Below are 112,580 nucleotides of genomic sequence, written 5' to 3' on the forward strand. Positions count from 1 at the left end.
ATGTCACTATCTGGAGGAAGAAGCACGGAAAGTGGCAGGTCGTTCTGCAAGCACGCAATGCAAATGAGTAAGCCAAAACGCAGTCGTTTAACTTACCCCAAAGGATCCCATATGACCAGGCCCGTCCGTGTGGATATTGTTTCTGACGTCGTCTGCCCCTTCTGTGTTATTGGATATCATCAGTTGGCATGTGCGTCGACCCAAGCTGGCATTCCCATCGAGGTTTATTGGCATCCATTCGAGCTGAACCCTCAAATGGAGTCTGGTGGGGAAAACCTGATCCAGCATATGGTAGAAAATTACGGGGTCTCTGCCGAAGAGACGCGTCACTTGCGAAAGAACTTGACGGAAATGGGGAATGACCTCGGCTTCTCCTTCAATTTTACTGACGAATTGCGTTTGATGAACACATTTCAGGCGCATCAAATGATCGAGTGGGCCTCAGAACAAGGTTTTGGCCTCGAAATGACGTTGGAAATCTTCAAGTCGTATTTCACGTTCGCTGAAAACCTCGACGAAAGAGAAGTCCTGGTTGCTGCCGCTTCACGGGCAGGTCTCAATCCTGAGTCTGCTTCGCACGTACTGCAGTCAGGAAGCCATGCCGAGATAGTCAAAGAGCATGAAGCGTTTGGAAAATCTCTTGGTATTTCTGGTGTTCCGACCATGCTTTTCGAGCATGAGCATTTGATCAGCGGTGTCCAGGGAGTGGAAGCGTATGCTCGTACGCTCAACCGCATGATAGAATGCCGAGTAGCTTAACACCTGTTAAGAGCTTTCACGATATAGTAGGCCTATAAAGGGAGGCCGTCATGATCGCCCATGCCCATCTTCACGTCAGTGACTACGAGGCGTCCAAAGCTTTTTACACAAAGGTGCTCGCCACTCTTGGCTACACGAACAACATGGAGTTTGGTCAGGCTGCAGGTTTTTTCGACGGAAAAAATACTGATCTTTGGGTTCTGAAAGAGGACGTCGTTCCGACGCATCTGGCCTTCGAGGCTAAGTCCAAGGAAGAGGTTCGTGCCTTTTATGAAACCGCCTTGGCCGAGGGGGCGACGGACAACGGTGGTCCCGGCTACCGCGAGGACTACTGGGCAGGCTATTATGCGGCTTTCTTCATCGACCCGGACGGTCACAATATTGAGGCGGCTTATTGGGACTATGAGAAAGCTGGTGAAATAGGGCCTGAGTAACCATGACAACGACGGACAATGGAAAGATCTCCTACGATGAGGAGATGAAGATCGACGCCAAGACCTGGAACCCGTTTACCGGCTGTACGAAAGTTTCCTCGGGTTGTAAGCACTGCTACGCAGAAACCATCGCCCAGAAACTACATAAATGGGGCACGTCGGGCTACGAAAACGGCTTCGAGTTCACGATTCATACGGACCGCATAGCAAAAGCAGCTCCCATGAAACGCAAGAAGCCAACTTTCTACTTCATCAACTCCATGAGCGACATCTTTCACGAAGAAGCGGATGATGAGAGCATCGATCAGGTGATGGATGTTGTCAGAAAAGCACACTGGCATGTGTTCTACATTCTGACCAAGCGAAGCCAAAACATGCGAGCGTATTTCGACAGGCGAGAGGCTCCCGAAAATCTGTGGGCGGGAGTGACTGTTGAAGACCGGAAGTATGGCCTCCCGCGCCTTGAAGATCTCAAGAAAACAAGGGTGAGGAACAAGCATATCTGTTGTGAGCCTCTCCTGGGTGACCTTGGTGAGCTGGACTTGTCGGGCATACGGCTTGTGGTAGGCGGCGGAGAAAGTGGACCAGAGGCTCGGCGCGCGATGCCCGAATGGGTAAGTTCTCTCCGAGATCAATGCCTTGCCCAGAACGTCCATCTGTATTGGAAACAATGGGGAACCTATGGACCTGATGGCTCTCGCAGCAGCAAAAGTCGAACGGGGCACTTGATTGAAGGAAAGTCGTATCTTTCCATTCCCGACGAGCTTGCACTATGACGAATTTGGCTGCGGAAATGTTCCCTGAATAGCCCTGTAAGTTCAGAGAAGATATTTCCTGGTGAACGAGCTCTATACCATTACATCCTCGACCTACCTCGCCATTTCTGCGGTAGGGATTGCTTTTCTTGTTTATGGGGCAATGGGGCAGCTGTTCGAGCGTTTCTCGCTCACCAGTGCGATGTTCTTTACGTTGACGGGGGGGTTTGTCGGCCCTCTGGGAGTGGATGCTGTCTCCAGCGATGGGTCGAGAGTGCTCCTGAGAGTTTATGCGGAGCTTACACTGGCCCTGGTGTTGTGCACTCAGGCGGCTCGAATCGATTTCAGGGCATTCAGAAGGGTTTTGACAGTACCTCTGCGCCTGTTGTCAATCGGGCTTCCTGCCTCCATGATGCTTGGCTTCGTCCTCGCCGTTGTTGTGTTTCCGGATATGATTTGGTTGGAAGCGGCAATCCTCTCGGTAATACTCGCTCCGACGGATGCCGACCTCGCGCGCCCCATCACCTCTACCGAAGGTCTCCCGGAAAAAGTGATTCTTGGCGTCGAGATTGAGAGTGGAATGAACGATGGTCTGTGTCTGCCGCTCCTGTTAGCGTTGGCGGCATTGACGCTTACAAGCGAGAGTAGAGAGTCTCTTTCACCATTTTTTATTTTGGAATTTCTGGCGAGTGAGTTCGGTGTCGGTCTCTTGGTCGGGGTTATTCTGTCGATATTTTTTGTTGGCATAGCCCGCGGCACGCATGGCCAGTTTTTTGTGGGGGGCAGTTGGCGAGTATTGCCATTTGCCTCCTTGGCGCTTTCGTCTTTTGGCGTGGCTCAATGGCTCGGCGGCAGTGGTTTGATCGCGTCCTTCGCCGCTGGATGCGTGGTGTCATTTGATGATCAGAAAAGGCGGTTCAAGTTGATTGATGAAACGGAGAGCCTTGCCAACATTGTTTCATCGTTGGCCTGGATTGCGTTTGGGGTGTTGTTGGTGCCTCTGGTCGCCAACAACCTGTCGGGTTCCGTGGTGATTTATGCGTTTGCGAGTGTGTTCCTGGTAAGGACTCTATCAGTTTTGATTTCACTAGGTTTTTCCGGTATGCCGAAAGCTGACCGCCTGTTTATGGCCTGGTTCGGGCCAAAGGGACTGGCGACGGTAGCTTTCATGATGTTGCTCGTTGACCGCGGTGTTATCTCTGAAAGATCACCAATCACTTCTGTCGTCGCTCTGACCGTTGCCTGCAGTATCTTTCTGCATGGCATTAGCGCTAAGCCTTTATCTGGTTTTCTTTTGAGTCATGTGAGTAAACGATGTTGAGTCGTTGTGATAGGCTTTTTAAGCGGCGTTATTTCTGTGATATCAACTTGTCTCAGGAGGAGTGAAGCAATGAATGAGAAAAAGCTTAAAGAAGCTGAGAGTGAGTTTCTCTCCATGTTCCCTGACGGATTCGAAAATCCAGCCCTAGTTCAGGAAGGAAAAAAACACCACACATCGCGTCGGACGAAACAAGCAAGAGAATTCTTTTCCAAAGAAGCCTTTGCCTTTCCTCATGCTGTGGCTGACAACATGGTGAAGGTTATCACTCAATCTTCCTTGGTATCGAGGTTCGAAAAACCGAGGTTGAAGAGGTTGGTTGACGGGATGACATCGGAAGACAGGGAAAGTTACGCTCTTGCGTTGCGCGACATGCTCCATGGAGACCAGGAGCAGGGTTTCAACACTATGGTGGAACTCCTCAAGCGCGAGAGAATGGCGAAATGGCCGTTGATAACCGTGATTCCCTATTACTACGCGCCCGCTGATGAGGTGTTTGTGAAACCAACGACTGTCAAGGGTATCCTGAATTATTATGAAATTGAGGATATCGAGTACGATCCGCTTCCGACTTACGAATTTTACCGTTCCTTTAGAGAGAGAATAATCAGGATGAAGGGAAAGGTGGATAGTGCTCTCGGGGATAATAATGCTGCCTTTACTTGGTTTCTGTTGATGATGGCAAAGAAGGGGGCTTGATTTTCAATCCATGGATGATTCTGTGGACCCATGGCCCGCTCCACCGGGAGCGGGCCGTCGGCAATAGCGCAAGCAGTGCTAGACGCTATGGCGGCGTCCACCCGGCTTCATGCCTGCGATATGGCATCAAAGCCGCTTCACTCCGGCAGATAGCGGCTTGACCAGCGTTCACCTGCTGCTCCCTTGTCTATCAACATCTCAATTTTCTCCTTCGAGAAGCCGACCCTCGCCAGAATCGCTCGAGTGTGAGTGCCGGGCTTGGGCGCGGGAGCGGGCAAGGTGATCTTGGCACGCTCTGGGCGCACTGCATTCGGGGCAACCAGGTCGACCCATCGGCCCATCGGGTGTTGATCGTGTCGAATGGCTCGATATGTTGCCTGGGTAAGGTCGATACTATCGACGCTTTCGTGCTGGAGACTGGCTTCCCGGTTGATGGCCAGCGAGCTTAGTGGCACAACAGCTGTCGGTCCTTCGTTCAATTGCCCCGACCAGTGGGCGATGGTCTTACCGGCAAGCCGTTCGGCCAACGCAGTAGCTAGCTCCTCGTCGGGTAGCGTGGACAAGTCGGCCAGTTCCGGTGAACGCGCCAATGCGGCACCGCGTTCGAGCGGTGCTGCCAAGAACATCCAGCCATCAGACGCGCGATAGCAATGGTAGTAGGGCCCCCAGCCGCGAACGTCGCGACCTGAAGGCTCATTGAATGGGAGGCGCCCCTCGTAGTCGTACATGAACTGAGCCTGAATCATGGCGCCGCAAGCGGCCAGCGCTGATCTTGCCACGCCCCCCTTGCCGGTCACTCTCTTGCGTTCCAGCGCGGCGCCTAGAGCAACGCATGCCGTAAACCCGGTGAGCGCGTCGATGGTACCGAAATGGGCGTGTTCCTCGGGAGTGTCCGGCCCCCCTCCGAAACGAACCATGACACCCGTCGAGGCCTGTGCCAGATCATCGTAGCCGAGGTGATCGGATTTAGGCCCTTTTTGGGGGCCGCCCCAGGCATCGAGCTGAACCAGGATGGCTTCCGGATTCAAGGTTTCCAGTCTACCTCGCGAGAGTCCGAGCTTGTCGCGTTGCTGATCGGTACCGTTCATGGTCACTACGTCGGCGTCGGCGATCAGCCGTTCGAGTACTTCACGGCCCTCGGGAGTTCCCAGATCCAAGAGGGCGCTCTCCTTGCCACGGTGGGCCTGGAGGCCGAAGACGACGGCGTTCCAAGGGTCAACGGAAGGGCTGACCGGCTGAATGGATGTCACGTCCGCGCCAAAGCGCGCCAGTGTCGCACCGATGGTAGGTCCGGCAATGACGTTGCTCAGGTCGAGCACCTTGAGCCCGTCGAGCCAGCCGCCACTGCCCGTGGGGGCGGATGTCGCCCGCACCGGCTCAGCCAAGAGTTGCTCCAGGTCTGGACGTAGCTCATCGATCGTCGGGCCGGGCGGGGTGTTCAACACACCGGCGTCATCCTCGAGCCAGGCCAGCTTGCCCATCTGCCGCATCTCGCCGTGGCGCGGGTCGTTGACGGTCTGAACCAGCTCCGAGGCCAGGGCGTGCGGGTCCGATAACCATTCCTGGCTGCTGCGTTGCGCGGTGGCAGGTGCCTTGGCGTCACCAAATAGGGTTTCCCATTCCCATGAAGGCCGTGTCAGGAAGGCCTCCTGCATTGCTTGAGTGACACGTGCGCGATCTCTATCTCCCACGGGATAATTGCGCAGCGCCCACTCATCAGGCCAGTCCGCCTCATCCTGCCAGGCATCAAAATCCGGCAAGGTGTCAGCCAGTTCGTCGAGCCCCAGTACATGCAGGACTCGGCGCGGATGCGTGACGATGGAGCAGGCAACGACATAGAACCCGCGCCCATCCGCACACCGGTAGGTGCGATAGAAAGGGTCGAGGAACGTGTCGAGCTCCTCATAGCTCAGGTTCAGTGGCAAGCCAGCAGCCCGGCGACGATTCAACTCCGTCTCCCTAGGGCATTGGTAACGTGTTGGATAGTCCTCGATTTGCTCGCTGTTATAGGCCAGCCCCTCGAACAGCGCCGATGCCAAGGGCACCTCGATGTGTTCTCCTCCGTTGCGGTCCCTTGCTCCCAGTGCAAATAGGACGGATAGGGCACCGAAGGCGGCGCCATACGCTGACGCGAGGCCCAGGGGGGTGAACGACGGATTGATACCCATGAGCTGACGGTTCAGTCCCATGTCGGTGAACTGTCCGGTGCGCGCCGCAATGACGGCTTCCCAAGCGGCAACGCGTGCCAGCTCGGTATCGGTCGACGCGAAGCCGGGCAACGACAGCGAGATCAGGCTTGGATTGACGGCTCTCAAGGCCTCTGGACCAAGGCCAAGGCGATCCATGACGCCGGGGCGGAAGTTCTCGATCACGACGTCCGAGCGGGCGGCCAGATCGAGAGCGGTTTGCTTACCGGCATCGGTCTTGAGGTCCAGTACCAGAGAACGCTTGCCCCGCGACAGCATGTCGAAGGCGGGGTCTCGCCACCGGGGGCCGTCCGGCGGGTCGATACGGATGACCTCTGCCCCCAGGTCGGCCAGCATCATGCCAACCAGCGGTCCTGCCAGATAATGGCCGAAGTCGAGTACGCGTAGGTGCTCAAGGGGTCGGGCTGTCATCGTGATTCGCTCCTGTTGAAATGCGTTCGACGGAGCTTACCGTCCTCATTGGCCGGCTATATGACATATAATGACAAATATGAAACCTATTCTGCCGTCACCTCCACCTCCCTTGCGCCTCAATATCCTGCTGTTCGACTCCTTTTCGAACATGCTGCTGGCATGTCTTCTTGAGCCGTTACGTGTGGTTCGCGACGATAACAATGTCGATATCGAATGGACGATCCTGACGCATGGTGATGAGCCACTGAAGTCATCCAGCGGCCTATCCATCGCACCAGATATGCCCTTGTCGCAGTCGCTGCCTTGCCATCTGCTCCTGATGATCGGCGGGGATCGCTTCCGTATTGACGCTGTGGATCCGTCGTTACGCCAGAGTCTGAGGCTGGCCCACCGTGCCGAAACGGTGATTGCGGCTGACACCGCGCCTTGGTTGCTGGCAACGTTGGGGTATTTGAGCGGTCGCGAGGCAACGCTCCATTGGCAGCTGCTGGCTGATTTCTCCGACACCTTTCCTGACGTGGCGGCAAGAGAAGAGCGTTACGTGCGTGACGGTCGCTGGGTGACCTGTGGAAGTGCTGCGAGTGCGCTCGATCTTATCCTGGAGGAGATCGATACACGGTTCGGTGCTTCTGCACGGTTCGATGCCGCAGGCATGTTTCTCAATGACTCGTCGCGGAGTCGGATGACCGAGTCTCTGGGCGACGGCATATTGCATTCACATCCCGGTATTCGGCGGGTTGTGAACCTTATGACTGCCCATATCGAGACACCGTTGACGCTGGCACAGTTGTCCGAGTCATGCCAGATGACACCCCGCACCTTGGCGCGTTTGTTCGAGACGGAGATGGGCATGCCACCCGGCCGCTACTATCAATACCTGCGGCTCGCGAAAGCTCGCGATCTGGCCACTCAGACTCGTCTCACACTGGATCAGATTGCATTGCGCTGCGGTTTCTCGTGCGGATCGGCGTTGTCTCGGGCCTTCACCCGAGCACATGGCTTTGGCCTGCGTGAACGCCGTCGACAGGTGCACCAGAGTGAGTAAAGTCTTGACGGACCTTTCCGCCGGCTTCGGTCCAGCCACAATGCTCAGCACGCGAGAACAGCGGCCTGAGGCGAGCTGGTTCGAGAAATGACAGGCACGTCGCTGGCCGAGCCATTTGCCTGGCACCAGATGCGTCATCGTCCGTTGCTGCGCTTCGGGCGTCACCACTTCCCCGAGGCGATCTCCTCGACGGCGGTATGTCGCGGGCCCTTACGGCCAGCCGTTGCGTCAGGCGGGCGTTTGCGGCTTCCAGGTCAAGGTGAGGCTCGCTTTGGAACACCTCCATACCGCCGTATTTGGCCGTCCAGCGATAGACGGGTTGCTCGGCCACGCCATGTAGCCGGGCCAGCTCGGCCGCCTACACCACGCGCTCGTGGGCGTTGAGGATGGTGATGGCCTGCACTCCGGTGTGTCGATTTCGCTTCATCGCGCGACTTCCTGCTATGCGGGTGAACGTAGCGGAAATCTCACGTTGCCGATGTACCGGTTTCTGGGGGAAAGGTCGCCAGTCGATGCGCTCTCGTGTCGGGCCACAGACCGGGCAGCGCAGGCGTCGTACCGAGACATCGAGCTCCATCCCGAAGATCATCAATGGTGCTTCACGGACGCGGCGGCGATGCATGTCTTGCACCAGGAAACAGGTGTGGTCGCAGCCACTGCAGACCGGAGGGACCCAGTCATCCGACTCCAGTCTGAGAATCCGGAAACTCGTGGCGGCTGACGGTGACGCCTTCCCAGAAGAGGCAGAGCGGGGTAGCATCCATGGTAACGGCGGTGTCCGTAAGCTGATATTCGCCAAAACGTCAGCCTACGGACACCGCCGTTTCTCTATCCTGCCCGCGTCGCAAGCCCTGCCTGGTTCACGCTGATCTGCGAAGAACCTTTTTTATTCACTCCCAGCTCAGCGCGTTGCCTCCTGATATTCAGTGACGCTCGCATCGATGTGGGGTGAGGATCAGTCCCAGCTCAGCGCGCAGTCGAGTCAGCCCAGAGGTTCACGCCGCCGTCCACCGCATAGCGGTTGATCTCGGCGAGTTCCTCGTCGGTGAAGTCAGGCCGGTCCAGGGCCCCCACGCAGTCGATGACCTGCTGCGGCCGGCTGGCGCCGATCAGCGCCGAGGTCACCCGGCCGCGGCGCAGCACCCAGGCGATGGCCATTTGGGCCAGCGTCTGGCCGCGACGCTCGGCGATGGCATTCAGCGCCCGCACGCGCTCGAGGTTCTCCGCCGATAGGTGGGCGTCCTGGAGGGTGTCGCCCCGGGCGGCGCGGCTATCCTCGGGGATCCCCTTCAGGTACTTGTCGGTCAGCAGCCCCTGGGCCAGCGGCGAGAAGACGATCGAGCCGGTGCCCAGCTCGTCGAGGGTGTCGAGCAGACCGTCGTCCTCGATCCAGCGGTTGACCATCGAGTAGCTCGGCTGGTGGATCAGGCAGGGCGTGCCCAGCGAGCGCAGGATCTCCACCGCCTCCTGGGTGCGCTGGGCATTATAGGAGGAGATGCCGGCGTACAGGGCCTTGCCCTGGCGCACCGCTTGGTCGAGCGCGCCCATGGTTTCCTCGAGGGGCGTCTCCGGGTCGAAGCGATGGGAGTAGAAGATGTCGACGTAGTCGACGCCCAGCCGCCTCAGGCTCTGGTCCAGGCTCGACAGCAGGTACTTGCGGCTGCCCCATTCCCCGTAGGGCCCGGGCCACATCTCGTAACCCGCCTTGGTAGAGATCACCAGCTCGTCGCGGTGGCCAGCGAAGTCGCTCTTCAGGAGGCGGCCGAACCGCTCCTCGGCGCTGCCCGGGGGCGGCCCGTAGTTGTTGGCAAGGTCGAAGTGGGTGATGCCGTGATCGAAGGCGGTGCGGCAGATCGCTCGGGCATTATCGGCGTCGGCGCTCTCGCCGAAGTTGTGCCAGAGCCCCATAGACAGGGCCGGCAGTTTCAGGCCGCTGCGCCCGCAGCGGTGGTAGCGCATGCGCTCGTAGCGGTGTTCCGAGGGCGTATAGCTCATGTGGTCCGTCCTTTGTCGGTGGCGGTTCTAGGGGGGGGCATCGCCGGATGACCGTCAGTGCCGCCATTATGCCCACCGGCCGGAACGTGGAAAATCGCTGGCGGCGAAATCATTGTTTTCCCTAGCGAACAGTGCCAGCATGGTCGGAAGTTGCAGAGATTATACTGGCGAACAATCGATGAGGCAGGACCACAAGCGGCTTGAAGGCCTGATGCTGTTCAGCGAGGTGGCGACGCACCTCAGCTTTACCCTGGCCGCGGAGCGCCTGGGCATCTCCCGTGGCTACCTGTCGGAGCGCGTCAAGCGGCTCGAGCGCGAGCTCGGGGTGCCGCTGCTGGTGCGCACCACCCGCAACGTGCGGCTCACCGAGGAGGGCGAGCGCACCCGTCGGCGCATGGACGACATCCGTCGCACCCTGCTCGACTTGGAGCGCCACCTCGACCCCGAGCCGGAACGCCTCGCCGGGCCGATCCGCCTCACCGCCCCCAAGCTCTTCACCGAGCGCTACCTGCTGGATATCTGTCACGCCTTCGAGAGCCGCCATCCGGCGGTGCGCTTCGTCATCGACTGCAGCTACACCAGCCACGACCTGACGCTGGCCAACTTCGACCTGGCCTTCCGCGCCACCCGCACCCCGCCCGAGAACATGGTGGCCCGGCCCCTGCTGCACTATCGCCACTGCTACTGCGCCTCGCCCGATTACCTCGAGGCCCACGGCCGCCCCGAAACTCCGGCGGACTTGGCCCGGCACCGCTGCCTGCCCTGGCTCGGCCTAGACCGCTGGGACTTTGCCTCCGGCGACATCGAGGTCCAGGGGCCCCTGACCCTCAACGACCACGAGCTGCTCAAGCGCGAATGCCTCAAGGGGCGCGGCATCGTCTGCGTCGCCGAGTACCTGGTCGACCGGGAGCTGCGGGACGGCCTACTGGAGCGGGTGCTGGTGGAGGAGACTGTTGGCGAGCAGACGATCCACGTGATTCATCCGCCGGCGGTGCAGCAGTCCGAGCGGTTGAGGGCCTTCCTACAGTTTGCGTGGAGCAGTTTTATCTGAATGCTGAGTCGGCCGCCGGTAGCTGTCGGGTCCTGGGTGATGGCTTGTCACCCGTCGAGTACGAACGGCGTTATACCCAGAGCCTGATGGGTGCCTAGAAGACCCGGGGCGATTCAGGTCTTCATGGTTAGGTGCCCACTTAGGAATAGATGGGCACCTAACGTCACAGAGCCCGAGCCTTGATGGTAGATGGGTTCTCCGGCCCGTTACGTTCTTCGGAGGCGATCAGCGTCATGCCTTGCGTCACCTATGGCCTTGCGGCATGGGCAATACTAGAAACGCCGACGTGTCGGACAGAACCTGGGGAAGTGCGGGGGGCTGTCCATATCGAGAGCAAGGACTATCAGCACCAGTTTGGTGCGTCAGGCCTGGATGCGGGGGCTATTTGGTGCGCTTTCAAGCGGGTGAGCAAGGAGGAGAAGCAACAAGGCCCGCGATTGTTCTTGGTTAAGGCCTTGATAATAGTGTTTTTTCTTTTTTTTGGTTCGACTTTCGCATAAGGCAAGATGAATGGCCGCATGGCTGCGGCCTTCAAACGTGAGCTGGCGTGCTCCAACTGGTCCCCTTCGGGGGACCTTTTTTATGTCTGTGTTGTGAGGGTCATGGTGATCGTTCAGAACGCTGCCGGCAACGAGACGTTAGTGGTAGACACACCTCGTCGCCGATCTCCGCCTCCTGATGGGGAAGCACTCGCCCGAGACTTTTCGCCATGAGCCGGGTGGTATCCTGGCCGATGCTGAAGGACGAGCAGAGATTCAGCCCTGAGGATCAGGCGGGGAGAATATAGGCGCCCTGGGCGATCGCGCAGGGCGCGCTTTCATTGTCATCCATCCAGATCGACACGCTGCCGATCAGTGTCCTGCCGCCGCCCTTGTTGAGATCGGCCCGGGCCCGAATCCGTTGCCCAACCGCCGGCGTCAGGTAGCGAATCGCCAGGTCCGAGGTCAACGCCATGGGCTGCGGTGTGTCGCGCCCCGCAGAGGCCAGGAACCAGAGGGCGGCGTCCGCGGCGGCGAACAGGGCAGGACCGCACACATAGCCACCGGGACGCACATCGTCATGGCGGACCTCGACGGTGGCGATGGCGTGGCTCTCGTCGAGTCGCTCACAGGTGACCTTACAGCTTGGCCAGTGCTCGGCCAGCATGGCGTTGATATCGTTGGCGCTGATCATGGGAAATGTCCTTATTCGATGGGGGAGGCCCGAGTCTGATCGAGTGGCTCACTCGGTGCGAGCGCGCTATCACCCAGCAAGCCTGGCTGTGCCTGGGGGCTTTTCGCGTGTCGGGGATTGAGGAGCTCCCTGCTCGAGGAGCCACTCTCGGCAGCATGCCTCTCTGCTCAATGAGCTTGATCGGTCTGCTCGGCGGCCACCTGCTTCAGCACTTCCTGGTAATTGTCCACGCCCTGGGCGCCAGTGACCAGATAGCGATGGTTGAACACCATGGCCGGCACGCCGCTGATGCCCTGGCGGCGCCAGTAGGCCTGACGCTCTCGCACGCTGTCCGCCCTGTCCCCGGCTTCCAGCATGGCCGTGACCGTCGCTTTGTCGTGACCGAGGCCAGTGGCAATGTCCGCCAGGACCTCAATGCGATGCAGGTCCCTGCGCTCGGTGAAGAAGGCGCTGAAGAGGGCCAGCTTCATGCGATGCCCCGCATCGTGGCCTTGCTGTTCGGCCCAGTCGATCAGCTGGTGGGCGCGAAAGGTGTTCACCATGCGCATATCGTCGGTGTAGTGGAAGGTGAAGCCCAGCTCGGCCCCCATGGCGGTGAGCTTTTCCCGGGCCTGGCGCCGATGATGACCCGATCCGAGCTTAGATAGCCTGTCAGGTGGTCCAAGGAATGGGGTCCACTTCACAGAACGGACCTGGAAATGAGTCACTCTCGTCAGTCCTCATGACGACATCAGTTGGGCACGAAACACTGCGATATTGGTCACCAGACCAGGTAGCAGGTATTGGAACAGCCGAGTGACCTCGAGCACTTCCTCATGGCTGGCATCCTGGACTGCCGCTGCCGTGAGCTGCTGGGGTAGCAGCTGATTGGGGTTGGGAAGCTCGGCGACCAAGTCGAGGGCGGTCACGTGAATGTCCTGGGTGATCGCCCGATACGACTCGCTATCGATACGAGGGGCGAGGTCGTGCCAGGCGCGAGTGAAGTAGCCGGGCCATCGCGCCAGGGCGCGATAGTCCGTGTTGACGAAGGGCAGTCCGAGCGTCGTCCGGATCTGCCGGTACAACGCCTTATGCTCACTGTTGCCGTGATGGGGTTCCATCAGGATGAGGCTTCCCGCCTTCGCCGGGGGCGCTGTCGAGGCGGGCGTCACCTCGGTCGCCGTGGAGAGTGGCAGGCCTTCCATCAAGGTTCGCGCTTGGCTGGCGATCAGCAGGTAGGGCATGTTGCCGTGGGAGAACACCTCGATGAGCCGGCGAATCTCCTCAAGCTCTCGATGCGAGTATCCTTCCTCGAGGAGGTCGGCGACGAGGGACCCGGGGGCCAGGTGGCTGGCATGGTGCTCTACCCGGGCGCGGAGTCGCTGACAGGCCTCGATGAATTGCCGCGACTCATAGAGAGGGCGCAGGCCCTGCCAGAGCGCGGCATAGAAGCGTGGATAGTGAGCCAACGCCATGGTGACGACGCCCATCCAGGGCACCTGGAGTATGCGCTTGGTGTCTTCATAGGTGGCCCGCAATGGCCCATCCGCCTCTCTCTCTGCCACAGGGTGGATGGTGGGAAGCGGGTCGGGAAGTCGTCGCGGCAGCATCGCGGCCGCGCGGGTGGATCCCCTGGTCGTCATGTCGTTGGATGGCGTCTTCATGCGGCACCTCGGTGACCAATCGTTAGCGCGTCGAGTAACTGCGCGTGGCTTTCTGCCACGATATCGGGCGCGGTGGGCAGTGGCGGGGGCGTGTCCGGGCCCCACTCCTCTGGGCGATGAAGATACGCCGTCTTGAAGCCGACGGCCCGTGCCGCGTCCAGATCGTATTCGTGGCAGGCCACCATGCAGCACTGCTCGGGTTGCAGCTGCAGGTACTCGGCGACCGTCAGATAGGCCTGGGGCAGGAGCTTGTACTTGCCGAGGCCCTCACAGGAGAACACCGCATCCCAATTGAGGCGATTGTGCTTCGCCGTATCCAGGATCATGCGATAGCTGAGGATGGAAAACGAGGCGACCATGAAGTTGCCACGCAGTGCCTCCAGCATCTCGTCGAAGCCCGTCCAGCATTCGAACGCATGCGGGGCATCGTAGGCGATGTGGTGTCGATCCGCGTCGCTGAAGCACCCAAGACCGGCCTCGTCGAGCAAGGCATCCAGCACCTCGCGGTGCACCCCATCCATGTTCTGGCTCGGCGGATGCTGCTCTCCGGCATTCAGCATCCTCTGCATGGAGCGGCGGCGTAGCTCGTTGGTCAGGGACGACCAGTCGCGCTCGACGCCGTGGCGCATCCCCACTCGATGAAACGCCCCTTTGAAGCCTCGGTGCCAATCGAGGACCGTGCCTCCCGTATCGAAGGTAAGGGCTTGGACGTCCGCTAGGCTCATGACGTCTCCTTGCGTGTCGTGGTGGAAGGGAGATCTTCAAGATCTGGCTGAAGGGCCTGAGCGCTGTCAGGCCCTGGACGGCTCAGGCTTGGCTGGCCTCCCTCTCGTGGACGGAGCCTGCCGGCGAGTCGCTGTACTGGCTGAGAATGACGTCGTCCAACACCAGCCCGTCGTCCCGGGACAGCCTGACCAGCTGCTTCTTCAGCCAGCCGCGGCTCGCCTCTGGGTAGTCGGAGCGGGTATGAGTGCCGCGGGTCTCCGTGCGCCTCAGCATACTTTGCCGCATGGCCTCGGACAGCATGAGCACCCGCTTCACGCGCAGGATGGCCGCGTATTCATCGAGGCTCTGCCAGCCAAAGCCATCGACCTCGCGCTGCAGCGCCGCGATGTCGTCGCGCGCTGCCTGCAGCAGCGCTGCCGACCGGAAGGGTCCCAGGGCGTGCTGGTTGATGCGGCGAATGCGATCAAGCGCCTCGTCCACCCTCGCCGGCGTACCGGCGCTTGTCGTGACCGGTTCATCCTCCCGCGCGAGGCTGGCGAGCGTTCTGGGACGAAGGTGGTGAGCGGCGTGGCGTCCGCTGATGCGTCCGTAGGTGATGGCCTCCACCAGGGCGGTGCCGCCATGGCGGTTGGCACCGTGGATCCCGCCGGCCACCTCGCCGCAGGCGTAGATACCGGGCAGTCGCGTCTGGCCGTTGATATCCACCTGAATGCCGCCGATGGTGTAGTGCGAGGAGGGCGCGACCCCGATGGCACGCTGACGGAAGTCGGGGATGTATTTCGAGAGGAAGGTGGCGGTGAGCGAGTCGGGGGCCCATTCCTCTTCGCGAGTGTGGCGAAAGTCGACGTAGACCTTCTGCCCTCTGACGATTTCGGACTGCATGATGAAGCTCAACTGGTCCCAGTTGTGCAGGGCGCCGAGGGTGGTGGAACCGCCGATGTGCTTCTCGATCAGGTCTTCGCCATCCGAGTTGATAAGCACCGCGGTTTCCGGGTAGTCCGGGTACATGAAAATGGCCGGCACCCCCTCCTCGCACACGGCCAGCGGATAGAACTGGATGAACTCCATGTCGACCAGGCTGGCGCCCGCCTCCAGCGCCATGGCCTGGCCGTCACCGAGCAGGTTCCGAGGCGTATCGGTGAAGTCGTAGACCCCCTGCATGCCGCCAGTGGCGATGATGACTGCGCGGGCGGCAATCTTGACCGCCTTGCCATCGATGATGGCCCAGGCGCTGGGGCCTTCTGCCGACAGACTCAGGGCGCTGCCTCGCAAGCGCTGGACATCCGTCTTCCTGATGGCCTTGCGGAGCTGCGAGAAGAGCGCGGTGCCGTGGGTGGAGGAAAATTCCATCATCAGCCCGGTCATATCGTTGGCACCGTCCGCGCCGTAATCCTCATTCAGCATGTCCTTGCCACGGCGCCCGGTGGACCGTTTCACGCGATAGCCCCGCGGGGCCTTGTCTACGGGGATCTCGTAGCTCTCGATGGTCTCGGCCATTTCCAGCGGCCCTTCACGCACGAGTCGCTCCAGCAGGGGCATGTCACACAGGCCCTTGCCGGTGGTATGGGCCATGGCCTCGAGGATGTCATCCTGAGAAATGTCCTCATGGGCCGCGTAGGTCACGAATCCGGTCGAGATCGCCGTCGAGGAGGCCTGGCCGCTGTACAGCAGGGTGACCTGCGCACCCTGTTCATGGGCGGCGAGAGCGGCGGTAAGGCCTGCCGCGCCTTCTCCGATGACCAGCACGTCGGTTTCGATAACGTCTTGCATGGCGTAGTCCTCGCTGAGGGGGTTGTCGATGTTGTTGCCTCGATTAGACATAGCAAGTGGCATGCCAATACTGATATTCGATTAAAAACAATAAGTTGATGGTGAGAGTGGCGGTGCTCCACACCCTGCCGGGTAGGAAATGACCTCGCGATGGGGTCATTTATGGACCGGTAAGCCGTGGCCAGGGTGATCAACAAAAAACCGCATGGCCAGGCCATGCGGTTCGAAGGACTTGCGCCGATCAGGCGTCATGTATTGTCGAGGGAGGACTCCTTCAGCGGCATCGCCATATCGCCGCATTTCTCTGCACTCGGTTTGCGACGGCGTTCCAGCAGCAGGTAGAGCACCACTCCGGCAATCAGGCCATAGGCGGCGCCATGTACCGCGAGCACGATGCCCATCGTGCCGGCAACGCCCATGGCGGTCGAGCTCTTGATCTGCTCGACCCCCACCGAGATGCACAGGTAGCCGGTGATCAGCAGCGTCAGGGAAAGTGCAATCGGCAGCACCGGCTTGACGATGGTGACCAGTGGGAGCACGAACAGCGCAAGCAGCGCCACGATCCAGAAAACGCCGGCGCCGGAGTAGATGGTGTCCATGGCGGAGCGTCCATAGCGGTAGCGTTCGGCGATGGTAGCCATACCTCCGGTAAACAGGGGGCCCGCCAGGCCCGGGTAAGGAGCGAACAGCGAGTGCATCAGATTCCGAATGGCGGTGACTAGGTGGACACGGTCGACGTTGTCCTCGATGACTTCATCCTGACGCAGGTGATCGGCGCGCTTGAGCAGCGTCCGGCCGACGATGATATCGCCGAAGGCGATGATGTAGGCGATGACGGCCGTGGGAATGGCCATCCACAGCATTTCCAGACTAGGCCAGCCGACGGTGAACGGCAGATAGCCCCAGATCTCGGAAAAGTCGGGCAAGGCGAGGCCAAGTTCGATGTCGGGCAAGGGATACTCGCCGGCGCTCCAGCCGATGCCCATCGCCACGAGGGCTCCGGGTACCATGCCATAGCTGGCGATGGTCTTGGCCCAGCGATGTTCCTCCACCCAGTCGCGGAAGGACAGTGAGAACAGCACATAGGCGGTCACGATGCTGCCCAGTATCAGCGACAGTGGCGTCTCGGCGAGGCGGCCGCCGGCGCTGATCTCGCCGCTGATGGCGGCAATGCCGGCCCCCAGGAGGATACCGCCCTTGATGGAGTCGGGAATCACCTCCACCAGCTTGCTGCCCAGACGCGTGATGCCCAGGATGAAGAAGATCAGTGTCACGATGAGCTGGAGTCCGACCAGGGCGCGTATGGCCTCGGGGCCGGGTTCAAAGTTCTGCAGGTAGAGAATGACGACGGGCACCGCCGGCGTGATCCACCCCGGTACGTAGGGGACGCCGAGGAGGTTCGGCAGCAGAAAGCCGATGCCACAGACTGTGACGTAGGCAAGCGCCACCTCGTAGGGCAAGCCCAGGTACGTCTCGAGCAGGGGAATGGCGGCCATGGCCACCACGAACATGATCAGGGCCTGGATCGTTTCGGGCCATTCCCAGCGATAGTGGATGAAGGGCAGGCGAATCTTGAAGGGGCCCGCTGGCCAGTAGGGGTGCTCCTCACCGTGTGTGCGTTGGTAGATAGGCATCGTTGTCACCTTGTCTTGTCGTTATTTTCCCATGGGGAGAGGGTTCACGGTCGGAGGAACGCTTCTCGACTGCTGGCGTGCGCCCCTTTCGCCGTCCGTCCAATGGAAGAGCAAGAACGATGCCAACTTATAAAAAATATAAAAATCAAGATATTACATTTTTCCTTGGCACTGGGGTGTGTTGGCTGGGGCCAGTTTCGACCTTCATAGGGGTCTATTTTGACCCCGCCTCCGGGGTATGCTGAGGCCAGGTTCTCTCACCAGCCGCGGGGAGCGACAGAGGCATGAACAGCATGGCAGTCAGCGAAACGACCATTCTTGACCGGTTACCACATGGGTACATGCAGATCGAGGGTGGCGCCGTTACATATATGAACCGTGCCCTACGCAGCGTCTTTGGAGACGTTTACTCCGAGGTGTCAATACTGTTGTCCCGTTATCCTGAGCTAGCCTTTCTCGATGAGGCGGAGACGGGGACAAGTCTCAGCCGATGGGTTGATATCGATGGAGTACTGTTCAATGTCGACGTCTACGCGGACGAGGCGTCCAAAGTCATCATCTTTCTGCCTGACCATTACCTGACCGGTATCGACCCCGACCTCCAGGAGTTACGCCAGTCCTACAATGATTTCGTCGAGATCTTTCAGAACTGCTTCGATGGCATCTATGTCGCCGATGGCGAAGGAAAGACGCTGTGGATGAATGATGGCTTCGAACGCTGTTATGGGCTGAGTGCGCGTAACTTCATCGGTCGCAATGCTTCCGAGCTGGAACGTCAGGGATATGTCCGGCCCCTGATTACCTGGAAGGTAATCACCACCCGGCAGCGAACAACGGCCATGCAGACGACGAAGTCCGGCAAGCGTGTGCTGGCGACAGGTATTCCCTTGATGGGCAAGGATGGCAAGGTACGCAAGGTCATCATCAACTCGAGAGACATCACCGAACTGTTCGAACTGAAGGAACGTCTCGACAGCGCCGAAAAGGTTATCGAACGCTATGAGAGCGAATTGACGCGGCTTAGAAAGGAAGAGGGAAAGGAAGGAGATCTGGTCTGGCGTAGCGATCGGATGCAGCAGGTGGTCGACATGGTGATTCGCGTGGCACGTTTCGACACCACTATCCTGATCACGGGTGAGTCTGGTGTGGGCAAGGAGGTGGTGGCGGGCCTGGTGCATCGTAACAGCAGCCGTCGCGATGGTCCCCTACTTGAAATCAATTGTGGGGCCATTCCGGGAGAGCTGCTGGAGTCGGAGCTGTTCGGGTACGAGGAAGGTGCCTTCACCGGATCGAGAAAGACCGGCAAGAAAGGACTGCTGGAACTGGCCGATGGGGGAAGTCTTTTTCTTGATGAGATTGGCGAGATGCCGATGGATCTTCAGGTCAAGATGTTGCGGGTACTCCAGGATCACACTTTCACCCGGGTGGGTGGCACCAAGAGCATTCATGCCGACTTTCGCATTATCGCTGCGACCAACCGAAATCTCGCGGACAGGGTCAAGGAGGGGCTTTTTCGCGAAGACCTGTTCTACCGTTTGAGTGTGGTCCCCGTGGAGGTTCCACCGCTTCGCGACAGGCCAGAGGACATTATCGGGCTGACCTTCCATTTTCTCGAGTATTTCAACGACAAGTACGGACTGAACAGACGGTTCTCGCCCGAGGCGATGGAGAGATTAGTATCTCACGGCTGGCCGGGCAACGTGCGAGAACTGCGTAATCTGGTCGAGCGTGTGATGGTGGTCAGCACGTCCGATCAGATTGCAGCCGACGATATTCCCCTGGCACAGGAAGAACCTGCGACACAGGTGGGAGAGGTGCCTGCTGACCTGGTGGGGTCGCTCAGCGCTGATCGGCTAAAGCAGACCGTCGGGCAGTTCGAGGCGGACATTCTCGACGAAGCAGTGGCGCACTTCGGCAGCATCAGAAAGGTGGCGGCGGCCACTGGGATCAGCGAGTCCACCATCAAGCGCAAGTTGAAACACTCGCGCTCTTGAGTCGGGTCACGTGCCGCCCGGGTCCGAATGACGAGTAGGTGTCGGGCTCGGAGAATCAGGCGGGGAGGATATAGACGCCCTGAGCGATCGCACAGGATTGGCTTTCATAGTCCATCCATCCAGATGGCGAGTCGCTCACAGGTGAACGGACAGCTTGGCCAGTGCTCGGCCAGCATGGCGTTGATATCGTTGGCGCTGATCATGGGAAATGTCCTTATTCGATGGGGGAGGCCCGAGTCTGATCGAGTGGCTCACTCGGTGCGAGCGCGCTATCACCCAGCAAGCCTGGCTGTGCCTGGGGGCTTTTCGCGTGTCCGGGATTGAGGAGCTCCCTGCTCGAGGAGCCACTCTCGGCAGCATGCCTCTCTGCTCAATGAGCTTGATCGGTCTGCTCGGCGGCCACCTGCTTCAGCACTTCCTGGTAATTGTCCACGCCCTGGGCGCCAGTGACCAGGTAGCGATGGTTGAACACCATGGCCGGCACGCCGCTGATGCCCTGGCGGCGCCAGTAGGCCTGACGCTCTCGCACGCTGTCCGCCCTGTCCCCGGCTTCCAGCATGGCCGTGACCGTCGCTTTGTCGTGGCCGAGGCCAGCGGCAATGTCTGCCAGGACCTCGATGCGATGCAGGTCCCGGCGCTCGGTGAAGAAGGCGCTGAAGAGGGCCAGCTTCATGCGATGCCCCGCATCGTGGCCTTGCTGTTCGGCCCAGTCGATCAGCTGGTGGGCGCGAAAGGTGTTCACCATGCGCATATCGTCGGTGTAGTGGAAGGTGAAGCCCAGCTCGGCCCCCATGGCGGTGAGTTTTTCCCGGGCCTGGCGCGAGCCCTCGGGGGTGGTGCCGTACTTGGCCGCGAGGTGCTCACGCAGGTTTTCGCCTTCGGCGGCCATCTGGGGATTGAGTTCGAACGGGTGCCAGCGCACCTCGAGCGGGATGTCGCTCAGGCGTGACGCCTCGGCCAGCTGGTGGTAGCCGATGACGCACCAGGGGCAGACGACGTCCGAGACGATATCCACGTTGATGGTCGGGGATGGGAGTGTCATGAGGATGCTCCGATGGAGTGGTTGATAATCAAGCCGATACAACTGCCTGAAAGGAGTTCCAGGAGGTCATTGTGTGGCATCGCCATCTGGCGGTGGAGTCCAGCCGCGTTCAGACCGAGAGAGGGCATCGTCTTTCCGATCGCTTTGCATGACCTGCGCCAGCATGCCGTGCTGGGCCCGCATCGCATCGATGTATCGACCGGAGACTCCTTCCTCTGCCCAGGCTGCGCGTAGTTCATCCAGGCTCTGGAGGTCGTGTTGACGAAAGCGATTGGTCGCCTTGCGAGCAGCGAACGGGTGTTCTCCCAGGACTGTCAGCGCCTCTCCGCCAAGGTGCAGGGCGCTTTCGAATGTCTCTCGTTCGACATGATGGGCGCCGGCCTTCTCAAGCTCATAAACATGGTGGCGATCGTGGGCTCGGGCCAGGACCGTGACATGGGGCCATCGGTTAGCCACCTGCTCGACCAGGCGAGTCTGTTTGTCGCGGTCGTCCAACGCTGCAATCAGCAGGGACGCCGACGGGAGTCCTGCCGACTCCAACAGATCAGGGCGCGTGGCGTCGCCGTAGTAGACCCGGAAACCAATCCTGGCGAGGTGTTCGATGGTTTCCGGGTCATGGTCGAGAATGGTGACTTCATGACCTCGTGAGGTAAGCAACCGTGCCACGATCTGACCGAAGCGTCCCATGCCGGCCACCACGATGGACTCGCGCTGGTCGATCTTAGGGCTTTCACCAGTGCTGCTTTGTTGGGCACGGGGAGCCAACACTTTCTCGAACAGGATAAACAGCAGCGGCGTCATCAGCATGGTCAGGGCCACGGCCAGGGTCATGATGCGGGTGATCTCGTCGTCAAGAACTCCGCTGCTGGTGGCGAAGGCAAACAATACGAACGCGAATTCCCCGGCCTGGGCCAGCCCCAGGGCAAACAGCCAGCGGTTGGCCCCGCGCAGTCCGAACAGGGAGGCGAGGGCAAACAGGATGCTGCCCTTGAGCAGGAGCAGTCCAAGGGCGATCGACACCACGGCGGTGGCCTCGGACATCAGCAGGCCGACATCGATGGTGGCGCCCACGGTGATGAAGAACAGGCCCAGCAACAGTCCCTTGAAGGGCTCCACATCACTTTCCAACTCATGGCGGTACTCGCTGTCCGAAAGTACGACACCGGCGAGGAAGGTTCCGAGTGCCGGTGATAGGCCCACCAGCGACATGAGCAGGGCGATGCCGATCACCAGCAGCAGGGCCGCCGCGGTGAATATCTCGCGCAGGCCACTCTGGGCGATGAAGCGCAGCAGGGGGCGCATCAGAAGACGCCCTGCCAGAATGATCCCGCCAATCACGGCGAGAATGACGACCACCTGTAGCCAGTCCGGCAGTGTCGAGAAGAGGTGTGCTAACTGCCCGTGGGTGCTGGCTTCGGTATCTCCATGTGCCGCCTGGCTGCCCTCATGGCCCTGACTCGCTCCGGTCACCGCCAGCAGTGGCATCAAGGCGAGCATGGGAATGACGGCAATGTCCTGAGTGAGCAGTACCGAAAAAGCACTTTGACCGCCGTGAGTCGTCATCAGCCCTTTCTCGTGAAGGGTCTGCAGCACGATGGCCGTAGAGGACAGCGCCAGGATCATGCCGAGCGCCAAGGCACCCTGCCAGGCAAGCCCGAAGCACCAGGCCACGCCGCCTATCGCCACCGTGCTGAGCACGACCTGGAGCCCCCCGAGTCCTGCCAACTGGTAGCGCATGGCCCACAACTGGGAGGGTTGAAGTTCCAATCCGACCAGAAACAGCATCATCACCACACCAAATTCGGCGAAGTGCTGCACCTCGGTGGCTTCCTGCCCCACGACCCCCAAGAGCGGACCGATGATCACGCCGGCGATCAAATAGCCGAGTACCGATCCTAGCCCCAGACGGTTGGCCAGTGGCACGGCGATGACGGCCGCCGCCAGATAGACGAATCCCGCTGCCAGTAATTCCATCAGTTTCGTCCGCGCGGTGAGTGAAAAGAAGGAGATGATGCCAAGGACGCGGCCGATGACGTCTCATGGCTCGTGTCGAAAGGCGTGTCGCTGAGGTAGTCATTAAAGAGCGCGTGACGGCTCAGCTGAGCGGCATCCAGAGGGGTGTGATGAAGCAGGTCGAGCAGGGCACGGTAGTCTTGGCAGTGCTCATCGAGACGCCCATCTGCCTCCGCCCTGCCGGCATCGAACAGCACCAGCGGGGGCAGCCACTCAACTTGGCAAAGCTGCCATGTTGCCTTGAAAGGCCGTAGGAGTTCGGGCACCGTGACGCCCTTGTAGCCCTCCTGAGTGTAGGCATGCCGAGCGGCACCACAGCTGATCACATGCATCACCTGCTTGCCCTTGAGCGCTTGTCCCTGAGGGCCATAGGCGAAGCCGTATTCCAGCACCAGGTCTATCCACTCCTTGAGCAGTGCTGGGCAGGAGTACCAATAGAATGGATGCTGAAAGACGATAACATCATGTTCCACGAGACGCCGCTGTTCGGCGTCTATGTCGATGTCCATGCTAGGGTAGGTGGCATAGAGATCGACGCTGGTCACATGTCCGGCGTTGCTTGCCTGACGAAAGAGCGTGGCATTGACCTCTGAGCGATCAGGTCGTGGATGAGCGAGGTAGACGAGTACCTTCATGGGACTCTCTCTTTATCGTTGATCTCCACGCACTTGTGGAGCGCCAAGCGAGTGGCCTCACACTCCCGGTGAGGCCACTCACGACTATCCTGACGGGGTCACGGACCAGCATTCTCGTGAAGCCGTGATGGGCTCTCACTTCCTGACATCGGTGGCGAAACGAGCGGCATTCTCCCTGAGGAACTCGCTTTCGTCGGCGTCACCCCAGAACGCGGGCTGTGCCTTCGGGATGGTCAAGGCCTTCTGGATCTGGGGGCGCGCATCGAGCCGCTCGAACCAGGCCTTCAGGTGGTCGAGACCCTCGATCGACACCTTGGCCCAGACGTAGGCGCGGGCCCAGGGGTAGGTCGCCATGTCGGCGATGGTGTACTGATCCCCCGCCAGCCAATCGCGGCCCTCCAGGCGGGTGTTCAGGACCTCCAGCAGGCGACGGGATTCATCCACGTAGCGCTTGATAGAGAAGGGTTCCTCCTGGCCGTTGGGGGCGGCGATGCGCTGGAAGTACATGGCCTGGCCCATCATTGGGCCGATGCCGCCCATCTGGAACATCAGCCACTGCAGCGTTTCGCTGCGGGCCTTGGCCTCTCTGGGCAGGAAGCGGTCGTACTTCTCGGCCAGGTACCAGAGGATGGCGCCGCTCTCGAACACGGCGAAGTCGTCGTTGCCCCGGTCGACGATGGTGGGAATGCGCCCGTTGGGATTGAGCTTGAGATAGTCGGGCGCCTTCTGCTCCTTCTTGCCGAAGTCGATGAAGGTCAGCTCGTAGGGCACCTCCGCTTCCTCGAGAAAGATGACCGGCTTGTAGCCGTTCATGGTGGCGGCGGTGTACAGGTGAATATCCGGCTGTGACATGGGGAACATCCTCATGGGGGTGACGCGATGAAGGGTGTTGCGCGTCGGGCCCGGTACCCTCTTGCATCGAGCCCGACGCGCATTGCCTGCTGCCTGTGGACGGTCACATCTGACGGTCCCAGAGGCTCTCCTGGTAGCGCTTCACGTCCTCCTCGAATCGTGCGGGATGCACGTTGCGGAAGGCATGCTCGTCCAGCGGGATGAGGCGTACCATCTCATCGATCATGGAGGAGGGGTCGAGCTGCAGATCGTCCCCGGCGAACAGCTGCTGGGTCTCGCGGATCGGCGCCTCGGGGGTGAAGTGTGTCGCTGGGTCGTACCACTGGTCGAGGGTGTCGTACATGCGGTCGTTGAAGCCGGTGCGGAAGGGGCCCGGGTTGATGGTGGCGACCTTCACGCCCAGCGGTGCCAGCTCTTCGTGGAGCAGCTGGGCAATGGCCTCCAGGGCATGCTTGGACGCCACATAGGGCGCGAGGTAGGGGAAGGTGGTGAACCCGGCGATGGACGATACCAGCACGATCTTGCCCTGGCCGCGATCGGCGAAGGCCTTGGCGTAAGGCTGCACGAACTCCAGCGTCGAGAAGACGTTCGTCTCGAAGACCTTGCGCACGCGCGCCACGGGAATCTCGGCGATGGGGCCGGTCTCGCCGATCGCCGCGTTAGCCACCACGACATCCACCTCGGCGCCGTAGCGCGCAAAGACGCTGTCGCGATCCTGGGCATCGGTGATGTCGAGTTTCTCGACCTCCAGGTCAACGCCCTGCTGCTGCGCCTTTTCCCTCAGGGCCGACACCTGGGGCCAGATTTCCACTGTGGCAATCACCCGGTGCCCTTGTTGCGCCAGTGCCAGTGCCGCCCCTTCTGCCAGGCCGCTGCCGGCCCCGGTCATCAGAATGGTTTTCATCGTCTCTCTCCTCGAGATAAGTGGGGTTACGCCAGGTCGTCGCGATCCAGGCGCTCGAAAATGATGGCCTCGACGGGCGTCGCGCCGACGTTGGTCACCTGGTGCGCCCAGGCCTCGTTGTGCATGACGTCGCCTGCCACCACGTCACGCTCCACGACATCGCCGCTTTCCAGTGCGATGCGCAGGCGCCCGGCGGAGAGGAAGTAGACGATCTCCTCCGGATGGCGGTGAGGCGCATCGGCGGCGCCGGGGGCCATGGTCATGTGAACCAGCCGTGTCTCGCCGGTGTTGATGAGCTCGCGATAGAACTCCGGGGAGGCCTGGTCGGCCAGCGGTACCGGGCGCCCAGCGTCGGGCCATTGAGGCGTTGTCATGGGGGATTCTCCTGAGTGTGACGGATGCATCAGCCGAAGACGCGCTCGAGGTGTTCGTCGAAGCGGGTGAGGTCGCTGTCGATATCGGGGTTCTTCATCACGTCGTAGGCACCGAAGGTCGGCAGGGCGCTCATGTCGAAGAAGCGTGCGTTCAGATGCACGGGGGCGACCAGGTCATCCAGCGACTTGCCGGCGAAGAAGGGTTCGTCGGGGTCGTTGAAGGCCTCGGCCGGGGCGTTGAGCGTGACGCTGAGCATGTACTGTGTGCCGGTGAGAGTGCCGCCCAGCCCGTAGTTCTCCTTCGGCTTCTCGGCGGTGCGCCCGTCGCCCTCGCAGAAACGGCCGTCCATGCCGGCGGTATAGACCTCATCCATGTATTTCTTGAAGGACCAGGGCACCATCATCCAGTTGATCGGGAACTGCATGATCACGACGTCGGCCCACTGGTGGGCGGCGATCGCCTCCTCGACGTCATACCCTTCGGCGATGCGGCTGACGCGCACCTCGTGCCCCTGGTCGTCAAGCCAGGAGCGCGCGCGCTCGACGAGGCTGTCGTTGAGCGTGCCCTTGGCAAACGGGTAGGGCTGGTGTCCGTTGATGATCAAGATCTTACGCATGAAATCCTCCGCCACGATGGGCAACGAGTAGTGGATCAACAAGCTCTGCAGGCGTTAAGATGGAGCGAGTGGTAACCAAAAACAACTAGTATACTTTTGGTAACCTGGCTCTTCGGAGGATCGACCAGGCCCGCCCCGGGATGGCACCTTCCGGGGAGCACTCGGGAATCGATGAGCGGTTTCAGGCCCAGAACCCCGTTGGCGCTGGGCAGACACGACAGGAGGTGTGCGATTGGATGCGTTTGTGACGGAAGATTCGAAAGGCCGGCGTCGGGTCGCGGCGCCCTGCATGGAACCCTGCGCCATCGAGAAGGGCATGCGCGTGCTCGGTGGCAAGTGGACGGGGTCCTTGCTGTGGCATATCAAGGACGGACCGGTGCGGTTCAATGACCTGGCCCGGATGGTGGGCGGTGCCAGCAAGAAGATGATCACCGAGCGACTGCGCTTCCTCGAGGCGAAGGGATTGATCTCCCGCCACGTGCGCGAGACGTCCCCGGTGATCGTGGAATATGCGATCACGCCGCTGGGGGAGACGGCCATCAAGGTGCTCGATGAGCTGCGCGAATGGAGCGAGTCCTTGCCGGCCGATGTCGTGGCGGAGTGACGGCACCATGTACAGGATCTCGGGGCGATCACCGCGACCTCCAGGAGGCCTCATGAAGCGGCCCTGGCGACACGATGAGACATGCCCGTGACCAGGATGATCCAGTCGGTGTCACGCAGCTTCCTGCTGCTGGAGGCGTTACGACACGCAGATAGGCCGCAGACACTGGCGAGCCTCAGTGCCGAGGCGGGCCTGAGCAAGACCACCGTCCACGGGCTGCTGGACACCTTGGTGGCGCTGGGCTACGTGCGTCGCCTGTCCGAGGGATACTGGCTCGGCCTACGACTCGATGAGCTGGCCGAGCCCCTGGCGCAGGAGCGCGAGCAGCTCCGCCAGCACTACCGCGCGCTGCTGGACGAGGCCGCGGCGCTGAGCGACGAGACCGTCTATCTGGCCACCCCCTGCGGCAGCCAGGAGTACCTGTATCTCGAGGCTGTGGAGGGTCGGCAGCCGCGTCGCGTCCAGAGTCCTCGAGGGCGCCGGGAATCGTTGCGTCATTCGGCGATCGGCCATGTCTTCCTGGCCAACGATGACGACCTGCTGCGCCAGGTCAGGCGCGATGCCCCCCTGAGCGATGCGCAGGAGGCCCGGCTTCGGGAGGTCAGCGCCCGCGGCTTCGCACTGGACCTCGAGGACGTCGAGGCGGGCCTTTGCTGCCTGGCGATCCCCTTGCGGCAGCGGGGCGACTGCGTGGCGGCACTGGGCATGGCGGGTCCGGCCTCGCGCTGGTCGCCGTCGCGGCTGAATCGGTTGGCGAAGCAGCTGCTGGCGCGCTGATCCTCTTGTCCGTCTCGCCGTTCGACATTGTCGAATCCTGGTCGGCATCCGCTTCTTCCCCCTGTGTCTGTCTGTTCGTCGCAGGCATGCTCCTCATCGCGTCGTCGCCGACGGCGCTGATCTTGACCAGATTCTTGAGGAGAATGACATGCACCTTGACGATGCCCACCACATCATCGCCGGTATCCGCCAGGCCGCCGCCGATGAGGGATTCGCCGTCTCGCTGGCCATCGTGGACGCCAGCGGCCTCCAGGTCGCCTTCGAACGCATGGATGGCGCGGTCCCCGGCAGTATCGATGTCGCGATCAAGAAGGCGCGCACGGCGTCGCTGTTCCAGACCGACAGTGCCCAGCTGGGCCAGATCGCCGCCCCGGGGGAGGCCGTCTATACCCTGGAGAACACCAACGGGGGCCTGATCAGCTTCGGGGGTGGCGTGGTAGTGCGCGATGCACAACGGCGCGTGGTCGGGGCGGTCGGTGTGGCCGGCGCGACCGTCGAGCTGGACGAGACCCTTGCCCAGCTGGGGCCGCGCCTGATGGCCCGGGAGGCGGCATGATGCGCGGCCAGCATCCTGCCGTCCTCGCATTGGCGGTGGCCGCCTTTGCCATCGGCATGGCGGAGTTCATCGTGGTCGGGGTGCTGCCCGCGATCGCCTCCGATCTCGGCGTCACTCAGGATCGTGCCGGCGCGCTGGTGAGTGGCTACGCCCTGGCCCTGGCGATCGGCACGCCGCTGCTCATGTTGACGCTGTCCCGCTTTGCGCCGCGTCGGGTGCTGACGGGGCTGATGACGCTCTTCGTGATCGGCAACCTGCTGGCGGTCGTCGCCCAGGACTTCACCAGCCTGATGCTCGGCCGAGTGATCACGGCTGTGGCGCATGGTGCCCTGTTCGCCTTGGGGGCCACCGTGGCCAGTCGGCTGGCGCCGGAGGGGCGATCCGGCAGTGCCATCGCTCTGATGTTCTCGGGTCTGACGCTGGCCATGGTCGTGGGCGTGCCTATCGGCAGCCTGCTGGGGAACGGCATGGGGTGGCGGATGCCCTTCATGGCGATTCTAGCCCTGGCAGTCATCGCGCTCATTGCGCTGTGGCGTTGGGTCCCGGCCTCGCTGGCGGCTCAGCCGACGGGGAGCTGGGGGGAGCAGCTGTCGGCCCTCGGGCATCCGGTCATCGTGTTGACCATGACGCTGACGGCGCTGGGCTTCGGGGCGACCTTCCCGCTGTTTACCTACATCAGCGCCTGGCTGACCGAGCAGACGGGCTTCTCCACGGCGGCCGCCAGTGGCCTGCTGGTGGTCTTCGGTGGCGCCACTCTCGTCGGCAACCTGATGGGCGGGCGGCTGGTCGGCGCCATCGGCTGGCGGCGCACGGCCGCCTGGCTGCTGGTCGGACTGGCGGCGATCCTGGCGATCATCCACGCCTGGGGCGAGGCGAGGTGGCTGATGCCGGTTTGGCTGGCGGTGTGGGGCGCCTTGGCCTTCGGGCTGTCGCCGGCCTTTCAGTCCGGCATGCTGGCCACGGCCGAGCAGCATCGGCCGCGGGCGGTGGCCTTCGCCTCGGCGCTCAACATCTCCTCGTTCAACATCGGCATCTCGGCCGGCTCCGCCGTGGGGAGTGCGCTGGTCGCACAGCAGGCGCTGGAGATGACGCCGCTGGCCGGCAGTGGCATGGCGATGCTGGCGCTGGGCGCGCTGTGGCTCCAGGGGCAGGTGAACCGCTCCCGAGTCGCCGAGGCGATGGCGTGATGGAATCGTCGTTCTACAAGGCTACGGCCCCCTTGGCGAAGGGGGCCTGGTAGCGGGCGGGTCGGGCACCAAGGCATGAGACCGGCTGTTCGCTCTTCATCGTGGCGGTAAATCCGCGAATCGCTTTTTCTGTACCCCGAGGGCGATGAGGGCCGGCGGTTGTTGGCAGGAGTTCACCGTTCCATCCGTGCCAGAGTTCCTGGCATAGATTTACGCGAAAGCCTTAGATCAGGCAATTATCGCCATCTCTCTGCTGAGGACCGAGTCGCCATCATGATGATGCGAACGGCACATCCGATCCGGTCTTCATGCTCTCCATTGGTCATCCCCGCCATCACGAACCTCCCTTCCGTTCCGACCTGACCAACCCTGCGGAGCCTCTCGTCCTGGGGGCCGGGGCATAGATGTCGTGTCTGGCGCCGGTCAGAAACGGCGTGGGTCGTGGCGCAAGCCTGATCAAGGTGCAATTATATTCTATTTTTTCGAATAAATATGTCTATTAAAGCCGCTTTTGTTCGATTATCTGAAAGGTCTAGTATGCGCTCATCCACACGACGAGCTTCTCTGATCAACCTCAAGGAGATACACCATGACCATCAAGCCAACCCTTGCCGCCCTTCTTATCGCCGCCATGCCCGTGGCCGCTCAGGCCGGCCAGGCCTCGACGCTTTCCATGCAGTTCAGCGAACCACTCTCCGCCGTCCAGCAGGGCACCGCCCAGAGTGTGTCAGGGAAGGAAACCCTGAGGGGGCTTGCTGGCGCTTTCGAGCACGCCGATCAAAGCGCCGCCATGGCCGAGTCCCGAGCAAGACTGAACGCGAGGTACCGGGCCGGTGACGGCCCTGGCGGGAAGTCAATCAGCGCCGGACTTCAGCTGGCTCGCAACGCGACCAAATAAACACCTCACCCAACCCAAGGAGATACACCATGACCATCAAGCCAACCCTTGCCGCCCTTCTTATCGCCGCCATGCCCATGGCCGCTCAGGCCGGTCAGGCCTCGACGCTTTCCATGCAGTTCAGCGAACCCCTCTCCGCCGTCCAGCAGGGCACCGCCCAGAGTGTGTCTGGGAAGGAAGCCCTGAGGGCGCTTGCCGGCGTTTTCGAGCACGCCGATCAAAGCTCCGCCATGGCCGAGTCCCGAGCAAGACTGAACGCGATGTACCGTGCCGGTGACGGTCATGGCGGGAAGTCGACCAGCGCCGGACTTCAGCTGGCTCGCAACGCGACCAAATAAACACTTCACCAAAGCCAAGGAGATACACCATGGCGATCAAGCCAACCCTTGCCGCTCTTCTTATCGCTGCTCTTGCCATGGCTGCGCAGGCGGGTCTGGCTACTGCGTTCTCCAGGCAGTTAAGCGAACCACTGTCCGCGGTCCAACAAGCGGCCACCTACCATGCGTCTAGGGAGGGAGCAGTGATGGATATGGCCAGCGCTTACGAGCATGCAGACCAAAGCGCCGCCATGGCCGAATCCCGACAAGGCTGACCATTGCGGGAGGCGATGGCTCTCGCCAGCCCGATGAGCGCGAGCTGACCATAGCGCGCTTCCAGTGTGAGACGGTGGCCAAGAAGGCGGTTCGTCTCCAGGTCGACGGCTGACGGCGATATCGTGACCCGATAGCACCCGGGATAATAGCCTCGGCAAGGCGCCGTCTGGTGACGCTCTTTGCCGTTTTTCTTGCCTCTTTCCTTGTTCGTTCACGAGAGCATGCCTGGTCGGGTGTTGACGAGGTGACGCCCGTATTCAAGAGAGACCCCCCAATGATCCTGCGACGTGCCCATGAACGTGGCCATGCCGATCTCGGCTGGCTGCGTTCCCGCCACACCTTCTCTTTCGCCCACTATGTCGATCCCGACCACATGGGGTTCAGGACACTTCGAGTCATCAACGAGGACCGTGTTCAGGGAGGCGCGGGCTTCGGTACCCACCCGCACCGGAACATGGAGATCATCTCCTATGTCCTGTCGGGTGCCATGGCCCACAAGGACAGCATGGGACATGGGACGGTCATGCGTCCCGGTGATGTACAGCGCATGTCGGCGGGGACCGGAGTCCGGCACAGCGAGTTCAATCACTCCACCGACGAAGAGCTTCACTTCCTGCAGATCTGGATAGAGCCGCAGCGACGGGGCGTCGCGCCGAGCTATGAACAGAAGCACTTCCCGGCAGCACAGCGTCAGGGTGAGTGGCGCCTGGTCGTTTCCGCGGAAGGCCGTGACGGTTCCGTCAGCGTCAACCAGGACGTCAACCTCTATGCAGGGCTTTTCGATGCCGGGGAGCAGGCGAAGATACCGGCCGTCCGCCATGCCTGGCTGCACATCGCGCGGGGAGAGGCTAGGGTCAACGGCCAGTCGCTCTCGGCCGGCGATGCGGCTGCCTTCGAGCCGGGCGAGCCCATCGAGGTGGTCGGCATCGAGGCCTCCGAGATTCTCCTGTTCGATCTGGCTTAAGAGAAGGGGAGTGGCGAACCCTCCTTGCTCGGGGGCTGCAATTACCGAGTGAGCCCTCCTTGCGGCTGCCCTCCGGCATTCGATCCACGGCCGCTGTGAACCGCCACCCTGGATCCTGAGTGATGGCTAAGAGGAGTTCACGGGCCTCGATACGCACGGACGTTCGAGGCCACTGACCCGAGCACGCACCTGGAGCACACTATCGGTCTCAGGCATCCGGCGTCGTGGGCCTCACGGAGACCGCGGCTTCGGCCGTGAGCCAGCCATTGAGCGTGGTGAGAAAGTCGACGTCCAGGCTGCCCGCCTGTTGGTGAAGGTTCAGCAGATTGATGACATGATCCAAGCGCGCCTCGGCGTGGGCGGCCACCGCATCGTAGAGGTTCTGCTCGGCATTCAATACATCGACGATGTTGCGTGTGCCCACCTCGTAGCCGGCTCGGGTGGCGTCCAGGGCGCTCTGGTTGGAGACGATGGCCTGGGCCCGCGCCTCCACCGTGGCCACGTCGTTGCGCACCTGGGTGAACAGCGAGCGCACCCGGCGGATGGTCTCTCGACGCCGGTCCTCGAGGTCGTACTGGCTGGCCTCCAGCGCGTAGGTGGACTGGCGAATGCCGGCGCTGGTGCGCCCGCCGGTGTATAGCGGCAGGCTCACCCGAGCGCCGACCTGGCTGGCGGAGGTATGGCCGTCCAGCGCCTCACGATCGTCGTCGCTGTACTGGTAGCGGGCGAAGGCCTCGATCACCGGCAGTCGCTCGGCCCGGGCGACGTCGACGCCGCTGCGCGACACCTCCACCCCGGCCTGGCTGGCCAGCACCAGCGGGTTGCGCTCCATGGCCATCGCCACCCAGTCGTCCCGGCGCATGGGCGTCGGCGGCATCACCGGCATGGCGGCCTGGAGGGTAGCGAGGCTGTCGTAGCGCTCGCCGGTCAATCGCTCCAGGGCCTCGAAGCTAACCTGCAGGTTGCTCTCGGCGGTGATGCGCTCGGCCCGGGACTGGTCGAAGCGTGCCCGGGCCTCTTCCACCTCGGTGATGGCGATCAGACCGACCTCGAACTGCTCTCCGGCCTGCTCCAGCTGGCGGCCGATGGCGCGCTCCTGGGCGCGGCGCGCCTCCAGGACCTCATGGGCCCGCAGGATATCGAAGTAGGCCGAGCCGACATCGACCAGCACCTGTTGCTCGGTGGCGGCCAGGCGATAGGTCTGCTGGTCGAGCTGGCGCTCGGCCCGCTCGAGCTCGGCGCCGTTGCGAGCGTCATACAGCGCCTGCGTCGCGGCCAGAGTCAGCGCCGCGCCGTTGTAGTCCTCGTCCTGCCTCCCGCCGGTGCCGGCGAGGGAGGAGCCTGGGCTCTCGTACTGGCGGTCGTGGGTGATCTCGCCCGAGGCCTCGAGCTGCGGGCGCAGGTCCGCGCGGGCCACGTCGACGCCCGCCTGCACGCCACCGAACTGGGCGCGCGCCGAGGCCAGGGTACTGTTGTGCTCAAGGGCATCGCGGCTGATGGTGAGCAGGTCAGCGGCGGACGCGGGTCCCGCCAGCAGGCTCATGATGGTGAGCACGCCCGCACGGAAGGGCCAGCGGTGGCGTCGGTATCGGGTCAACGAAGAGGTGACATGTTTCATCTTTCAGGTCCTGTCAGGTTCCTTGAGGCCAGCGTCCGGAGGGGCAAAGGGGCCTCGTGCGGCAGGGAGCCGCGGGCATATCCCGGCCTTCAGGCGTCGCGAATATCGTCGACGGAGAGGGCGGTCATCAGGAAGTCGCCGCTGGCGATATCCAGTTCCCAGCGCTGCTCCTGCACCACCTGCCGGACATCGCCATTGCGCAGGGCCGTGCGTTCCAGCACGCTCAACGCGACACGCACCCGGTGGTCGTCCTTGCGACGGCTGCGAACCCTAAGCGGTGCATGGCTGCTCAGCAGGATCTCGCCGTCTCTCGAGGCCCAGGCGTCCAGGCACTCGGCAACCGTTCGCCTCTCGCCGAGCAGACGGATCGTGGCGTCGGGAGCGATCAGCTCCGCCAGGGTCGCGGCCGGGGCATTGCGGTTCCTGAGCGAGAACCAGCGATGGGCGAAGCATTCGATCTCGGCCTCGAGGGCCATGTCATCATGAAAGTCGGTCTGCATCTTGCCTCCTGGGGTGGCAGGGAAAGCGGGGCCGGCCGTGTGGCCGGCCCCTGAACCTCACTCGGTGGCGTCGGCGAGTGGCGGGGGCGTGGCGGGCTGGCGCCGTTCCACCAGGCGACGCATGCCCACGTAGAACAGCGGGGTCAGCAACAGCCCGAACAGGGTCACGCCGATCATGCCGTAGAAGACGGCGACGCCCATGGCCTGGCGCATCTCGCTGCCGGCGCCGCCGGCGAGCATCAGCGGGATGACGCCGGCGGTGAAGGCCACCGAGGTCATCAGGATCGGGCGCAGGCGCAGGCGGCAGGCGGTCAGCACGGCCTCGACCCGCGACTGTCCCGAGAGTTGCTGCTCGCGGGCGAACTCGACCAGCAGGATGGCGTTCTTGCAGGCCAGCGCCACCAGCACGATCAGCCCGACGCGGGTGAAGATGTTGTTGTCGCCGCCGGTCAGCCAGACGCCGGCCATGGCGGACAGCAGCGTCATCGGCACGATGAGGATGATCGAGAAGGGCAGCGACCAGCTCTCGTACTGGGCCGCCAGCACCAGGAACACCAGCAGCACCACCAGCGGGAAGACATAGATCATGGTGTTGCCGGCCAGCACCTGCTGGTAGGTCACCTCGGTCCACTCGTAGTCCACGCCCGCCGGCAGGGTGTTCGCCAGCACGTCCTCGATCGCCTGCTTGGCCTCGTCGCTCGAGTAGCCGGGCGCCGGCGAGCCGTTGATGTCGGCACTGACGAAGGTGTTGTAGTGCATGACCCGATCGGGTCCAGTGGTCGGGGTGACCTCGACGAAGCTGCCCAGCGGGATCATGCGCCCGTCGTTGCTGCGCACCTTGAGCCGTCGAATCGCCTCGGCGTCGAGGCGGTACTCGGCGTCGGCCTGGGCACGCACCTGGTAGGTGCGTCCGAACTGGTTGATGTCGTTGACGTACAGCGAGCCCAGGTAGACCTGCAGGGTGTCGAAGACCGCGTCCAGGGAGGCGTTCATCACCAGGGCCTGCTCGCGATCCACGTCGACATCGAACTGCGGCACCTGAATGCGATAGCTCGAGTAGACGCCGGTCAGGCGCGGATCCTGGTTGGCGGCATCGACCACGGCCTGGGTGGCATCGAACAGCCCGGTGAAGCCGACGTTGCCGCGATCCTGCAGCTGCAGCTTGAAGCCGCCGGTGGTGCCCAGGCCGAGGATCGGCGGCGGCGGGAAGACCGCCACGTAGGCCTCGTCGATCTGCGCGAACTGGGCATTGAGCCTGGCGGCGATGGCGCTGGCGGAGAGCTCCGGCGATTGGCGATCCGCGAAGTCGTCCAGCGGGGTAAAGACGATCCCGGAGTTCGAGGCGTTGACGAAGCCGTTCACCGAGAGGCCGGGGAAGGCCACGGTGTGGGCGACGCCCGGGGTATCCAGCGCGATCTCCTGCATCTCGCTGATCACCTCGCTGGTGCGGTCCAGGCTGGCCGCATCCGGCAGTTGCGCCATGGCGACCAGGTACTGCTTGTCCTGGGCGGGGATGAAGCCGCCGGGCACCTCCTGGAAGATCTTGCCCGTGAGGCCGAGCAGCGCCACGTAGCCGACGCCGACGATCAGGCCGAAGCGCAGCAGACGACGGATCAGGCCGGTGTAGCCCCGCGACATGGCGGTGAAGGCCCGGTTGAAGGGCGCGAACAGCCAGCGGCCGAACAGCATGTCGATGCCTCGGGTCAGCCAGTCCGGCTTGCTGCCATGGGGCTTGAGCAGCAGGGCCGACAGGGCCGGCGACAGGGTCAGCGAATTGAAGGCCGAGATCAGGGTCGAGATGGTGATGGTCAGGGCGAACTGCTGGTAGAACTGGCCGGTCAGGCCGCTGATGAAGGCCGTGGGCACGAAGACCGCAGTCAGCACCAGGGCGATGGCGATGATCGGGCCGGTGACCTCGCGCATGGCGATCTGGGTCGCCTCGAATGGCGAGTGGCCGAGCTCGATGTTCCGCTCGACGTTCTCCACCACCACGATGGCGTCATCGACCACGATGCCGATGGCCAGCACCAGGCCGAACAGCGACAGCGTGTTGATCGAGACGCCGATCATCTGCATGACGGCGAAGGTGCCGATCAGGGAGACGGGAACGGCGATGAGCGGGATCAGCGAGGCGCGCCAGGTCTGCAGGAACAGCACCACGACGACCACGACCAGCAGCACCGCCTCCAGCAGGGTGTGCACCACCGCCTCGATGGAGCCACGCACGAAGACCGTCGGGTCGTAGGCGATGTCGTATTCCACGCCGTCCGGGAAGGCCTGTTCGGCCTCGGCCATGTAGCCGCGCACCGCATCGGACAGGGCGATGGCGTTGGAGCCGGGGCGCTGGAAGACCGGCATGGCCACGGCGTCCTTGCCATCCAGCTGCGAACGCAGCGCGTACTGATCGGCGCCGAGCTCGACCCGGGCCACGTCGGCGAGGCGCGTGATGCGGCCATCATCGTCGACCGCAATCACGATGTCGCGGAACTCCTCGGGCGATGACAGGCGGCCCTTGACGTTGAGCAGGCGCTGGAACTGGCTTTCGCTGGGGGCCGGCTGGGCACCCAGGCTACCGGCCGCCACCTGCTGGTTCTGCTCGCGCAGGGCCGCGACCACGTCGCCGGCACTGAGGTTGCGGGAGGCGACGGCATCCGGATCGAGCCAGACCCGCATGGCATATTCGCCGGCACCGAACAGCTGAACGTCGCCTACGCCGTCCAGGCGGGCGATGTCGTCCTGCAGGTTGAGGCGCGCGTAGTTGGACAGCCACAGCTGGTCATAGCGGCCATCCGGCGAGGTCAGGTGGACCACCATGGTCAGGTTGGGCGACGATTTCTCCGTCGTCACGCCCAGGGCCTGCACTTCCTGCGGGAGGCGCGGCGTGGCCCGGGCCACCCGGTTCTGGACGTTGACCTGGGCCTGGTCGAGATCGGTGCCCAGGGCAAAGGTCACCGTCAGGGTCAGGTTGCCGTCGGCGGTGGACTGGGAGTCCATGTACAGCATGCCTTCGACCCCGGTGATCTCCTGCTCCAGGGGCGTGGCGACGGTCTTGGCGATGACTTCCGGATTGGCCCCGGGGTAGTTGGCCTTGACCACCACGGTCGGCGGTACCACCTGGGGATACTCCGAGACCGGCAGCTTGAACAGCGCCAGGCTGCCGGCCACCACGATCAGGATCGACAGCACCGCGGCGAAGATCGGACGTCGAATGAAGAAGCTCGAGACGTTCATGACCGCTCCTGCTCCTGACGGTCCTGCTCGGCCATGACGAGCGGGGTTGCCTCTTCGGTCGCCCGCGGGCCCTCCAGCTGTCGGGCCAGCTGCGAGGTGCGTTCGCGCAACCGTTCGAGCGGCGTGCGATCCGGTCCGTCGACGATCTCTGCGGTGACGGCCATGCCGGGCCCGACCTTCGCAGGACCGGCGGCGACCACGGGTTCGCCACCCTGGAGGCCGGAGGTGATCTCGCGCCAGGCGCCGAAGCGGCTGCCGGTGGTGACCCGGCGATAGGCGAGGGCACCGTCTTCCTCGGCCACCAGCACGAAGCGGGCATCCAGGTCCGTGCCGATGGCGCGATCGGGGATCAGCACCCCCTCATGCTGTGAGGCAGCGGTGAGCCTGACGCGAGCAAAGGCACCGGGACGAAGCGAGACATGGTCGGCATCGAAGCGAGCCCGCACCCGCAGGGTGCCGGTCGCCGGGTCGACCCGGTTGTCGATGAAGTCGAGCCGGCCCTCGAAGGCGAAGTCCTCCTGGCCGGCCAGCTGCAGTTCCACCGGCCAGTCCTGATCGGCGGCGAGGCTGGCGAAGGCCCGATTCCAGGTGCGCTCGTCGATATCGAAGTAGGCATCGACCTGCTCGGTGCTGACGAGGGTGGTCAGCACGCTCTGGCCGGCGGTGACCACGTTGCCCTCGGTCAGGTCGGCCCGGGAGACGCGACCGCTGATGGGCGCCGTCACCACGGCATGCTCGAGGTCCAGGCGAGCCCTGTCGAGCTGGGCCTGGAGGGTCGCCACCTGGGCATGTTGCGCCCGGGCGTTGGCGCGACGCGCCTCGGCCTCTTCGCGAGCCATCAGGTTGCGCTGCACAAGCTGTGCGGCGCGATTGGCCTCGCCGTCCACTCTGGCCTGTTCGGCTCGCCCGCGGGCCAGCTGGGCCTCGAGTTCGCGGACTCGGGCCTCGAAGGGCGCGAGGTCGAGGCGTACCAGCGGCTGGCCCTGTTCGACGAGGCTGCCTTCCTCGAACAGCACCTCGTCCACCTGGCCGGTGACACGCGGACGCAGGGTCACCCGCTCGGGGGCCTCGAGCCGCGTGGTATAACGGTACCATTGGGCGATCGGCTGCTTGACGGCCTCGACGACCTCCACGGAAGGCGGCTGGGTGGCCTCGCTCGTCTGTGAAGCGTCGCCCTGGCTCGGCTGGCAGCCTGCCAGCAGGGCGCCGAAGGCGGTCAGCGCCACGAGATACAGGCCCTGGCGCGCCGTGCGACGGGGCCATGAAGGGGGCCGGTTGGCTCCGTTGGGGGAGATGTTGTTAGACATAAGTCGAATCCATTGGGTAATGGACGCTAGTCTAACGATTCATGTCGCCTTGAATTAGACCGGTCGGTCGCACAAGATTGTTGCCAAGAATGCACTCTATGACAGTTTTTGGCCTACCTGGAGGCACCAATGGATATGCCCAGCCGGTTGCTGCTGCTGGTGGAAGTGGCGGAACTCGGCAGCTTCACCGAGGCCGCCAAGCGACGCAAGCTGGACCGCTCCGTGATCTCCAAGCATGTCGCCAGGCTCGAGGAGGAGCTGGGCGTGCGGCTGGTCAACCGCTCGACACGTTCGCTGTCGCTGACCCATGCCGGACGGGCCATGCTGGAGCAGGGGCGCTCGCTGCGCGAATGGATGAGCAATACCCAGACCCTGGCCGAGAATCTCCAGGGGAGCCCGCAGGGTCAGCTGAGGTTCAATGCGCCGGGCCTTCTGGGGACGCGGCTCGGCTTCGAGGCGGTCCGTCGCTTTCGTTCGGCCTATCCCGAGGTCGAGGTGGAAATGATGCTGGAGGATCGCCCGGTCGATCTTATCGGCGAGGGCTTCGATGTGGCCCTTCGCATCGGCGAGCTGGAGGCCTCGAACCTGGTGGCCAGCCCGCTGGCGGCCAATCACGTGATGATCGGGGCCAGCCCCGATTTTCTGCGTCGACACGGGGAGCCGACGAGCCTGTCGGCTCTGTCGAGGCTGCCGGCCCTGACCTGGTCCTCTCACCATGCCGAGGTCGACTATCTGCAGTATCGCGACGCGCAGGGGGCCCTGCAGCAGATCACCCTGAACAGTCAGCTACGCACCAACGAGATCGAGGTCATCAAGCGGGGGATCATCGACGGCCTGGGCATCGGGATCCTGCCGGCCTGCGGGATCGATGACGAGGTGCTCGAGGGGCTGATCGTCCCGGTGATGATCGACCTGCCGCTCGAGCGTTTCGGCATGATCAATCTGCTCTACCCGCATCGTGACGTGCCGTTGCGCACCCGGCTGTTCATGCAGATCGTCAAGGAGCTGGTGGGGGACCCGCCCGTCTGGGAGGCGCGTATTCCGGGGTTTGCCACCATGTATGGCAAGCAGTCGCAGGCCTGACCCGAACATGAGGCCGTCGTTGGCCGGTGTCGTCGAGAAGGGAGAGGCGCCGCCGCATGTCACAGCGACGATCGGGCCGGCGTGTGCCGGCCCGGGTGCGGATGGGGTCAGGCTATCGGGCGCCGTGCGGTTCAGGCGTGGCGCGCCAGCATGGCGTCGAACTTTCCCTTCGACTGCACGCCGGCCAGCGCCTCGACCTTCTCGCCATCCTTGAACAGTGCGATGGTCGGAAGGCCCCGCACGCCATTCTTGGCGGCGAGCTCGGGCGCCTCGTCGACGTTGAGGGCCACCACCTTGAGGCTGTCGCCCCGCTCCTCGGCGATGGTCTCGACGACCGGGTCCAGCATCTTGCAGGGGCCGCACCAGGGGGCCCAGAACTTGACCAGCACGGGCTCGCTGCTCTCGATCACTTCCTGGGTGTAATTGCTCTCGTTGACGACTGTCAGGTTGGCCATGTATCGACTCCTTGGCATCTGGGAGAATGCCGATTGAGGGGGAGGGCGCCTCGAGGGCGCCACGGCTGGACCCACCTTACCTTTCCGGTTTTTTGTTAGCAAGCTCACATTTTATGGCCACGCCACCCCACATAACGCAAGCGCTCCCCCGGGCGGGGGAGCGCTTGATGGGGCGGCCGGTCACGCGAGCGACCGACGGCTTCTACGAGCGGGACTCAGGAAGCATAAGCGCCGGCGGAGTAGGTCAGCTCGTAGCTGTGGCTGTAGATCTCGAGGATGTTGCCGAACGGGTCTTCCATGTAGACCATGCGATACGGCTTCTCGCCGGGGAAGTACTCGCGCACCGGCATGCGCTGCTTGCCGCCGGCGGCGACGATGCGCTCGGCCAGGCCTTCCACGTCCGGGTCCTGGACGCAGAAGTGGAAGACGCCGGTCTTCCAGTACTCGAAGTTGTTCTCCGGATCTTCCTGGTCCTTGAACTCGAACAGCTCGACGCCGACCCGGTCGCCGGTGGACATATGGGCGATGCGGAACGAGCCCCAGCCCGCCCCGAAGACATCGGTGCACATCACGCCGATGGCCGAGTCGTCCTCGACGATGGTGGTCGGCTCCATGATCACGTACCAGCCGAGGACCTCGGTGTAGAACTTGAGGGCGGCCTCGACGTCCGGGACCGAGATGCCGATGTGGGAGAAGGTGCGGGGATAGGCCTGAGTCATGATGACGTCTCCTGCCGTTGGGCGAATGTCAGTGAACGCCTTGCATGCTAGGCGCCGACGGCCATAATCAAAACCACCATGCCGTTATGATCACGATAAGAGATGCTTATGCTACAGCCGCAGTGGCTGCGCACCTTCGAGGCTCTGGTGGAGCTGGGCAACTTCACCCGCGCCGCCGAGCACCTCGACCTGACCCAGGCGGCCGTCAGCCAGCACATCAAGCACCTGGAGCGCCGGCTCGGGCCGCTGTTGCTGCGTCAGTCGCGTAAGCTGGAGCTGACCCCCGCGGGGCATGCGCTACTCGATTATCGCCGGGAGATGCAGGCCGCCGAGCAGCGCCTCGAGCAGCGCCTGGCCGGCGATGATGCCAGCCAGGGCGAGCTGTCACTGATTACCCCGGGCAGTATCGGGCTGGCCATCTACCCCCACCTGCTGGCGCTGCAGCACGAGGCCCCGGGGCTATCGATCCGCCATCGCTTCGCGCCTACCGCGGAGGTGATCGAGGCCGTGCTGGAGAATCGAGCGGAGCTGGGGCTGGCCACCCAGCGCCCGGAGGATCCGCGTCTCGCGGTGTCGCTGTTCGCCCGGGAGCCGCTGGAGCTGGTGGTGCCGGCGGCGGCGAAGGTCGACGGCTGGGAGGATCTGGTGCGCATCGGCTTCATCGATCATCCGGATGGCCATGATATGGCCACCCGGCTGCTGAGCCGCCGCTTCCCGGGGCATCCCGGCGTGCGCCACCTTCCCTGTCGCGGCTTTACCAACCAGATCGGATTGATCCTCGCGCCGGTGGCCCAGGGGCTCGGCTTCAGCGTGCTGCCGCGCTTCGCCCGGGAGGCGTTCGGGGCACCGGAGGCGATCCGCGTCGTCGATGGCGCACCGGAGGTGATGGATAGCCTGTGGCTGTTGCATCGCGCCGAGTGGCCGCTGTCGGCGCGTGCCGACCGCGCCCTGGAGTGGCTCACTGCCCGTCTGGGGAGTGCCCGAGCCGGTTAGCGGCTGGCGGGTCGGCAGCTTGCTCCCCGGTGATGTGCCTCTCGGGGAGCATGGGGCCTCAATCCCAGTCCGGCGCGAAGTCCGGATCGGCGATGCGCTCGCCGCGATCCAGCGCGGCGATGGCCTGCATCTCCTCGTCGCTGAGCGTCAGGTCGAAGGCCGCCAGGTTGCTGCGGATGTTCTTCGCCTTGGTGGAGGAGGGGAAGGTGACGATGTCCTGCGCCTTGAGCCAGGCCAGCGCCACCTGCGCCGGGCTGGCGTCATGGCGCTCGGCGATCTGCTTGAGGGTCACATCCTCCATGACCTTGCCCACCGCCAGCGGCATGAAGGCGGTCACCTCGATGCCGTGCTCCCGGCACTTCTCGATCACCTGGCGGTTCTGCAGGAAGGGGTGCACCTCGACCTGGTTGGTCAGGATCTCGCCGCGCCCGAGAATCGACACGGCACGGTCCAGCTGCGCGCAGGTGAAGTTGGAGACGCCGATGTGGCGCGCCTTGCCGGCCGCCTTGACTTTCTGGAGCGCCGGCAGATAGTCCTCCATGGCGACCTCGTCGTTCGGTGACGGCCAGTGGATGAGCAAGAGATCCACGTAGTCGGTCTTCAGGCGCTCGAGGCTCTCGTCCACGCTCTTTTCCAGGTCGCCCGGTACCAGGCGGTCATGCCACACCTTGGTGGTGAGGAAGATCTCGTCGCGGGCGATGCCGCTGTCGGCCAGTACCTCACCGACCTCGGCTTCGTTTCCATAGAACTGGGCGGTATCGACATGGCGATAGCCCGCCTCCAGTGCCGTGGTCAGGCTGTCTCGCAGGGTGTCGCCCTCGAGACGGAAGGTGCCAAAGCCGGGGTTGGGCAGTGTTGTCGCGGTCATGAAGACTCCTGATCGGGGGAAGTGTTCCTGAGTGCCCTCGGGGGACATCCAGGCCTTCTCGGCATGCTGACGGCCCTTCCCTCCCAAGGAGGGCAGGGCGTGCCGTTAACCTTGGGGGCGAAGGGGCGATGAGACAATGCCGCTCAACGAAAAATATTATCTTGCTAATTGAAAAGGTCCGTCGGCCCGCGAGATCGACAAGGGGCGCGGCACCGTGCCGGACGACGATGCCGCGCCGAGGCCCGAGGGTCGATCCGTTCGGTGGTGATTCCCGTGATCGGTATGCCCAGTCAGGCGAACGAGTGTGTCAGCGAGCCGTCTGTTGCCGTGCCGCTTCGCCCCGTGGCCGAGTGCGTCCCACCGGTGCGCTGATGCAGACCAGGCAGGCCAGGATCAGCACGATGCCCAGCCAGCCGGTGGTCGGCAGGCGCTCGCCGACGATGATCACCGCCAGGCCGGCGGCCACGACCGGTTCGAACAGGGTGATGGTGGTAGCCGTGCTGGCGGGGACCCTCGCCAGGCCATGCCCGAAGCAGAGATAGCCCAGCAGCATGGGCACGAGGGCCATGTAGAGACCGACGGCGGCATTGTTCCAGGAGGCCAGCAGCGGGGCGCCGGTCAGCAGCAGGACCGGCACCAGCAGCAGGCCGCCGATGCCGAAGGTGGCGCCCATGGCGGCGCGCGAGGGGATGCCCTGCTGCATCAGGCGGCGTGCCGTCCAGGAATACAGCGCATAGCTGAGGCCGGCGAGCAGGCCGAGCAGGGTGCCCGGGAGCACGTCGGTCGTCGTGCCCGCCGGGACATGCCCCGCCCCCTCGGCCACGCACAGCAGCAGCATGCCGGACAGCCCGAGCCCGGCGCCGAGCATCCAGCGTGCCCCGAGGCGCAGCCCGTCCAGCCGCGACTCGATCAGCGCCGAGAGCAGGGGAGCCGAGCCGATGGAGACCACCGTGCCGATGGTCACCCCGGCCAGGCGCATGGAGGCATAGAAGGCGAGCGGGTAGATGGCCACGGCGACCGCCCCGATCACGAGCCAGCGCCAGTGGGTCCTGAGCCGAGACCGGTGGTGGCGAATCCTGCCTGCCGAGAGCATCGCCTGCATCAATCCCCCGCCGCCCATGGCGACGGCCCCGATGGCGACCGCTCCGACATCCGGGGCGAAGGTGGCGGCCGTGCCGGTCGTGCCCCACAGCACCGCCGCCACCAGCACGGTCAGGATGCCCAGTAACCGTTCGTTGACCTGCCGTGTCATGCGGCCTCCAGCATGGCCGCTGCCATGGTGCGCGCCTGCCGCAGGCAGTCGCTCTCGCCCTCCAGGCCCGCCCGGGCCATGGCCCCCTCGAGCAGGAAGGCCAGGTGCTGCGCCAGCTGCTGGGCCCGTGCCCGATCGTTAAACAGCGCCTCGAGGTGTTCCGCCAGCAAGGCCTCGACCTGTTCCTTGTGCCGTCGCACCACGGCCCTGCCGGCCGCGCCCGCCGGCAGTTCGGCCGCCGCATTCAGCAGCCCGCAGCCCCGAAAGCCGCGCGAATAGGCGTGCTCGGCATGATCCTCGTAGGCGAGGAAGACGGCCATCACCCTGTCCTGAGGGGTGTGAGCCTGTGCCAGCCGCGTGGCGTAGAGGTCCAGCCATTCGGCATGGCGTACCTCGAGGTAGGTCGCCACCAGCGCGGCCTTCGAGGCGAAGTTGTTATAGAGGCTCTTCTTGGCGACCCCGGCGTGCTTGACGATGGTGTCGATGCCGGTGGCGGTGATGCCGTCGTTGTAGAAGAGCTCGGCGGCCGCATCGATGAGGCGCTGCTGGGCGCTGGCGGGTGCGTTGGGCGATGGGCGGGTCATGGGAGCCTCACTGAACGAGTAGGTAGATCAGTCTACCTACTAGCGCCATGAGGTCAAACGAAACCGCAGCAAGATCTTCGGGCCTCTGGCGTGGCACCCCCTGCCTGAGGTCCGCGCACCATGATAAAAACCAAGCGCTCCCCGGGCAGGGGAGCGCTTGATGGGGCGGCCAGGTCCTGGAGGCTCATGCCTCGCTGTTCAGCGCCTGGGCCAGGGTCTTGCCGAGCTCGGTGGCGGACTGGGGGTTCTGGCCGGTGATCAGGCGGCCATCCTGGACCACGAAGGGCTGGAACATCTCGCCCTCCTGGTAGAGGGCGCCACCTGCGGTCAGCGCATCCTGCAGCAGATAGGGCACCACCTCCGTCAAGCCCACCTCGGCTTCCTCGGCGTTGCTGAAACCTGCCACCCGCTTGCCGTCGATCAGCAGGTTCCCTTGCTCGTCACGCAGGTTCAAAAGGGCCGTCGGTCCATGACAGACGGCCGCCACATAGCCGCCCTGGGCGTAGATGGCCGAGCCGATCTTCTCGATGGCCGGGCTGTCCGGGAAATCCCAGACCGTGCCGTGCCCTCCGGCGAAGAGAATGGCGTCATAGTCGGCAGGGTCGATATCGGCCAGCTTGGCCGTGTTATCCAGCAGTCGGCGCGTTTCCGGAGAGGCCAGAAAGGCGGCATTGATCGGGTCATCGCCTTCCAGGCTCCAGGGATCGATGGGAGCGGCGCCGCCATCGATGCTGGCGAGTTCGACCTCGATGCCGGCAGTGGTCAATTCATGGTGCGGGTGGGTCATCTCCGATAACCACAGGCCGGTCGGCTTGTCCGTGTCGCCCATGACGCTGTGGCTGGTCACCACAATCAAGGCTCTCGGATCGGCATCTGCCATGGCCGACAGCGGTACCAGCATGAGTGCCGCAAGAAGAGACGTAAGCTTTTTCATTTCGGTGACTCCATGACCGTAGTGATGGCCCCTCACGACGGTGGGGGAGTGCGGGGCCTGGACGGGTTGGCGTGACGGGCTGGGTCAGGCGTGGTCCACGCTGGCGACGAAGGCGTCCACCAGGCGTTGCGTGGCCACGGCCCGCTGGCGAGCCTGTTCACGCTCGGGGCTGTTCGGTGTCTGGGCCATGGTCACGAAGTGTTCGACGAGCTGCACCGCCTGGCGCTGGCCCTGAGCGCTTGTGTGGCGCTCGAATTCGTGGGGAGCGGCCATCTCCTGGCGCACCACGAAGCCGGTAGGGTGTTCGGGATGATCGAAGGCGAAGCCGTCCTTCCAGTCGAGCACGTAGTCGTCGAGCTGGATCAGGCCATGCTCGCCGAGGATCGTCAGGTCCATCTGGCAGACGCCGGCGTCGTAGCCGAAATCGAAGGTCGAGGTCTGGCCGTCGGCGAAGACCATCAGGCCGGCTCCTCGGATGACCGCGCCGCTGTCCTTGTCGCGGCGAACCTGCCCGGCGACCCGGACCGGCGCGCCGTGCGGGCGCAGGAACTCGACGATGGCCCGCATGTTGTACCAGCCCATGTCCCCGATGGCGCCGGTGGGCTCCCGGGTGGGATCGAAGCGGATATTGTCCCGGTCCATGAACGGAAAGAAGAAGGAGGTGTTGACGCTGCCGGGATGGCCGAGCCGCGTCCGCTGGGTCTCGATCACCTCCTGGGTGCGCGGGTGATGGGTGAAGTGAGTGGCGTCCATGAAGGCCAGCCCCTTCGCCATGGCGCGCTCGGCCAGCCGCTCGGCGGAGGCCGCATCGAGGAAGGGCTTCTCGCTGATCAGGTGGCGCCCGCTGTCGAGTACCGCCAGGGCGATCTCCTCGCGCACGGCAGTAGGCGTGGCGACATAGACGGCATCGATGCCGTCGGCGGCCAAGAGCTCCTGCCAGGTCTCGAAGACGCGGCCGATGCCGTGCTCGCGGGCGAAGTCGCGGGCGCTCTCGGCGCGACGGCTGGTCACCGCGACCAGGTCGGCCTGCGGCGCGTCCTGGATGGCACGGGCCATGACCCCGGCGATCATGCCGCTACCGATGATGGCGAAGGTGAAGGAGGGGGAGGACGTTGACATGACGGATCTCTCGTGACGTCGGGGGCATGCTCGCCAGAACTGGCCTCGGCATGAGTTGTGCCCATGCTAGATACGGGTGCAGTATTCGTTAACTTGTGTTTTTCGATAACAGGTATTCAAGAAATGAATATTGCGGGGAAGGACCTGAATCTCCTGCTGATCTTTCACGTGCTCTACCAGGAAAAGAGCGTGTCGGCGGCGGCGGAGCGGCTGGCCCTCAGCCAGCCGGCCCTCAGTCACAAGCTCGCCAAGCTGCGTCACGATTTCGCCGACCCGCTCTTCGTGCGTGCCCCGCGCGGGCTGGCCCCCACCCCGCGGGCCCACGAGCTGGCGCCTCGGGTACAGCACCTGGTGGCCGGGATCGAGGGCTTCTTCGACTTCTGCGAGGGGAGCGACTACCTGGCCCGGGACGACCGGGTGCACCTCTACACCACCGACTACATGGAACAGCTGTTGCTGCCGCGCCTGCTGCCGGTGATTCGTCGGGAGGCGCCCCGTTTGCAGCTGGTGACCCACAACACCCGCGGCCGCTTGCCTCGTGCCGAGCTGGAGAGCGGTGAGTGCGACATCGCGATCGCCGGCTTCTATGCGGGGCTTCCCGACAGCTACTACCAGCAGCGCATTCACACCGAGGGGTTCGTGGTACTGGCGGCCCGGGACAATCCGCGGATTGGCGAGACGCTGGATCTGGAGAGCTATCTGGCCTGCGAGCACCTGGTCACCAGCCTGACCGGCGACCTGCACGGTCGCGTCGATCAGAAGCTGGCCGAGATCGGACGCTCGCGGCGGGTGGTGGCTGGGCTGTCGAGCTTCATGGCGCCCCCCCTGCTGGTGGTCGGCAGTGACCTGTTGCTGACCTGCCTGGAGAGCGTCGCGACACATGCCCAGACCCATGTTCCGGGACTCGTGATCCACCCCTGCCCGCTGTCCTTGGGCGGCATCGAGGTGATCCAGACCTGGCATCAGCGGACGCACGAGGATCGCCTGCGGGGTTGGCTGCGTGGACAGATCCAGGCCGCTTTGGAACCGTCCCCGGCAGGGGAGGGTTAGGAGAGCTCTCCCGAGCGGGATGCCGTGCCTGGGCGGCTGTCAGATGACGCGGTCAGGATGACCCGAGTCCGCTGTGCCGGCGATTTCCTCGACCAGGGTGCGCACGGCCGGTGACTCGAGCTCGCCTTGCCCCCCCATCACGCGCCGGTCGGGGTATCAGACGCCAGCGATTGGCTCTTCCCTAGGACCCAGGCGCAGATCAGGCCGAGCAGCGAGGCGAAGCCAATGGTCGTGGGGACGAGTCCCGCGTGCTGAGCGCCGATGCCCGCCAGGATGACCGGGAGACTGAAAGGCAGGTAGCTCAGCAGGAAAAACAGCGAGATGACTCCAGAGCGCTGCTCGATCGGCGCACGAGCCAGCATTGCCTTCTTGGTGCCGAGAAAGCCAGCCCCGAAGCCGATGCCCGACGATACTCCACCCAGCGCCAGTAACGAGGCGTGACCTTTGATGGTGCCCGCGATCATCAGCGACAAGCCGGTGATCATGGCAATACCCGCGATTCTCACGATAACCGCGGTATCTCGATGACGCAGCGCCACGGCCACCAGCCCACCGGTCAACGGCAGCAGGAAGATGAGCACACCACTGCGCCAGGCGGCGTCGCTCGCGAGGACATCGGCGCTCAGCGCCGGCATCAGCGCCAGGTAAAAACCACACAGCGCCCAGCCGGCCATGTTGATAGGCGCAATCCGCCAGATCACGGCTCTGATGCTCTGCGGCACGGCCACAGCAGGCCGCAAGGAGTCCACGGCTCCCGGGCGCGGAACGACTCGCTCGCGATCGAACACGATGGCCATGGCCTGCAGCGAGTAGAGCGCCAGCAGGATTTCGTAGATGCTCTGGAAGGGTGTGGCGCTGCTATCGACCAGCAGACTCGATCCCAGGATCCCCGATGACAACCCCAGCATGGGGCAGGCCACGGCCAGCAGGCCTCCCAGTCGAGTATCGATATCCACCAGCGCCGCCCCGAGGGCACTGGTGGCCAGCCCGGTGGCAACGCCCTGCAGGAGTCTGGCCATCAGCAGTTCCGTCGTGGTGCCGGCCTCGTGGAAGACCCACATGGAAATACCTTGCAGCAGCAGGGCCGCCACGATGACGGGCCGGCGGCCGATGAAGTCGGACAGAGCACCGGTGATCAACAGCGTCGCCAGCAGGGCGAGGGCGTAGACCGCAAAGATCACGGTCAGCATGGTGTCGGAGAACCCCAGGGTCTGCTGGTACAGCGGGTAGAGGGGAGTGGGAGCACTGGCGGCGGCGAGCAGTCCGAAGAGCGTGCTCGCGTAGAGCAGCAGGAGCCCCATGGCACGTGGGGAGCCCGAGGGCAGCGCATCGCTGTGCGACCGAGTTAATGGCATACTGCGCTCCTTCTAACGCAAAAATTTCGCGTTAGCGTATTCGCCACTCGGCACTAACGCAAATATTTTGCGTTAATGAGTGCGAGCATTCGACCGATCCGGTCGTCGTAAGGGCGATGGGCTGGCGGAGCAGAGTCGATCCATGGTGTTTCAAGGACCAACGAAGGCAAGACGAAAGGATGACGGATAAGGTGATGGCGCGCCCCGGGGGGAGGAGCGCCCGTATACAGCAAGCCGTGCATGAGGCGGTGCGCCGCCTGCAGGCACAGTCCGATAGCCTGAGCGTCCCTCTGGTGGCCAGGACCGCGGGAGTGACGCCGTCGACGATCTATCGGCGCTGGGGGACCCTCAACGAGCTGCTGGCGGATGTCGCGCTGGCGCGTCTGCGCCCCGATGCGGTGCCCAAGGACACCGGCACCCTCAGGCAGGATCTGGTGCTGTTTGCCAGCCACTATCTCGAAGAGATGACCTCCGTCCCGGGTCGACAGATGTTGCGCGACATCATGGCCAGCAGTGATCCCACCGGACGGGAGCGCTGTTATCGCTATGCGCGCGAGTGCCTGGAGCATATTGTCGAGCGCGCCGCTTCTCGCTCCAGGCCGGAGGAGGTCCTGGAAATGGGCCCAGAGCGGCTGTTGGAGCGCCTGACGGACCGCTTGCTGGCGCCGCTGTTCTACCGTGTCATCTATGACGCACGGGGCGTCGGCGAGGCTCAGCTGGAGACCTGGATCGACGAGGCGCTAGCGGCAAGAGACGCCTGAGGCGGATACGGCCTCGATGGGGCTACCCTCCGATGTGTTTGCCCTTGTCGTAGCGGCTGTGTCCCAGGCCATCGGGGCGCGTGAATGGCCTTCCCTGGCCATTCCGTCGCGGTGGCGGGCTGGTTCGACTCTCCCTTCGACACCGCGCTCGTCACGCTCCTGCTCCCCGATCACGCCCTTGTCGGGGCTCCGGGGCTCAATCCCAGTCCGGCGCGAAGTCCGGATCGGCGATGCGCTCGCCGCGATCCAGCTCGGCGATGGTCTGCATCTCCTCATCGCTGAGCGTCAGGTCGAAGGCCGCCAGGTTGCTGCGGATGTTCTTCGCCTTGGTGGAGGAGGGGAAGGTCACGATGTCCTGCGCCTTGAGCCAGGCCAGCGCCACCTGCGCCGGGCTGGCGTCATGGCGCTCGGCGATCTGGTTGAGGGTCGCATCCTCCATGACCTTGCCCACCGCCAGCGGCATGAAGGCGGTCACCTCGATGCCGTGCTCCCGGCACTTCTCGATCACCTGGCGGTTCTGCAGGAAGGGGTGCACCTCGACCTGGTTGGTCAGGATCTCGCCGCGCCCGAGAATCGACACGGCACGGTCCAGCTGCGCGCAGGTGAAGTTGGAGACGCCGATGTGGCGCGCCTTGCCTGCCGCCTTGACCTTCTGGAGCGCCGGCAGATAGTCCTCCATGGCGACCTCGTCGTTCGGTGACGGCCAGTGGATGAGCAAGAGATCCACGTAGTCGGTCTTCAGGCGCTCGAGGCTCTCGTCCACGCTCTTTTCCAGGTCGCCCGGCACCAGGCGGTCATACCACACCTTGGTGGTGAGGAAGATCTCGTCACGGGCGATGCCGCTGTCGGCCAGGACGTTACCGACTTCGGCTTCGTTCCCGTAGATCTGGGCGGTATCGACATGGCGATAGCCCGCCTCCAGTGCCGTGGATAGGCTGTCTCGCAGGGTGTCGCCCTCGAGGCGGAAGGTGCCAAAACCCGGGTTGGGCATCGTCGTCATCATGCTCTCCTGTTCGTGCTTCGGGTGTCAGTGATGCGTCTTGGCGAATAGTTCAGTCAGGTGGTCCTGGTATGCCGCCACGTGTGTCTCGATGTCCGGCGCCTTGATCACGTCGTTGGCCAGGAAGGTCGGCAGGGCGCTCATGCCGAGGAATTCCAGGGCCTTGTGCAGGGGGAAGTAGACGGCATCGACGCCTCGCCCCTCGAAGAAGTTGCCTTCTTCATCGAAGGCCTCCTGCGGCGCGTTCCAGGTCAGCGATAGCAGGTAGCGCTTGCCGTGCAGCAGGCCGCCGCTACCGTACTGTCGAGAGGGATCCTGGCGTGAACGGCCGTCGCTGGCTAAGAGACGGCCGTGGCCCTCGGTCAGCACTTCATCGAGATAACGCTTGACGGTCCAGGGCGGTCCCATCCACCAGCCGGGCATCTGCAGGATGATGACGTCGGCCGCGAGCCACTTCTCGATCTCGGTTTCCAGGTCATAGCCGTCATCGATGCGGGTTTCCTTGAGGGTATGCCCCTGTTCGGCGAGCAGGCCTCGTGCCGTCTCGTGCAGGGTGTCGTTGTAGCGCCCCCCGGAGTGCGCGAAGGCCTTGGCACCGTTAAGCATCAGAATGTTCAAGGGATCTCCTTTTGATCGCTAATGATCGGCAGCATACCTTGGCGCCAGTGGGCGATATGGACAACGCGGCAGGGCGCAAAACACTTTCTCGTTTCGCGCAAAGATTGAGATCAGTGTGGGGTCAGCAGGCGGATGTCCCGATCGACTACCCAGTCTGCGGTCTGCTCACCGAAACGCGTCATGTGGGGGGTGGCCAGGTGGTCATCCAGCGCCTGCCGGGAGTCCCAGGCCTCGATGACGGTGACGGTGTCGCGCCTTGGTGGGGCGTCGGCCGTCAGTCCCTCGGGATGATCCTGGCTAGGCTGGTACAGCTGACAACCCGCTTCCTGGCGCACGGTCGGCGCGACGTCCCGCAAGGCGTTCAGCACGTCCTTGTCGTGTCCCGGGGCGGTGGTGATCGTGGCGATGACCCACAGCATGGCGGTCTCCTTTCTCGAAGGTTGGGGGATTACAGGGTGATGACGGTCTTGAGCGGGCGCACCCTGGCGTGCTTGAGCTCGCTGAGGCGCTGCGGGAGGTGCGCGAAGTCATCGATCTCGGGCGTCGGCAGGGTCAACTCGCCGTCGGCCACGCGCTCGAGCAGGGTGTGTCCCGCCTGGCGCAGCTCGGCCCAGTCCGCGTCGCTGCCGGCCTGATGCAGGGCGCCGAGGGCGACCTCGTGTTGGGACAGGGCGCGGTCGAACGCCGGTGCCGCGGCCGCCTCGAGGCGATCCTGGACGCAGACGATATGGCCGTTGGCGCCCAGGTGATCGGTCATCCGGCGCGCGTGCTCGCCATTGACGGTATCGATGACGGCAAAGACCGGCGCCGACAGGGCCTCTGGCGTCTCGAGCACCTCCTGCGCGCCCAGGGCCCTGAGCGCCTCATGCCGCTTGGTTGATGCGATGGCGATGACCTGGAAACCGCGCTCTGCGGCCAGCTGTACCAGCCAGCGCCCGACGCTGCCGGATGCGCCGGTGATCATCAGCCGCTTGCCGGGCTTGACCGGCAGCTTCTCGATGGCCTGCCAGGCGGTCAGGGCCGGGCAGGGAAAGGCCGCCGCGGTCGCCCAGTCGATCGTTTCCGGCAGCGGGATGACGGCGCGGGCAGGCAGGCGCAGGTGGGTGGCGAAGCTGCCCGGGCCGGCCAGGGTGGTATGCACCGCGATGCGATCGCCGGGGGCGACGTGAGTGACGCCCGCCCCGCAGGCCAGTACCTCGCCTGCGGCATCGACCCCGGGAATCTGGCCCGGTTGCCACAGGGCACTGTCCATGGCGATGAACTTCCAGTCCACCGGGTTGAGCCCGATGGCGCGGGTGGCGACGATCACTTCCTGATCGCCGGGCGCCTCCAGTGAGCGCCGCTCCCGCGTCAGCGCCTTCGGCTCACCCGGACCGGTCCAGGTCCAGGCCTCGAAGGTCTCGGGGAGGGTCGTGTGGTCAGTCGACATGGGCGGTCTCCTTGGCATGGGGGTCGATGATAGGCGTGTGGTCCTGGAAGCGCGGCAGCACCTCTCGGCCGATCTCGTCGAGGGTCTCCTCCAGGGGCCGCTGGTTGCGGCGGAAGTGCAGGCCGATATGGTTGACCCCGGCCGCCTGCATCGCCTCGAGCTCGCGGATCAGCCCCTCGCGGCCGGCGCTGATGCCGAAGCGGTGCCGGGTCGTGTGGGCGTCGGGTTGTTCGAGCAGGTCCAGGTGGATGAAGCTGACATAGGGCTTGTCACCGGCCACCTGGCGCCACAGGCCGACGCGCTGGATGTGGTCCTGTGGCGTGCCGGGATAGGCCAGCCAGCCGTCCATCTGCTCGCCCACCCAGGACGGTGTCTGCTGGGCCAGGCCGGCCACCAGCAGCGGTGGTTGAGAGGCATGGGGCAACACGGCCTGCCCCGATGACAGCCGGGTATCCGCCTGCCCCTTGAGAATCTCGACCGCATCGCGGAACCGGGCGCCGCGCTCGGTAAAGTCTACCCCGAACAGCGGGTACTCGGCAGGGCGGTCGCCGCTGGCGACCCCCAGCAGCAGGCGGTTGTCGCTCAGCGCCTGCACGGTGGCGGCCGCCTTGCGCACCAGCCAGGGCTGGCGCAGGGGAAGCACGGCGGCAGCGGTGCCCAGCAGCAGGTGGTCGGTGTGTCGGGCCAGGTAGCCGAGATAGGTGAACAGCTCGAAGACCTGGCCGGCATCGCCGAAGCTGGGGTCGTAGAGCGGCACATCGCGCAGCCAGGCGGCGCGAAAGCCGAGGCGGTCGACCTGGGCGATGCGCTCGGCATGGGCTTCCATGTCGGGAACGCCGAAGGGGCGGGCCTCGTCGCGACGGGCGCGTTCGCCGCTCGGGCTCCAGTCGTTATCGAGTGGCAGCTCGACCCCGAGGGTCAGCGGGCCTTGGGTCAGGCGGGTCAATGACATGTCGATCTCCTGTCGGCAAGCAGCTGCCCGGCGCATAGGCCGGGCAGAGGAAGGGACATCAGGCCGCGACGGTCTCGGCCTGGCCACGACGGTCGAGGCTGCCGGAGAGCCGGGTCAGGACCAGGGCCAGCACCACGATGCCGGCGCCGATCCAGGCGGTATCGGTCAGGGCCATGCCGTCGACTATGTAGCCGCCGACCACCGAGCCCAGGGCGATGCCGATATTGAAGGCGGCGATGTTGAGGCCGGAGGCCACGTCGACGGCCTCGGGGACGAAGCGCTCGGCCTGCTGCACCACGTAGACCTGCAGGCCCGGCACGTTACCGAAGGCGAAGGCGCCCCAGATCAACACGGTCAGCACCGCGGCTACCGGATGGGTGGCCGAGATCGTCAGCACCAGCAGGATGGCGATCAGGCCCGTGAAGATCAGGGTCAGGGCACGGATGGGTCCCATGCGGTCGGCCATCTTGCCGCCGTAGATGTTGCCGAAGGCCACCGAGACGCCATAGACCAGCAGGATCAGGCTGACGGCGTTATCGCCGAAGCCGCTGACCTCCTGAAGAATGGGCGCCAGGTAGGTGAAGGCGGTGAAGGTGCCGCCGTAGCCCAGGATGGTGATCAGGTAGACGAGCAGCAGGCGCGGATGGGTCAGGACCTTGAGCTGCTGGCCGATCGAGGCCGGCGCGGCCTTCTTCAGGTTGCTGGGCACCAGCAGGGCGCTGCCGATCAGGGCCAGGGCGCCGAGCGCCGAGACCACCAGGAAGGTGGCGCGCCAGCCGAAGTTCTGGCCGATCCAGGTGCCCAGGGGCACGCCGGTGACCAGGGCCACGGTCAGGCCGGTGAACATGATGGCGATGGCGCTGGCTTCCTTGTCCTTGCTGACCAGGCTGGTGGCGATGGTCGAGCCGATGGAGAAGAAGACACCGTGGGCCAGGCCGGTCAGGATGCGCGCCGTGATCAACGAGCCGTAGCCCGGCGCCTGCCAGGCCAGCAGGTTGCCGATGATGAACAGGGCCATCAGCCCCAGCAGCACCAGCTTGCGGTTCAGGCGCCCGGTCAGGGCGGTCAGTACGGGCGCACCGACGGCGACGCCGGCGGCATAGAGGCTGACCAGCAGGCCGGCCGAGGGTAATGACACGCCCAGGTCCTGGGCGATGGTGGGCACCAAGCCGACAATCACGAATTCGGTGGTGCCGATGGCAAAGGCACTGAGCGTCAGTGCAAACAATGCAATGGGCATGGCAGATCTCCTTGGGAAGCGAGGGAAGGTTTCACGCTGCGGAGTCTGCGCCGGCTGTCTTATGCGATAAACCGGGGTAAAATCAAAACACCTTTACGTTTTTGATAACAGTGCCGCGGCCAGGGGGAGTATGCAGAGTCGGACCGAGGATCTTCAGCTCTTGGTAGCCGTGGTCGACAGCGGCGGCTTCAGCGCGGCGGCGAGGCTGATGGAGGTGCCGGTGGCACGGGTGTCGCGTGCCGTGCAGCGCCTGGAACAGCAGCTCGATACCCCCCTGCTCAACCGCACCACGCGCAGCGTGACCCTGACCAGCGAGGGGCGCCTCTTCATCGACCGGGTCAGGGAGGGGCTCAACACCCTGGAAGAGGCCGAGGAGGCGATGCGGCTGAGTCGCGAGCGCCCCGGGGGGCGTCTTCGAGTGGATGCCGCCACGCCCTTCGTGCTGCATCAGCTGGTGCCCCTGATCGGGCCATTCCGCGAACACTACCCCGGGATCGAGCTCGAGCTTTCCGCCTCGGATGACATCATCAACCTGCTCGAGCAGCGAACGGACGTCGCGATTCGCATCGGTGGCCTCGCGGATTCCACCCTGCATGCCCGCCCGCTGGGGCGCTCGCCGCTGCAGCTGGTCGCCAGCCCGCAGTACCTGGAGCGCCATGGCGTGCCGGTCAGCCCCGCGGCGTTGCGTGATCACCAGTTGCTGGGATTCCTGAATGCCGACAATCTCAATCGCTGGCCCGTCGAGGGGCTGACGCAAGAGGGCCCCAACATCCGCTCGCAGCTGAGCACCACCAGCGGGGAGGTCATGCGCCAGCTGTGCCTGGCCGGCGAGGGGATCGCCTGCCTGTCGCGCTTCATGATTCAGGAGGATCTCGTCCAGGGGCGGCTGGTGACCCTGCTGGCGGATCGTATGATCAGCCCCAATCCGAGGGAATCGGTCCAGGCCGTCTACTACCGCAACACGGCCCTGTCGGGGCGCATCGGCGCCTTCCTCGATTTTATGGCGCCGCGCCTGAGGCTGTGATGGCATCGGCCGTGATGGGCCAGGGGAGGCGAGGATTAGCGCATTTCGCGGCCGGCTTGACCTAACAAGGTGTAGCCGATGGAATTGTTCGTCCCGCCGTCACCCGCCAGGAGGCACTGCCATGAGCGCGACCCCGGACCGCGCGACCGTCACCGAGTCCTTCTCCACGTCGGTGATGGCGTCCGCCCCCCTGTTCGTTGGCCTGGCCCTGCTGATGCTGGGCAATGGGCTGCAGGGCAGCCTGCTGGGGGTGCGGGCCTCCCAGGAAGCGTTCGGCAGCGGCGTGATCGGCCTGATCATGGCGGCCTTCTTCGCGGGCTTTCTGCTCGGCTCGGTATGGTCCGCCCGTGCCCTGCGACGGGTGGGCTATATTCGCGTGTTTGCTGCCCTGGCGGCCATGGCATCGGTGGCCATTCTCGTGCAGGAGCTGTTCGTTATGCCCGTGGCCTGGGGGCTGATGCGTTTCCTCACCGGCCTGTGCTTCGCCGGCATCTATGTCGTCTCGGAGAGCTGGCTGAATAATCGGGCGACCAACCTCACGCGCGGGCGCCTGCTGGCGGTCTACATGGTCGTCATGTACCTGGGGCAGGGTGGTGGGCAGCTGCTGCTGAACGTGGCCGATCCCTCGAAGGCCGATCTCTTCATCCTGTCGTCGATCTTGATTTCCGTCGCGGTGGTACCGCTGTTGCTCAGCGCCACGCCGGCCCCGGACGTCACCCTCGCGTCGCGCATGTCCGTGAGCCGGCTGTGTCGTATCTCGCCGTTCGGTGCCGGAGGCGTCTTCGTGGCGGGACTGATCAACGGCACGATCATGGGGATGGGCGCGGTCTATGCCCACGATGCCGGCCTGTCCGTCGCCCGCATCGCCCTGTTCATGGGGGCCGTGATCTGCGGCGGCGCCCTGCTGCAGTGGCCCCTGGGGCGTCTCTCCGACCGCATGGATCGACGCTGGGTCATTCTCGGAGTGACCTTTGCGGCCGCCGGCGCCTCGATGCTGGCGTACCGGGCCACCGGCTGGGCAACGCCGGGGATGCTGGCGAGTGTGGGACTCTTCGGTGGTCTCTCCTTTGCGCTGCACTCCTTGAACCTGGCGCATACCAACGACTGCCTGGAGCCCTCGGAGATGCTCGGCGCCAGCAGCTCCCTGGTGCTGTTGCTCGGCGTGGGCTCGGTGATCGGCCCGCTGGCCGTGGGGGCCGTGATGAGCCAGGTCGGCGCCGCGGGCTTCTTCTGGTGGCTGGCGGCCGTGCAGCTGATCTTTGGTCTCTTCGGCCTGGGCTGCGTGCGGTATTTTGCCAAGCGTGGCTCGGTCGCGCCTTCCCACTATGTCGTGGTTCCGTCCCAGACCTCCTCGGTGGGGGTAGCGGCCATCGAGGACGTTTACGCCACCCAGGACGAGGAGCCCGACGACGAGCCGGCTCACGAGCGCCCTGGGGAGGCACCGGACCAGCGTGGGGAGGGCGCAGAGAGGGAAGAACCGCGGCCGGCCCGGTCCTCCGAGATGTCCTGATCGCTCCTCTCGGAGAGGGCGGCTGCTCGTACCGTCGAGGGGAGCGACACGAAGGCCAGGTTCAGGCCATGGGGCCCACCGGCAGACCTTGTACCAGGGCCTTTTCATAAGCACCGGCAAAGTGCGTCTTGAGCCAGTCCATCAGCCCCCGGACACGCTGCAGCTGGAAGCGGTGAGGGGGGCAAACCATCGACAAGGGCGTGGGTTCGGCCCAGTCCGGAAGCACCTCGACGAGCGTCCCGCGGGCAATGTCTGCCTGGACATAGGCGTCGACCAATCGAGTGACCCCCAGGCCGGATAGCGCCGCCTGGCGCATGGCCCTTCCGCTGATGATCCTGTAGCCGCGACTGGCCTGGATGAGCCGCTGCTCGCTGCCTCGCGCCAAGAGCCAGTGATCCACGCTGCCGTAGATCAGTGGCAGGGCGCGCAGGTCGTCGGGGACCTGGATGGGGGCGTGCCGGGCCAGGAACGCGGGGCTTGCGACATAGCGGGTCGTGACGCGATGCAGCCGGCGGGCCACGAGGCTGGAGTCGGCCAGCTCTCCCATCCTCACCACCAGGTCGTAGGGGCTGTCCATGAGATCCTCACGCAGGCTGGAGAAGTCCAGCTCGATCTCCACCCCCGGGTGGCGCTGCTGGAAGCGGAACACCAGTGGGGCCACCAGCTCTTCACCGATGAGTCCTCCGACGGAGTTCATGCGAATCCGTCCGCTCAGCTCACGGGTCGATTGCATGGCCCACTCGCTCGCCGATTCCAGTTGGCGAAACGCCAGCTGACACCGCTCGGCATATCCCTCGCCGATGCGCGTAAGGCGAAGGCTTCGGGTGGTGCGGTGCAGCAGCTGTACGGCCAGCGCCTGCTCAAGTGCCGTGACCTGCTGGCTCAGGTTGGCCTTGGAGTGGCCGGAGGCCTGCGCCGCCGCGGTGAAGCTGCCGTGCTCCGCGACCAGCAGGAAGGCACGTACCCAGCGAAGCGATATGTCGTTCATAAAAAGTGAACAGTCTTTTCAGAATGGGGGTGTTTTTCATCATAACGGCATTGCTCATCATGCGCCCCTGTTGATGATTCACGCCTGCCATCGCGGCAGGCCAGCTTCATGGGAGACGTATCATGACCAAACCGCTCGTCGTGGTGACAGGTGCCTCATCGGGCATTGGCGCCGCCATCGCCCAACAGCTTTCAGCGCTTGGCCATCCACTGCTGCTGCTGGCTCGCCGCCTCGAGCGGATCGAAGCCCTGGCGTTGCCCAACGCGCTGTGCCGCCAGGTCGACGTCACCGATGCGGAAGCGTTTCGGGGTGCCATCCGGGAAGCCGAGGCGCTCTATGGTCCGGTGGATATGCTGGTGAACAACGCGGGTGTCATGTTGCTCGGTCAGTTGGACACGCAGGACCCCGCCGAGTGGCAGCGCATGTTCGATGTCAATGTGATGGGGCTGTTGAACGGCATTCACGCGGTTCTGGCCGATATGACATCCCGCGGCCAGGGCACGATTCTGAACATCAGCTCCATTGCAGGAAAGAAGAGCTTCCCGAATCACGCTGCCTACGTGGGCAGCAAGTTTGCGGTCAGCTCCATTACCGAGAACCTGCGGGAGGAAGTGGCCGACAGCAGCGTACGCGTGATGGCCATTCATCCCGGTGCGGTGGACACCGAGCTGGTGAGCCACACCACCAGCGAAGAGATCAAGGCCGGCTACGAAGCGTGGAAACACGCCATGGGAGGCGTGCTGGCCGCCGAGGATGTCGCCGCAGCGGCCGTCTACATGTATCAGCAGCCACAGCACGTCAATATCCGCGATATCACCATTGCGGCCACGCGCCAGCCGGCGTGAGCCGGTCGCCTCGTGCGTGAGGCTCGACCTGCTTCCCTCCAGGCAGGGCAGGTGAGGGGGCATCGGCGTCGGCTCCATCGGGAGTCGGCGCCGATTTCCTTAACAGGGGGCTTTATATTATAAATCAATTATTTAGATAATTCCGTGTCGCTGCCGGTGCCCCAACAAGGCGTCGAGGAAATGTCCCCTATTTGTCGAACAAATATATTGTTTTGTTAGACAAATGGTTAATGGTGTCTGCTATTTGGCTCGATAGACTGACGCGATGTTTATCGAGACCACGCCCGCGTCCACTGACAAGGACACCCCATGAATGCGCTGACACTGATCTCCTTCGTCTTCTTCACCGGGCTGGTGGCCTTCATCACCTGGCGAATGACTCGCCACGACGACCACCAGCACTCCGCCGGCTTCTTCCTGGCGGGGCGCAGCCTGACCTTTCCGGTCATCGCCGGCTCGCTGCTGATGACCAACCTCTCCACCGAGCAGATGGTGGGGCTCAACGGCGCCGCCTTCACCGACGGGCTCTCGGTGATGGCCTGGGAGGTCATCGCCGTGGTGGCGCTGGTCGCGGCGGCGCTGTTCTTCCTGCCACGCTTCCTGAAGAGCGGCATCACCACCATCCCGGAGCTGCTGGCGCTGCGCTTCGATCGCACCACCCAGCTGATCGCCAACATCATCTTCATGCTGGCCTATGCGGTGATCCTGCTGCCGAGCATCCTCTACTCCGGCGGCCTGGGCCTGATGGGCCTGCTGGATCTCAAGACCCTCACCGGCATCGAGTCCACCCAGGTGCTGCTGGTCGGTACCGTCGTCGCGGTGGGGCTGGGGGGCTCCATCTATGCGCTGTTCGGCGGCCTGCGCTCGATCGCGATTTCCGACACCCTGAACGGCGTCGGACTGCTGGTCGGCGGGCTGCTGATCGTCTACTTCGGCCTGGATGCGGTAAGCGGTGGCCAGGGGGTGCTGGCCGGCTGGCAGGAACTGCAGGCGGCGCATCCGGAGAAGCTGCGCTCGCTGGGTGACGAGGACCAGTCGGTGCCCTTCTCGACCCTGTTCACCGGGGTGCTGGTGCTCAACATGTTCTACTGGTGCACCAACCAGCAGATCATCCAGCGCACCTTCGCCGCCAAGACCCTGGCCGAGGGCCAGAAGGGCGTGATGCTGACCGGCTTCTTGAAGCTGCTCGGCCCCCTGTACCTGGTGGTCCCCGGCATCATCGCCTTCTACCTGTATGCCGACGAGGGCATCAAGGCCGATGCCGCCTACGGTCGCCTGGTGTTCGACGTGCTGCCGGCACCGCTGACCGGCTTCTTCGCCGCGGCCATGGTCGGGGCCATCCTGTCGTCCTTCAACTCGGCGCTGAATTCCACCACCACCCTGTTCAGCCTCGATATCTACAAGGCGCGCCTCAACCCCGATGCCAGCGACGAGCAGGTGGTCCGGGTCTCCAAGTGGGCCGGCTGGATCATGGCCGCCGCCGCCATGATCATCGCCCCGCTGCTCAGCGGCCAGGAGAGCCTGTTCGTCTACCTGCAGAAGGTCAGCTCGATCTACTACATCCCGCTGTTCGCGGTGGTGCTGGTCGGCCTGCTGAGCCGCCACGTGCCCGCCAAGGCGGCCAGCCTGGCGCTGGTGCTCGGCTGCGCGGTGATCGGCGTGTTCTCCTTCGTGCCGTTCTTCAACGGCCTGCTGAATGGCCTGCACGAGTTCCACTTCATCACCATCGTGCTGGTGGCACTGATCGCGATGATGCTGGCCTTCGGCAAGTATGCCCCGCGCAGCGAGCCCTGGGTGCAGGAAGACGTCAAGGCCATCGACATGACCCCCTGGGCAGGCGCCAGGTACGCCGGCGCGTTCCTGATCGTGCTGGTGCTGACGATCTACATCGCCTTCATCTGAGGCGCGGCGGGGAGACCCGGTCACGACAAACGCCCGAGCCCTTGGCTCGGGCGTTTTTTCTGTGGGGCGCTATGCCCTGTCTCATCCGACGATGTCTGGGGCGATCAAGATGCAAAGCTCAGCGCCTGATCACAGAAGGCCTTGGCCGAGGCCTCAAGGGGGCGATGCTGTGCCCAGGCGAGGCCGACGTCCATGGTGGGGATGGGGTCAGCAAGATCGATATGCTCGATGCGCCGGCCCTCCAGCGACCAGGGGCGATAGACCATGTCCGAGAGAATGCTGATGCCGGTGCCGTTGGCCACCAGGCTGCGCACCGCCTCCACCGACGAGGTCTGAAAGAGGGTGTTAGGCTCGAGCCCGGCCTGCTGCCAGTAGCCGATGGCGGTCTGATCGGCCTCGTCTACCGTCAGCATGATGTAGGGATGGTGGGCCAGATCGCGCAGGCTGACGGTGTCCCGTGACAGCAGCGGGTGGTGGCTACAGACCCACAGCCGGCGCGGCGAATGCGTCAGCGACTGGCGCTCGATCGGGGCGGCCCCGTCAAGGTTCGAGATCAGCGCGATGGCCAGGTCGAAGCGGCCAGAGAGCAGTCCCTGCTCGATCTCGGGGCGAGATGCCTCGAACAGGCGCAGCTGCACCCAGGGATAGCGGCGCTGGAATCTGGCCACCAGCGAGGGCAGGAAATAGCCGGCCACGGTATAGCTGACCGCCAGATTCAGGTCGCCCTCCAGTTGGGGCTGATGATCCTGCAGGTTGTCGAAGGCCTCGTCGACCGCCTGAAAGATGTGGATCACCTGCTGCTGGAAGCGAACGCCCTCCTGCGTCAGCCGCATGCCCTGTGCCGTGCGCTGAAACAGCGACACCCCCAGCTGTTCCTCCAGCTCCCTGACCCCGGTGGTGATCGAGGACTGGGAGACGTTCAGGTCCACTGCGGCCTGGGTGACCCGGCCGCTGTCGGCCACGGCGAGGAAGTAGCGCAGCTTGCGCAGGGAAGGATCTCGGGACATGAGTGACGCGTCTTGTGTTCGGATTTTTTGAAACTGTAGAGCAAAAATTAATATTTCCAAAAGCGCTCCGTGGCGACCAATACTGGGCGGCACGAATTGCCTGGAGCGTGATGATGACCTCAACGATCGATCTCAATGCGGACATGGGCGAAGGCGTGGGCGCCTGGACCATCGGGGACGGGGTCGATGCCTCGCTGCTCCCGCTGATCAGTACCGCCAACATCGCCGCCGGCTTTCATGCCGGCGATCCCACCACCATGGTGACCACCCTGCGGGACGCGGCCCGTCATGGCATCGCGGTGGGCGTGCACCCTGGCTTCAACGATCTCATTGGCTTCGGACGTCGCCATATCGATGCCTCGCCGGACGAGCTCGTCAACGACGTGCTGTATCAACTGGGTGCCCTGCGCGAGCTGGCGACCCGCGAAGGCCTCGCCCTGCACCACCTCAAGCTGCATGGGGCGCTGTTCATGCATGGCGCGCGCGACGAGGCTTTTGCTCAGGCGCTCTGTGCCGCCCTTGCGCGCGTCGCGCCGGGCCTGCCGATCTACTGCCTGGCCGGCACGGCCCTGGATCGGGCCGCCGCCGAGCGGGGCCTGACTCGAGTGCACGAGTTCTATGCCGACCGGGAGTATGACGACCAGGGGGGCATCGTCTTCGTGCGCCGGGTGGCTCGGCTCGACCCGGCACAGGTGGCACGCAAGGTCCTGCGTGCCTGCCGGGAGGGGGTGGTGGACACCACCACCGGCCGGCAAGTGAACGTCAGCTTCCAGTCGGTCTGCATTCACAGCGATACGCCGGGCGCGCTGGACCTGGCGAAGGCCGTGCGCGCTGCCCTGGATGAGGCCGGCATCGACGTGAAGGCCTATGAGGCCTGAGCGTGGTGCTCGCTTCTCGTTAGAAAGAACTCACCAACAATCACCAACAAGACGATGTCACCAACAAGACGGAGCAAATCCATGATCCCTCAGGACTTCGCCATCGAGGAATTGACGATCGACGACATGCAGGCGCTGTTGCGGTCGGGAAAGCTGAGCGTACGCGGTCTCACCGAGGCCTACCTGGCGCGGGTCGAGGCCATCGACAAGGCGGGCCCCGGCCTCAACGCGATCATCACCGTCAACCCGCGTGCGCTGGAGGAGGCCGATCGGCTGGATGCGGAATTCGCCGCCAGCGGCGCGCTGAGCGGTCCGCTGCACGGTGTACCGGTGGTGGTCAAGGATCAGGCGGAAACCAAGGACATGATGACGACCTTCGGCTCGATCGCCCAGGACGGCTACCAGCCCCGGGACGATGCCACCGTCATCAAGAAGCTCAAGGCCGCCGGCGCCATCATCCTGGCCAAGACGGCGCTGCCGGATTTTGCCACCTCCTGGTTCGGCTTCTGCTCCAGGCTCGGGGAAACCAGGAATCCCTATGTGCTGGCCCATGATCCCGGCGGCTCGAGCAGCGGCACCGCCGCCGCGGTGGCCGCAAATCTGGCACTGGTCGGCGTGGGCGAGGATACCGGCGGCTCCATCCGCCTGCCGGCCAGCTTCTGCAACCTGGTGGGGGTGCGGGTCACCCCGGGCCTGATCAGCCGTGACGGCATGTCGCCGCTGGTGGTGTTCCAGGACACGGCCGGACCGATGGCGCGCACGGTGACGGATGCCGCGCTGCTGCTGGACGCCATGGTGGGGTATGACCCCAAGGACGAATACACCACGGCCGCCCTTATTGCCGGACACAAGGGCAGCTACGTCGAGGCCACCGAGGGTGCCACCCTTCGGGGAACCCGTCTGGGCGTCGTCCGTAACGCCTTTGGCGCCGATGACGACCCCGCCGCGGCCCCGGTCAATCGGGTCATGACAGAGGCCCTGAACGCCGCCCGGGAGGCCGGCGCCGAGCTCGTCGATGTCGAGATCCCCGACCTGATGGAGCACATCCTCGAGACCTCCCTGTACCTGTCGCACTCCCGGTACGATATCAACCGCTTCCTGGCCTCGCGGGACAACATGCCGATCAAGAGCCTGGAAGAGATCAGGGAGAAGAAGCTCTACGATCCCTGCCTCGACCTCCTGGAGGCGATCTTCGAGGGCCCCGAACATCCCGAGGACGACCCGGAGTACTTCAAGAAGCTGGCCGCCCGGGACGCGTTCCAGCGACTGGTCGTCGGCCTTGTCGCCCAGCATCGGCTCGATGGACTGGTATTCCCCTGTACCCAGGTCCTTCCCCCGAGCAAGCAGGCGATCCGGGAAGGCCAGCATGAGGTGCTCAGTTTCCCGACCAACACGCTTATCGCCTCGCAGACCTGGATGCCGTCGATCTGCCTACCGGCGGGCTTCAGCGAGGAAGGGCTGCCGGTCGGCATGGAGCTGGTGGTGCTGCCCTACCATGAACCGGAGCTGTTCCGGCTGGGATATGCCTTCGAGCAGGCCACGCACTACCGCAGGGTACCGAGCTACAAGGAGGCCTGAGCGGGCGCGTCTGAAACTTGGCCGCCTGACATGATGGCGCCCCGGCCCTCGGGCCGGGGCGCCATCGCGTTTTCAGTCGCAGGCGCGCAGGTGCAGCAGCAGGGCCTGGTCGGGGTCGAGCACCGGCAGTGCCAGGCCCAGCGTCATCAGCTGCTCTCCACTGGCTTCCAGCACTTCACCCCGGTCGAACTGGGCCTCGACCCACGCCGGCAGCGCCTTCATGCGCCGCTCCGGGTGCTCGGGCAGCTCGAGCAGCTCGACCCGGTAGCGCCGAACGGGGTCGAGGCCTGCCAGCGGCTGCGGCGCCGGCAGGGCGTGGCGCGGCATGGAAAGCTGGCTGACGTTGAAGAGCGCCTCGCCGCCGTCGGGGGCGACCACGCCATGGGCGTGCTGGTGTGGGTCGAGGCAATCCAGCCGCCAGCCGATGCCGCCGTGCAGGAGGCCGCGCAGCGCCTTGTAGCGCTCGATCCAGCCCCGGAGCTCGGCGCGCTCGGTGGCGTCGAGCCGGCTGACGTCCAGCTCCAGGCCCAGGTGGCCGAACAGGGCGGTGCTGGCGCGGAAGGCCAGGCTGGTGCGCCGCGAGGTCGTATGGGCGTGTTCGGGGCCGATGTGGGCGCCGAGCAGCTCCGGCGGCAGGAAGCGCCCGGCGCCGCGCTGGATATGCACGCGCTCATGGGGGTCGTTGCAGTCCGAGGTCCAGACCCGGTGGGTATGGCGCAGGATGCCGTGGTCGGTGCGGGCCCCGCCCGAGGCGCAGCTCTCGATCTCCACCGCCGGGTGGGCGGCGCGCAGCCGTGCCAGCAGGGCATAGAGCGCCTCGACCTGGGCGTGGGGCGCCGGGCGACCGGCGTGCTCGCCGGCCAGGCTGGCGGCATGGGTCAGGTCGCGGTTCATGTCCCACTTGAGGTAGCGGATCGGGTACTCGGTGAGCAGCGCATCGAGGCGCTCGAACAGGTAGTCGCCGACCTCGGGGCGGGTCAGGTCCAGCACGCACTGGTAGCGCCCCAGCGGCTGCTCGCGCTCGGGCAGGCCGAGGATCCACTCCGGATGGCGGCGATAGAGCTCGCTGTCGGGGTTGACCATCTCGGGTTCGACCCACAGGCCGAACTCCATGCCCCGGGCGTGCACCGACTCGATCAGCGGGCCGAGCCCCTGGGGGTACTTGCCCGGATCGAGGTACCAGTCGCCGAGGGCGGCGCGCTCGCCGTCGCGGCCGACGAACCAGCCGTCATCCAACACGAAGCGTTCGGCGCCGACCTCGCCGGCGGCCTGTACCAGCTCCTCGAGCCGGGCGGCGTCGTGGTCGAAGTAGAGCGCCTCCCAGGTGTTGACGTGCACCGGGCGCGGCTTGTCGGCCTGGGGCCAGTCGAGGCGGGCGCGCAGGGCGGCATGCTGGCGCTGGCTGGCGCCGTTGAGGCCGCTGTCGGACCAGGCCAGCACCACCTCGGGCGTGGTGATCGACTCGCCCGCGGCCAGGGTGCGCTCGCCGGGCAGCAGCAGGGCCCCCAACTGCAGCTGAGTGCTGCCGTCGAACTGGCGCTCGACCAGCACCCGATGGTTGCCGCTCCAGGCCAGGTGCGCGCTGATCACCTCGCCGCGCTGCTCGCTGAAGCCGGGCGTGCCGACGACGATGGACGGCACGCGCTGGTGCGAGCCGCGACCGCGGCGGTTCTCCAGGGCCAGGGTGCCCTCGCCGATCACGTGGCGGGCCTCGGTGAATTCCTGCACCCAGCGCCCACCGAAGGTCAGGCACTCCTCGAAGCGCACCGGCAGCGGCAGGCAGGCGGCGGCCAGCCAGTCGAGCCGGTAGGGTGTCTTCGCCGGGTTGTGGAGGGTGGTCTGCAGGCGCAGCACGCCCTCGGCGCCGAGCTCCACCGAGAGGTCGACCGCCAGCTGGCTCGGCGCGTCTCGCAGGGTCAGCCGGGCATGGGCGCCGCCGTCGTCCTCGTGGCAGGCGACATCGACGACGCGCAGGTCGGTGAGCCAGTCCTGGCCGTCGCGGTCGCCGCTGAGGGCCGGCTGGCCCGGGAAGCCGCGCCCGGCATCGTTGAACAGGGTGTTGGGCGCCAGCCGGTCGAGGCTCGCCTGGGGGGTGGCGCCAGCGCCGAGGCGACGCTGGGTGGCGGGATCCACCGCCAGCGGGCGGCCGAGGTGCGCCAGGCGCGGCAGGCCCTGGTCGAGGTCCAGCTGCAGCTGGAGGCCGGCGGCGGTCAGGGTCAGCCAGCGTTCATCCGGCAGGTATTGGCTGTGCGGGGCTTGGGGCGAAGCGGTGCGAGTCATGCGGTGGTCTCTGTCGGACAAGGGAGCACGGTCGTGCCGGGGTCAGGCAAGGCGCAGCGCGGGTTCCCCGGCGCCGCGGCCACCGGGCAAGACCTCGGCAAGCTCGAGGGCGAACAGGGCGCCGTCGTGGGACTTCGGGTCGGCCATGCCCTCCCGGGCGGTGGTGATGTAGAGGGTCGTGAGGTCGGGGCCGCCGAAGACCGGGCAGGAGGGCTGGCGCGCGGCCAGCGCCACATGGGCGATCTCGCGCCCGTCCGGGGCGAGCCTGGCCACCCGGCCGGCGCCCCACAGGGCGATCCACATGCAGCCCTCGGCATCCATCACGGCGCCGTCTGGTCCGCCGCCGGACTGGCGCAGGTCGGCCCAGGGCTCGGGCTCGTTGAACGCGCCATCTTCGCCGCGCGCGGGGAAGCCCTGGTCGTCCAGCGCCCAGCGCATCACCCGGCCGGTGGCGGTGTCGCTGAAGTAGGCGTATCGACCGTCCGGCGAGAAGCACAGCGCATTGGGGATGGTGACTCCCCGGCGCAGGCAGGTGAGCTCGCCGCGATGGAGGCGATAGAGGCTGCCGGCGCCGGCCTCGGCCCGACGGCCCATGCTGGAGAGCCACAGGCTGCCGTGGGTATCGACCCGGGCGTCGTTGCTGCGGGTGACGGGGTTGTCGGCCTCGAAGGGCAGGAAGGCGCGGTGCTCGCCGCTCTGCGGGTCGAGGCGCGACAGCTGGCCCTCGGCGACCAGCAGGTAGTCGCCGTCCGTGGTCACGGCCGCGTAGGAGGTGCGCCGGCCGAGCGGCATGCCCCGGTGGTGGCCGCCATCGGGGGCGGCGCGGTGCAGCTCGCCGGCCAGGATGTCGAGCCAGCGCAGTTCGCCGCGTTCGGCGTCCCAGCCCGGTCCCTCTCCCAGCTCACAGCGGGTGGGGACTCGCACCTCGGCCTGGCCGAGGCAGGGGGAGGGCGCTTGAGAGACCTCGCTCATCGGATGCTCCTTGTTCGTGACGCTCATGTTCGAGCCCCGAGCGGGCCCTTCAATCCGCGGCCTGCCAGGCGGCGACCAGGGCCCGAGCCCGCTCGCCGACCTCGGCGGCACTCAGCCCCGGGGTGTAGAGGGCGGTGCCGAGCCCCGCCCCATGCACGCCGGCGCCTCGCCACTCGGCGAAGTTGTCGACGCCGATGCCGCCGACGGCATAGAGCTCGGTGCCCCGGGGCAGCACGGCCATCATCGCCTTCATGTTGGCGATGCCGACCTGGGAGGCCGGGAACAGCTTGAGGCCGGAGGCGCCGGCCTCGAGCGCCGCGAAGGCCTCGGTGGGCGTGACGATCGCCGGCATCGAGATCATGTCCAGGCGACGGGTCTCGCGGATGACGGCCGCGTTGGTGTTGGGGGAGACGATCAGGCGGCCGCCTGCGGCATGCACGTCGCGCACCTGCTCGGGCGTCAGCACGGTGCCGGCCCCGACCAGGATCCGGTCGCCGTGGTGCTCGGCGCAGTGCCGTGCCAGCGCCGCGATGCTCGCCAGCGGGTCCGGCGAATTGAGGGGCACCTCGATGCGGGTGATGCCGGCGGCGATGATCTCCTCGGCGATGGCCAGGATCTCGGCGGGCGTGACGCCGCGCAGGATGGCAACCAGGGGCAGACTCATGATGGCTCCTTGCAGGTTCGGGGGCGGCCGCCACCTGACGGCGGCCGCGTCTCAGGGGGTGGGGGAGGGCGAGCGGGAGGCGTGATGGATGCGCCCCAGCCCGGCCAGGATCATGTCCGCATTGGCCTGCGTGCCGACCGCGAAGCCGAGATGCTCGAGGGCGAGGCGATAGCGTTGGCACAGCGCCTCGGCGCCGATCAGCACCACCCGGCCGCCGGCAGGCAGCCGCGAGGTGGCGCCGGCAAGCTCCAGGCCGAGCACCAGGCCCGATAGCCGCGCGCCGAGCACGGCGCCGCGCGCCTCGCCCGCGGGCAGCGAGGCATCCAGCAGGTCGCGGGCGCGGATGCCGAACAGCTCGGCGCTCAGCCGCGCGGGGGCGGCCACGGCGGTGTCGATGCCCGCGAGGAAGGCCGCCTGTTGGGCCTCATCGGCCAGGTCTTCGGCAGACTCGGCGGCGGCAAGCGAGTGGCGCAGCACCGAGTCCTGGCGCAGCAGCTTGTAGAGCTCGCCGCTCATGTAGGTGCCGAAGTCGAGCAGGCGGCCCGCCTCGAGGCGCGCCCACTTGGCGTGGGTGCCGGGCAGGCAGACGGCGCCCTCGAAGCCCGGCTGCCGGGCCAACAGGCCGGCCAGCTGCGTCTCCTCGCCGCGCATCACGTCGAAGCCGGCCGTCGCCGAGCCGCTGCCCGGACGCTGGCAGAGCCCCGGCAGGATCTGCACGTCGAGGCGCGCATCGCGGGTGGGCACCGGCGTCAGGCGGGTGGCGAGGCGCGACAGTACCTCGCTAGGCGGCGTCTCCAGCGGCAGGTAGGCGGCCTCCACCCAGCCCTGGCGGGCGCCGGCCATGCCGCAGATCAGCACCTCGGTGGCCGGTTCGGCCGCCGGCAGCCAGTCGCCGATCGCCTCGAGCAGGGCGCCCTCGAACGCGTCCGGGGTCAGATCCAGCATGCCGCGAGCGCTGTTGGCCTCGCCGATCACGCGGTCAGCGCCGTCGAGCGCCCAGGCGCGCAGGTTGCTGGAGCCCCAGTCCACCGCGATCCAGGCGGGGCGGGAGGCGACGGAGCTCCCCATCAGACCCGGCCTCCATCGACCACCATCGGCTGGCCAGTCATCATCCGCGAGGCGGTGGAGGCCAGGAACAGGCAGGGATTGATCATGTCCTCGGCCGGGATCGCCTCCTTGAGGCACTGCTGGTCGAGGCACTCCTTGAGGTCTCGGTCGTTGACCCACAGCTCGCGCTGGCGCTCGGTCATCACCCAGCCCGGAATCAGGCAGTTGACGCGGATGGCGTCCGGTCCCAGCTCGCGGGCCAGCGCCTTGGTCAGGCCCATGATGCCGGCCTTGGCGGTGACATACGTCGGGTAGCCGTCGAGGCCGAGCAGGTAGCTGTTGGAGGAGAGGTTGATGATGGCGCCTCCGCCGAGGCGGCGCATGTCGGCGGCCACCGCCTGGGCGGTGAAGAACTGCGGGCGCAGGTTGGTGGCGATCGACTCGTCCCACTGCTCCACCGTCCACTCCTCGAGCGTGTGGCGGGTGTCGCGGGCGGCGTTGTTGACCAGCACGCCGATCGGGCCGTGGGCCTCGCGAGCCTGGGCGATGGCGGCCTGAAGGGCCGGCACGTCCTGAATATCGCAGGGGATGAACAGCGGACGGTTGGCGTACTTCGCCTCCATCGCGTCGCAGAAGGTGGTGGCGTCGGACAGGCCGACGAAGGCCACCCTGGCGCCCTGGGCCAGGAAGCCCTCGGTCAGGGCGGCGCCGATGCCGGAGCCGCCGCCGGTGATGAAGACGCTGGCGCCGTCGAGGTCCGGGTAGCGGAAGTCGGCGAAGGCTGGCGTGACGGAAGAAGGGCTGGGAGCGGACATGGTGACTCCAACGTGAAGGGGGAGACGCCGCCGGGACGGCGCCTTGATGCATGAATGGGGGCGTCGGCGCTTGGCTTCGCGACCGGTTACCACTCGGCGACCGAGCCGTCCTCGTGCTGCCACACCGGGTTGCGCCAGCGGTGGCCGACCTTGGCGCGCTCCTCGACGAAGGCCTCATCGATCTCGACGCCGAGCCCTGGGCCCTGCGGGATGGCGCAGAAGCCGTCCTTGATCGCGAGCGCCGACTTGTCGGTGAGGTAGTCGAGTACGTCGTTGTCCTTGTTGTAGTGGATGCCCATGCTCTGTTCCTGGATGAAGGCGTTGTGGCAGACGGCGTCCAGCTGCAGCGAGGCGGCGAGCGTCAGCGGTCCCAGCGGGCAGTGCGGGGCCAGCGCCACGTCGTGGGCGGAGGCCAGGGTCGCGATCTTCCAGCCCTCGCTGATGCCGCCACAGTGGGAGAGGTCCGGCTGGATGACGTCGACCATGCCGTCGGCCAGGAGGTCGCGGAACTGGAAGCGGGTGTGCAGGCGCTCGCCGGTGGCGATCGGCGTGGCGATGCCCTCGGCGATGTGCTTGAGGGCCGGCAGGTGCTCGGGCGCCACCGGTTCCTCGATGAACATCGGGTGGAGGGGCTCGAGCTCGCGCATCAGCGCCTTGGCCATCGGGCGGTGCACCCGGCCGTGGAAGTCGATGCCGATGCCCACGTCCGGCCCCACCGCCTCGCGGGCCTCGGCGACCCGGGCCACGGCGTCGTCGATCTTCTTGTGGGAGTCGACGATCTGCATCTCCGGGGTGCCGTTCATCTTGAAGGCGGTGAAGCCCTGCTCGACCAGGGCGCGGGCGCCGGCGCCGACATCGGCGGGACGATCGCCGCCGGTCCAGGCGTACATGCGCATCCTGTCGCGCACCGGGCCGCCCAGCAGCTGATGCACGGGCACGCCGAGGTCGCGGCCCTTGAGGTCCCACAGCGCCTGGTCGATGCCGGCGATGGCCGACATCAGGATCGGCCCGCCGCGGTAGAAGCCGGCGCGGTACATGACGTTCCACAGGTGCTCGATGTTTCGCGGGTCCTGGCCCACCAGGTAGTCGGAGAGCTCATGGACGGCGGCCTCGACGGTGGCGGCCCGCCCCTCGACCACCGGCTCGCCCCAGCCGTAGCAGCCCTCGTCGGTCTCGATCTTCAGGAACAGCCAGCGCGGCGGGACCTGCCAGGTCTTGAGTCGGGTGATTTTCATGCGATGCATCCTGTGTGGAGAAGAAACAATCAATGCGCAGGGCCGCCGGGGTGGCTCAGCCGGCCGGGGGCTCAGGCGATCGGGGCTCAGTCGTCCAGGGCTCAGTCGTCCGGGGCGAGGGCGTCGTTCGATACCGCCGGGCGCCTGGGCTGGCGGCCGCCGTTGTCGACCCCGAGGTCGGCGGCGGTGCGCGCCAGCACCTGCTCGGTGGCTTCGCGGGCGGCTTCCGGCTGGCGCAGGCGAATGGCCTCGAGCACCCGGCGGTGGCGCGCCAGGCTGTCGTCCAGCGAGTCGGCCTGATGATGGGAGTGCTGGATCAGGGCCACGATCGAGGGGCGCAGCAGCAGACCCATCTGGCGCCAGACCAGGTTGTGGCTGGCGCGATAGATGGCGTCATGGAAGGCGACGTCGTGCTCGGCGTGCTCCTCGCGGCGCGCCGGGTCGGCGGCGCTTGCGCACATGCCGTCGAATGCGGCCTCGATGCGGGCCAGGTCCCGGGCGGTGGCCGACAGCGCGGCCAGCTCGCTGACGAAGGGTTCGGCGGACAGGCGAAAGGCGAAGACCTCGCGCACCAGCTGCGGATGGGGCGAGGCGAGGCCCGCCATCCACTCGCTCATCTGCGGGTCGAGCAGGTGCCAGTCGACGATGTCGCGCACCACGGTGCCGCGGCCGGCGGTCCGCTCGATCAGCCCACAGCCGCTCAGCGCGGCCAGGGCGTTGCGCACCCGGTTGCGGCTGGCCGAGAAGTGCGTGCAGAGGTCCAGCTCGCGGGGAAAGGTCTCGCCGCTGGCCCACTGCCCGGACAGGATGGCGTGGGCCAGTACGTTGGCCAGGGCGCTGGCGCCCCCGTCACTGGAGGGTTGCGGAAGCAGAGAGAGCTGAGGCGATTCAGGCACGAGGGTCTCCAAAAGTCTGACGTTAATGTACTAAATGTCTGACATTATGAGCAACGTCCGCTGGTTAGACATTAGTCGTGTCTTCGAGGGGGAGAGGAGGGGGCGACGCCGGCCCGGGTGGTTCATTCGACCAGAACGGCGCTCAGGGCGACCAGATATCGGCCATCACGTGTCGCACGGCGGCGATGACCGGCTCGTCGCGTCGCTCCTCGAGCCAGACGAAGCTCAGCGCACAGGGCAGGCGGATGCCCTCGGCGATCACCAGGCCGCGCTCCTGGCGCTCCTGCAAGGCCGTGGCATCTCGGGCCAGGGCCAGGCCGACGCCGGCCCGCACCAGGTCGATCATGCACGGCTCCTGATCGACCTGGGCCACGCGATACGGCGTGAGGCCGTGGGGCGCGAGCTGCTCGCTCAGCAGGCGGTGGTGGACCGAGCGCGGCGGGGTGACGACCCAGGGCAGGGTCGCGAGGTGGGGCCAGTCGGTTCGCGCCAGGCGCGAGGACCAGCCGGCCGGGGCGATGACGTGGTAGGCGAACCGCGTCAGTTCCATCATCTCCACCGCCGGTGCCCCTTCACCGGTCGCCGGCATCTGGCCGGGGGATTCGAGATAGAACCCGACATCCAGCTCGCGGCGCAGCAGCGACTCGAGCACATAGCCGCTGGTGCCGTGATGCAGCTCGGTCTCCACCTGAGACATCCGCTGCACCAGCTGGTGCAGCAGGGCGCCCAGGCGAATGAACTCCGGGTCGACGATGGTGCCGATGCGCAGGCGTCCGCGCAGGGTGTCATGCATCGACGCCGCACTGACGTCGAAGGCCTGCAAGGCGGCGAGGGCCGTCTCGGCGGACGGCAGCAGGGCGTGACCGTCGGCGGTCAGTGCGAGGCCCTGGGCGTGGCGCTGGAAGAGCGTGAGGCCAAGGGTCTCCTGCAGCTGCTTGAGCTTGAGGCTGACGGCGGGCTGGGTCAGGTGCAGCGCCTCGGCGGCGCGGGACACGCTGCCCTCGTGGGCCACGGCCACGAAGGCGCGCAGGGCCTTCAGGTCATGCATGGACTTGCTCCCGGGTAACAGTCGCGGTGATGCGCAGAAGATATTTGTAAAGCTTATATCCCGCTTTTGGCTTTCTCAATTGATTCCCTGCCGCCTTTCGCTAGTTTGGGGGGCTACCAGGCCCCGCAGAATGGGCAATCCAGTGTGCAGTGCAACATAAGAAGAGAGGCAGACATGACCAGCGAGCGCATCGAGCATTATATCAATGGCCATAAGACCAATGGCGGAGCCGACCGCTATCAGGACGTCACCAACCCGGCCACCGGCCAGGTGACCGGCCGGGTCGCGCTGGCGTCCCAGGCGGACGTGGACAGCGCCGTGGCCGCCGCCCAGGCCGCCTTCCCGGCCTGGGCCGACACCCCGGCGATTCGCCGGGCGCGGGTGATGTTCAAGTTCCTCGAGCTGCTGAACGCTCACAAGGACGAGCTGGCCGAGGCGATCACCCGTGAGCACGGCAAGGTGTTCACCGATGCCCAGGGCGAGGTGGCGCGCGGCATCGATATCGTCGAGTTTGCCTGCGGCATCCCGCAGCTGCTCAAGGGCGACTACACCGAGCAGGTCAGCACCGGGATCGACAACTGGACGACCCGCCAGCCGCTGGGCGTGGTCGCCGGCATCACCCCGTTCAACTTCCCGGTGATGGTGCCGATGTGGATGTTCCCGCTGGCGATCGCCGCCGGCAACAGCTTCGTGCTCAAGCCAAGCCCCTTGGATCCCAGCGCCTCGCTGATGATCGCCGACCTGCTCAAGCAGGCCGGGCTGCCGGACGGTGTCTTCAACGTGGTGCAGGGCGACAAGGACTCGGTGGAGGCGCTGATCGACCACCCCGACGTCAAGGCGCTCTCCTTCGTCGGCTCCACCCCGATCGCCAACTTGATCTATGAGCGGGGCGCCCGCCAGGGCAAGCGCATCCAGGCGCTGGGGGGCGCCAAGAACCACATGGTGGTGATGCCCGATGCCAACCTCGACAAGGCCGTCGATGCCCTGATCGGTGCGGCCTACGGCAGCGCCGGTGAGCGCTGCATGGCGATCAGCGTGGCGGTGCTGGTCGGTGACGTGGCCGACAAGATCGTGCCGCGGCTGGCCGAGCGCGCCCGCGACCTGAAGGTCAAGAATGGCCTGGAGCTCGATGCCGAGATGGGGCCCATCGTTACCGCCCAGGCGCATCAGCGCATCAATGGCTACATCGAGAAGGGCGTGGCCGAGGGCGCCGAGATGGTCGTCGATGGCCGCGACTTCGACCCGGCCACCACCGGCGAGGGCTGCGCCGACGGCTTCTGGATGGGCGGCACCCTGTTCGACCATGTCACCCCGGAGATGACCATCTACCAGGAGGAGATCTTCGGGCCGGTGCTGGCCTGCGTGCGCGTGCCGGATGTCGCCACCGCCATCCAGCTGATCAACGATCACGAGTTCGGCAACGGCGTCAGCTGCTTCACCGAGAGCGGCAACGTGGCCCGCGAGTTCGGTCGGCGCATCCAGGTCGGCATGGTCGGCATCAACGTGCCGATCCCGGTGCCCATGGCCTGGCACGGCTTCGGCGGCTGGAAGCGCTCGATGTTCGGCGACACCCATGCCTACGGCGAGGAGGGGGTGCGCTTCTATACCAAGCAGAAGTCGATCATGCAGCGCTGGTCGGATTCCATCGACGCGGGCGCCGAGTTCGCCATGCCGACGGCCAAATAACGCCTTCCTACACTGACCGACCCGTATGCCGGCCGATCGGGGGACTCCCTAGATCGACGCCCGCCACCTTCCTGGCGGGCTGGCCGGCATGCCCAGCGAGAGCACGCCATGGCTGATCATTCCAACAACACCCATGCCTTCGACTACATCGTGGTGGGCGCCGGCACTGCCGGTTGCCTGCTTGCCAACCGTCTCAGTGCTGACCCAACTAACCGGGTGCTGCTGATCGAGGCCGGTGGTCGCGATAACTATCACTGGATCCACATTCCGGTGGGTTATCTGTACTGCATCAACAACCCCCGGACCGACTGGCGTTTCCGCACCGAGCCCGATCCCGGCTTGAACGGTCGCTCGCTGATCTATCCGCGGGGCAAGACCCTCGGCGGCTGTTCCAGCATCAACGGCATGCTCTATCTGCGCGGCCAGGCCCGCGACTATGACGGCTGGGCCGAGCTGACCGGTGATGACGCCTGGCGCTGGGAGAACTGCCTGCCCGACTTCATGAAGCATGAGGATCATCACCGCCTGGATGAAGGGGGCGATGCCGACGCCGCCCACCGTGACTTCCATGGCCATGGCGGCGAGTGGCGCATCGAGAAGCAGCGCCTGAAATGGCAGGTGCTGGATGATTTCGCCACCGCGGCCGTGGAGGCTGGCATCCCGCGCACTCGTGACTTCAATCGCGGCGATAACGAGGGCGTGGACTATTTCGAGGTCAACCAGCGCTCGGGCTGGCGCTGGAACACCTCCAAGGCCTTCCTGCGGGGCGTCGAGCAGCGCGGCAACCTGACCGTCTGGCACTCCACCCAGGTGATGGGGCTCGACTTTGCATCAGACGAGGGCGGCAAGCCCCGCTGTTGTGGGGTCACGGCCGAGCGTGCGGGGGAGAAGGTCGTTGCGACGGCGAGTCGCGAGGTGGTGCTATCCGCCGGTGCCATCGGCTCGCCGCAGCTGCTGCAGCTCTCGGGCGTCGGTCCGCAGGCGCTGCTTGCCGAGCACGAGATCCCCGTGGTGGCCGACCTGCCCGGCGTGGGCGAGAACCTGCAGGACCACCTGCAGATCCGCTCGGTCTACAAGGTCAAGGGCGCCAAGACCCTCAATACCATGGCCAACACGCTGTTCGGCAAGGCGAAGATCGGCCTCGAGTACGCCCTGAAGCGCTCCGGGCCGATGAGCATGGCGCCGTCCCAGCTGTGTGTCTTCACTCGCAGCTCCGAGGCGTACACGCACCCCAACCTCGAGTATCACGTCCAGCCGCTGAGCCTCGAGGCCTTCGGCCAGCCGCTGCATGACTTCCCGGCCATCACCGCGAGTGTCTGCAACCTCAACCCCACCAGCCGGGGCACGGTGCGCATCAAGAGCCGCGACCCTCGCCAGGCGCCGGCGATCTCCCCCAATTACCTGAGCACGCCGGAGGATCGCCAGGTCGCCGCCGACTCGCTGCGGGTCACGCGCCACATCGCCGCCCAGCCGGCCTTCGCCAAGTACGAGCCCGAGGAGGTCAAGCCGGGGGTGCAGTACCAGAGCGATGACGACCTGGCACGGCTGGCCGGCGATATCGGCACCACCATCTTCCATCCGGTCGGCACCGCCAAGATGGGACGCGACGACGATCCCATGGCGGTGGTGGATTCCCATCTTCGCGTCAGGGGGGTGACGGGCCTGCGCGTGGTGGATGCCAGCATCATGCCGACCATCACCAGCGGCAATACCAACTCGCCGACCCTGATGATCGCCGAGAAAGCCGCGGGCTGGATCCTGACATCACAATAAATTCTGCAGGAACTTGGGAGAACACCGATGGCCACCTTTACGCAACCGGAGCTCAAGAAGGGCCCTCTCGATGGGGTGACCGTGCTCGATTTTTCTCGGGTGCTCGCCGGGCCCTATTGCACCATGGTGCTGGCCGATCTGGGGGCCCGCGTCATCAAGGTCGAGAAGATCGGCACCGGCGACGATACCCGCGAGTTCGGTCCGTTCGTCGAGGGCGAGAGCGCGTACTTCAGCTGCTTCAACCGCAACAAGGAAAGCATCGTCCTGGATATCAAGTCACCCCGCGACCGCGAGCTGCTGGAACGGTTGCTGGATGAGTCCGATGTGCTGGTCGAAAACTTCCGCCCCGGCGTGATGGATCGCCTGGGCTACGGCCCGGAGCGCCTGGCCAGGACGCACCCTCACCTGATCTATTCCTCGATCTCGGGGTTCGGTCATACCGGTCCCTTCAGCGAGTTGCCCGGCTACGACATGGTGGTACAGGCCATGGGCGGGATCATGAGTCTGACGGGATGGCCCGACGGCGAGCCGGCACGGGTGGGAACCAGCTTCGGCGATCTAAGTGCGGCGCTCTTCGCGGCGGTGGGCATCATCGCGTCGCTCTACAGCCGGACCAAGGATGCGCAGGGCACCCGCGTCGATATCGGCATGCTCGATTGCCAGGCGGCGCTGATGGAAACCGCCCTGGCGCGCTATGACATCGAGGGCAAGGTGCCCAACCGAACCGGCGATTGCCACCCCTCACTGGCGCCCTTCGAGAGCTTCAATGCCAAGGACGGCAAGCTTGTCATCGCCGCCGGCAACGATACTCTCTTCCTCCTGATGGCCGATGCCATCGGTGCCGCGAGGCTCGCCTTCGATCCCCGCTTCATCAGTAACGACCTGCGCTGCCAGAACCGCCCCGAGCTGGTCGCCGAGATGGAAAAGATCCTGACACAGCAGCCCGTCCAGCACTGGGTGGATCTGCTGAACGAGGAAGGGGTGCCCTGTTCGCCGATCAACACCATCGACAAGCTGTTCGATCACCCGCAGTTGAAGGCTCGCAACATGATCGTTCAGGTCCAGGGCAAGGCCGGCAAGCCCTTCCGGACGGCAGGCAACCCGATCAAGCTGACCGGGCGCGAGGACTTCGATAGCGAGGTCCCCTCGAGTGCACCGGGGCTTGGGCAACATCGCGAAGCCATCCTGGCCGAACTGATGGCGCGCCACGGTTCCTACCACCTGCCAACACCGCCGGATGGGCAGGACGCGGCCTCCGGAACATCCGACACGGAGATGTCGCTTCAGGACTTTCGTCCCGCCGCCTCCCATGGCTCAGGCTCCGTTCGATCGGGCCCCGAACCAGCCCACGAGAGTGGGCGGGAGCGGCCAAGGAAGGCGCAGGTGAAAGCCAGCCGTAAAACGCGACAAGCCGATCCGACCGAGTAGCGAGTGAGGCCATGAGGCGCTCAAGGTTCGCCTCGGTCGTCTCCCCGGAAGATGACAGAGGATGTCATGCCTGCAGTGGCGGGACGCCCGGGGCAGGGGCCGTCATCTTGAGATGAATACAATCATGTCGGCTCTTCCAACGAGCTGACACGGCAAGGTTTTTTGCCTGAAACGTTTGTAGACCACCCACAATAAATGGGAGTTGGAAGATGAACAAGACAGTGGACACGCAGCCGCAATCGAAACACGCCGAGACCTCGGCGTCTGATGCGCCGAACGACACCGGCCCCGAGATGATCGTCGTGGAGCGGCGAGAGCGGGTCGGGCTCATCATCCTGAACCGCCCAAAGAGCCTGAATGCGCTCAATCGGCAATTGGCCGAAGAGACACTCGCGGTACTTCGCGAGCTGGACGCCGACCCGGGCATCGGCGCGATCGTCATCACCGGCAACCCCAGGGCCTTCGCGGCCGGTGCCGATATCGAGGAGATGGCCGAGAAGTCCTTCACCGACTTCTACATGGATGACTTCCTGTCTCCCTGGGACCAGGTGCGCCAGATCTCCAAACCGATCATCGCCGCGGTCGGTGGCTTTGCACTCGGCGGTGGCTGTGAACTGGCCCTGCTCTGCGACTTTATCATCGCCTCGGACGACGCCCAGTTCGGCCAGCCGGAGATCAAGTTGGGCATCCTGCCCGGTATCGGGGGGTCCCAGCGCCTGGCCCGCTCGGTCGGCAAGGCGATGGCCATGGACCTGGTGCTGACCGGTCGCAACATCGGGGCCCAGGAAGCCAAGGAGATCGGCCTGGTGGCTCGGGTGGTGCCCAAGGACGAGCTGATGCAGAACGCGCTCGAGGCGGCCCATACCATCGCCGGCTACAACGCGCCGGCCGTCAAGATGGCCAAGTCCGCCGTCAATGCCGCCTTCGAGACTCCGCTCGCCGAGGGCCTGCGCCAGGAGCGCCTGCTCTTCCAGGCGGCCTTCGCGACCGAAGGACAGAAGGAGGGCATGAACGCCTTCGTCAAGAAACGCGCCCCGGTCTTTCGTCATCGGTAGGTGTAGGGGCTAAAGATGCCTTTAAAAGCACCTTGAAGAACAATTTTAACAATCAAGAGGTAAATCACATGAGCACGCCAAGCAAGTCAGGCGATAGCCTGGACTTCAGGGTCTTTTTGCCCTCAGTCTTCGTTATCATTGGGCTGGTGGTCCCGCTGATCATCTTCCCGGAGTCTGGGGCTGCCCTGGTCAACGCCGCTTTCGCTTTTGCGACAGGGAAGTTTGGATGGCTATATATGATCGCCGGACTGAGTGTCGTCCTGTTTCTGATAGGGCTGGCGCTGAGTCGGTATGGAAATGTGCGTTTGGGTGGGCCTGACGACAAGCCAGAGTTTTCGTATTTCAGCTGGGTGGCGATGATCTTCGCCGGCGGGATCGGTATCGCTATCGTCAACTGGGCATGGGTGGAGCCCATTTACTATTTCACGAGCCCTCCCTTCGGTGTCGAGCCCGCGAGTGATGCCGCAGCAGAGTGGGCGCTTACCTACGGTCAGTTCCATTGGGGCTTCACGCCCTGGGCGTTCTATTGCCTGCCCGCGATTCCCATCGCCTATTCGATGTATGTCCACAACCGCCCCGGTGTCAGGCTCTCTGTCGCCTCGCGTGGTGTGCTGGGTCATCATGCCGATGGGTGGATAGGATCCATCCTCGATGCGGTCGTCGTCTTTGGCATCGTGGGTGGCGTGGGCACCTCGCTGGGTCTGGCGGTTCCGCTGGTCTCACAGCTTGCCAGTGGGCTGCTCGGCATCGAACCATCTTTCATGCTCGACGTCGGCGTCTTGCTGATCTGGACCGCGATCTTCTCTGCCAGCGTATGGTTCGGTCTGGCCAAGGGGATCCGTATCCTGTCCGATATCAATGTCTGGCTGGCCATCTTCCTGCTCGCGTTCACCTTCCTGGTGGGGGACTCGCTGTTCATGGTCGAGGGATGGGTGAACAGTCTCGGCAACATGACGTCTCATTTCGTGGAAATGAGCCTCTGGACCGATCCGGTCGGCGATTCGAGCTTCTGGCAGGACTGGACGGTATTCTATTGGGCATGGTGGATCGCCTACGCGCCCATGATGGGGTTGTTCGTGGCGCGCATCTCTCGTGGTCGAACCATTCGTGAACTCATCATCGCGGAGATGGTGTTTGGTGCACTGGGGTGCTGGGTGTTCTTTGCCATCTGGGGCGGCTATGCGCTCGATCTTCAGATCAGTGGTGCACTGGATGTGGCAGGTATCCTCGATGAGGGCGGCATTCCGGCAGCCGTAGAGGCCATTCTCAACACGCTGCCTCTGTCAGAGGTGGTCACGGGCGTGTTCATCCTGCTCTGCTTCATCTTCCTGGCCACTACCCTGGACAGTTCTGCCTATGTCCTGGCCTCGGTGACATCCAGAAAACTCTCCGGTTATCAAGAGCCTAAGCGCTCCATCCGCTTGACCTGGGCCTTTCTGATCGCGGGGGTAGGGGTTGCCCTGATTCAGCTCGGCGGGCTCAAGGCCGTCCAGACGTCGACCATCGTGGTGGCCCTCCCCATGATACCGGTGCTAGGAATTCTGGTCTGGTCGTTGATCCGCTGGCTGCGGCAGGACTTCGCCAAGAAGGTTCTGGAGCCGCATCTCGTCATCGAAGACCATCGAAATTAATTGATCATGTCAGGAGGCTGAAAAGCCTCCTTTAGATCCAATAAAGCAATATCGGCGTGATAAGGAACCCCAAGATGGCGTTAAATCCCAATTCCAATCTGCCTTTGAAAGACGTCAAGGTCATCGACTTTGGACAGTTTATTGCCGGTCCGGCGGTGGCCATGATCTTGGCGGATCTGGGCGCCACCGTCGTCCATGTCGATCCTCCAGGCGGGCCTATCTGGAAATCTCCCGCCAACGCGACCCTCAATCGTAATAAACTGAGCGTATCTATCGACCTCAAACAGGAGGAGGGGCTGGAGCAGGCACTGGCGTTGATCGAAGAAGCCGATATCGTCATCGAGAGTTTCCGTCCCGGTGTGATGGCGCGCCTCGGTATCGACTTCACGGTCTTGCGGCAGGATCGTCCCGAATTGATCACGCTGTCGATTCCTGGCTTCGCCTCCAACGACCAGCTGAGGCGTGACTGGCACGCCTTCGAAAGCGTTATCGCGGCCAACTCCGGCGTCTTCACGGATATGGGGCTCAACCGGGTATTGATGGGGGTCAATCCGTCATTCTCGCCACTGCCACTGGGTTCTGCCTACGGCACCATGTTGGCAGCATCTTCGGTCGTGCTGGCGTTGCAGGGGCGTGAGCGCACGGGGCTGGGTGATGAAATCGAAGTCCCCCTGGTCTGTGCGTTGATGGAAGGGCTGACGTATAACTCGATCAAGATCGATGACCTGCCGGAGCGCTACAAGACCCAGCGTGAGAAGGAGATCGAGCGGCGGCGTATCGAAGGCCTGCCCATGAACCTCAGCTACGATGAACTCCAGGAACTGCTGGATCCCTTTTATCGTAGCTACAAGTGCAAGGATGGCCGCATGTTCTATGTGGTCTGTCCGAGCCACAATCAGCACGCCAAGCGTTGCCTGAAGGTGCTGGGCATCTACGATGAACTGGTCGCCGAGGGCATGAACGAGGAACCGGATACCTATCGGCCGACCAGCGAGTGGGCCTCCGACATGTCGCTGGGCGTCTATCCCCTGCCCAAGCACTGGGCCGATCACATCGCCGCCCGCATGAAAGAGGTCTTCATGACACGTACCTCCAAGGAGTGGGAGAAGATCTTCGGTCGCGGCAAGTTCCCCGGTGCCCCCCAGCGCTGGCTGCAGGAATGGATTCACGATGACCATGCCGAGACGGCCGGGTTGATGGTCGAAGTGGACGACCCGGAGTTTGGCGTCATGACACAACCCGGCCCGATGGTATGGCTGCAGAGTAGCGGCACGGAGATGCTGTCGCCTACGCCTCGTCGTTGGGTCGGCTTTCAGGATGCGCTGAACGCACTACTCAGCATCGAGACCAAGCTGCCGAGGGTGCGGGCCAAGAATGCCCGTGATGGCTGGCTGGAAGGGGTGCGTGTTCTCGACCTGTGCAACGTGATTGCTGGGCCGCACTCCGTGGCTTACCTGGCACGATTCGGGGCAGAAGTCATCAAGATCGATCCGGCCAAACCCTTCTATGACTGCTGGAATACCGTCATCTTCGGTATGTCGCACATGCGTTCCAAGCGATCCGTGCTGACCGATATCACCCAGCCGCGAGGGCGGGAGATTCTTGAGGAACTCATCCGTCAGAGTGATGTGGTGGTATGGAACGCCACCGACAAGCAGGTGGCACGCATGGGGCTGACCGAAGAGGGCATGAAGCGCCTCAATCCTCAGGCCATCTTCTGTCAGCTGGACTGTTTCAGCGGTGTACTGCCGGGGCCACGGACCAATTACCTCGGTTACGACGATCTGGTGCAGGCAACAACCGGCATCATGCTGCGCTTCGGTGGCAGCATGGACACGCCGGAAGAACATGCCCACGTCGGCACCATCGATGTCATGTGTGGCTTCGGGGCCTCGCTCGGTATTGCAACGGCACTGTATCAAAAGCTCAAGACAGGCAAGGTCGATCGCGTGAAGACCTCGCTGTCTGCCCTGAGCGGTCTGGCACAGCTGCCGTTCTGCTACGATTATGAGCGCCGCGGGCTGTTCGATGAACCGGCGGGTCGTGAGGTCAATGGTTACGATGACCTGTCGCGTTTCTACTCTGCTTCTGACGGCATCCTGCTGATCAGTGCCTATGAGTATGACCTGCCCAAATTCTCGCAGGTCGAGGGCCTGGAAGGCCTTGAGGAGGTGCCTCATGGCGAACGCGCCGCCTTTCTGGCGCCACGCTTCCTGACCATGCGCGCCCTCGACTGGGTAGAGCGCTTGCAGGCGGCCGACATCGCTGCCGCCGTCTGTGAAAACCTCGAGACGCTCCGCTCCTACAATGCGCATCCGGCAGACGACAGTACGGGGATTGACCGGGGAAGCTATTCCTTCTCTGTCTATGAGGATCACCCCAGCGGGCATGTGATCACCCAGCTTGACCCCTATGCAATCCGACCCAAGCGGGGCAGGATCTACCCGCTGGCGCCTTCCGAAAAGTATGGAGCCTCTACCCGGAGCGTGCTCGAGGAGCTAGGACACTCGACCGAAGAGATCGATCGCTTGATCGAGGAGGGTGTCGTGTCTGAGAGCTGGAGCCGTGAGTACCTGCCGACCTGACGGTTACGAGGTCTTTCTTCTGGATGATCGGTGCCGCACCTGAAGGCTTTTAGGGTGTGGCACTGGCTCACTATTTCTTGCGTCGAGGCTCACACAGTGCTCGGCATACGGAACCCGTATTTTTCATTTTCATACATGGCAGCCAGACTCCTGGCTGCAACTGGAGGGCATGATGCCATTTGTCACTATCAATGTGCTTAAGGGGAAATCCAGAGATTACATCAAGGCAATTTCCGATGAGGTCAATGCGGCGGTGATCGATACCATGGGGTTTCCCGAGGATGATCGATATCAAGTGGTTAATGAGTGTGATCCTGAATGCCTTCAGCTTCAGAAGCGCGATACAGATCGTGTGATGATGCATCTGGTGATGCGAGGCGGCCAGCCCGATCATGCCAAGAAGGCGTTCTATGCCAGAGTGGTCAAATCGCTGGCTCGCAATCCCGGCATCGATCCCGGAAACGTGATGATTACCATCACCGAGAACCGGGATATCGATTGGTCGTTCCAGGATGGGGTGGCGCAGTTCTGTCCGGAGTGAGGAGACTGGATTTGCGCATCGGGCCCGCTTAATGCGGGCCTTTTGCTTTCTTGGCAGCCGAGTGCTCAGGATGAGGTGTGAGAAGAAATGCTCTTTGGGGCACATCAGTGGTAGGTGGTATAGGCCAGCACAATGAACTATCCGCCCATAAGGGCGGATAGGTAAGCCATCATGTCTGTTCCGACTCTGCCAAGCGCCGCCGCTGCTGCCAGCGGGCATGGGCCTCTTCGGAGTAGGTGCGCGACGGCGTTCGCTCCATGCCGGCCCCCGCCGTGCCCAGGCTCACCAGGCGCAGCAGAGAGGCCGTCGCCAGGATGACGATCAGCAGCGCCGGAAAGCCCCCCAGGTTCGATAGCATCTTGATGCCCTCCACCCCGACGAAACTGGTCATGATCCAGGCCACGGTGCCGATCGTGATGCCCCACAGCACCTTGAGCGGGAGTCGACGCGCGGCATCATCATCGTCGCCGTCGCCGGCCAGCGCCGCCTGACTGCCGTTGCTGCAGAGCTGACTGATCGCTTCGGTGTTGGAGTCGGCGGCCGTCACGTAGGACAGGAAGGCAATCGCCAGGAAGGCTGCGGCGCTGAGGCCGCCCAGGGGGAGTTCGTCGAGGAGTGCGTAGACCATGGCGCCCGGGCCATTTTCCTGGAGTAGCGCTTGCATGGTCCCGCCCGCGGCCAGGTCCAGGTGCAACATGCTGCCGCTGGTGACCGAGACATAGGCAATGGCGAACAGTGCGGGGGCCACCAGGTTGATCAGCATGAACTGGCGTACCGTATAGCCTCGCGAGATTCGGCCGAGGAAGAGCGCCGTGATCGGGGCCCACGCCATCCAGTTGGCCCAGTAGAAGACGCTCCAGCTCTTCGGCCAGGGATCGTCGGCCAGGGCGCCGGTGAACAGGCTCTTTTCCAGGAACTGTCCGACATAGGCACCGCTGGCCTCCACGCCGTAGCCAAGGATGTCACGCGTCGGGCCAAACAGGAAGATGAAGGCCATGAAGACAAAGAAGGCGCGCGTATTGAGGGCCGAGAGTGCGGCGATGCCGCGCTGCAGGCCGCTGGCGGCCGAGGCGGTGAACATCGCCACGATCGCCAGGGTCACGATGCCCAGCGCCAGCGGCCCGGTGCCGGTGCCGAGGAAACGGTCGACGCCGCCGGCCAGGGTCATGACGCCGGTGCCCAGCGACGAAGCCATGCCGCAGACCAGCGCAAACAGGGCTAGGGCATCCAGCAACCGTCCCGGGCGGCCGATGAGGCGGTCACCCAGGATGGGTGTGAACAACGAACCCAGCGAGAAGGGCTTGCCCATGTTGTAGTGGGCGATGGCGAACATCACGGCGGGCACGGTGTAGATGGCATAGGGAGTGAAGGACCAGTGCAGGAACATGGTCGACAGGGAGAAGCGTGCCGCATCCAGGCTGTTGGCCGCGATATCGAGTGACGCCGGGGGGGAATGCAGATGATAGAGCGGCTCGGCGGTCGACCAGAACATGATGCCCACCGCCACGGTGGTGCACAGGGTGATCGAAAACCAGCGCCATGCCGAGAGCATCGGTCGGGCGTTTTCACCGCCGATGCGGGTGCGGCCCAAGGGTGACAGGAAGACGATCAGGCAGGTCAGGACCATGGCCAGTGAGGTCAGGGAAAACAGCCAGCCGACATTCTCGAGAATGGCGGTATTGAGCCCTCCCGTCACGTCGAGGAAGCTTTCCAGATCGATCATGCTGGCGCCCACCGCCAGCATCAGCAGGATAAAGGGGGGCCAGAAGACCAGTGGTCGCATCTGATGGAACATAGCGACTCCTTTTTTGTAGGTGGACGTGGTGGCGGGGCAAGAGGCCCCTAGCAGGCTGCCCTCCAGGGCAGTCGCCGCGTGGGCCAATGCTGCACTGGAGGGCAGTCGCTTCCGTCGGAAAACACAGGCAAAGGGGCCGTGCCGACTACTTTGATGGGTTATTGATAGGTGGCCTGGTCGGCACGTGTGGCGGCCAGGCGCTCCTCATCCAGCTCAAGGCCGAGACCCGGCGCCTCCGACAGGGTCAGCCAGCCCTCGCCATCCGCCAGAAGGGGCTTAGACAGCGGGAAGTCACGCTTCTCGGGCGTCCATTCGGGCGGGTCGAGCGGGTACTCCAGGTAGGGCGCGCCCTCGCTCCCGACGGCACCGGCGGTCAGGTGCAGGTTGGCGATCACCCCGATGCCATTGCCCCAGGTATGCGGCGTGAAGAGCTTGCCGGCGTCGACGATCTCGCGGGCCAGACGTGCCAGTCCCAGCATGCCTACCGAACAGACGGCGTCGGGCTGATAGACGTCCAGGCAGCCCTGGCGCAGCATTTCCTGGAACTCGTAGGGCTCTCGCGTCATCTCGCCGCCGGCGATCCTCAGGGATGTCGCCTCGGCGAGCCTTGCCATGCCGGCATAGTCGCCCCGATACAGCGGCTCCTCCATCCAGTAGACCCGCTGGCGCTCCAGCTCGCGAGCCACCTCCAGCGCCTGGTCGAACTGCCAGGGCGTCTTGACGTCCCAGGGCATCCGCCAGCCCTGGTTGCAGTCCACCATCAGTTCCAGGTCGTCGCCGACGGCGCGGCGCACGGCGCCGAGCACGGCCAGGTCATCCTCCAGGCGAGGGCGACCGAAGCGCAGCTTCAAGGCCGGGATGCCGGCCTCACGGACTTGCTCGGCCAGGGCCACTACTTCCTCTAGGGGGCGATGGGTGCCACTGGAGGCATAGGCGCGCAGGCGGTTCGAGACGCCGCCCATCAGGCGCCAGACCGGGGTCTCGAGGATCTTGCCGGCGAGATCCCACAGGGCGACCTCGAGCGGCCAGCAGCGCCCGGCATGAAAGCCGATGTTGTCGATCACGCCGGCATGGCGCTCCAGATCCAGTGGATCCTCGCCGATGAACAGGTGACGAAAGTCATCGAAGCCGTACATGACATCGCCAGATCCGATCCCTTCGCGTCCTTCGCTGTCGATCACCCGAACCAGGGTCGCCGGGAAGCGGCGGCGCGGCTGGCTGTCCCAAGCGGCAGGGAAGGGCGGGTCGAGCTCGAACTGGTGGTGGCTGATCTCGATACGGGCGATGCGGCTCGACTGGCCCGGGGCCGTGAAGAGGGGGACACGGGCGTCGTTCAATGCGGCTGTCATGCGACGGCCCCCTCTGTCGTCGTCCGGGTGTCCAGCAGGCGCTGCCGGCGGCGCTGAAAGGTAGCCACGGTGAGCTCGGCCAGCGGCTGCCAGTCATCCTCCTCGGGGATGCGCGCGGCATTGTTGGCCATGGGAGCGTTTTCCTCGGCCTGCATCACCTCGGCCAGCGTCGCGGCGTCCATCTCCAGGTCCAAGAAGGGAACGAGGGCCTGGTCGAAGGCGCTGGCATCGGCCAGCTCGGTGAACAGCCCGGGCAGGGCATCCGCGCTGCTGCCCGGCATCAAGGCATGGGCGCTCGGGTCGAAGATGGCCTCATGGCCCTCGATCGACCAGGCAAGCGAGGCCTCGACGGCGAGCGCCACGGCCACGCCATGAGGCAGGTGGTAGAGGCTGCCGAGGGCATGGCCGATGTTGTGCGCGATCCCGGTACCGCCATTGTCGATGGCCATGCCGGCGAGGCAGGCGGCTTCCTGCATCTGCTGGCGAGCCTCGAGGTTTGCGGGGGCATGCACCGCCTCTGACAGGGAGGCCCCGATCAGGCGAATCGCGGCCAGCGCCTGACTCTCGATCAGGTGATTGCGGTTGCGGCCGGTGGTGGCTTCCAGGGCATGCACGAAGGCATCCAGCCCCGTGGCCGCGGTCAAGGCAGCCGGAAGCGAGCGCGTGAGTTCGGGGTCGAGCAGCACGGCCTCGGGGAGTAGCTCGTCGCCCCAGGCCCAGAGCTTGCGCCCGGTGCCGTCGGCCAGGATGGAGGTCCGAGTGACCTCGCTGCCGGTGCCCGATGTGGTCGGGATCATCACCGCTGGCGCCTTGCCGACCCAGGGGCTGCGGCCCAGCAGATAGGTCTCCATCTTTCCGGGGCTGGCGGCCAGCGCTGCCACCAGCTTGGCGATGTCCAGGGCGGTACCGCCGCCGATGCCGAGTACCAGGGGGGCATCGAGCTCGCGCACCATCTGCGCCGCCTGGTCGACGGTGGCCACGCTGGGCTCTCCGGCGGGGGCGATGAAGCGGATGACCTCGGCATCCTGCTCGAGCTCGGCCAGGTAGGGGGCCAGCATGCCGCTGGCCTCGAGTCCGGCATCGGTGATCAGCAGATAGCGCTCGGCACCCTGTTGCCGACGCAGTTCCGGCAGTCGTGCCATACAACCCGGACCCGCGATGACGTGGGCCTGGCGACCGTTCTCGTAATCTTGCTGCATGCGGGGCTCCTCAGATCTCGATCCAGGTGGTCTTGAGCTCGGTGTACTTGTCGAAGGCATGCAGGGACTTGTCGCGACCCTGTCCCGACTGCTTGAAGCCCCCGAAGGGCGCATTGATGGAGGTGTGGTCGTAGCAGTTGACCCAGACGGTGCCGGCCCTCAGTGACCGGGCGGCACGATGACCATTGCTCAGGTTGTCGGTCCAGATGGCAGCACCGAGGCCGTAGTCGGTGTCATTGGCGATGGCGATAGCCTCGTCCAGCTCATCGACGGTGAGTACCACCAGCACCGGGCCGAAGATCTCCTCGCGGGCGATGCGCATGTCGTTACTGACCTCGTCAAGCACCGCCGGCGTGAGGTAGTAGCCGCCGCTATCACGGCGCACCCTTTCGCCACCGAAGCGCAGCTTGGCACCCTCGCGCTGGCCTTCGGCCAGGTAGTGCTGGACCTTCTCCAGCTGGGGCTCCTCGATCATGGCGCCGATCTGGTTGTCGGGGTCGAGGGGGTCGCCTGGCTCAAGCTTCCTGGCCCAGCTTTCCAGTCGCTCCAGCAGGGCGTCCTTGATCTGGCGATCGACGATCAGCCGGGTACCGGCATGGCAGGTCTGACCCTGGTTGTACCAGACGCCATAGGCCACATACATGGCGATCTTGTCCAGGTCCTCGACGTCTCGGGTGACGATGTGCGGGCTCTTGCCGCCACACTCGAGGCCGATCCGCTTCATGTTGGATTCCGCCGAATACGCCAGGAAGCGCTTGCCGATCTCGGTGGACCCGGTGAAGCCCACCGCATCGATGTCCATGTGTCGCCCCAGGGCTTCACCGGCCTCATGGCCCAGGCCGGTGATCACCTGAAAGGCGCCGGCGGGAATGCCCGCCTCACTGGCCAGCGCGGCGACCCGCAGGGTGGCGAGGTTGGATTGTTCGGCGGGCTTGAGGATCAGCGAGTTGCCGGCGCCCAGGGCGGGACCGATCTTCCAGCCGGCGATGATCAGCGGGTAGTTCCAGGGCACCACGGCGGCGACCACGCCCACCGGCTCACGATCGATCATGCAGACGCTGGAAGGCCCGTTGGGGGCGGTCTCGCCGTAGAGCTTGTCGAGGGCTTCGGCATAGTAGCGCAGGCCACCGACCAGCCCCGGCACATCGACGCTGGTGGTCTGGGAGATCGGCTTGCCCGTTTCCAGGGTCTCGAGCAGGGCGATCTCGTCCGCGTGGCGCTCGATCAACTGCGCCCAGGCGAGCATCCTGGCCTTGCGCTCGGCCGGCGGCAGGTCACGCCAGGTACCGGCGTTGAACGTCTTGCGGGCGTTGGCGACGGCGCGGTCGACGTCCTGGGCCTGGCAGGCGGCTACGCGGGTGAGAGGCTCGCCGGTGGCCGGGTTCTCGGCCGTGAAGGTGGCACCATCGGCGGCATCGCAGAACTCACCGCCCAGATAGGCCTGGTGGGGCAGGGGCAGGGTGCGGGCGAGGTGTTGCCAATCGGTCAAGGAGCGCTCGCTCATCGTGTCGTTCTCCCTAGGGTATGGACAGCCGCCGCATCCTAGGGGGGCTGCGGTAGCGAAACAAACGACCATTATGCAGAGATGGTATTCATAAAAGTCATCCAGGATGCGGTATCCTCCCGAAAATCACGTTATATTTTCATTTGGCACGAGTTTTTTGAGGGGGGAGACATGCAGCGATCGCTGCCACCATTGAATGCGCTCAAGGCCTTCGAGGCCGCCGCCCAGTGTTTGAGCTTCACCCAGGCAGCGACGCGCCTCTGCGTCACGCAGAGCGCCGTGAGCCGCCAGGTCAAGTTGCTGGAGGAACAGCTGGGGGTGGCACTGTTCGATCGCAGCGGTGGCCAATTGAGGCTCACCGCCGCGGGCCAGCGTCTGTTGCCGGTATTGCGCCAATCCTTTGATCGGATTGCCTGGACGGTGGGCGGCTTGGGCGATCAGCAGGCGCTGTCACGGCTGAAAATCAACGTGCCGCCGACCTTCGCCAGCCGCTGGCTGGTGCCCCGGCTGGGCCGTCTCAATGCACTGCATCCCTCACTCGAGCTGTCGATTACCACCCGCTTCGAGGATGACCTGCTGGATCGCAACGAACTGGATGGGGCGATCCGTTTCGGTGCGGGCGAGTGGCCGGACATCGATGCCGAGCTGCTGCTGCAGGAAACGCATGTCGCGGTCTGCGCTCCCCATCTGCTCGAGGGGCGGCGCGGCCGTGAAGTGGATCTGACCCGACACACCCTGTTGCATGTGCTGCGCGACGATGACCGGTTCCATACCTGGGAGCACTGGCTGCAAGCGGCGGGCATCGACGGCGTGGAGACAGGTCGAGGCCTGGCCTTCGATGTGCTCGAGCTCGCCATTCAGGCAGCCATCAATGGGGTCGGGGTGACGGTGGCCGATCGGCACATGATTGGCCGTGAGCTGATGCGGGGCGACCTGGTCCAGTTGCTGGATGTGGAGGTCACCGGCCATCAATCTTATTGGCTGGTGACGCGCCATGAGCAGCAGGAGTCCACCAACATGGCGCTGTTTCGTCGCTGGCTGCGGCAGGAGGTCAGTGACCCGCCGTCCGATTTCTCCGAACAGGCCTGAGGCGAAAGCCGACGATCAGGGATCGCCGGCATTGGCGCACGAGTCATCCATGGTGAGCAGTTCCCTGATCAGCGCAATCAGGTCGTCCCCGGCAGGGTGCTGGAAGCTCGGCGAGCGGTGCAGTTCCAGCTGCGCCGGCGGCAAGGGAGGCAGGCCCAGTGGCTCATCGAGGACCTGCCAGTCGACCGGCAGGGTGCGGCGGTCGGCCACGGTCACGGCGTTGCGCTGGTTGACGGCCATGCGCAGCCCGGTCGGACTCTGGCTGGTGTATTGCAGCGACCACTGCCGCCCCTGGCGAGTCAGGCTATCCAGGGCGCGCTGACGGTAGGGGCAGTGATCCGGAAACAGCGCCAGGGGAAGCGGTGACCCTGCGTCGTGCTGGAAGTCACGATGCGCGGTCCAGACCAGGGACTCGGTGCCCAGGACGTCCCCGTTGCCATGGTTGGCATGACGCACCGTCAGTGCCAGGTCGAGCTCTCCGCTTTCCAGGGCCTCGATCAGTTCGCTGGACATGCGGCAGTGGATATGGGGCCGGATGCGCGGGTGGCGCTGAGCGAAGCGGTCCAATAGCCGTGGGAGCCAGGCCTCGGCGTAATTCTCGGGCAGCCCGAACCGAATCACTCCCTCCCGATCACCATGGCCAAGCGCACTGATGGCCTCTCGCTGCAGCTGCAGCAACCGACGCGCATAGACCAGGAAGGTCTCGCCGTCCGAGGTCAGGTGCAACTGCCGACTGGTGCGATGCAGCAGTGGAACGCCCACTCGCTCCTCGAGGGTACGAATGCGCTGGCTGATGGTCGACTGCGTCTTGTGCAGCTGGCGAGCCGCCGCCGTGAATCCCTCGTTCTCGATCACCGCCACGAAGGCGCTGAGCAACTCGGTGTCGAGGATCGGCAGGTTCTGGCCATCGTCTTTGTCGATGGAATGCATCGGAACGAATCGTTTCCTCGATGATTGAAGTTTCCCCACTATGCCGCTGAATCCAAGACGAGACCAGCGTCGACTGGTCGACCCTTTCCCCGTGACCGTGGAGGACCCCGATGCTCACCGCACAGCAATTGGCCGATGCCGAGCGCCATGATCTGACCGACCTGGTCGATAGCGAACGCTATCCCCTCGACCGTCCCGACGATCCCGCCCTGCTATCGGTCATCGCCAAGGCGCGCGCCGACCTGGATCGAGAGGGCTGTGCGGTGCTGCGTGGCTTCATGCGTGAGGATCGCCTGGCTCAGATGCGCGGGGAGTGTCAGGAGCTGGCCGAGAAGAGTTTCTACAATACCCGGGAAGTCAACGCCTACTTCACCGCGGATGATCCGACGCTTCCCGAGCAGGATCCCCGCCGCCTGTTCATGACCCGGACCAGCGGTTTCGTGACCCGCGACATGATCACGGCCGATCGCATCATGCAACGGCTGTATGTCTCGCCGGGCATGAAGTCCCTGGTGGCGCGCTGCCTCGGCGAGGAGCAGGTCTACGAATATGCCGACCCCTATGCCGGGCTGGTACTCAACGTGCTGCCCGAGGGTACGGAACAGCCGTGGCATTACGACACCAATGAATTCATCGTCACCATGATGACCCAGGCACCGGAGGCCGGCGGCAGCTTCGAGTACTGCCCGGACATTCGGACGCCGCAGGATGAAAACTATGCCGGCGTGGGGGCGGTGATTCGCGATGAGGACCGCGAGGGCGTGCGTCGGCTGGACCTGCAGCCCGGGGATCTTCAGCTGTTCAAGGGGCGCTTCAGCCTGCATCGGGTGACTCGCGTCGAGGGGGCCACCCCGAGATTGACGGCGATCTTCGCCTACTCCCAGTCACCGGGTGTGGTCGGTCGGCTCGAGCGCACGCGCCAGCTGTATGGCCGGGTCTCGGAGCTCCACATCCAGGCCGAGCAGGATCGCGCCGAACGCGTCGATGGCCTGCTTGACTGACCCTTTTCCCAACGTATCGCTTTGGAGCACCGCTGATGAACATGGATCTAGCCGCACTGGGCATCCTGGCCCCCACCCATCGCCCCGAGGACTGCGAGCCAACGCGGGAGGAGATCCCGCAGATCCTGTGCGATCGACTCGGGCGCGTGAGGGCACAGCTCAAGGCGCGCGATATCTCTGCCGCCGTGCTGTTCGACCCGGCGCACGTGCGCTATGCCACCGGCTCGCGCAACATGCAGGTCTACAGCTCCCGCAACCCGGCGCGCTATGCCTTCGTGCCGGCCGAAGGGCCGGTGGTGCTGTTCGAGTTTTCCGGGTGTGAACACCTGGCCTCTCATCTTCCCACCATCGACGAGATCCGGCCGGCCAAGGCCATCTCGTACTACTTCAACGAACGAAACACCCATGCCGTGACGGAGGCCTGGGCCGACGAAATCGACGATTTGATCCAGCGCCAGTGCGGTGGTGGCGGCAAGGTAGCCCTGGAGAGCGCCACCTCCCAGGCGGCCTTCGCCCTCAAGGAGCGCGGCTACCGAGTGCTGGATGCCCAGGAACCCCTCGAACAGGCGCGTGCCTACAAGGTGCCCAACGAGATCAAGATGATTCGTTCCTCACTGCGCGCGGTCGAGGATGGGGTGCGGCAACTGGAGGCGGCTATCCGCCCCGGTGTGACCGAGAACGAAGCCTGGTCAAAGCTTCATCAGCACATCATCGCCACCGACGCGGACTTCGTCGAGACACGTTTGATGAACTCGGGGCCCAGGACCAACCCCTGGTTCCAGGAGTGTTCCGACCGTCGCATTCAAGCCGGGGAGCTGGTGGCGCTGGATACCGATGTGGTCGGACGCTATGGCTACTATGCCGACTTCTCGCGCACCTTCCTCTGTGGTCGTGATCAACCGACCCAGGCGCAGAAGGGTCTGTATCGAATGGCCTATGACCAGATTCGGACCAACATGGCCAACCTGAAGCCGGGGGTCAGCTTCAAGGAGTACGCCGAGCGCGCCTGGCAGATTCCCCCCGCCTACAAGTCACGCCGCTACTTCGCCCTGGCACATGGCGTCGGCATGAACGGGGAATATCCCTATATCGTGCATCGTGAAGATATCGACGATAAGGGGTACGACGGCATCATCGAGCCGGGCATGACCCTCTGTGTCGAGAGCTTCATCGGCCATGAAGATGGCGGGGAAGGGGTAAAGCTCGAGGAGCAGCTCTATATCCGGGAAGACGGCCAGGTAGAGCTGTTGTCGGATTATCCTTTCGATGCTCGACTGCTGGGATAATCGCCCCAAGATTGCGCCATAGCTCATGAGATGCTGCATTCCTTTAACTCATGCAGGTTATGAGAAATGCGCCGCTTTGATGGAAGTGATCTCATGCTAGTCTTGGCTCATCGCTATTCCAATAATCAGATGAAGGAGATTCCATGAAGAAGTTATCCGCGACTCTCTTGGCGCTCGGTGTCATGTCTGCCGGCACGGTGTCCGCAGCCAGTGACAAGTCACTGACGATTGGTACCAATAACTGGGCCGAGAATATCGCCGTGGCCAACATGTGGAAGATCCTCCTCGAGGAGGAACATGGCTATGACGTCGAGTTGTCGGATGTTGGCAAGAGCGTGCTCTATAGTGGCCTCGCCAGCGGAGACTTCGATCTTTCTCTTGAAATCTGGCTGCCGACCACGGATGCGCCGTTCCTGGAGCCTTATCGTGATAGGATCGATGTCCACGATATCTGGTATCGGGGAACCGGCCTGGGCTTGGTCGTACCCAGCTTCGCCGATATCGACAGCATTCCCGAGCTTCAGCAGCAGGCGGAAAGCTATCAGTATCAGGGGCGCCCCGCCATTCTTGGCATCGATCCAGGATCGGCGATTGCCGGACTGACGGAAGATGCCATCGATGCGTACGAGCTGCCCATGAATCAGGTCAACAGTTCCGGGCCGGCGATGATGGCGGCTTTAGATAGTGCTTATGAGCGTAATGAACCTGTCGTTGTCACGCTGTGGAGCCCGCATTGGGCTTTTGCCGAGTACGATCTCAAGTACCTCGAGGATCCGCAGGGCATCTATGGCGAGAACGAGGATATCTATTGGATGGCTCGTCCTGGGCTGGATGAGGAAGATCCTTGGCTGACGTCACTGCTCAACGCCTGGAATATGGACGATGATAGCCTTGGTTCCCTGATGGCGCGTATCGAGGAAGTGGGTGATCCTGAAGAGGGTGCCAAGGAGTGGATCGACGAAAATCGTGAGATAATCGATGGCTGGTTTGCCGAGGCGTCGAGCTAGCCCTCCAACGTATTGATCAAGACTCTTGAGATATCGAGCCGGATGAATTTTTTCATCCGGCTCGAATTATCTTGTGCGTTAGATCGTGGGGACGTCGCATTCTATTGAGACGTGCTTCACCAAATTCGGGCATCGATCCCCTTTCTGCCGTCAGAGATGTGGCTCCGCCACTGAATGGCCTCACCGCGGCTTACTGGCGGCTTTACCCAGAGTGTTCTGCTGCCCGTTCAGCGGTGGGGGAGTCGCGATGGCCAGAGGTGCCGAGGGACTCGAGGGCGCGGGCCATGTCCTCCGCGAGCTCTTCGACGGCCTGCCTGTCGACATCGCGCTGGGCGAAGGCCCGCAGCCCCATGACGTCGGCCTGAAGGCGGCGGGCGAGGCGCCGGGTATCGAGGTCATCGGGCAACTCGCCTTGCCGGCGGGCCGTTTCCAGGGCCTGGTGGAAGCGCGCCTCCATGCCGGCCAGCAGGGTATTGACGTGCTCGCGCGCCGCCGCCTCGCGCTCATCGAGTTCCAGCAGGCTCTTCACCAGCATGCAGGCTCGGCTGGGCAAGGCCTGGTCGTAGAGCGTGCCGAGGCCACGCAGGTAGTCGGCCAGGGCTCGCAGCGGCGTGGGGCCCTCGGCCAATGCCCGCTCCAGCTCGGCAAGCCCCAACCGCGTATAGCGCTCCAGCGATTCGCGAAACAGCTTCTCCTTGCTGCCGAAGTGGCTATAGATGCTGCCCGGGCGCATGTCGAGGGCGCGCTCTATGTCCTTGAGCGAGGTGGCATGGAATCCCTGGCGCCAGAACAGCTGCATGGCCTGGTCCAGCGCGGTGTGACGGTCGTACTGGCTGGGGCGAGACATGGCGCTCTCCGGATTCGCGAGTGGATGGCTCGCGCATGAATATTGAGTGATCACTCAAATTGTAGCTTGAGTGATCACTCAAAAACAGCTAGCCTCCTGAATCGTGGTGGGGACGCCCCCTCCTGTGCCCCATTTTGAGCGATCGCTCAAAATGGGTGGGTGCAGGGCTTTCCCCTGGTAACACTCTTCCCGAAGGAGCACGACATGAGCGATTTTTCCCTGCATACCCCTGAGACGGCCCCGGCCGAGAGCCAACCGCTGCTGGAGAACTCCCAGAAGAGCTTCGGCATGATCCCCGGGCTGCACGCCGTGATGGCCGAGGCGCCGACGCTGCTGGAGGGCTATCAGGTTCTCCACGATCTCTTCCAGCGCACCAGCTTTGATGCCGACGAGATCACGGTGGTTTGGCAGACGATCAACGTCGAGCATGCCTGCCATTACTGCGTGCCGGCCCATACCGCCATCGCCAAGTCGATGAAGGTCGATGACGCGATCACCGAGGCCCTGCGCAACGAGACGCCGCTGCCCAGCGATCGTCTCGAGGCGCTGCGGACCTTTACCCTGGCGATGGTTCGAGAGCGCGGCGAGGTGGATCAGGCCACCGTGCAGCGTTTCCTCGACGCCGGCTTCACCCGCCAGCAGGTGCTGGAGATCGTCCTGGGGCTCGCCCAGAAGGTGATGAGCAACTACACCAACCATCTGGCCGAGACGCCGGTCGATGCGCCCTTCCAACCCTTCGCCTGGGAAAAGGCCAAGGGGTAACGGGGCATCGGTGGCGAGGCCACCGCCGCCCGAGCGAGCGGTCCCGCCGCCGCGAGGTCCGCTCGCCAGTATCGAGAAAACGCCACGAGACGGCCGAGGGATCGGCCGCCTCGTGGCGTGTGGGGCGGGTGCGTCAGGCGTCAGGCGAATCCTTCGAGCACGATCTTGCCCCTGGCCTTGCCGCTCTCCAGCAGCGCATGGGCTCGCTTGAGGTTCGCCGCATTGATGGTGCCGAAGGCCTCGGTGGCGGTGGACTGGATCATGGCGGTGTCCAGCAGGCCGGCTACCCTGTCCAGAATTTTCCCCTGCCGGTCGAGGTCGGCGGTGGTGAAGAGGGCGCGGGTGAACATCAGCTCCCAGTGGATGGAGGCCGCCTTGGTCTTGAACGGCAGCACGTTCAGCGTCTCGGGATCATCGATCAGGCCGAAGCGCCCCTGAGGGGCCACCAGCTCCGCCACCTGTTCGGCGTATTGCCCGGAATGGGTGGTCGAGAACACGAAGCCGGGCTGGCCGATGCCCAGCGCCTCGATCTGTGCCGGCAGCGGCCGGCGGTGATCGACGACGTGATGGGCGCCCAGCGCCTCGACCCATGCCCGGGTTTCCGGGCGCGACGCCGTGGCTATCACGGTCAGGTCGGTCAGGGCGCGCAGTAGCTGGATGGCGATCGAGCCCACGCCGCCGGCACCACCGATGATCAGCACCGCCGGCGCCGCGCCGGGCACCGGCTCGGTGACCCGCAGGCGGTCGAACAGCATCTCGAAGGCGGTCAGGGTGGTCAGCGGCAGGGCGGCGGCCTGGGCGGCCGGCACGGACTTCGGCGCGTGACCGACGATGCGCTCATCGACCAGGTGGTATTCGCTGTTGGTGCCGGCCCGGCTGATGTCGCCGGCGTACCAGACCTTGTCGCCCGGTGAGAAGCGTGAGGCGCTGTCGCCCACGGCGACGACTTCGCCGACCGCGTCCCAGCCCAGCACGGCGGCCTGGCCCTCGGCCGGGGCCCGGTTCTGGCGAATCTTGTAGTCCACCGGGTTGACCGAGACGGCCTCGACCTTGACCAGCAGGTCATGGCCGGTGGCGGTCGGGGTAGCGAGTTCGAGATCGACCAGGGCGTCATCGCGGTCGATGGAACCGGGTTCAAAGTAGCCAATGGCTTTCATGGGGACTTACTCCTTGCATCAGGGATCATTTACCGCAGGGGCGCGGCGGATGCATGGCCCAACGGTCAGGCGGGCCAGCGTTCGTTGCGCCGGGTGAGGGCATCATAGGGTCGTCGAGATGCCGTAAAAACCGGCCGAGAGCGAAGACATAATCCGGTTGGGCCGGATAATCACGAGGCGGCACTCCACCGCCTCTCCGGGGCTTCGGAATCAGGGCTTCGGAATCAGGGCGACAGCGTCAGGATGTAAGGCTGGCCGCCGTACGCTTCGTTGACATGGCGTCGTGCCCGGGAAGCGGAAGGCCCGCCCGTGCCGCGACGTCCTGCCACTTGCGGTATCCTCGTTATCTCGCACAGGCGGAAAACGGCCTGTGATCGCCAACACCTTCCGGTGAGTCCGTAGAATGCTGCTCGACAACATTGCGCTGTTCCTGACCATCGTGGAGAAGGGCAGCCTGACGGCGGCGGGGCGCGAGGTCGGCCTGTCGCCGACCTCGGTCTCGGAGCGTCTGGCCGCGCTGGAGGCGCACTACGGGGTGGTGTTGCTCAACCGGACCACCCGCGCCCTCAGCCTCACCGAGGAGGGGCGCACCCTGGTCGACGGTGCCCGGGAGCTGTTGAACGGCGTGGCCGACCTGGATACCCGCATCCGCCACGGTGCCGAGACCCTGACGGGGCCGATCCGCTTGAGTGCGCCGAGCGACACGGGGCGTCATCTGCTCTCTCATGCCTTGAGCACGTTTCAGGACCGGCATCCGGGCATCCGGATCGAGCTGCTGCTGTCGGACGGCTATGTCGACATCGTGGGGGAGGGCGTCGATCTGGCCCTGCGTCTCGGGGCCATCATGGACAGCAGCCTGAGGGTGCGCGCCCTGGGCGATGCCCGGCGGCTGGTCTGTGCGTCACCGGCCTATCTCGCGACCCACGGGGTGCCTCGCGAGCCCGCCGATCTCCGATCACGCAACTGCCTGGTGATGCGCTTCGGACAGAACCTCGACAACCAGTGGCGCTTCGAGACCCCGGCGGGGCCTCAGATCGTGACGGTGCAGGGCGATCGCGTTGCCAATGACGGGGCGATGGTTCGGCAATGGGGGCTGGAGGGCCGGGGGATCGTGCTCAAGTCGGAGCTGGACGCGGCGGACGACATTCGCCGCGGCCGGCTGATCGAGTTGCTGCCCGACTACGCGGCGGCTCCCGTCCCGGTGCAGCTGCTGTTCCCCCCGGCGCGCACCCAGCCGCACCGGGTCAAGGCGCTGGCCGATCATCTGATCGACACCTTTGCCATGCGGGAGGCCCTACCCCGCCAGCGCTGAATCTGGCGGGACAGGCCAGGGCTCGCCTCACCACCTCGTCGATGGCCTGAGGCGGCGGGAAGAGCATCCGGCACCTGTCCGGCGTCGACGCATGCTCCCCCTTCAGGAGGCAAGCGGGTGGCCGAAAGAGCGGATGAACGCCAGGAACGTCTGGAAAGTTCCCGCAAGACTTTCAAGCTTTGGCTGAAACAGATTCCCGGTATCGTGCATAAAACATTGCCCCGTGGCCGGGTAGGGTGGCCGGAGTCGGCCAGAGGTCGATGATTTCGTCATTCCCTCCGTCACCCGAAGGAGCCTTTATGCCATCCCTTGCCCCGAAGCGCCTCGCGGCACTGCTACTGTCCCTGTCCTGTTCCGCCGCCATGGCCGGCCCGGAGATCACGCCGCACGACGAGGTCCCGTGGAGCCCGCTGAATCCGGCGCGAGGCGACCAGAGCCCCCAGGCTGGTGCCCTGTGGGGCGATCGCACCACGGCATCCGGACCCGCCGGCTTCCTGGTCGAGTTCAAGGACGGTTTCGCTTCGCCGGAACACATCCACAACATCACCTACCGCGGCGTGGTCATCAGTGGCGAGATCCACAATGACGATCCGGCGGCGGCCAACCAGTGGCTGCCCAGCGGCTCCTTCTGGATCCAGCCGGCAGGCGAATCCCATATCACCGCCGCGGCGGGGGATCGTAACCTGGCCTATATCGAGATCGACAACGGCCCCTACCTGGTCCAGCCCTCGAGCGAGGCCTTCGACAACGGCGAGCGGCCGGTCAACGTGGACGAATCCAACCTGGTCTGGCTCGATGCCAGCGACATCAACTGGCTGCCGCAGGCGGGCGTGTCAGGAGAGGGGCCGGCCCCCCGGGTCGCCTACCTGTGGGGCGAGACCGACCCGGGACAGGACAACGGCCGACTGATCGAGATGCCGGCCGGCTTCTCCGGCGCGCTCGAGAGCGAGGGCGATTACCTGCACGCCGTGGTGGTCAAGGGTAGTCCCCGGGTGGACGGTGACGACGAGGCCCTGGCGCCGGGCAGCTACGTCGGCACAGAGAGTGACGAGCGCATCTCGCTCTCAGCCGACGGCGAGTCGCCTGCCGTGCTCTACGTGCGGACCAATGGGGCGCTGGAGATTCGCTAGGGGAGATCCGTCAGCCCGCCCGTGAGTGTTCGGCACGCCGGTGGCGACGCCCCGGGGCGGGCTGATGCCCTGCATGGCGAGCGATACTCGCTGGACATGACGCCTTTCCACGCCCGCCGCATCGCGCCGTGGCGTCCGGTCGCCCGTCCAGCCTGGTGATCTCGGCACGCCACGGAGGCACTATGCGTCGGCGACGTCGACCTCGAGCACGATCTTGCCGACATGACGCTTTTCCTGGAACAGCGCCTGCGCCTCGCCGATCTTCTCGAGGGGCAGGGACGTCGCCACCAGGGGGGCAATGCGGCCCTGCTCGATATGGGCGATCAGGTTGGCGAAGACCACGGGCTCCAGCACCGTGCAGCCCAGCAGGCGCAGGTCCTTGAGGTAGAGCGTGCGGACATCCAGCTCGACGATCGGGCCGGCGATGGCGCCCGAGACGGCGTAGCGGCCGTGGCGGCGTAGCACCTCCAGGTACTGCGGCCACTGCTCGCCGGCGACGAGGTCCACCACCACATCGATGCTGTTGGCGTCGATGACCTCGTTGAGGACGTCCTCGCGGCGCACGATCTCGTCGGCGCCCCGTTCACGCAGCATCTCGGCCTTGTCGGCGCCGGTGATGGCGATGACATGCGCCCCGCGGGCCTTGGCCAGCTGGACGGCGGCCGAGCCGACCCCGCCGGAGGCGCCCGTGACCAGCACCCGTTCCCCCGCGGCCACCTCGGCGCGAGTCAGCAGGTTCTCGGCGGTGGAGTAGGAGCAGGGGAAGGAGGCGAGCTCGACGTCGCTCAGCGCACTGTCGATGCGGCAGGCGTGCCGTGCGGCCACGGTGGTGTATTGTGCGAACCCGCCGTCGCACTCGGAGCCGAAGTACCAGGGCGGGTCCAGCGGCTCGCCGCGATGCTCCCGGAGGCAGGGCTCGATCAGTACCCGCTCGCCGATCCGCTCCGGGCTGACGCCATCCCCGACCGCGGCGATCCGGCCGCAGACGTCGGCCCCTTGAATGCGCGGGAACTGGAGGGGCTTGCCGGACCAGCTGGCATCCTCGCCGTCGGCGTCGCCTTTCGAGTACCAGGCGAGCCGGGTGTTGATGTCGGTGTTGTTGACGCCGGCGGCGGCGACGCGAATCAACACCTCGCCCGGCCCGGGCTTGGGCACGGGAATATCGTGACGGGCGTGCAGCACCTCGGGGCCACCATGGCCGGTGAGCTGGATGCCGAACATCGTGTCAGGCAGCGTCATTGTCGGTTCTCCTCATCAGTTGGTAGGCAGCCGTCTGGGCCGATCGGATGGCCTCCTCGCCCAGGGTGGGCCAGGCGGCCGAGGCTCCTTCGTGAAGCAGGAAGAGTTCGCCCGCCAGTGCCTCGCGTCCGCTCAGGGTCGCCAGCAGCCGGCGTATCTCGTGCTTGTGCCGTTTCACCGAATCATTGACCCGCGCGTTGTGGGGAAAGGCCGCGAAGGCGCTCATCGACAGGCAGCCATGGGGCGCTTCGTGCTCCATCCACTGGGCCAGGCGCTGGAACAGCTCGGTGATGGCCTCGGCCCCCGGGCACGAGACATCCCTCGTCAGGAAGGCGAGATAGCGGGCATGGCGATGATCCAGGGCGCCGATCACCATGGCCTCCTTGGAGGGAAAGTGGCGATACAGGGTCCGCATGCTCACCCCGGCGGCCTCTTTGATCTCGGGCACGCTGGGCGTGGCGAAGCCCTGCTGGCTGAAGAGCGCCTCCAGCCGTGCCGCGATCTGATCCTTGTCCATGTCATGCCTCATCGGTAGAAAGGTCTTTCTACCTCTAGGGTAGAATGATCTTTCTACATTCGTCAACGCTGGGGGCGGATATCGGGTACAGGGATCTCGGCCGACATCGATGACGCGCTCGGCGGGGGGGCAGGGCGTCCCGAGCTTGCCCCGCCGGCGCCCTGGCGTACACAATTAGCCGTTTAACTAATTGCTCAGGAGGCGCGTCATGGAACGCCTGTTTATCTACGGCACACTGGGACCGGGCGGGCCCAATGAACACGTGATGCAGGCCATCGGCGGCCACTGGCAGCCGGGTCGCATCAAGGGTCGCCTGCGGGAGGCGGGGTGGGGCGCCGAGATGGGCTACCCCGGCCTGGTGCTGGATGAGGCCGGCGACGACATCCCGGGCCACGTCTTCGTCTCCGAGGCTCTGCCCGATCACTGGGCGGCGCTGGACGACTTCGAGGGCGCCGAGTACCAGCGCACCCCGGTCACCGTCCGCCTCGCCGAGGGAGGCTCGGTCGAGGCCTACGTCTACGCCCTGCGTTGAGCGTCGAGGGCCGCGCATCGCGTGACCAAGGGCCAGGTGATCCTGACGCGCCACCTGGTCTTCTCGCGTTAAGCGCGTACCATGATGTCTTCGTGTCAATGATGAATCGTGTCAGGTGACTGGATACGATCGTCTTGCCCTGGGCGCTTTCGAGGGCGTCGTTACTGCCCCTTTTCACGACTGGATGCGATCGACATGTCCTACTCCTCCTCGGCCAGCGTGCGGCTCGATCGAGCCGGGATCCTTGCCGGCTTGCGGCGCATGGCCCCGATATCGCTCTTCACCATGGCCTTCGGGCTCGCCTTCGGGGTTGCCGCGTTACATCGCGGCATGTCCGATATCGAGGCGGTGCTGATGAGCGGCCTGGTCTTCGCAGGGCCCGCCCAATTTGCGGTGCTCGAGATGTGGGGGCCCGGCATACCGGTCGTGGCGCTCATCGCCACGACCTTCGCCATCAACGCTCGCCACTTGCTGATGGGGGCGTCCATCTATCCCTGGGTCTGCCATCTGCCTCCCCAGCAACGCTATCTCGGCCTGAGCCTGCTCAGTGACTCGAACTGGGCCATGGCCGCCTCGGATTACCAGCGCGGCGAACGCAACGTGGGCGTCCTGGTCGGCGCCGGGCTGGCGCTGTGGCTCGCCTGGCTGCTGGGCACCCTGATGGGGGTCGTGTTCAGCAGCGGTATCACCGAGCCCGAGCGCTTTGGTCTGGACGTGATCATGAGCTGCTTTCTGCTCGCCATGCTGTTGGTCGGCAAGCGGGATCTCTGGGTGCTGCTCCCCTGGGGCGCGTCGGCCCTCGCGGCCCTCGCGGCCCTCGAGTGGCTGCCCGCCAATGCTCACGTGGTGGTCGGCGCCCTGGCGGGCGGCATCATCGGCCTCTGGATGCCGCCACGCTCCGCCACGCGGAGGGCCGCTTCATGACGCTGCCTGTCACCCCGGCGGGGGCCTTCACGGCCATCGTCCTCATGGCCCTCGTCACCTACCTCACCCGCGTGGGGGGCGTGCTGGTGATGTCGTGGGTGCCGATCGGCCCCCGTGTCGAGCGGTTCATCAACGCCATGGGAGGCGCCGTGCTGGTCGCCGTGATCACGCCCATGGCGGTCAACGGAGACCCTGGCGCTCGCCTGGCCCTGGTCGCCACCCTGGTCGTGATGCTGGCGACGCAGAAACCGCTGTTCGCCATCGCGGCCGGCGTCGCGTCCGCTGCTCTGTGGCGTCTCCTGTGAGACGCGCGCTGTCTTGCTGATCCTGTGCGGTCGCCATCGGACGCTCGATCCGCCGACGACGCCCTCGTTTTTCGCCGTAACGCGCCGGCGAGGCGATCAGGCACGGTTCCGAGTCGCGTGGCCTCCTGCCGGGGTATCCCAGTAGGGCGGGTCGCCATAGTACGCGGCGAAGTAGTCGAGGAAGGCCCTCACCTTCGGCGCCAGCTGGCGCGTACTGGGATAGACGGCCCAGATGTTCGTCTCGCTGCTCAAGGGGGTGTCCTGGAGGATGGGGACCAGCTCGCCCCGTGCCAGGTGACGATAGACGCTCCAGGTGGAGTTGATCGTCACGCCGAGCCCATCGACGCAGGCATCCCGGACGGCTTCGCCGTTGTCGGTGCGAAGTCGCCCCCGGGTCTTGATGGTCACGGGGCCGCGATCGGTCTCGAAGCTCCACTGCTCGAGCCCCATCAGGTGAATGCAGTCGTGATCCTTTAAGGCGTGCGGGCTATCGGGCTCGCCGCAGCGGGCCAGGTAGTCCGGCGAGGCGCAGAGGATGCGTCGGTCCGGCGCCAGCCGACGCGCGATCAGGCTGGAATCCTCCAGCGCCGAGTTGCGAATGGCGATATCGAAGCCGCCCTCGACCAGGTCCACGATGGTATCGGTCAACCGCAGGTCGATGGTCAGCTCGGGATAGCGAGCGAGCAGGCCCTTCAGGCCGGGCACCAGGTGCATGCGTCCGAAGGAGGCGGGCGCCGTGACCCTGAGCGTGCCGCTGGGCGTGGTGCTGCCCACGCCGACCGACGCGCGCGCCGCCTCGGCACTGGCCAGCACCTCTTCCGCGTGGGGAAGAAACGCCTCGCCATCTTCCGTCAGTGACACCTGACGCGTGGTGCGATGCACCAGACGCACCCCCAGGGTGCTCTCCAGCTTGCGGATGTGGGCGCTGGCCACGGCGGGGGAGATGCTCAGCTCCTGGCCCGCGCGCGAGATGTTGTGGGTCGCCGCCAGGCGGACAAAGAGCCGAAGATGGTCGAGGTTCACGGTAGGCTTTCAACCCAATCAATAAATTCATCGGTGATGATACTGGCTTATCAACGAAGCGGCCGCCACGTGTTCTCTCGTGTCATTGCCTCACGCTTCGGGTGTGTCGAGGGCCTCACGCACCACCTCCAGGAAGGCCGCCACCAGGCGCCGCTCGCTCTGCTGGCGCAGGCAGACCAGGGTCTCGGTCATGCAGTGGCCGCTGTCCTCGATGGCGAGCCGGTGCATGTCGGGATGGTGGCCGGCCTCGGCCGCCGAGACGATCCCCACCCCGAGCCCCGCCGCCACCAGCTCGAAGACGGCCTCGCGCCCCTCGGCTTCGATGGCCGGCGTCAGCGCCATGCCCGCCGCGCGCAGCTCCGCCTCCAGGCCCTGGCGAGTCATCGAGCCGCGCTCGCGCAGCACCAGCGGGGCCCGAGCGAGGTCGGCCAGGCGGATCGAGCGCCAGCGGGCCCAGGGGTGGTCCGTGGGCACGAAGGCGATCAGCGGGGCGCGGCTCAGCTCCACGCTCAGCAGGCGGGGATCCTCCACCGTGCGGCCCAGCACGGCGAAGTCGGCGCGGTGCTCGAACAGCCGGGAGAGGGCCGCATCGGTGTTGCCGGTCATCAGCTGGAAGCGCACCCCGGGATGGCGCGCCTGGAAGCGGGCGATGAAGCGCCGCACGTGCATCGACGAGTCCACCGCCAGGGTGAGCTTGCCCGACTGAAGGTCCCGGGCGCCGGCCAGCAGCGATTCGGCCTCGTCGGCGGCGGCGAACAGCCGCTGGGTGATGCCGAGCAGCCGCTCGCCGAGGTCGGTGAGTGCCACCGTGCGCCGGCTGCGGCGCAGCAGGCTGACCCCGAAGCGCTCCTCGAGCTTGCGCACCTGGTCGGAGACCGCCGGCTGGCTGAGGCAGAGGCGCTCGGCGGCGCGGGTGAAGCTGCCGTGGACGGCCACCGCATGGAAGGCGCGCAGCTGCGCGTGGGAGAGCGACATGGTTTCACTATAAGTTCAGCTTGTATCAAAGATACGATAAATCGATTTTATCTATGGTCAAGCGACTGGTCTGATGGGCGCCACTTCCCTTTGATCCATTTCCCTTTGAGAGATAGCCGGAGCCGCCCATGTCCCTTGCCGCCGCCATGCCCCCCGTCGACGAGCCCGGCCAGGACGCTCCCTACCTGCTGACCCCCGGTCCCCTGACCACCAGCGATACCATCAAGGCCGCGATGCTCCACGACTGGGGCTCCTGGGACGATGACTTCAACCGCCTGACCGCCGAGGTCCGCGCCCAGCTCCTCGAGATGGCCGGCGCCTCGGAGGACGCCTACGCCTGCGTGCCCCTGCAGGGCAGCGGCACCTTCGCCGTGGAGGCGGCGCTGGCCACCGCCGTCGATCGCCACGGCAAGGCCCTGGTGCTGGCCAACGGCGCCTACGGCCAGCGCGCCGCCAAGATCCTCGGCTACCTGGGCCGCGAGCACGTGGTGCTCGACAAGGGCGACTACCTGCCGCCCCGGGGCGAGGAGGTGGCCGCACGCCTCGACGCCGACCCCGAGATCACCGACGTCTTCCTGGTCCACTGCGAGACGAGCTCCGGCATCCTCAACCCGCTGGCCGAGATCGCCGAGGTGGTCAAGGCCCGGGGCAAGGGGCTGATCGTCGATGCCATGAGCTCCTTCGGCGCGGTGCCGCTGAGCGTCGAGGCGGTGCCCTTCGACGTCCTGGTCTCCTCGGCCAACAAGTGCCTCGAGGGTGTGCCGGGCTTCGGCTTCGTGATCCTGCGCCGCGACCTGCTCGAGGCCAGCACCGGCCGCGCCCACTCGCTGAGCCTCGATCTCCTCGAGCAGTGGCGCTACATGGAGCGTACCGGCCAGTGGCGCTTCACCCCGCCGACCCACGTGGTCGCCGCCTTCCACACGGCGCTGGCCGAGCACCGCGACGAGGGCGGGGTGGCGGGGCGTCTGGCCCGCTACACCCGCAGCCGCGAGCGGCTGGTGGCCGGCATGCGCGAGCTGGGCTTCGCGACCCTGCTCGAGGATCGCTGGCTGTCGCCGATCATCACCACCTTCGTAAGCCCCGGCCATCCCGCCTTCGACTTCGGCCGCTTCTACGCCGAGCTCAAGGCGCGGGGCTTCGTCATCTATCCGGGCAAGCTGACCGAGGCCGAGAGCTTTCGCATCGGCTGCATCGGCCGCCTGGATGCCGCGGTGGTCGAGCGCCTGCTCGTCGCCGTGCGCGAGGCGCTCGACGCCATGGGCGTCGACGACTGCCGTCCGACGGCCTGAGCCGCCATTTCCCTTTGCGACAACCCACTGAAAGCACGTCGCTCTTCAGTGAATACACGCCACTCCCCCGGCAACAACGAGGAATGCTCCATGATCTACAACGCCCCCGACCGCCTGCAGGCCGCGATTCACGACTGGGCCGGCACCGTGGTGGACTTCGGCTCCTTCGCGCCGACCCAGATCTTCGTCGACGCCTTCGCCGAGTTCGGCGTCGCGCTCAGCCTGGAGGAGGCCCGCGGCCCCATGGGCATGGGCAAGTGGGATCACATCCGCGCCCTGTGTGATATCCCCGAGATCGCCGCGCGCTGCGCCGAGGTGTTCGGCCATGCGCCCACCGATGCCGACGTGACCGCCATCTACGAGCGCTTCATGCCGCTGCAGGTCGAGAAGATCCCCGAGCACTCGGCGCTGATTCCCGGCGCCATCCAGGCGATCGCCGCCATGCGCGACCAGGGCATGAAGATCGGCTCCTGCTCCGGCTATCCGGCCGTGGTCATGGAGCGCGTCGTGGAGATGGCGGCGCAGCACGGCTACGAGGCCGACCACGTGGTGGCCTCCGACGAGGTGCCCAACGGCCGCCCGCACCCGTCCCAGGCGCTGGCCAGCGTCGTCGCGCTCGGCATCGAGGACGTCGCCGCCTGCGTGAAGATCGACGACACCACCCCGGGCATCCTCGAGGGGCGCCGCGCCGGCATGTGGACGGTGGGCCTGACCTGCTCCGGCAACGCCCTGGGCCTGACCCTCGGGGAGTTCCAGGCGCTGACGCCCGAGGCCCTGGCGGAAGGGCGCGCCCGGGTCGCCCGGGAGTTCGAGGCCTCGCGTCCCCACTACCTGATCGACACCATCGCCGACCTGCCGGGGGTGATCGACGACATCAACGCCCGGCTGGCCCGCGGCGAGATGCCCCAGGCCTGCTGAGCGGGAAGGCGCCTCGAGAAGCGCAACGACCGGGCCCAGGCCCGGTCGTTGGCGTTTGGGGAGTCTGGCAAGCAGCGCGTCGGCAAGCCGCGTGAAGGCAGGGCAGGGCGTTGGGGCAGCGTCGGGGCCTGGCATGGGCGGGCGGTGACGCCTGGCGGGGCGAATGTGCCAGAATCGGGTCTCGCCCCGGCCAAGGCTTGAAGCCTCGGCCACTGCTTCCCAGCCCAGCAGGACTCCCCGCATGAGCGACGCCTACTACCTCCATCTCACCGACCGCCTGCGCGAGCTCCTCCAGGCCCCCGCGGCCTTCGGCGGCGATCGACTGCCGGCCGAGCGGGTGCTGGCCGAGCGCTTTCGCACCACGCGGGTCACCCTGCGCCAGGCCCTGGCGCAGCTCGAGGGCGAGGGGCGCATCCATCGCAGCAACCGCCGCGGCTGGTTCGTCTCGCCGCCGCCCCTCGACTACGACCCGACGCGGGACGCCGGCTTCAACGACTACGTGAAGGCCCAGGGGCGCCAACCGCGCACCGAGGTGCTGCTCACCGATACCCGTCCCCATCGTCCGGCCGCCGAGGCGCTGGGCCTGCCCGTCGACCAGCCCTTCCACCACATTCGCCGGCGTCGTTTCGTGGACGACCGCGCGGTGCTCTCGGAGTCGCTCTGGGTCGTGCCGGAGCGCGCCCCGCAGCTGCTCGAGGGGGATTTCACCGGCTCGCTGTGGGGGCAGCTGCGAGGGCGCTGGGGGCTGACGCTGGCCCACCGCTCCCTGCGCCTCTACTCCGAGGCGCTGCGCGCCCAGGAAGCGGAGGAGCTGGGCGTGGCCGCCGGCACGGCCGGCCTGAGCGTGCGCCGCACCATTTTCGACGCCCAGCGCCGCCCGGTGGAGTACGACGAGGAGCACTGGCTGCACAATGCGCTGTGCATCACGGTGGACCTGGAAAATACCGCGTAATCAATCGGCTACATTTTTCATGTGACGTTCAATGAACTGTCATTGAAGCGTCATCCGGCATCGCCAGAATCTTGGTATATACCAGATGGGCACTGCCCCATCTGACCTACACCAAGCACTGGAGCCCTTCGATGTCCCTCTTTCCCCGTTCCCTGCTGGCCGCCGCGGTGGGCCTGGCCATGACCGCCGGCGCCCAGGCGGCCACCGAGCTGACCGTCTACACCGCCGTCGAGGCGGACGACCTGCAGAAGTACGCCGCGCGCTTCGAGCTCGCGCATCCGGAGATCGAGATCAAGTGGGTGCGGGACTCCACCGGCGTCATCACCGCGCGCCTGCTCGCCGAGAAGGAGAATCCCCAGGCCGACGTGGTCTGGGGCCTGGCCGCCACCAGCCTGCTGGTCCTGGAAGAGGAGGGCATGCTGGCCCGCTACGCCCCCGAGGGCGTGGAGGCCCTGGACCCCAAGTTCGTCGATCCGGCCATCCGCGACGGCGAGGACCCGGCCTGGGTCGGCATGGACGCCTGGGTGGCGTCGATCTGCTACAACACCATCGAAGGCGAGCGCCTCGGGGTGCCCAAGCCCAGCTCCTGGGAAGACCTCACCCGCCCCGAGTATGAGAGGCACGTCATCATGCCCAACCCCAGCTCCTCCGGGACCGGCTACCTGGACGTGGCCAGCTGGATGCAGCTGTGGGACGAGCAGGGCGGCTGGGACTACATGGACCGCCTGCACGAGAACATCGCGCGCTATACCCACTCCGGCTCGGCGCCCTGCAACCTCGCCGCCTCCGGCGAGGCCGTGGTGGGCGTCTCCTTCGCCTTCCGCGGCGCGCGCCTCAAGTCGCAGGGGGCGCCCCTCGAGCTGGTCTTCCCCGAGGAGGGCGTGGGCTGGGACATGGAGGCGGCGGCCATCATCGAGGGCACCGACAATCGCGAGGCCGCCGAGACCCTGCTCGACTGGGCCGTGACCGAGGAGGCCAACGCGCTCTACAACGAGGGCTATGCGGTAGTGGCCTACCCCGGCGTGGCCGCGCCCATCGAGCACTATCCCGAGAATATCACCGAGCTGATGATCGACGCCGACTTCAACTGGGCGGCCAACCACCGCGAGCGCCTGCTCGAGGAGTGGCAGCGCCGCTACGACGGCAAGTCCGACAGCCAGTAATCCCTCTCGCTATCCTCGTCATCGCCCCGGCGTCTCGCGCCGGGGCTTGGAGTCTTTCAGCATGACCACCCTGACCGTTCCCCAGACCGATTCGGTGCACGCCGCCGTCGCCGATGCCGGCATCCATCTCGAGATCGCCGGCCTGACCAAGCGCTACGGGCAGTTCACGGCCCTGCGCGACATCGACCTCGCCATCCGCGAGGGCGAGTTCGTCTGCTTCCTGGGGCCCTCGGGCTGCGGCAAGACCACCCTGTTGCGCGCCATCGCCGGCCTGGCGCCCCAGAGCGAGGGTCGCATCGTCCAGTGCGGTCGCGACATCTCCCGGCTGCCGCCCCAGGCCCGGGACTTCGGCATCGTTTTCCAGTCCTACGCGCTCTTTCCCAACCTCACCGTGTTCGACAACGTGGCCTACGGGCTGCGCAACCGCCGCGACGAGCGCCACCTGATGCGCCAACGCGTCGCCGAGCTGCTGGCCCTGGTGGACCTGAGCGGCAGCGAGGGCAAGTACCCGGCGGCGCTCTCCGGCGGCCAGCAGCAGCGGGTCGCGCTGGCGCGGGCGCTGGCCACCGAGCCGGGCCTGCTGCTGCTCGACGAGCCGCTGTCGGCCCTGGACGCTCGGGTGCGCGTGCACCTGCGCAGTCAGATCAAGGCGCTGCAGGCGCGCCTGGGGGTGACCACCATCATGGTGACCCACGACCAGGAGGAGGCCCTGGCCATGGCGGATCGCATCGTGGTGATGAACCACGGCGTGATCGAGCAGGTGGGCACCCCCGCCGAGATCTACCGGCATCCCGCCAGCGCCTTCGTGGCCGAGTTCATCGGCAGCATGAACTTCCTCGACTGCCGGCCCGAGGGCGGCCACGGCCTGCGCCTCGGCGAGCATCGCCTGGACTGCGCGGCCCACCACTGCGCCGACGAGGAGCAGGTGCGACTGGCCATCCGCCCCGAGGCGGTGCAGCTCTGCGCCCGGGACGAGGGGCTCTCGGCCCGGGTCGATCACGTCGAGTTCCTGGGCGCCTTCCTCAGGGTCAGCTTGACGCTCGAGGCGTGCCGCCAGACGGTGACCGCGGACGTCGCCGTGCGCGACGGCGAGCGCCTTGGCCTGGCTCCGGGCGTGACGCTCGGCGTGCGCCTGCCGGCCGAGGCGATGCGCCTCTTCCCCGGCCGGGAGGCCCGAGCATGATCGCAGGCGCTTCTTCCTGGCCCGCGCGAGTCTCCGGTGAATCCCTGATCCGTCTGTTGGCGCTGCTGTTGGCGCTGGGCCTGCTGGTGGTGGGGCTGCTCTTTCCGCTGGCCGCGATGCTGGTCAAGAGCGTGCAGGACCGCGCCGGCGACTTCGTGGGCCTGGCCAACTTCGCCCGCTACGTGCAGACCCCGGCCCTGGCCGGCTCTATCGCCAACTCCCTGACGGTGGCCCTGACCAGCACCCTGATCGTGGTGGGCCTGGCCTTCCTCTGCGCCTACGGCATCACCCGCACCTGCATGCCGGGCAAGCGGCTGTTCCGCATGCTGGCCACCCTGCCGATCCTCGCCCCCTCGCTGCTGCCGGCCATCAGCCTCGTCTACCTGTTCGGCAACCAGGGCTGGTTCCGGGAGGCGCTGATGGGGGAGAGCATCTACGGCCCCATCGGCATCGTGCTCGGCATGTGCTTCTGGATCTTCCCCCATGCGCTGATGATCCTGGTGACGGCGCTCTCCAACAGCGACGCGCGCCTCTACGAGGCCGCGGAAGCGCTCGGCACGCCGAAATGGCGCAGCTTTCTCACCATCACCCTGCCGGGCGCCCGCTACGGGCTGATCTCCTGCGCCTTCGTGGTCTTCACCATGGCGATCACCGACTTCGGGGTGCCCAAGATCATCGGCGGGCAGTTCAGCGTGCTGGCCACCGACGTCTACCGCCAGGTGGTGGGGCAGCAGAACTTCCAGATGGGCGCGGTAGTGAGCGTGATCCTGCTGGCGCCGGCGCTGGTCTCCTTCGTGGTGGACCGCTGGATCCAGCGTCGTCAGGTGGCGCAGCTCTCGGCCCGGGCGGTGCCCTGGCAGCCGAGCCCCAGCCCGCTTCGCGACTGGACCTTCGCCGCCATCTGCTACGGCGTGGGGGCGATCATCCTGACGGTGATTGGCACCGCGATCTACGCCTCCCTGGTGCAGTTCTGGCCCTACGACCTGACGCTGACCCTGGACCACTACGCCTTCAAGGCGCTGGCCGGCGGCGGCTGGACGGCCTGGTTCAACTCCCTGACGCTCGCCTTCTCGGTGGCGACGATCGGCACCCTGGTGATCTTC

The 112,580-nt window shown here is 65.1% G+C and carries 105 protein-coding genes and 1 pseudogene (2 of these 106 only partly in view); 51 read left to right on the plus strand and 55 right to left on the minus strand.

All coding sequences use genetic code 11. The annotated features are described in order from the left end of the window. The 6 genes from FIU83_RS05290 to FIU83_RS05315 form a co-directional block, all read left to right on the plus strand. A protein-coding gene (locus FIU83_RS05290) for a DUF4440 domain-containing protein (protein ID WP_172976026.1) crosses the window boundary here: on the plus strand, positions 1-71 show its end. Its footprint begins 313 nt before the window's first position; 71 of the gene's 384 nt are visible here — the last part of the coding sequence; its start codon lies beyond the left edge, outside the window; its stop codon occupies positions 69-71. Positions 72-111: 40 nt separating this feature from the next. Continuing rightward, a complete protein-coding gene (locus tag FIU83_RS05295; RefSeq protein ID WP_152483088.1) occupies positions 112-759 on the plus strand; it encodes a DsbA family protein in 648 nt (215 codons plus the stop codon). Positions 760-809: 50 nt separating this feature from the next. After that, positions 810-1,193: a VOC family protein gene (locus FIU83_RS05300; RefSeq protein WP_152483089.1), complete on the plus strand. Its 384-nt coding sequence runs from the start codon at positions 810-812 to the stop codon at positions 1,191-1,193. Between the two features lie 2 nt (positions 1,194-1,195). After that, positions 1,196-1,969, plus strand: coding sequence for a DUF5131 family protein (locus FIU83_RS05305; protein WP_152483090.1), 774 nt, complete (start codon positions 1,196-1,198; stop codon positions 1,967-1,969). A 61-nt stretch (positions 1,970-2,030) separates the two neighbouring features. Beyond that, positions 2,031-3,269, plus strand: coding sequence for a cation:proton antiporter (locus FIU83_RS05310; protein ID WP_152483091.1), 1,239 nt, complete (start codon positions 2,031-2,033; stop codon positions 3,267-3,269). 69 nt (positions 3,270-3,338) lie between these two features. Continuing rightward, positions 3,339-3,965: a hypothetical protein gene (locus FIU83_RS05315; protein WP_026068551.1), complete on the plus strand. Its 627-nt coding sequence runs from the start codon at positions 3,339-3,341 to the stop codon at positions 3,963-3,965. Between the two features lie 137 nt (positions 3,966-4,102). On the opposite strand, the gene FIU83_RS05320 is transcribed toward FIU83_RS05315, so the two are convergent. Continuing rightward, positions 4,103-6,583 carry a CoA transferase gene (locus FIU83_RS05320; protein WP_152483092.1) on the minus strand — a complete coding sequence of 827 codons (2,481 nt, stop codon included), beginning with the start codon at positions 6,581-6,583 and terminating at the stop codon, positions 4,103-4,105. A gap of 79 nt (positions 6,584-6,662) precedes the next feature. Between FIU83_RS05320 and FIU83_RS05325 the strand changes: the two genes are divergently transcribed. Next, complete coding sequence (locus FIU83_RS05325; protein ID WP_152483093.1) at positions 6,663-7,631, plus strand: GlxA family transcriptional regulator; 969 nt, start codon at positions 6,663-6,665, stop codon at positions 7,629-7,631. On the opposite strand, the gene FIU83_RS17755 is transcribed toward FIU83_RS05325, so the two are convergent. Further along, a complete protein-coding gene (locus FIU83_RS17755) occupies positions 7,570-7,980 on the minus strand; it encodes a transposase (RefSeq protein ID WP_152485253.1) in 411 nt (136 codons plus the stop codon). The genes FIU83_RS05325 and FIU83_RS17755 overlap by 62 nt on opposite strands. Positions 7,981-8,597: 617 nt before the next feature. Continuing rightward, complete coding sequence (mgrA, locus tag FIU83_RS05335; protein ID WP_152483094.1) at positions 8,598-9,626, minus strand: L-glyceraldehyde 3-phosphate reductase; 1,029 nt, start codon at positions 9,624-9,626, stop codon at positions 8,598-8,600. Between the two features lie 178 nt (positions 9,627-9,804). Here mgrA and FIU83_RS05340 point away from each other — a divergent pair, with 178 nt between their 5' ends. Beyond that, positions 9,805-10,677 carry a LysR family transcriptional regulator gene (locus tag FIU83_RS05340; protein WP_152483095.1) on the plus strand — a complete coding sequence of 291 codons (873 nt, stop codon included), beginning with the start codon at positions 9,805-9,807 and terminating at the stop codon, positions 10,675-10,677. Between the two features lie 768 nt (positions 10,678-11,445). On the opposite strand, the gene FIU83_RS05345 is transcribed toward FIU83_RS05340, so the two are convergent. From FIU83_RS05345 to FIU83_RS05370, 6 genes are all read right to left on the minus strand, one after another. After that, positions 11,446-11,850, minus strand: coding sequence for a PaaI family thioesterase (locus tag FIU83_RS05345; protein ID WP_216645064.1), 405 nt, complete (start codon positions 11,848-11,850; stop codon positions 11,446-11,448). A gap of 167 nt (positions 11,851-12,017) precedes the next feature. Then, positions 12,018-12,557, minus strand: coding sequence for a DsbA family protein (locus tag FIU83_RS05350; protein ID WP_367642284.1), 540 nt, complete (start codon positions 12,555-12,557; stop codon positions 12,018-12,020). Between the two features lie 12 nt (positions 12,558-12,569). Further along, entirely contained in the window at positions 12,570-13,493 is a 924-nt protein-coding gene (locus FIU83_RS05355; RefSeq protein ID WP_152483097.1) for a halocarboxylic acid dehydrogenase DehI family protein, read from the minus strand. Beyond that, positions 13,490-14,218: an HAD family hydrolase gene (locus tag FIU83_RS05360; RefSeq protein ID WP_152483098.1), complete on the minus strand. Its 729-nt coding sequence runs from the start codon at positions 14,216-14,218 to the stop codon at positions 13,490-13,492. Before FIU83_RS05360 ends, FIU83_RS05355 begins: the two co-directional genes overlap by 4 nt. An 82-nt stretch (positions 14,219-14,300) precedes the next feature. Further along, positions 14,301-15,989: an FAD-dependent oxidoreductase gene (locus FIU83_RS05365; RefSeq protein ID WP_172976028.1), complete on the minus strand. Its 1,689-nt coding sequence runs from the start codon at positions 15,987-15,989 to the stop codon at positions 14,301-14,303. A 248-nt stretch (positions 15,990-16,237) separates the two neighbouring features. Beyond that, entirely contained in the window at positions 16,238-17,623 is a 1,386-nt protein-coding gene (locus FIU83_RS05370) for a xanthine/uracil/vitamin C permease (protein WP_152483100.1), read from the minus strand. A gap of 284 nt (positions 17,624-17,907) precedes the next feature. Here FIU83_RS05370 and FIU83_RS05375 point away from each other — a divergent pair, with 284 nt between their 5' ends. Further along, a complete protein-coding gene (locus tag FIU83_RS05375; RefSeq protein WP_216645065.1) occupies positions 17,908-19,617 on the plus strand; it encodes a sigma-54-dependent Fis family transcriptional regulator in 1,710 nt (569 codons plus the stop codon). A gap of 370 nt (positions 19,618-19,987) precedes the next feature. Here the strand turns inward: FIU83_RS05375 and FIU83_RS05380 are convergent, their stop codons facing one another. From FIU83_RS05380 to FIU83_RS05410, 7 genes are all read right to left on the minus strand, one after another. Beyond that, positions 19,988-20,659 carry a DsbA family protein gene (locus FIU83_RS05380; protein ID WP_152483101.1) on the minus strand — a complete coding sequence of 224 codons (672 nt, stop codon included), beginning with the start codon at positions 20,657-20,659 and terminating at the stop codon, positions 19,988-19,990. Between the two features lie 66 nt (positions 20,660-20,725). After that, entirely contained in the window at positions 20,726-22,633 is a 1,908-nt protein-coding gene (locus FIU83_RS05385) for a monovalent cation:proton antiporter-2 (CPA2) family protein (RefSeq protein ID WP_152483102.1), read from the minus strand. After that, positions 22,633-23,307, minus strand: a complete 675-nt coding sequence (locus FIU83_RS05390; protein WP_152483103.1) for an NAD(P)H-dependent oxidoreductase — start codon at positions 23,305-23,307, stop codon at positions 22,633-22,635. Before FIU83_RS05390 ends, FIU83_RS05385 begins: the two co-directional genes overlap by 1 nt. 135 nt (positions 23,308-23,442) lie before the next feature. Next, on the minus strand, positions 23,443-24,159 hold the full coding sequence (locus tag FIU83_RS05395; RefSeq protein ID WP_152483104.1) for a glutathione S-transferase family protein: 717 nt from the start codon (positions 24,157-24,159) through the stop codon (positions 23,443-23,445). A 103-nt stretch (positions 24,160-24,262) separates the two neighbouring features. Beyond that, entirely contained in the window at positions 24,263-25,063 is an 801-nt protein-coding gene (locus tag FIU83_RS05400; protein WP_152483105.1) for an SDR family oxidoreductase, read from the minus strand. A 26-nt stretch (positions 25,064-25,089) separates the two neighbouring features. Further along, entirely contained in the window at positions 25,090-25,437 is a 348-nt protein-coding gene (locus FIU83_RS05405) for a cupin domain-containing protein (RefSeq protein WP_016854282.1), read from the minus strand. Positions 25,438-25,466: 29 nt separating this feature from the next. Continuing rightward, on the minus strand, positions 25,467-26,054 hold the full coding sequence (locus FIU83_RS05410; RefSeq protein ID WP_172976029.1) for an NAD(P)H-dependent oxidoreductase: 588 nt from the start codon (positions 26,052-26,054) through the stop codon (positions 25,467-25,469). A 289-nt stretch (positions 26,055-26,343) separates the two neighbouring features. Between FIU83_RS05410 and FIU83_RS05415 the strand changes: the two genes are divergently transcribed. The 9 genes and pseudogenes from FIU83_RS05415 to FIU83_RS05455 all read left to right on the plus strand — a co-directional run bounded on the left by FIU83_RS05415 (position 26,344) and on the right by FIU83_RS05455 (position 31,633). Then, positions 26,344-26,658, plus strand: coding sequence for a helix-turn-helix domain-containing protein (locus FIU83_RS05415; RefSeq protein WP_202802766.1), 315 nt, complete (start codon positions 26,344-26,346; stop codon positions 26,656-26,658). 96 nt (positions 26,659-26,754) lie between these two features. Beyond that, positions 26,755-27,435 (plus strand): IclR family transcriptional regulator, encoded by a 681-nt coding sequence (locus FIU83_RS05420; protein WP_253939585.1) that lies wholly within the window; start codon positions 26,755-26,757, stop codon positions 27,433-27,435. 148 nt (positions 27,436-27,583) lie between these two features. Next, a complete protein-coding gene (locus FIU83_RS05425; RefSeq protein ID WP_152483108.1) occupies positions 27,584-27,991 on the plus strand; it encodes a heme-binding protein in 408 nt (135 codons plus the stop codon). Then, entirely contained in the window at positions 27,988-29,178 is a 1,191-nt protein-coding gene (locus FIU83_RS05430; protein ID WP_152483109.1) for an MFS transporter, read from the plus strand. The genes FIU83_RS05425 and FIU83_RS05430 overlap by 4 nt, the downstream gene beginning before the upstream one ends. 589 nt (positions 29,179-29,767) lie before the next feature. Continuing rightward, positions 29,768-30,076 carry a hypothetical protein gene (locus tag FIU83_RS05435; protein WP_152483110.1) on the plus strand — a complete coding sequence of 103 codons (309 nt, stop codon included), beginning with the start codon at positions 29,768-29,770 and terminating at the stop codon, positions 30,074-30,076. 29 nt (positions 30,077-30,105) lie between these two features. Further along, on the plus strand, positions 30,106-30,414 hold the full coding sequence (locus tag FIU83_RS05440; protein WP_152483111.1) for a hypothetical protein: 309 nt from the start codon (positions 30,106-30,108) through the stop codon (positions 30,412-30,414). Positions 30,415-30,443: 29 nt separating this feature from the next. Further along, the gene (locus FIU83_RS05445; RefSeq protein ID WP_152483112.1) at positions 30,444-30,668 is read left to right on the plus strand and encodes a hypothetical protein; all 225 of its coding nucleotides are present in this window, start codon (positions 30,444-30,446) and stop codon (positions 30,666-30,668) included. After that, positions 30,668-30,781: pseudogene (locus FIU83_RS05450) on the plus strand (NAD(P)H:quinone oxidoreductase); the annotation flags it as partial. The gene FIU83_RS05445 and the pseudogene FIU83_RS05450, both read left to right, overlap by 1 nt. Before the next feature lie 162 nt (positions 30,782-30,943). Beyond that, a complete protein-coding gene (locus FIU83_RS05455; RefSeq protein WP_152485257.1) occupies positions 30,944-31,633 on the plus strand; it encodes a pirin family protein in 690 nt (229 codons plus the stop codon). 208 nt (positions 31,634-31,841) lie between these two features. Here the strand turns inward: FIU83_RS05455 and FIU83_RS05460 are convergent, their stop codons facing one another. From FIU83_RS05460 to FIU83_RS05475, 4 genes are all read right to left on the minus strand, one after another. Further along, positions 31,842-33,251 carry a TolC family outer membrane protein gene (locus FIU83_RS05460; RefSeq protein ID WP_152483113.1) on the minus strand — a complete coding sequence of 470 codons (1,410 nt, stop codon included), beginning with the start codon at positions 33,249-33,251 and terminating at the stop codon, positions 31,842-31,844. Between the two features lie 89 nt (positions 33,252-33,340). Continuing rightward, on the minus strand, positions 33,341-33,751 hold the full coding sequence (locus FIU83_RS05465) for a hypothetical protein (RefSeq protein ID WP_152483114.1): 411 nt from the start codon (positions 33,749-33,751) through the stop codon (positions 33,341-33,343). 57 nt (positions 33,752-33,808) lie between these two features. After that, the gene (locus FIU83_RS05470) at positions 33,809-36,982 is read right to left on the minus strand and encodes an efflux RND transporter permease subunit (protein WP_152483115.1); all 3,174 of its coding nucleotides are present in this window, start codon (positions 36,980-36,982) and stop codon (positions 33,809-33,811) included. Then, positions 36,979-38,289, minus strand: a complete 1,311-nt coding sequence (locus tag FIU83_RS05475; protein WP_152483116.1) for an efflux RND transporter periplasmic adaptor subunit — start codon at positions 38,287-38,289, stop codon at positions 36,979-36,981. The genes FIU83_RS05470 and FIU83_RS05475 overlap by 4 nt, the downstream gene beginning before the upstream one ends. Positions 38,290-38,418: 129 nt before the next feature. On the opposite strand from FIU83_RS05475, the gene FIU83_RS05480 reads away from it, so the two are divergent. Then, the gene (locus FIU83_RS05480) at positions 38,419-39,372 is read left to right on the plus strand and encodes a LysR family transcriptional regulator (protein WP_152483117.1); all 954 of its coding nucleotides are present in this window, start codon (positions 38,419-38,421) and stop codon (positions 39,370-39,372) included. 131 nt (positions 39,373-39,503) lie between these two features. Here the strand turns inward: FIU83_RS05480 and trxA are convergent, their stop codons facing one another. Together trxA and FIU83_RS05490 are read right to left on the minus strand one after the other, a co-directional pair. Next, complete coding sequence (gene trxA, locus FIU83_RS05485) at positions 39,504-39,827, minus strand: thioredoxin (RefSeq protein ID WP_152483118.1); 324 nt, start codon at positions 39,825-39,827, stop codon at positions 39,504-39,506. A 215-nt stretch (positions 39,828-40,042) separates the two neighbouring features. Then, on the minus strand, positions 40,043-40,546 hold the full coding sequence (locus FIU83_RS05490) for a lactoylglutathione lyase family protein (protein ID WP_152483119.1): 504 nt from the start codon (positions 40,544-40,546) through the stop codon (positions 40,043-40,045). A gap of 108 nt (positions 40,547-40,654) precedes the next feature. Here FIU83_RS05490 and FIU83_RS05495 point away from each other — a divergent pair, with 108 nt between their 5' ends. Further along, positions 40,655-41,539: a LysR family transcriptional regulator gene (locus FIU83_RS05495; protein WP_152483120.1), complete on the plus strand. Its 885-nt coding sequence runs from the start codon at positions 40,655-40,657 to the stop codon at positions 41,537-41,539. Positions 41,540-41,597: 58 nt separating this feature from the next. Here FIU83_RS05495 and dkgB (FIU83_RS05500) read toward each other — a convergent pair whose 3' ends face one another. The 5 genes from dkgB (FIU83_RS05500) to FIU83_RS05520 form a co-directional block, all read right to left on the minus strand. Then, positions 41,598-42,407 (minus strand): 2,5-didehydrogluconate reductase DkgB, encoded by an 810-nt coding sequence (gene dkgB / locus FIU83_RS05500; RefSeq protein WP_152483121.1) that lies wholly within the window; start codon positions 42,405-42,407, stop codon positions 41,598-41,600. A gap of 307 nt (positions 42,408-42,714) precedes the next feature. Continuing rightward, a complete protein-coding gene (locus FIU83_RS05505) occupies positions 42,715-43,659 on the minus strand; it encodes a DMT family transporter (RefSeq protein WP_152483122.1) in 945 nt (314 codons plus the stop codon). After that, positions 43,656-44,243, minus strand: coding sequence for a TetR/AcrR family transcriptional regulator (locus FIU83_RS05510; protein ID WP_152483123.1), 588 nt, complete (start codon positions 44,241-44,243; stop codon positions 43,656-43,658). Before FIU83_RS05510 ends, FIU83_RS05505 begins: the two co-directional genes overlap by 4 nt. 184 nt (positions 44,244-44,427) lie before the next feature. Beyond that, a complete protein-coding gene (locus FIU83_RS05515) occupies positions 44,428-45,177 on the minus strand; it encodes a type 1 glutamine amidotransferase domain-containing protein (protein WP_253939548.1) in 750 nt (249 codons plus the stop codon). An 84-nt stretch (positions 45,178-45,261) separates the two neighbouring features. Further along, positions 45,262-46,296 carry a Gfo/Idh/MocA family protein gene (locus tag FIU83_RS05520; protein ID WP_152483124.1) on the minus strand — a complete coding sequence of 345 codons (1,035 nt, stop codon included), beginning with the start codon at positions 46,294-46,296 and terminating at the stop codon, positions 45,262-45,264. A 123-nt stretch (positions 46,297-46,419) separates the two neighbouring features. Between FIU83_RS05520 and FIU83_RS05525 the strand changes: the two genes are divergently transcribed. Continuing rightward, entirely contained in the window at positions 46,420-47,346 is a 927-nt protein-coding gene (locus FIU83_RS05525; protein ID WP_152483125.1) for a LysR family transcriptional regulator, read from the plus strand. Between the two features lie 137 nt (positions 47,347-47,483). Here FIU83_RS05525 and FIU83_RS05530 read toward each other — a convergent pair whose 3' ends face one another. Beyond that, on the minus strand, positions 47,484-48,647 hold the full coding sequence (locus tag FIU83_RS05530) for an MFS transporter (RefSeq protein WP_172976030.1): 1,164 nt from the start codon (positions 48,645-48,647) through the stop codon (positions 47,484-47,486). Positions 48,648-48,880: 233 nt separating this feature from the next. Between FIU83_RS05530 and FIU83_RS05535 the strand changes: the two genes are divergently transcribed. Continuing rightward, complete coding sequence (locus FIU83_RS05535) at positions 48,881-49,462, plus strand: TetR/AcrR family transcriptional regulator (RefSeq protein WP_152483127.1); 582 nt, start codon at positions 48,881-48,883, stop codon at positions 49,460-49,462. 196 nt (positions 49,463-49,658) lie between these two features. Here FIU83_RS05535 and dkgB (FIU83_RS05540) read toward each other — a convergent pair whose 3' ends face one another. From dkgB (FIU83_RS05540) to FIU83_RS05565, 6 genes are all read right to left on the minus strand, one after another. After that, on the minus strand, positions 49,659-50,465 hold the full coding sequence (gene dkgB, locus FIU83_RS05540; protein ID WP_172976031.1) for a 2,5-didehydrogluconate reductase DkgB: 807 nt from the start codon (positions 50,463-50,465) through the stop codon (positions 49,659-49,661). Positions 50,466-50,489: 24 nt separating this feature from the next. Then, positions 50,490-51,080 (minus strand): NAD(P)H-dependent oxidoreductase, encoded by a 591-nt coding sequence (locus FIU83_RS05545; RefSeq protein WP_152483128.1) that lies wholly within the window; start codon positions 51,078-51,080, stop codon positions 50,490-50,492. Positions 51,081-51,190: 110 nt separating this feature from the next. Next, entirely contained in the window at positions 51,191-51,499 is a 309-nt protein-coding gene (locus FIU83_RS05550; protein ID WP_152483129.1) for a putative quinol monooxygenase, read from the minus strand. A 29-nt stretch (positions 51,500-51,528) separates the two neighbouring features. Then, positions 51,529-52,509: an alcohol dehydrogenase catalytic domain-containing protein gene (locus FIU83_RS05555; protein WP_152483130.1), complete on the minus strand. Its 981-nt coding sequence runs from the start codon at positions 52,507-52,509 to the stop codon at positions 51,529-51,531. Continuing rightward, positions 52,499-53,461 carry a TIGR03571 family LLM class oxidoreductase gene (locus FIU83_RS05560; RefSeq protein ID WP_152483131.1) on the minus strand — a complete coding sequence of 321 codons (963 nt, stop codon included), beginning with the start codon at positions 53,459-53,461 and terminating at the stop codon, positions 52,499-52,501. Before FIU83_RS05560 ends, FIU83_RS05555 begins: the two co-directional genes overlap by 11 nt. Positions 53,462-53,519: 58 nt before the next feature. Then, entirely contained in the window at positions 53,520-54,701 is a 1,182-nt protein-coding gene (locus FIU83_RS05565) for an MFS transporter (RefSeq protein ID WP_152483132.1), read from the minus strand. A 130-nt stretch (positions 54,702-54,831) separates the two neighbouring features. Here FIU83_RS05565 and FIU83_RS05570 point away from each other — a divergent pair, with 130 nt between their 5' ends. Both FIU83_RS05570 and FIU83_RS05575 read left to right on the plus strand, forming a co-directional pair. Next, positions 54,832-55,725 (plus strand): LysR family transcriptional regulator, encoded by an 894-nt coding sequence (locus FIU83_RS05570; protein WP_152483133.1) that lies wholly within the window; start codon positions 54,832-54,834, stop codon positions 55,723-55,725. 121 nt (positions 55,726-55,846) lie between these two features. After that, positions 55,847-57,235: an MFS transporter gene (locus FIU83_RS05575; protein WP_152483134.1), complete on the plus strand. Its 1,389-nt coding sequence runs from the start codon at positions 55,847-55,849 to the stop codon at positions 57,233-57,235. Positions 57,236-57,296: 61 nt separating this feature from the next. Here FIU83_RS05575 and FIU83_RS05580 read toward each other — a convergent pair whose 3' ends face one another. Continuing rightward, complete coding sequence (locus FIU83_RS05580) at positions 57,297-58,223, minus strand: LysR family transcriptional regulator (RefSeq protein ID WP_152483135.1); 927 nt, start codon at positions 58,221-58,223, stop codon at positions 57,297-57,299. A 122-nt stretch (positions 58,224-58,345) separates the two neighbouring features. On the opposite strand from FIU83_RS05580, the gene FIU83_RS05585 reads away from it, so the two are divergent. Beyond that, positions 58,346-59,068 carry an SDR family oxidoreductase gene (locus FIU83_RS05585; RefSeq protein WP_152483136.1) on the plus strand — a complete coding sequence of 241 codons (723 nt, stop codon included), beginning with the start codon at positions 58,346-58,348 and terminating at the stop codon, positions 59,066-59,068. A gap of 309 nt (positions 59,069-59,377) precedes the next feature. Then, positions 59,378-60,970, plus strand: a complete 1,593-nt coding sequence (locus tag FIU83_RS05590) for a solute:sodium symporter family transporter (protein ID WP_152483137.1) — start codon at positions 59,378-59,380, stop codon at positions 60,968-60,970. A 104-nt stretch (positions 60,971-61,074) separates the two neighbouring features. On the opposite strand, the gene FIU83_RS05595 is transcribed toward FIU83_RS05590, so the two are convergent. Then, entirely contained in the window at positions 61,075-61,977 is a 903-nt protein-coding gene (locus FIU83_RS05595) for a LysR family transcriptional regulator (protein ID WP_152483138.1), read from the minus strand. Between the two features lie 113 nt (positions 61,978-62,090). Between FIU83_RS05595 and FIU83_RS05600 the strand changes: the two genes are divergently transcribed. Together FIU83_RS05600 and FIU83_RS05605 are read left to right on the plus strand one after the other, a co-directional pair. Continuing rightward, positions 62,091-62,855, plus strand: coding sequence for a 5-oxoprolinase subunit PxpA (locus tag FIU83_RS05600; protein WP_152485260.1), 765 nt, complete (start codon positions 62,091-62,093; stop codon positions 62,853-62,855). A gap of 81 nt (positions 62,856-62,936) precedes the next feature. Beyond that, the gene (locus tag FIU83_RS05605; RefSeq protein ID WP_172976032.1) at positions 62,937-64,433 is read left to right on the plus strand and encodes an amidase; all 1,497 of its coding nucleotides are present in this window, start codon (positions 62,937-62,939) and stop codon (positions 64,431-64,433) included. A gap of 72 nt (positions 64,434-64,505) precedes the next feature. On the opposite strand, the gene FIU83_RS05610 is transcribed toward FIU83_RS05605, so the two are convergent. The 8 genes from FIU83_RS05610 to FIU83_RS05645 all read right to left on the minus strand — a co-directional run bounded on the left by FIU83_RS05610 (position 64,506) and on the right by FIU83_RS05645 (position 73,390). Next, positions 64,506-66,713 carry an alpha-galactosidase gene (locus FIU83_RS05610; protein ID WP_152483139.1) on the minus strand — a complete coding sequence of 736 codons (2,208 nt, stop codon included), beginning with the start codon at positions 66,711-66,713 and terminating at the stop codon, positions 64,506-64,508. A gap of 42 nt (positions 66,714-66,755) precedes the next feature. After that, positions 66,756-67,685 (minus strand): SMP-30/gluconolactonase/LRE family protein, encoded by a 930-nt coding sequence (locus tag FIU83_RS05615; RefSeq protein ID WP_152483140.1) that lies wholly within the window; start codon positions 67,683-67,685, stop codon positions 66,756-66,758. Between the two features lie 49 nt (positions 67,686-67,734). Then, positions 67,735-68,349, minus strand: a complete 615-nt coding sequence (locus tag FIU83_RS05620) for a 2-dehydro-3-deoxy-6-phosphogalactonate aldolase (RefSeq protein WP_152483141.1) — start codon at positions 68,347-68,349, stop codon at positions 67,735-67,737. A 51-nt stretch (positions 68,350-68,400) separates the two neighbouring features. Then, positions 68,401-69,417 carry a 2-dehydro-3-deoxygalactonokinase gene (locus FIU83_RS05625; protein ID WP_152483142.1) on the minus strand — a complete coding sequence of 339 codons (1,017 nt, stop codon included), beginning with the start codon at positions 69,415-69,417 and terminating at the stop codon, positions 68,401-68,403. Further along, on the minus strand, positions 69,417-70,211 hold the full coding sequence (locus FIU83_RS05630; protein WP_152483143.1) for an SDR family NAD(P)-dependent oxidoreductase: 795 nt from the start codon (positions 70,209-70,211) through the stop codon (positions 69,417-69,419). Before FIU83_RS05630 ends, FIU83_RS05625 begins: the two co-directional genes overlap by 1 nt. An 86-nt stretch (positions 70,212-70,297) precedes the next feature. Further along, a complete protein-coding gene (gene dgoD / locus FIU83_RS05635) occupies positions 70,298-71,446 on the minus strand; it encodes a galactonate dehydratase (RefSeq protein ID WP_152483144.1) in 1,149 nt (382 codons plus the stop codon). 101 nt (positions 71,447-71,547) lie between these two features. After that, positions 71,548-72,342 carry a FadR/GntR family transcriptional regulator gene (locus FIU83_RS05640; RefSeq protein ID WP_253939549.1) on the minus strand — a complete coding sequence of 265 codons (795 nt, stop codon included), beginning with the start codon at positions 72,340-72,342 and terminating at the stop codon, positions 71,548-71,550. A 142-nt stretch (positions 72,343-72,484) separates the two neighbouring features. Beyond that, positions 72,485-73,390 carry a LysR family transcriptional regulator gene (locus FIU83_RS05645; RefSeq protein ID WP_152483145.1) on the minus strand — a complete coding sequence of 302 codons (906 nt, stop codon included), beginning with the start codon at positions 73,388-73,390 and terminating at the stop codon, positions 72,485-72,487. A gap of 174 nt (positions 73,391-73,564) precedes the next feature. Here FIU83_RS05645 and FIU83_RS05650 point away from each other — a divergent pair, with 174 nt between their 5' ends. The 7 genes from FIU83_RS05650 to FIU83_RS05680 all read left to right on the plus strand — a co-directional run bounded on the left by FIU83_RS05650 (position 73,565) and on the right by FIU83_RS05680 (position 84,089). After that, entirely contained in the window at positions 73,565-75,076 is a 1,512-nt protein-coding gene (locus FIU83_RS05650; protein ID WP_152483146.1) for a CoA-acylating methylmalonate-semialdehyde dehydrogenase, read from the plus strand. Positions 75,077-75,184: 108 nt separating this feature from the next. After that, positions 75,185-76,849 carry a GMC family oxidoreductase gene (locus tag FIU83_RS05655; protein ID WP_152483147.1) on the plus strand — a complete coding sequence of 555 codons (1,665 nt, stop codon included), beginning with the start codon at positions 75,185-75,187 and terminating at the stop codon, positions 76,847-76,849. Between the two features lie 27 nt (positions 76,850-76,876). Then, complete coding sequence (locus FIU83_RS05660) at positions 76,877-78,277, plus strand: CaiB/BaiF CoA-transferase family protein (protein WP_152483148.1); 1,401 nt, start codon at positions 76,877-76,879, stop codon at positions 78,275-78,277. Positions 78,278-78,570: 293 nt separating this feature from the next. Further along, entirely contained in the window at positions 78,571-79,332 is a 762-nt protein-coding gene (locus FIU83_RS05665; protein ID WP_152485263.1) for an enoyl-CoA hydratase-related protein, read from the plus strand. A gap of 68 nt (positions 79,333-79,400) precedes the next feature. After that, on the plus strand, positions 79,401-80,963 hold the full coding sequence (locus FIU83_RS05670; protein ID WP_152479275.1) for a BCCT family transporter: 1,563 nt from the start codon (positions 79,401-79,403) through the stop codon (positions 80,961-80,963). 74 nt (positions 80,964-81,037) lie between these two features. Continuing rightward, complete coding sequence (locus tag FIU83_RS05675; RefSeq protein ID WP_152483149.1) at positions 81,038-83,548, plus strand: CoA transferase; 2,511 nt, start codon at positions 81,038-81,040, stop codon at positions 83,546-83,548. Positions 83,549-83,720: 172 nt separating this feature from the next. Next, entirely contained in the window at positions 83,721-84,089 is a 369-nt protein-coding gene (locus FIU83_RS05680; RefSeq protein WP_152485264.1) for a tautomerase family protein, read from the plus strand. A 169-nt stretch (positions 84,090-84,258) separates the two neighbouring features. Here the strand turns inward: FIU83_RS05680 and FIU83_RS05685 are convergent, their stop codons facing one another. The 4 genes from FIU83_RS05685 to FIU83_RS05700 all read right to left on the minus strand — a co-directional run bounded on the left by FIU83_RS05685 (position 84,259) and on the right by FIU83_RS05700 (position 89,936). Then, positions 84,259-85,971, minus strand: coding sequence for a BCCT family transporter (locus FIU83_RS05685; protein WP_253939550.1), 1,713 nt, complete (start codon positions 85,969-85,971; stop codon positions 84,259-84,261). A gap of 71 nt (positions 85,972-86,042) precedes the next feature. Next, positions 86,043-87,233, minus strand: coding sequence for a mandelate racemase/muconate lactonizing enzyme family protein (locus FIU83_RS05690; RefSeq protein WP_152483150.1), 1,191 nt, complete (start codon positions 87,231-87,233; stop codon positions 86,043-86,045). Further along, a complete protein-coding gene (locus tag FIU83_RS05695) occupies positions 87,230-88,432 on the minus strand; it encodes an iron-containing alcohol dehydrogenase (protein ID WP_152483151.1) in 1,203 nt (400 codons plus the stop codon). The genes FIU83_RS05690 and FIU83_RS05695 overlap by 4 nt, the downstream gene beginning before the upstream one ends. 10 nt (positions 88,433-88,442) lie before the next feature. Beyond that, positions 88,443-89,936 carry an aldehyde dehydrogenase gene (locus tag FIU83_RS05700; RefSeq protein ID WP_152483152.1) on the minus strand — a complete coding sequence of 498 codons (1,494 nt, stop codon included), beginning with the start codon at positions 89,934-89,936 and terminating at the stop codon, positions 88,443-88,445. A gap of 171 nt (positions 89,937-90,107) precedes the next feature. On the opposite strand from FIU83_RS05700, the gene gcvA reads away from it, so the two are divergent. Continuing rightward, on the plus strand, positions 90,108-91,025 hold the full coding sequence (gene gcvA / locus FIU83_RS05705) for a transcriptional regulator GcvA (protein ID WP_152483153.1): 918 nt from the start codon (positions 90,108-90,110) through the stop codon (positions 91,023-91,025). A 15-nt stretch (positions 91,026-91,040) separates the two neighbouring features. Here gcvA and FIU83_RS05710 read toward each other — a convergent pair whose 3' ends face one another. Further along, positions 91,041-91,955, minus strand: coding sequence for a LysR substrate-binding domain-containing protein (locus tag FIU83_RS05710; protein WP_152483154.1), 915 nt, complete (start codon positions 91,953-91,955; stop codon positions 91,041-91,043). A gap of 110 nt (positions 91,956-92,065) precedes the next feature. Between FIU83_RS05710 and FIU83_RS05715 the strand changes: the two genes are divergently transcribed. The 3 genes from FIU83_RS05715 (at position 92,066) to FIU83_RS05725 (ending at position 95,249) form a co-directional block, all read left to right on the plus strand. Next, positions 92,066-92,956, plus strand: coding sequence for a hypothetical protein (locus tag FIU83_RS05715; RefSeq protein WP_152483155.1), 891 nt, complete (start codon positions 92,066-92,068; stop codon positions 92,954-92,956). A gap of 35 nt (positions 92,957-92,991) precedes the next feature. Further along, positions 92,992-94,242 carry a Xaa-Pro peptidase family protein gene (locus FIU83_RS05720; RefSeq protein ID WP_152483156.1) on the plus strand — a complete coding sequence of 417 codons (1,251 nt, stop codon included), beginning with the start codon at positions 92,992-92,994 and terminating at the stop codon, positions 94,240-94,242. 143 nt (positions 94,243-94,385) lie between these two features. Then, entirely contained in the window at positions 94,386-95,249 is an 864-nt protein-coding gene (locus FIU83_RS05725) for a glycine betaine ABC transporter substrate-binding protein (RefSeq protein ID WP_152483157.1), read from the plus strand. 202 nt (positions 95,250-95,451) lie between these two features. Here FIU83_RS05725 and FIU83_RS05730 read toward each other — a convergent pair whose 3' ends face one another. Further along, on the minus strand, positions 95,452-96,096 hold the full coding sequence (locus FIU83_RS05730) for a TetR/AcrR family transcriptional regulator (RefSeq protein WP_152483158.1): 645 nt from the start codon (positions 96,094-96,096) through the stop codon (positions 95,452-95,454). 204 nt (positions 96,097-96,300) lie between these two features. On the opposite strand from FIU83_RS05730, the gene FIU83_RS05735 reads away from it, so the two are divergent. After that, positions 96,301-96,858, plus strand: coding sequence for a carboxymuconolactone decarboxylase family protein (locus FIU83_RS05735; protein ID WP_152483159.1), 558 nt, complete (start codon positions 96,301-96,303; stop codon positions 96,856-96,858). A 140-nt stretch (positions 96,859-96,998) separates the two neighbouring features. Here FIU83_RS05735 and FIU83_RS05740 read toward each other — a convergent pair whose 3' ends face one another. Beyond that, positions 96,999-98,015: a zinc-binding alcohol dehydrogenase family protein gene (locus tag FIU83_RS05740; protein WP_152483160.1), complete on the minus strand. Its 1,017-nt coding sequence runs from the start codon at positions 98,013-98,015 to the stop codon at positions 96,999-97,001. Between the two features lie 403 nt (positions 98,016-98,418). On the opposite strand from FIU83_RS05740, the gene FIU83_RS05745 reads away from it, so the two are divergent. Then, positions 98,419-99,327 carry a LysR family transcriptional regulator gene (locus tag FIU83_RS05745; RefSeq protein ID WP_152483161.1) on the plus strand — a complete coding sequence of 303 codons (909 nt, stop codon included), beginning with the start codon at positions 98,419-98,421 and terminating at the stop codon, positions 99,325-99,327. Positions 99,328-99,626: 299 nt separating this feature from the next. Further along, positions 99,627-100,457, plus strand: a complete 831-nt coding sequence (locus tag FIU83_RS05750) for a DUF4437 domain-containing protein (RefSeq protein ID WP_216645067.1) — start codon at positions 99,627-99,629, stop codon at positions 100,455-100,457. A gap of 180 nt (positions 100,458-100,637) precedes the next feature. Here the strand turns inward: FIU83_RS05750 and FIU83_RS05755 are convergent, their stop codons facing one another. After that, positions 100,638-101,696: an alcohol dehydrogenase family protein gene (locus FIU83_RS05755; RefSeq protein WP_152483162.1), complete on the minus strand. Its 1,059-nt coding sequence runs from the start codon at positions 101,694-101,696 to the stop codon at positions 100,638-100,640. After that, the gene (locus FIU83_RS05760; RefSeq protein WP_152483163.1) at positions 101,683-102,213 is read right to left on the minus strand and encodes a TetR/AcrR family transcriptional regulator; all 531 of its coding nucleotides are present in this window, start codon (positions 102,211-102,213) and stop codon (positions 101,683-101,685) included. Before FIU83_RS05760 ends, FIU83_RS05755 begins: the two co-directional genes overlap by 14 nt. A gap of 208 nt (positions 102,214-102,421) precedes the next feature. On the opposite strand from FIU83_RS05760, the gene FIU83_RS05765 reads away from it, so the two are divergent. From FIU83_RS05765 to FIU83_RS05775, 3 genes are all read left to right on the plus strand, one after another. After that, positions 102,422-102,745, plus strand: coding sequence for a gamma-glutamylcyclotransferase (locus FIU83_RS05765; protein ID WP_152483164.1), 324 nt, complete (start codon positions 102,422-102,424; stop codon positions 102,743-102,745). Between the two features lie 195 nt (positions 102,746-102,940). Continuing rightward, positions 102,941-103,669, plus strand: a complete 729-nt coding sequence (locus FIU83_RS05770; protein ID WP_152483165.1) for an AzlC family ABC transporter permease — start codon at positions 102,941-102,943, stop codon at positions 103,667-103,669. Then, positions 103,666-103,974 (plus strand): AzlD family protein, encoded by a 309-nt coding sequence (locus FIU83_RS05775; protein WP_152483166.1) that lies wholly within the window; start codon positions 103,666-103,668, stop codon positions 103,972-103,974. The genes FIU83_RS05770 and FIU83_RS05775 overlap by 4 nt, the downstream gene beginning before the upstream one ends. Positions 103,975-104,070: 96 nt before the next feature. Here the strand turns inward: FIU83_RS05775 and FIU83_RS05780 are convergent, their stop codons facing one another. Continuing rightward, positions 104,071-104,997, minus strand: coding sequence for a LysR family transcriptional regulator (locus tag FIU83_RS05780; protein ID WP_152483167.1), 927 nt, complete (start codon positions 104,995-104,997; stop codon positions 104,071-104,073). Positions 104,998-105,087: 90 nt separating this feature from the next. Continuing rightward, positions 105,088-105,972 carry a LysR substrate-binding domain-containing protein gene (locus FIU83_RS05785; RefSeq protein ID WP_152483168.1) on the minus strand — a complete coding sequence of 295 codons (885 nt, stop codon included), beginning with the start codon at positions 105,970-105,972 and terminating at the stop codon, positions 105,088-105,090. Between the two features lie 128 nt (positions 105,973-106,100). Here FIU83_RS05785 and FIU83_RS05790 point away from each other — a divergent pair, with 128 nt between their 5' ends. The 6 genes from FIU83_RS05790 to FIU83_RS05815 form a co-directional block, all read left to right on the plus strand. Further along, on the plus strand, positions 106,101-107,261 hold the full coding sequence (locus FIU83_RS05790; protein WP_152483169.1) for a 2-aminoethylphosphonate--pyruvate transaminase: 1,161 nt from the start codon (positions 106,101-106,103) through the stop codon (positions 107,259-107,261). A 90-nt stretch (positions 107,262-107,351) separates the two neighbouring features. Further along, positions 107,352-108,179: a phosphonoacetaldehyde hydrolase gene (gene phnX, locus FIU83_RS05795; protein WP_152483170.1), complete on the plus strand. Its 828-nt coding sequence runs from the start codon at positions 107,352-107,354 to the stop codon at positions 108,177-108,179. A 241-nt stretch (positions 108,180-108,420) separates the two neighbouring features. Continuing rightward, positions 108,421-109,131: a UTRA domain-containing protein gene (locus tag FIU83_RS05800; RefSeq protein ID WP_152483171.1), complete on the plus strand. Its 711-nt coding sequence runs from the start codon at positions 108,421-108,423 to the stop codon at positions 109,129-109,131. 131 nt (positions 109,132-109,262) lie between these two features. Beyond that, the gene (locus FIU83_RS05805) at positions 109,263-110,294 is read left to right on the plus strand and encodes a putative 2-aminoethylphosphonate ABC transporter substrate-binding protein (protein WP_152483172.1); all 1,032 of its coding nucleotides are present in this window, start codon (positions 109,263-109,265) and stop codon (positions 110,292-110,294) included. Positions 110,295-110,355: 61 nt separating this feature from the next. Then, positions 110,356-111,477, plus strand: a complete 1,122-nt coding sequence (locus FIU83_RS05810; protein ID WP_152483173.1) for a putative 2-aminoethylphosphonate ABC transporter ATP-binding protein — start codon at positions 110,356-110,358, stop codon at positions 111,475-111,477. After that, positions 111,474-112,580 carry the 5' portion of a putative 2-aminoethylphosphonate ABC transporter permease subunit gene (locus tag FIU83_RS05815; RefSeq protein ID WP_152483174.1) on the plus strand. The gene runs 585 nt beyond the window's last position, so the window shows 1,107 of its 1,692 coding nt (coding positions 1-1,107); it begins with the start codon at positions 111,474-111,476; its stop codon lies beyond the right edge, outside the window. The genes FIU83_RS05810 and FIU83_RS05815 overlap by 4 nt, the downstream gene beginning before the upstream one ends.

This window comes from Halomonas sp. THAF5a, assembly GCF_009363755.1.
Lineage (GTDB): Bacteria > Pseudomonadota > Gammaproteobacteria > Pseudomonadales > Halomonadaceae > Halomonas.

Coding starts and splice junctions, on each gene's coding strand:
- FIU83_RS05740 (WP_152483160.1), bottom strand. CDS start 98,015: ATGAAAGCCATTGGCTACTTTGAACCCGGTTCCATCGACCGCGATGAC.
- FIU83_RS05700 (WP_152483152.1), bottom strand. CDS start 89,936: ATGAGCGAGCGCTCCTTGACCGATTGGCAACACCTCGCCCGCACCCTG.
- FIU83_RS05440 (WP_152483111.1), top strand. CDS start 30,106: ATGACCATCAAGCCAACCCTTGCCGCCCTTCTTATCGCCGCCATGCCC.
- FIU83_RS05760 (WP_152483163.1), bottom strand. CDS start 102,213: ATGGACAAGGATCAGATCGCGGCACGGCTGGAGGCGCTCTTCAGCCAG.
- FIU83_RS05465 (WP_152483114.1), bottom strand. CDS start 33,751: ATGCAGACCGACTTTCATGATGACATGGCCCTCGAGGCCGAGATCGAA.
- FIU83_RS05805 (WP_152483172.1), top strand. CDS start 109,263: ATGTCCCTCTTTCCCCGTTCCCTGCTGGCCGCCGCGGTGGGCCTGGCC.
- FIU83_RS05790 (WP_152483169.1), top strand. CDS start 106,101: ATGTCCCTTGCCGCCGCCATGCCCCCCGTCGACGAGCCCGGCCAGGAC.
- FIU83_RS05475 (WP_152483116.1), bottom strand. CDS start 38,289: ATGTCTAACAACATCTCCCCCAACGGAGCCAACCGGCCCCCTTCATGG.
- gcvA (WP_152483153.1), top strand. CDS start 90,108: ATGCAGCGATCGCTGCCACCATTGAATGCGCTCAAGGCCTTCGAGGCC.
- FIU83_RS05690 (WP_152483150.1), bottom strand. CDS start 87,233: ATGACAGCCGCATTGAACGACGCCCGTGTCCCCCTCTTCACGGCCCCG.
- FIU83_RS05405 (WP_016854282.1), bottom strand. CDS start 25,437: ATGACAACGCCTCAATGGCCCGACGCTGGGCGCCCGGTACCGCTGGCC.
- FIU83_RS05515 (WP_253939548.1), bottom strand. CDS start 45,177: ATGAAAAAGCTTACGTCTCTTCTTGCGGCACTCATGCTGGTACCGCTG.
- phnX (WP_152483170.1), top strand. CDS start 107,352: ATGATCTACAACGCCCCCGACCGCCTGCAGGCCGCGATTCACGACTGG.
- FIU83_RS05785 (WP_152483168.1), bottom strand. CDS start 105,972: ATGTCGCTCTCCCACGCGCAGCTGCGCGCCTTCCATGCGGTGGCCGTC.
- FIU83_RS05775 (WP_152483166.1), top strand. CDS start 103,666: ATGACGCTGCCTGTCACCCCGGCGGGGGCCTTCACGGCCATCGTCCTC.
- FIU83_RS05770 (WP_152483165.1), top strand. CDS start 102,941: ATGTCCTACTCCTCCTCGGCCAGCGTGCGGCTCGATCGAGCCGGGATC.
- FIU83_RS05415 (WP_202802766.1), top strand. CDS start 26,344: ATGGAACCCTGCGCCATCGAGAAGGGCATGCGCGTGCTCGGTGGCAAG.
- FIU83_RS05420 (WP_253939585.1), top strand. CDS start 26,755: ATGATCCAGTCGGTGTCACGCAGCTTCCTGCTGCTGGAGGCGTTACGA.
- dkgB (WP_172976031.1), bottom strand. CDS start 50,465: ATGATGACGACGATGCCCAACCCGGGTTTTGGCACCTTCCGCCTCGAG.
- FIU83_RS05490 (WP_152483119.1), bottom strand. CDS start 40,546: ATGACTCAGGCCTATCCCCGCACCTTCTCCCACATCGGCATCTCGGTC.
- FIU83_RS05365 (WP_172976028.1), bottom strand. CDS start 15,989: ATGCAAGACGTTATCGAAACCGACGTGCTGGTCATCGGAGAAGGCGCG.
- dkgB (WP_152483121.1), bottom strand. CDS start 42,407: ATGACCGCGACAACACTGCCCAACCCCGGCTTTGGCACCTTCCGTCTC.
- FIU83_RS05305 (WP_152483090.1), top strand. CDS start 1,196: ATGACAACGACGGACAATGGAAAGATCTCCTACGATGAGGAGATGAAG.
- FIU83_RS05480 (WP_152483117.1), top strand. CDS start 38,419: ATGGATATGCCCAGCCGGTTGCTGCTGCTGGTGGAAGTGGCGGAACTC.
- FIU83_RS05660 (WP_152483148.1), top strand. CDS start 76,877: ATGGCCACCTTTACGCAACCGGAGCTCAAGAAGGGCCCTCTCGATGGG.
- FIU83_RS05300 (WP_152483089.1), top strand. CDS start 810: ATGATCGCCCATGCCCATCTTCACGTCAGTGACTACGAGGCGTCCAAA.
- FIU83_RS05750 (WP_216645067.1), top strand. CDS start 99,627: ATGCCATCCCTTGCCCCGAAGCGCCTCGCGGCACTGCTACTGTCCCTG.
- FIU83_RS05710 (WP_152483154.1), bottom strand. CDS start 91,955: ATGCATTCCATCGACAAAGACGATGGCCAGAACCTGCCGATCCTCGAC.
- mgrA (WP_152483094.1), bottom strand. CDS start 9,626: ATGAGCTATACGCCCTCGGAACACCGCTACGAGCGCATGCGCTACCAC.
- FIU83_RS05655 (WP_152483147.1), top strand. CDS start 75,185: ATGGCTGATCATTCCAACAACACCCATGCCTTCGACTACATCGTGGTG.
- FIU83_RS05560 (WP_152483131.1), bottom strand. CDS start 53,461: ATGTCATTGACCCGCCTGACCCAAGGCCCGCTGACCCTCGGGGTCGAG.
- trxA (WP_152483118.1), bottom strand. CDS start 39,827: ATGGCCAACCTGACAGTCGTCAACGAGAGCAATTACACCCAGGAAGTG.
- FIU83_RS05665 (WP_152485263.1), top strand. CDS start 78,571: ATGATCGTCGTGGAGCGGCGAGAGCGGGTCGGGCTCATCATCCTGAAC.
- FIU83_RS05620 (WP_152483141.1), bottom strand. CDS start 68,349: ATGAGTCTGCCCCTGGTTGCCATCCTGCGCGGCGTCACGCCCGCCGAG.
- FIU83_RS05565 (WP_152483132.1), bottom strand. CDS start 54,701: ATGCCCATTGCATTGTTTGCACTGACGCTCAGTGCCTTTGCCATCGGC.
- FIU83_RS05615 (WP_152483140.1), bottom strand. CDS start 67,685: ATGAGCGAGGTCTCTCAAGCGCCCTCCCCCTGCCTCGGCCAGGCCGAG.
- FIU83_RS05355 (WP_152483097.1), bottom strand. CDS start 13,493: ATGAAGACGCCATCCAACGACATGACGACCAGGGGATCCACCCGCGCG.
- FIU83_RS05555 (WP_152483130.1), bottom strand. CDS start 52,509: ATGTCGACTGACCACACGACCCTCCCCGAGACCTTCGAGGCCTGGACC.
- FIU83_RS05730 (WP_152483158.1), bottom strand. CDS start 96,096: ATGTCTCGCCCCAGCCAGTACGACCGTCACACCGCGCTGGACCAGGCC.
- FIU83_RS05315 (WP_026068551.1), top strand. CDS start 3,339: ATGAATGAGAAAAAGCTTAAAGAAGCTGAGAGTGAGTTTCTCTCCATG.
- FIU83_RS05320 (WP_152483092.1), bottom strand. CDS start 6,583: ATGACAGCCCGACCCCTTGAGCACCTACGCGTACTCGACTTCGGCCAT.
- FIU83_RS05455 (WP_152485257.1), top strand. CDS start 30,944: ATGATCCTGCGACGTGCCCATGAACGTGGCCATGCCGATCTCGGCTGG.
- FIU83_RS05410 (WP_172976029.1), bottom strand. CDS start 26,054: ATGCGTAAGATCTTGATCATCAACGGACACCAGCCCTACCCGTTTGCC.
- FIU83_RS05520 (WP_152483124.1), bottom strand. CDS start 46,296: ATGTCAACGTCCTCCCCCTCCTTCACCTTCGCCATCATCGGTAGCGGC.
- FIU83_RS05295 (WP_152483088.1), top strand. CDS start 112: ATGACCAGGCCCGTCCGTGTGGATATTGTTTCTGACGTCGTCTGCCCC.
- FIU83_RS05745 (WP_152483161.1), top strand. CDS start 98,419: ATGCTGCTCGACAACATTGCGCTGTTCCTGACCATCGTGGAGAAGGGC.
- FIU83_RS05430 (WP_152483109.1), top strand. CDS start 27,988: ATGATGCGCGGCCAGCATCCTGCCGTCCTCGCATTGGCGGTGGCCGCC.
- FIU83_RS05630 (WP_152483143.1), bottom strand. CDS start 70,211: ATGTCCGCTCCCAGCCCTTCTTCCGTCACGCCAGCCTTCGCCGACTTC.
- FIU83_RS05645 (WP_152483145.1), bottom strand. CDS start 73,390: ATGCATGACCTGAAGGCCCTGCGCGCCTTCGTGGCCGTGGCCCACGAG.
- FIU83_RS05765 (WP_152483164.1), top strand. CDS start 102,422: ATGGAACGCCTGTTTATCTACGGCACACTGGGACCGGGCGGGCCCAAT.
- FIU83_RS05525 (WP_152483125.1), top strand. CDS start 46,420: ATGAATATTGCGGGGAAGGACCTGAATCTCCTGCTGATCTTTCACGTG.
- FIU83_RS05400 (WP_152483105.1), bottom strand. CDS start 25,063: ATGAAAACCATTCTGATGACCGGGGCCGGCAGCGGCCTGGCAGAAGGG.
- FIU83_RS05695 (WP_152483151.1), bottom strand. CDS start 88,432: ATGCAGCAAGATTACGAGAACGGTCGCCAGGCCCACGTCATCGCGGGT.
- FIU83_RS05675 (WP_152483149.1), top strand. CDS start 81,038: ATGGCGTTAAATCCCAATTCCAATCTGCCTTTGAAAGACGTCAAGGTC.
- FIU83_RS05395 (WP_152483104.1), bottom strand. CDS start 24,159: ATGTCACAGCCGGATATTCACCTGTACACCGCCGCCACCATGAACGGC.
- FIU83_RS05445 (WP_152483112.1), top strand. CDS start 30,444: ATGGCGATCAAGCCAACCCTTGCCGCTCTTCTTATCGCTGCTCTTGCC.
- FIU83_RS05470 (WP_152483115.1), bottom strand. CDS start 36,982: ATGAACGTCTCGAGCTTCTTCATTCGACGTCCGATCTTCGCCGCGGTG.
- FIU83_RS05530 (WP_172976030.1), bottom strand. CDS start 48,647: ATGGGGCTCCTGCTGCTCTACGCGAGCACGCTCTTCGGACTGCTCGCC.
- FIU83_RS05360 (WP_152483098.1), bottom strand. CDS start 14,218: ATGAGCCTAGCGGACGTCCAAGCCCTTACCTTCGATACGGGAGGCACG.
- FIU83_RS05425 (WP_152483108.1), top strand. CDS start 27,584: ATGCACCTTGACGATGCCCACCACATCATCGCCGGTATCCGCCAGGCC.
- FIU83_RS05735 (WP_152483159.1), top strand. CDS start 96,301: ATGAGCGATTTTTCCCTGCATACCCCTGAGACGGCCCCGGCCGAGAGC.
- FIU83_RS05370 (WP_152483100.1), bottom strand. CDS start 17,623: ATGCCTATCTACCAACGCACACACGGTGAGGAGCACCCCTACTGGCCA.
- FIU83_RS05600 (WP_152485260.1), top strand. CDS start 62,091: ATGACCTCAACGATCGATCTCAATGCGGACATGGGCGAAGGCGTGGGC.
- FIU83_RS05625 (WP_152483142.1), bottom strand. CDS start 69,417: ATGGGGAGCTCCGTCGCCTCCCGCCCCGCCTGGATCGCGGTGGACTGG.
- FIU83_RS05345 (WP_216645064.1), bottom strand. CDS start 11,850: ATGATCAGCGCCAACGATATCAACGCCATGCTGGCCGAGCACTGGCCA.
- FIU83_RS05325 (WP_152483093.1), top strand. CDS start 6,663: ATGAAACCTATTCTGCCGTCACCTCCACCTCCCTTGCGCCTCAATATC.
- FIU83_RS05510 (WP_152483123.1), bottom strand. CDS start 44,243: ATGACCCGCCCATCGCCCAACGCACCCGCCAGCGCCCAGCAGCGCCTC.
- FIU83_RS05585 (WP_152483136.1), top strand. CDS start 58,346: ATGACCAAACCGCTCGTCGTGGTGACAGGTGCCTCATCGGGCATTGGC.
- FIU83_RS05590 (WP_152483137.1), top strand. CDS start 59,378: ATGAATGCGCTGACACTGATCTCCTTCGTCTTCTTCACCGGGCTGGTG.
- FIU83_RS05720 (WP_152483156.1), top strand. CDS start 92,992: ATGAACATGGATCTAGCCGCACTGGGCATCCTGGCCCCCACCCATCGC.
- FIU83_RS05550 (WP_152483129.1), bottom strand. CDS start 51,499: ATGCTGTGGGTCATCGCCACGATCACCACCGCCCCGGGACACGACAAG.
- FIU83_RS05610 (WP_152483139.1), bottom strand. CDS start 66,713: ATGACTCGCACCGCTTCGCCCCAAGCCCCGCACAGCCAATACCTGCCG.
- FIU83_RS05380 (WP_152483101.1), bottom strand. CDS start 20,659: ATGACACTCCCATCCCCGACCATCAACGTGGATATCGTCTCGGACGTC.
- FIU83_RS05605 (WP_172976032.1), top strand. CDS start 62,937: ATGATCCCTCAGGACTTCGCCATCGAGGAATTGACGATCGACGACATG.
- FIU83_RS05460 (WP_152483113.1), bottom strand. CDS start 33,251: ATGAAACATGTCACCTCTTCGTTGACCCGATACCGACGCCACCGCTGG.
- FIU83_RS05340 (WP_152483095.1), top strand. CDS start 9,805: ATGAGGCAGGACCACAAGCGGCTTGAAGGCCTGATGCTGTTCAGCGAG.
- FIU83_RS05670 (WP_152479275.1), top strand. CDS start 79,401: ATGAGCACGCCAAGCAAGTCAGGCGATAGCCTGGACTTCAGGGTCTTT.
- dgoD (WP_152483144.1), bottom strand. CDS start 71,446: ATGAAAATCACCCGACTCAAGACCTGGCAGGTCCCGCCGCGCTGGCTG.
- FIU83_RS05505 (WP_152483122.1), bottom strand. CDS start 43,659: ATGACACGGCAGGTCAACGAACGGTTACTGGGCATCCTGACCGTGCTG.
- FIU83_RS05375 (WP_216645065.1), top strand. CDS start 17,908: ATGAACAGCATGGCAGTCAGCGAAACGACCATTCTTGACCGGTTACCA.
- FIU83_RS05715 (WP_152483155.1), top strand. CDS start 92,066: ATGCTCACCGCACAGCAATTGGCCGATGCCGAGCGCCATGATCTGACC.
- FIU83_RS05580 (WP_152483135.1), bottom strand. CDS start 58,223: ATGAACGACATATCGCTTCGCTGGGTACGTGCCTTCCTGCTGGTCGCG.
- FIU83_RS05595 (WP_152483138.1), bottom strand. CDS start 61,977: ATGTCCCGAGATCCTTCCCTGCGCAAGCTGCGCTACTTCCTCGCCGTG.
- FIU83_RS05495 (WP_152483120.1), top strand. CDS start 40,655: ATGCTACAGCCGCAGTGGCTGCGCACCTTCGAGGCTCTGGTGGAGCTG.
- FIU83_RS05755 (WP_152483162.1), bottom strand. CDS start 101,696: ATGACGCTGCCTGACACGATGTTCGGCATCCAGCTCACCGGCCATGGT.
- FIU83_RS05575 (WP_152483134.1), top strand. CDS start 55,847: ATGAGCGCGACCCCGGACCGCGCGACCGTCACCGAGTCCTTCTCCACG.
- FIU83_RS05385 (WP_152483102.1), bottom strand. CDS start 22,633: ATGGAATTACTGGCAGCGGGATTCGTCTATCTGGCGGCGGCCGTCATC.
- FIU83_RS05535 (WP_152483127.1), top strand. CDS start 48,881: ATGACGGATAAGGTGATGGCGCGCCCCGGGGGGAGGAGCGCCCGTATA.
- FIU83_RS05570 (WP_152483133.1), top strand. CDS start 54,832: ATGCAGAGTCGGACCGAGGATCTTCAGCTCTTGGTAGCCGTGGTCGAC.
- FIU83_RS05810 (WP_152483173.1), top strand. CDS start 110,356: ATGACCACCCTGACCGTTCCCCAGACCGATTCGGTGCACGCCGCCGTC.
- FIU83_RS05435 (WP_152483110.1), top strand. CDS start 29,768: ATGACCATCAAGCCAACCCTTGCCGCCCTTCTTATCGCCGCCATGCCC.
- FIU83_RS05800 (WP_152483171.1), top strand. CDS start 108,421: ATGAGCGACGCCTACTACCTCCATCTCACCGACCGCCTGCGCGAGCTC.
- FIU83_RS05725 (WP_152483157.1), top strand. CDS start 94,386: ATGAAGAAGTTATCCGCGACTCTCTTGGCGCTCGGTGTCATGTCTGCC.
- FIU83_RS05680 (WP_152485264.1), top strand. CDS start 83,721: ATGCCATTTGTCACTATCAATGTGCTTAAGGGGAAATCCAGAGATTAC.
- FIU83_RS05390 (WP_152483103.1), bottom strand. CDS start 23,307: ATGAAGGTACTCGTCTACCTCGCTCATCCACGACCTGATCGCTCAGAG.
- FIU83_RS05650 (WP_152483146.1), top strand. CDS start 73,565: ATGACCAGCGAGCGCATCGAGCATTATATCAATGGCCATAAGACCAAT.